75 protein-coding genes, 3 pseudogenes and 1 riboswitch (2 of these 79 cut by a window edge) are annotated in these 115,343 nt (G+C 42.9%); of the genes and pseudogenes, 55 read left to right on the top strand and 23 right to left on the bottom strand.

Annotation, left to right across the window (positions count from 1 at the left end; genetic code table 11):
* From G9G57_RS15695 to uvrA, 6 genes are all read left to right on the top strand, one after another.
* Positions 1 to 14,150, top strand: partial view of a non-ribosomal peptide synthetase gene (locus G9G57_RS15695; RefSeq protein WP_164965185.1) — the 3' portion only. Its footprint begins 1,216 nt before the window's first position; only the last 14,150 of its 15,366 coding nucleotides appear in the window; its start codon lies beyond the left edge, outside the window; it ends in the stop codon at positions 14,148 to 14,150.
* Complete coding sequence (locus G9G57_RS15690; protein WP_164965184.1) at positions 14,092 to 15,501, top strand: SDR family NAD(P)-dependent oxidoreductase; 1,410 nt, start codon at positions 14,092 to 14,094, stop codon at positions 15,499 to 15,501. The genes G9G57_RS15695 and G9G57_RS15690 overlap by 59 nt, the downstream gene beginning before the upstream one ends.
* 26 nt (positions 15,502 to 15,527) lie before the next feature.
* Positions 15,528 to 18,311, top strand: coding sequence for a beta-ketoacyl synthase N-terminal-like domain-containing protein (locus tag G9G57_RS15685; RefSeq protein ID WP_164965183.1), 2,784 nt, complete (start codon positions 15,528 to 15,530; stop codon positions 18,309 to 18,311).
* A gap of 59 nt (positions 18,312 to 18,370) precedes the next feature.
* Positions 18,371 to 29,224: a non-ribosomal peptide synthetase gene (locus tag G9G57_RS15680; protein WP_164965182.1), complete on the top strand. Its 10,854-nt coding sequence runs from the start codon at positions 18,371 to 18,373 to the stop codon at positions 29,222 to 29,224.
* Between the two features lie 484 nt (positions 29,225 to 29,708).
* Complete coding sequence (locus G9G57_RS15675; RefSeq protein WP_164965181.1) at positions 29,709 to 31,130, top strand: MATE family efflux transporter; 1,422 nt, start codon at positions 29,709 to 29,711, stop codon at positions 31,128 to 31,130.
* A gap of 86 nt (positions 31,131 to 31,216) precedes the next feature.
* Positions 31,217 to 35,053 (top strand): excinuclease ABC subunit UvrA, encoded by a 3,837-nt coding sequence (gene uvrA / locus G9G57_RS15670; RefSeq protein WP_226888865.1) that lies wholly within the window; start codon positions 31,217 to 31,219, stop codon positions 35,051 to 35,053.
* Between the two features lie 87 nt (positions 35,054 to 35,140).
* On the opposite strand, the gene loaP is transcribed toward uvrA, so the two are convergent.
* Positions 35,141 to 35,683: an antiterminator LoaP gene (gene loaP, locus G9G57_RS15665; RefSeq protein WP_044787454.1), complete on the bottom strand. Its 543-nt coding sequence runs from the start codon at positions 35,681 to 35,683 to the stop codon at positions 35,141 to 35,143.
* An 884-nt stretch (positions 35,684 to 36,567) separates the two neighbouring features.
* Between loaP and G9G57_RS15660 the strand changes: the two genes are divergently transcribed.
* Positions 36,568 to 36,993, top strand: a complete 426-nt coding sequence (locus G9G57_RS15660) for a NucA/NucB deoxyribonuclease domain-containing protein (RefSeq protein ID WP_164965180.1) — start codon at positions 36,568 to 36,570, stop codon at positions 36,991 to 36,993.
* Positions 36,994 to 37,165: 172 nt separating this feature from the next.
* A complete protein-coding gene (locus tag G9G57_RS15655) occupies positions 37,166 to 38,209 on the top strand; it encodes a fibronectin type III domain-containing protein (protein ID WP_238799301.1) in 1,044 nt (347 codons plus the stop codon).
* 44 nt (positions 38,210 to 38,253) lie between these two features.
* Here the strand turns inward: G9G57_RS15655 and G9G57_RS15650 are convergent, their stop codons facing one another.
* On the bottom strand, positions 38,254 to 39,120 hold the full coding sequence (locus tag G9G57_RS15650; RefSeq protein WP_342365601.1) for an ATP-dependent DNA ligase: 867 nt from the start codon (positions 39,118 to 39,120) through the stop codon (positions 38,254 to 38,256).
* Between the two features lie 160 nt (positions 39,121 to 39,280).
* Complete coding sequence (locus tag G9G57_RS25920) at positions 39,281 to 39,529, bottom strand: hypothetical protein (RefSeq protein ID WP_238799300.1); 249 nt, start codon at positions 39,527 to 39,529, stop codon at positions 39,281 to 39,283.
* A 547-nt stretch (positions 39,530 to 40,076) separates the two neighbouring features.
* On the opposite strand from G9G57_RS25920, the gene G9G57_RS15640 reads away from it, so the two are divergent.
* The 4 genes from G9G57_RS15640 (at position 40,077) to G9G57_RS15625 (ending at position 44,453) form a co-directional block, all read left to right on the top strand.
* The gene (locus tag G9G57_RS15640) at positions 40,077 to 41,249 is read left to right on the top strand and encodes a radical SAM/SPASM domain-containing protein (protein WP_164965178.1); all 1,173 of its coding nucleotides are present in this window, start codon (positions 40,077 to 40,079) and stop codon (positions 41,247 to 41,249) included.
* A gap of 25 nt (positions 41,250 to 41,274) precedes the next feature.
* On the top strand, positions 41,275 to 42,276 hold the full coding sequence (locus G9G57_RS15635) for a radical SAM/SPASM domain-containing protein (protein ID WP_164965177.1): 1,002 nt from the start codon (positions 41,275 to 41,277) through the stop codon (positions 42,274 to 42,276).
* Between the two features lie 18 nt (positions 42,277 to 42,294).
* Positions 42,295 to 43,284 carry a siroheme decarboxylase subunit beta gene (gene ahbB, locus G9G57_RS15630; protein WP_164965176.1) on the top strand — a complete coding sequence of 330 codons (990 nt, stop codon included), beginning with the start codon at positions 42,295 to 42,297 and terminating at the stop codon, positions 43,282 to 43,284.
* Between the two features lie 974 nt (positions 43,285 to 44,258).
* On the top strand, positions 44,259 to 44,453 hold the full coding sequence (locus G9G57_RS15625) for a hypothetical protein (protein WP_164965175.1): 195 nt from the start codon (positions 44,259 to 44,261) through the stop codon (positions 44,451 to 44,453).
* 373 nt (positions 44,454 to 44,826) lie between these two features.
* Here G9G57_RS15625 and G9G57_RS15620 read toward each other — a convergent pair whose 3' ends face one another.
* Positions 44,827 to 45,993, bottom strand: a complete 1,167-nt coding sequence (locus tag G9G57_RS15620; protein ID WP_164965174.1) for an LGFP repeat-containing protein — start codon at positions 45,991 to 45,993, stop codon at positions 44,827 to 44,829.
* 524 nt (positions 45,994 to 46,517) lie between these two features.
* Here G9G57_RS15620 and G9G57_RS26425 point away from each other — a divergent pair.
* From G9G57_RS26425 to G9G57_RS15590, 6 genes are all read left to right on the top strand, one after another.
* Complete coding sequence (locus G9G57_RS26425) at positions 46,518 to 46,745, top strand: MerR family transcriptional regulator (RefSeq protein ID WP_164965192.1); 228 nt, start codon at positions 46,518 to 46,520, stop codon at positions 46,743 to 46,745.
* Positions 46,746 to 47,048 (top strand): hypothetical protein, encoded by a 303-nt coding sequence (locus G9G57_RS15610; RefSeq protein WP_164965173.1) that lies wholly within the window; start codon positions 46,746 to 46,748, stop codon positions 47,046 to 47,048.
* An 801-nt stretch (positions 47,049 to 47,849) separates the two neighbouring features.
* A complete protein-coding gene (locus G9G57_RS15605) occupies positions 47,850 to 48,299 on the top strand; it encodes a NucA/NucB deoxyribonuclease domain-containing protein (RefSeq protein WP_014600306.1) in 450 nt (149 codons plus the stop codon).
* A 77-nt stretch (positions 48,300 to 48,376) separates the two neighbouring features.
* Positions 48,377 to 49,759 carry an SMI1/KNR4 family protein gene (locus G9G57_RS15600; protein ID WP_014600307.1) on the top strand — a complete coding sequence of 461 codons (1,383 nt, stop codon included), beginning with the start codon at positions 48,377 to 48,379 and terminating at the stop codon, positions 49,757 to 49,759.
* A gap of 215 nt (positions 49,760 to 49,974) precedes the next feature.
* The gene (locus G9G57_RS15595; RefSeq protein WP_014600308.1) at positions 49,975 to 50,256 is read left to right on the top strand and encodes a hypothetical protein; all 282 of its coding nucleotides are present in this window, start codon (positions 49,975 to 49,977) and stop codon (positions 50,254 to 50,256) included.
* A 160-nt stretch (positions 50,257 to 50,416) separates the two neighbouring features.
* Positions 50,417 to 51,829, top strand: a complete 1,413-nt coding sequence (locus G9G57_RS15590) for a helix-turn-helix domain-containing protein (RefSeq protein ID WP_164965172.1) — start codon at positions 50,417 to 50,419, stop codon at positions 51,827 to 51,829.
* A 124-nt stretch (positions 51,830 to 51,953) separates the two neighbouring features.
* On the opposite strand, the pseudogene G9G57_RS25915 reads toward G9G57_RS15590, so the two are convergent.
* Positions 51,954 to 52,475 (bottom strand): annotated as a pseudogene (locus tag G9G57_RS25915) (IS3 family transposase); the annotation flags it as partial.
* A 1,035-nt stretch (positions 52,476 to 53,510) separates the two neighbouring features.
* Here G9G57_RS25915 and G9G57_RS15575 point away from each other — a divergent pair.
* From G9G57_RS15575 to G9G57_RS15560, 4 genes are all read left to right on the top strand, one after another.
* Positions 53,511 to 54,844 (top strand): IS3 family transposase gene (locus G9G57_RS15575; protein ID WP_226888907.1). Its coding sequence is split into 2 segments (ribosomal slippage): positions 53,511 to 53,901 and positions 53,901 to 54,844, totalling 1,335 coding nucleotides; the frame shifts between segments, so codons are not numbered across the junction.
* Positions 54,845 to 55,242: 398 nt separating this feature from the next.
* Entirely contained in the window at positions 55,243 to 56,094 is an 852-nt protein-coding gene (locus G9G57_RS15570) for an alpha/beta fold hydrolase (protein WP_019687225.1), read from the top strand.
* Between the two features lie 357 nt (positions 56,095 to 56,451).
* A complete protein-coding gene (locus tag G9G57_RS15565) occupies positions 56,452 to 57,174 on the top strand; it encodes a YjjG family noncanonical pyrimidine nucleotidase (protein WP_016818751.1) in 723 nt (240 codons plus the stop codon).
* On the top strand, positions 57,175 to 57,735 hold the full coding sequence (locus G9G57_RS15560; protein ID WP_019687226.1) for a GNAT family N-acetyltransferase: 561 nt from the start codon (positions 57,175 to 57,177) through the stop codon (positions 57,733 to 57,735).
* Positions 57,736 to 57,800: 65 nt separating this feature from the next.
* On the opposite strand, the gene G9G57_RS15555 is transcribed toward G9G57_RS15560, so the two are convergent.
* The gene (locus G9G57_RS15555; protein ID WP_164965170.1) at positions 57,801 to 60,077 is read right to left on the bottom strand and encodes an alpha-galactosidase; all 2,277 of its coding nucleotides are present in this window, start codon (positions 60,075 to 60,077) and stop codon (positions 57,801 to 57,803) included.
* A 39-nt stretch (positions 60,078 to 60,116) separates the two neighbouring features.
* Positions 60,117 to 61,115, bottom strand: a complete 999-nt coding sequence (locus tag G9G57_RS15550; RefSeq protein WP_151256096.1) for a LacI family DNA-binding transcriptional regulator — start codon at positions 61,113 to 61,115, stop codon at positions 60,117 to 60,119.
* A 175-nt stretch (positions 61,116 to 61,290) separates the two neighbouring features.
* On the opposite strand from G9G57_RS15550, the gene G9G57_RS15545 reads away from it, so the two are divergent.
* The 8 genes from G9G57_RS15545 (at position 61,291) to G9G57_RS15510 (ending at position 71,432) form a co-directional block, all read left to right on the top strand.
* Positions 61,291 to 63,099: a cache domain-containing sensor histidine kinase gene (locus tag G9G57_RS15545; protein WP_031463512.1), complete on the top strand. Its 1,809-nt coding sequence runs from the start codon at positions 61,291 to 61,293 to the stop codon at positions 63,097 to 63,099.
* Positions 63,092 to 64,198 (top strand): response regulator transcription factor, encoded by a 1,107-nt coding sequence (locus tag G9G57_RS15540; RefSeq protein ID WP_016818756.1) that lies wholly within the window; start codon positions 63,092 to 63,094, stop codon positions 64,196 to 64,198. The genes G9G57_RS15545 and G9G57_RS15540 overlap by 8 nt, the downstream gene beginning before the upstream one ends.
* Positions 64,199 to 64,394: 196 nt before the next feature.
* On the top strand, positions 64,395 to 65,696 hold the full coding sequence (locus G9G57_RS15535; RefSeq protein ID WP_019687230.1) for an ABC transporter substrate-binding protein: 1,302 nt from the start codon (positions 64,395 to 64,397) through the stop codon (positions 65,694 to 65,696).
* A gap of 79 nt (positions 65,697 to 65,775) precedes the next feature.
* On the top strand, positions 65,776 to 66,654 hold the full coding sequence (locus G9G57_RS15530) for a carbohydrate ABC transporter permease (RefSeq protein ID WP_016818758.1): 879 nt from the start codon (positions 65,776 to 65,778) through the stop codon (positions 66,652 to 66,654).
* Positions 66,655 to 66,682: 28 nt separating this feature from the next.
* Positions 66,683 to 67,525, top strand: coding sequence for a carbohydrate ABC transporter permease (locus G9G57_RS15525; protein WP_013371135.1), 843 nt, complete (start codon positions 66,683 to 66,685; stop codon positions 67,523 to 67,525).
* Positions 67,526 to 67,719: 194 nt separating this feature from the next.
* Positions 67,720 to 69,321, top strand: coding sequence for an alpha-amylase family glycosyl hydrolase (locus G9G57_RS15520; protein ID WP_044787918.1), 1,602 nt, complete (start codon positions 67,720 to 67,722; stop codon positions 69,319 to 69,321).
* A gap of 254 nt (positions 69,322 to 69,575) precedes the next feature.
* The gene (locus G9G57_RS15515) at positions 69,576 to 70,211 is read left to right on the top strand and encodes a hypothetical protein (RefSeq protein ID WP_151256098.1); all 636 of its coding nucleotides are present in this window, start codon (positions 69,576 to 69,578) and stop codon (positions 70,209 to 70,211) included.
* A 156-nt stretch (positions 70,212 to 70,367) separates the two neighbouring features.
* Positions 70,368 to 71,432, top strand: coding sequence for a Gfo/Idh/MocA family oxidoreductase (locus G9G57_RS15510; protein ID WP_044787916.1), 1,065 nt, complete (start codon positions 70,368 to 70,370; stop codon positions 71,430 to 71,432).
* Between the two features lie 110 nt (positions 71,433 to 71,542).
* On the opposite strand, the gene G9G57_RS15505 is transcribed toward G9G57_RS15510, so the two are convergent.
* Complete coding sequence (locus G9G57_RS15505; RefSeq protein WP_044787915.1) at positions 71,543 to 72,061, bottom strand: DUF3231 family protein; 519 nt, start codon at positions 72,059 to 72,061, stop codon at positions 71,543 to 71,545.
* Positions 72,062 to 72,212: 151 nt separating this feature from the next.
* On the opposite strand from G9G57_RS15505, the gene G9G57_RS15500 reads away from it, so the two are divergent.
* From G9G57_RS15500 to G9G57_RS26420, 6 genes are all read left to right on the top strand, one after another.
* The gene (locus G9G57_RS15500; RefSeq protein WP_016818763.1) at positions 72,213 to 72,476 is read left to right on the top strand and encodes a WGxxGxxG family protein; all 264 of its coding nucleotides are present in this window, start codon (positions 72,213 to 72,215) and stop codon (positions 72,474 to 72,476) included.
* 255 nt (positions 72,477 to 72,731) lie between these two features.
* The gene (locus tag G9G57_RS15495; RefSeq protein ID WP_016818764.1) at positions 72,732 to 73,160 is read left to right on the top strand and encodes a MarR family winged helix-turn-helix transcriptional regulator; all 429 of its coding nucleotides are present in this window, start codon (positions 72,732 to 72,734) and stop codon (positions 73,158 to 73,160) included.
* Between the two features lie 212 nt (positions 73,161 to 73,372).
* A complete protein-coding gene (locus G9G57_RS15490) occupies positions 73,373 to 74,395 on the top strand; it encodes an NADH:flavin oxidoreductase/NADH oxidase (protein WP_044787913.1) in 1,023 nt (340 codons plus the stop codon).
* Between the two features lie 264 nt (positions 74,396 to 74,659).
* Positions 74,660 to 75,709, top strand: coding sequence for an AraC family transcriptional regulator (locus G9G57_RS15485; protein ID WP_016818766.1), 1,050 nt, complete (start codon positions 74,660 to 74,662; stop codon positions 75,707 to 75,709).
* Between the two features lie 212 nt (positions 75,710 to 75,921).
* Positions 75,922 to 76,716, top strand: coding sequence for an SDR family NAD(P)-dependent oxidoreductase (locus G9G57_RS15480; RefSeq protein ID WP_016818767.1), 795 nt, complete (start codon positions 75,922 to 75,924; stop codon positions 76,714 to 76,716).
* Entirely contained in the window at positions 76,688 to 76,834 is a 147-nt protein-coding gene (locus G9G57_RS26420) for a DinB family protein (RefSeq protein WP_158442527.1), read from the top strand. Before G9G57_RS15480 ends, G9G57_RS26420 begins: the two co-directional genes overlap by 29 nt.
* 159 nt (positions 76,835 to 76,993) lie before the next feature.
* On the opposite strand, the gene G9G57_RS15470 is transcribed toward G9G57_RS26420, so the two are convergent.
* Positions 76,994 to 78,379, bottom strand: coding sequence for an MFS transporter (locus tag G9G57_RS15470; protein WP_103042410.1), 1,386 nt, complete (start codon positions 78,377 to 78,379; stop codon positions 76,994 to 76,996).
* A 112-nt stretch (positions 78,380 to 78,491) separates the two neighbouring features.
* Here G9G57_RS15470 and G9G57_RS15465 point away from each other — a divergent pair, with 112 nt between their 5' ends.
* The 5 genes from G9G57_RS15465 to G9G57_RS15445 all read left to right on the top strand — a co-directional run bounded on the left by G9G57_RS15465 (position 78,492) and on the right by G9G57_RS15445 (position 85,701).
* Positions 78,492 to 79,379, top strand: coding sequence for a LysR family transcriptional regulator (locus G9G57_RS15465; protein WP_090891434.1), 888 nt, complete (start codon positions 78,492 to 78,494; stop codon positions 79,377 to 79,379).
* A gap of 340 nt (positions 79,380 to 79,719) precedes the next feature.
* Complete coding sequence (locus tag G9G57_RS15460) at positions 79,720 to 81,093, top strand: MFS transporter (protein WP_045245263.1); 1,374 nt, start codon at positions 79,720 to 79,722, stop codon at positions 81,091 to 81,093.
* 274 nt (positions 81,094 to 81,367) lie between these two features.
* The gene (locus G9G57_RS15455) at positions 81,368 to 82,432 is read left to right on the top strand and encodes a polysaccharide deacetylase family protein (RefSeq protein ID WP_103042412.1); all 1,065 of its coding nucleotides are present in this window, start codon (positions 81,368 to 81,370) and stop codon (positions 82,430 to 82,432) included.
* Between the two features lie 223 nt (positions 82,433 to 82,655).
* Positions 82,656 to 83,660: a LacI family DNA-binding transcriptional regulator gene (locus G9G57_RS15450; RefSeq protein WP_019687244.1), complete on the top strand. Its 1,005-nt coding sequence runs from the start codon at positions 82,656 to 82,658 to the stop codon at positions 83,658 to 83,660.
* Between the two features lie 559 nt (positions 83,661 to 84,219).
* Positions 84,220 to 85,701 (top strand): glycoside hydrolase family 5 protein, encoded by a 1,482-nt coding sequence (locus G9G57_RS15445; RefSeq protein ID WP_164965169.1) that lies wholly within the window; start codon positions 84,220 to 84,222, stop codon positions 85,699 to 85,701.
* Between the two features lie 56 nt (positions 85,702 to 85,757).
* On the opposite strand, the gene G9G57_RS15440 is transcribed toward G9G57_RS15445, so the two are convergent.
* Positions 85,758 to 85,946, bottom strand: a complete 189-nt coding sequence (locus G9G57_RS15440) for a helix-turn-helix domain-containing protein (RefSeq protein ID WP_107735182.1) — start codon at positions 85,944 to 85,946, stop codon at positions 85,758 to 85,760.
* Positions 85,947 to 86,210: 264 nt separating this feature from the next.
* On the opposite strand from G9G57_RS15440, the gene G9G57_RS15435 reads away from it, so the two are divergent.
* Both G9G57_RS15435 and G9G57_RS15430 read left to right on the top strand, forming a co-directional pair.
* A complete protein-coding gene (locus G9G57_RS15435; RefSeq protein ID WP_025364861.1) occupies positions 86,211 to 86,894 on the top strand; it encodes a response regulator transcription factor in 684 nt (227 codons plus the stop codon).
* A 433-nt stretch (positions 86,895 to 87,327) separates the two neighbouring features.
* Complete coding sequence (locus G9G57_RS15430) at positions 87,328 to 88,332, top strand: aldo/keto reductase (RefSeq protein WP_017426888.1); 1,005 nt, start codon at positions 87,328 to 87,330, stop codon at positions 88,330 to 88,332.
* Between the two features lie 36 nt (positions 88,333 to 88,368).
* On the opposite strand, the gene G9G57_RS15425 is transcribed toward G9G57_RS15430, so the two are convergent.
* Both G9G57_RS15425 and G9G57_RS15420 read right to left on the bottom strand, forming a co-directional pair.
* Positions 88,369 to 89,190, bottom strand: coding sequence for a helix-turn-helix domain-containing protein (locus tag G9G57_RS15425; RefSeq protein ID WP_107735183.1), 822 nt, complete (start codon positions 89,188 to 89,190; stop codon positions 88,369 to 88,371).
* 129 nt (positions 89,191 to 89,319) lie between these two features.
* Positions 89,320 to 89,978 (bottom strand): annotated as a pseudogene (locus tag G9G57_RS15420) (LysR family transcriptional regulator).
* Positions 89,979 to 90,154: 176 nt separating this feature from the next.
* Here G9G57_RS15420 and G9G57_RS25645 point away from each other — a divergent pair.
* The 5 genes and pseudogenes from G9G57_RS25645 to G9G57_RS15390 form a co-directional block, all read left to right on the top strand.
* Positions 90,155 to 90,946, top strand: a pseudogene (locus G9G57_RS25645) (NADH:flavin oxidoreductase); the annotation flags it as partial.
* A gap of 140 nt (positions 90,947 to 91,086) precedes the next feature.
* Positions 91,087 to 92,598, top strand: coding sequence for an aminotransferase-like domain-containing protein (locus tag G9G57_RS15405; RefSeq protein ID WP_164965168.1), 1,512 nt, complete (start codon positions 91,087 to 91,089; stop codon positions 92,596 to 92,598).
* Positions 92,599 to 92,634: 36 nt separating this feature from the next.
* Entirely contained in the window at positions 92,635 to 93,564 is a 930-nt protein-coding gene (locus G9G57_RS15400) for a D-alanine--D-alanine ligase (RefSeq protein ID WP_164965190.1), read from the top strand.
* Between the two features lie 137 nt (positions 93,565 to 93,701).
* Positions 93,702 to 94,256, top strand: coding sequence for a GNAT family N-acetyltransferase (locus G9G57_RS15395; protein ID WP_107735188.1), 555 nt, complete (start codon positions 93,702 to 93,704; stop codon positions 94,254 to 94,256).
* A 37-nt stretch (positions 94,257 to 94,293) separates the two neighbouring features.
* On the top strand, positions 94,294 to 94,905 hold the full coding sequence (locus G9G57_RS15390; protein WP_016818781.1) for a DUF1349 domain-containing protein: 612 nt from the start codon (positions 94,294 to 94,296) through the stop codon (positions 94,903 to 94,905).
* A gap of 436 nt (positions 94,906 to 95,341) precedes the next feature.
* Here G9G57_RS15390 and G9G57_RS15385 read toward each other — a convergent pair whose 3' ends face one another.
* The 4 genes from G9G57_RS15385 to G9G57_RS15370 all read right to left on the bottom strand — a co-directional run bounded on the left by G9G57_RS15385 (position 95,342) and on the right by G9G57_RS15370 (position 99,884).
* Positions 95,342 to 96,070 (bottom strand): HAD family hydrolase, encoded by a 729-nt coding sequence (locus G9G57_RS15385; RefSeq protein ID WP_164965167.1) that lies wholly within the window; start codon positions 96,068 to 96,070, stop codon positions 95,342 to 95,344.
* A gap of 30 nt (positions 96,071 to 96,100) precedes the next feature.
* Complete coding sequence (gutB1, locus tag G9G57_RS15380; protein ID WP_164965166.1) at positions 96,101 to 97,150, bottom strand: 2-amino-2-deoxy-D-mannitol dehydrogenase GutB1; 1,050 nt, start codon at positions 97,148 to 97,150, stop codon at positions 96,101 to 96,103.
* A gap of 34 nt (positions 97,151 to 97,184) precedes the next feature.
* Positions 97,185 to 98,453, bottom strand: coding sequence for an aspartate aminotransferase family protein (locus G9G57_RS15375; RefSeq protein WP_420540247.1), 1,269 nt, complete (start codon positions 98,451 to 98,453; stop codon positions 97,185 to 97,187).
* Positions 98,454 to 98,675: 222 nt separating this feature from the next.
* Complete coding sequence (locus G9G57_RS15370) at positions 98,676 to 99,884, bottom strand: MFS transporter (protein ID WP_017426896.1); 1,209 nt, start codon at positions 99,882 to 99,884, stop codon at positions 98,676 to 98,678.
* A 307-nt stretch (positions 99,885 to 100,191) separates the two neighbouring features.
* Between G9G57_RS15370 and G9G57_RS15365 the strand changes: the two genes are divergently transcribed.
* The gene (locus G9G57_RS15365) at positions 100,192 to 100,953 is read left to right on the top strand and encodes an SDR family oxidoreductase (RefSeq protein WP_164965164.1); all 762 of its coding nucleotides are present in this window, start codon (positions 100,192 to 100,194) and stop codon (positions 100,951 to 100,953) included.
* 106 nt (positions 100,954 to 101,059) lie between these two features.
* Here the strand turns inward: G9G57_RS15365 and G9G57_RS15360 are convergent, their stop codons facing one another.
* Together G9G57_RS15360 and uxuA are read right to left on the bottom strand one after the other, a co-directional pair.
* Positions 101,060 to 102,667, bottom strand: a complete 1,608-nt coding sequence (locus tag G9G57_RS15360) for a mannitol dehydrogenase family protein (RefSeq protein ID WP_164965163.1) — start codon at positions 102,665 to 102,667, stop codon at positions 101,060 to 101,062.
* The gene (gene uxuA, locus G9G57_RS15355; protein WP_102998106.1) at positions 102,668 to 103,744 is read right to left on the bottom strand and encodes a mannonate dehydratase; all 1,077 of its coding nucleotides are present in this window, start codon (positions 103,742 to 103,744) and stop codon (positions 102,668 to 102,670) included. It abuts the gene before it with no gap.
* A gap of 159 nt (positions 103,745 to 103,903) precedes the next feature.
* On the opposite strand from uxuA, the gene G9G57_RS15350 reads away from it, so the two are divergent.
* Positions 103,904 to 104,557, top strand: a complete 654-nt coding sequence (locus G9G57_RS15350) for a GntR family transcriptional regulator (RefSeq protein ID WP_016818789.1) — start codon at positions 103,904 to 103,906, stop codon at positions 104,555 to 104,557.
* A gap of 304 nt (positions 104,558 to 104,861) precedes the next feature.
* Here the strand turns inward: G9G57_RS15350 and G9G57_RS15345 are convergent, their stop codons facing one another.
* Positions 104,862 to 105,716: an SDR family oxidoreductase gene (locus G9G57_RS15345; RefSeq protein ID WP_164965162.1), complete on the bottom strand. Its 855-nt coding sequence runs from the start codon at positions 105,714 to 105,716 to the stop codon at positions 104,862 to 104,864.
* Positions 105,717 to 105,813: 97 nt separating this feature from the next.
* Positions 105,814 to 106,629 (bottom strand): AraC family transcriptional regulator, encoded by an 816-nt coding sequence (locus tag G9G57_RS15340; protein ID WP_058712353.1) that lies wholly within the window; start codon positions 106,627 to 106,629, stop codon positions 105,814 to 105,816.
* Between the two features lie 139 nt (positions 106,630 to 106,768).
* On the opposite strand from G9G57_RS15340, the gene G9G57_RS15335 reads away from it, so the two are divergent.
* The gene (locus tag G9G57_RS15335; RefSeq protein ID WP_164965161.1) at positions 106,769 to 110,416 is read left to right on the top strand and encodes a glycosyl hydrolase 115 family protein; all 3,648 of its coding nucleotides are present in this window, start codon (positions 106,769 to 106,771) and stop codon (positions 110,414 to 110,416) included.
* Positions 110,417 to 110,505: 89 nt separating this feature from the next.
* Here the strand turns inward: G9G57_RS15335 and G9G57_RS15330 are convergent, their stop codons facing one another.
* Both G9G57_RS15330 and G9G57_RS15325 read right to left on the bottom strand, forming a co-directional pair.
* The gene (locus G9G57_RS15330) at positions 110,506 to 111,393 is read right to left on the bottom strand and encodes a dihydrodipicolinate synthase family protein (protein ID WP_164965160.1); all 888 of its coding nucleotides are present in this window, start codon (positions 111,391 to 111,393) and stop codon (positions 110,506 to 110,508) included.
* Between the two features lie 172 nt (positions 111,394 to 111,565).
* Positions 111,566 to 112,219 (bottom strand): YczE/YyaS/YitT family protein, encoded by a 654-nt coding sequence (locus G9G57_RS15325; protein ID WP_058831434.1) that lies wholly within the window; start codon positions 112,217 to 112,219, stop codon positions 111,566 to 111,568.
* Positions 112,220 to 112,333: 114 nt separating this feature from the next.
* On the opposite strand from G9G57_RS15325, the gene G9G57_RS15320 reads away from it, so the two are divergent.
* From G9G57_RS15320 to G9G57_RS15305, 4 genes are all read left to right on the top strand, one after another.
* Entirely contained in the window at positions 112,334 to 112,786 is a 453-nt protein-coding gene (locus tag G9G57_RS15320; protein ID WP_017426905.1) for a MarR family winged helix-turn-helix transcriptional regulator, read from the top strand.
* Between the two features lie 31 nt (positions 112,787 to 112,817).
* Positions 112,818 to 113,339, top strand: coding sequence for a GNAT family N-acetyltransferase (locus tag G9G57_RS15315; RefSeq protein ID WP_164965159.1), 522 nt, complete (start codon positions 112,818 to 112,820; stop codon positions 113,337 to 113,339).
* Positions 113,340 to 113,347: 8 nt separating this feature from the next.
* A riboswitch (guanidine-I (ykkC/yxkD leader) is annotated at positions 113,348 to 113,446 on the top strand.
* Between the two features lie 94 nt (positions 113,447 to 113,540).
* A complete protein-coding gene (locus G9G57_RS15310; protein ID WP_044787892.1) occupies positions 113,541 to 113,882 on the top strand; it encodes a DMT family transporter in 342 nt (113 codons plus the stop codon).
* 3 nt (positions 113,883 to 113,885) lie between these two features.
* The gene (locus tag G9G57_RS15305) at positions 113,886 to 114,200 is read left to right on the top strand and encodes a DMT family transporter (RefSeq protein WP_044787890.1); all 315 of its coding nucleotides are present in this window, start codon (positions 113,886 to 113,888) and stop codon (positions 114,198 to 114,200) included.
* Between the two features lie 84 nt (positions 114,201 to 114,284).
* On the opposite strand, the gene G9G57_RS15300 is transcribed toward G9G57_RS15305, so the two are convergent.
* Positions 114,285 to 115,343: the end of an amidase gene (locus tag G9G57_RS15300; protein ID WP_044787889.1), read on the bottom strand. Its footprint extends 1,110 nt past the window's final position; 1,059 of the gene's 2,169 nt are visible here — the last part of the coding sequence; the start codon falls outside the window, past its right edge; its stop codon occupies positions 114,285 to 114,287.

Genomic DNA, 115,343 nt, shown 5'->3' with positions numbered 1-115,343 from the left:
TTGGAGAGTTTGATTTGACACTGGAAGTAATAGAGCATAAGGATGGATGCCTGTTCCATTTGAAATATAATCCTGAATTATATTCAGCTAAAACGATAGAATCCATAGCCTCTTGCTATGTCCGGGCGCTAGAAGCAATCGGGAATCAGATTCATACTCCTTTATCTGATATTTCTTTATTGTCTAAGGAAGAATCTCAAACGATTCTTTATGAGTGGAATGATACGCGTATTGACTTTTCTCAACATCAAACTTTCCTTGACTTATTTATAAATCAGGTAAAGAAATCACCTGATTCTGTTGCAGTAGTATGTCAAGGAGAAAGCCTTACTTATGTTGATGTATTTCAACGAGCTAAGCAAATTGCCTTATTCTTGCGTATGAAGGGAGTCGTAAAAGGAAGCTTTGTTGGAATCTATTTAGAACGTACTCTGGATCTTTTGCCTGCTTTGATCGGTGTACAAATGTCTGGTGGTGTATATATCCCACTTGATCCTGCGTACCCTCAAGCTCGACTCTCAGATATGTTTAAGGAGAGTTCACTTTATTTTGTACTAACGCATTCCTCTATATATCGAAAGTTACCAAAATTCGATGGAACGATGTTATACGTGGACAGCATCAGGACCCATCCGTTCACTCAAGAAGAATTGGAACCGATTGAGTCTGTAGTTTCAATTGCACCGGAAGATCCGGTATATCTCATATTTACATCAGGATCAACGGGCAAACCCAAAGGGATCATCATCAATCACCGAGGCTTAAGCAATTTTCTGTGTTCAATGGCTCAACGACCGGGATGTACCTCTGAAGATATGCTGCTAGCAGTGACGACCATATGTTTTGATATCGCAGGGCTGGAGTTATATTTACCTTTAATTGTAGGGGGAAAACTGGAAATCGCAACAGAAGAGATACAAAGAGATGGTATTCGATTACTTGAAACTCTTTCGAAAGGCGATATAACCATAATGCAGGCAACACCGGCTACATGGAAAATGTTACTTGCAGCAGGCTGGAATACACCGCTGAATTTAAAAATATTGTGCGGTGGCGAACCGTTGAGGTACGACCTGTCCAATCGTTTGCTTCAGTTAAGCTCTGAGCTATGGAATATGTACGGACCAACTGAAACAACTATATGGTCCTCCATTGACAAGATGGAGACGGGCAGGAAAATCACAATTGGTCGCCCTATCGCAAATACCCAGTTCTATGTTTTGGATGCTGCTTTAAAACCTGTACCCATAGGTATGGTTGGGGAGTTGTATATAGGTGGTGATGGAGTTGCTACGGGTTATTTGAATCGGGATGAGGAGACGAAGCAGAGCTTCTTGACTAACCCCTTTCTAAATGATTTTAGTTCAAAAATATATAAAACAGGGGATCAGGCCCGCTATTTACAAGACGGTACAGTAGAGTGCCTAGGGCGTTTGGATCATCAAGTGAAAATTCGGGGTTTTCGTATTGAAATAGGTGAAGTTGAGGACGCCATACAGCAAGTGGAGGGGATATCCCAAGCTATTGTAGTAGTCAGAGAGGAAGGAGACGATAAACAATTAACTGCCTTCTTAATCCCTGACAACCAGGAGCATCCACCTGATATATCAGTTTTACGGGAGGAAATCACTTGTTTATTACCGAGTTACATGCTTCCTGCTCTGTTTGTCTATGTTACAGGCTATCCGATGACACCTAATCAGAAAGTAAATCGGACACTACTTATCTCCATGGATATGATAACGCTCCAACAAATCTTTGGCATCAAACCCTTGGCAGTAAAGGCGAAAAGGTGCGAGATGCAACAAACTGTTATCTCCAGAAATCCGTCTGAGGCATTACAAGGTTTAGTCGAACGTCAAATGGTGTGCTTTATTTCTGATATGAAGAAACTGCCACCTGAAAGTCTGGATGTACATGCTAATTTCGGTTCAATGGGATTTGATTCTATTTCGTTTACGAGTCTTTCTGTTGCGATCAATAAGCATTACGATGTGAAAACTATGCCTACGTTATTTTATACGTATTCTACGATTCATCGTTTTGCCCACTATCTGAGTGTGACTTATTTTGATAAACTGGCGTACATTCACTGTGACGAACTTTCCTTGACCACACGGCAGGGGGAAAAGGAGTCGTTAAACGAGAGTTGTTCTGCGAAGAGCTCGGAAATAAAATATATAGCCTCTCCGTCCGGTGAAAAGGACATCGCAATTATAGGAATAAGCGGAAAACTTCCAGGATCACCTGATTTAGGTGTTTTTTGGAATAATATTATAAAGGAAAAAGATTTAATTACGGAGATTCCTGCAGATCGATGGGACTGGACTCACTTTTATGATAAAAGCAATGAGGACCCGAATAAATCTGTTTCAAAATGGGGGGGATTTATCTCAGATATCGATAAATTTGATGCCTCTTTTTTCGGTATCTCCCCCCGGGAGGCAGAATTGATGGACCCACAGCAGCGAATGATGCTCGAAACGGTATGGGAGACGATTGAAAATGCAGGATATAAAGCTTCTGATCTTGCCGGTTCAAACACAGGGGTATTTATCGGCGCTACCAGCTCTGACTATGCTGAAATTCTGATGCGTGAACATGATATTGATTCGCACACCTTATCCGGGATTGCTGCCAATGTCATATCAAACCGAATATCATATTTTTATGATTTAAAAGGTCCGAGTGAGCTTTTGAATACCGCTTGCTCTAGTTCATTAGTTAGTGTGAATCGTGCAGTGGAAGCTATTCGTAGCGGTGCTTGTGATACAGCTTTTGCTGGTGGAGTTAATTTGATTCTGAGTCCGTTTGCTCATGTTGCACTGAGTAAAATCAATATGCTTAGTAAAGACGGGCGATGTAAAGCTTTTGATTCATCGGCAAACGGCTATGTTCGTGGGGAAGGATGCGCCGTCATTTATTTGAAGCATCTTTCCAAGGCAGTGGAGGATGGTGATCATATTTATGCAGTCATCAAAGGTTCGGCGGTCAATCACGGAGGGAAGACCAATTCTCTAACGGCTCCTAGCAGCACTGCCCAATGTGATTTGATAAGACGTGCTTTTCATGATGCGGGCTTTGACCCTACTTCTTTAGGATATTTAGAAGCACATGGAACCGGAACTGCGCTCGGCGATCCTATTGAACTAGATGGTATGTTACAAGCACTTAGTGCCCTTTATGAAGAGTGGGGTCATCCTCCAGCCAGGCTTCCTCACTGTGGCGTTGGTTCAGTTAAGACGAATATCGGCCATTTGGAGGCAATGGCTGGATTAGCTGGCTTAATTAAGGTAGTGTTGTCGTTATACTACAAGCAAATTCCGGGGAATTTGCATAGAAAGGAGCTTAACCCTTATATCTCCCTGGATGGGAGTCCGCTATATTTGATCGGAGAAACCCAGGCCTGGACGCGGCTAAAGAATAAATCAGGTAATCAATTGCCGCTACGGGGCGGGGTTAGTTCTTTTGGTTTTGGTGGAACAAATGCACATGTTCTCCTGGAAGAGTACTCTGGTGAACCTCAGGAGGAATGTACATCAGACCTGGGAGATCATCAAGTTCTGATTGTTCTTTCCGCGAAACAAAAAAAGGAACTGGAAGATCGGGCGAAGCAATTACTTAGCTATTTATATGAGTTAGAAGCCCACGGTTCTCCTGTCAAATTGGAGTCTATAGCTTATACGTTACAAATCGGTCGTGAACCAATGCGGGAACGGCTTGCCATGCTCGTCTCAGATGTGACAGAACTAAAGGTAGTGCTGGACCGCTATATAAAACAAAGTGAACTTCCTTCTAATGTATATACAACCGTGGGCACAACGGGGATGGAATCCATATTTGATGACGGGGAATTGGACGAGATTGTCACAGAACTGGTTGAACGACGTCAAGGTCTTAAGCTAGCTAAACTGTGGGTAAACGGTTATAAACTGAACTGGAATTTACTTTATTCCAATGGTGTACCCAATAGAGTGCCCCTACCAACCTATCCTTTCCGTAAGGAATCACACTGGATAACGGTACGAAATAGTAAACCGCAATACGGAACGAATCGTGGCAATCTTGCACTAAATTCCATGCTGGACGAGGTCCTTCTGTCTAAGAGCATTAAAAAAGGGCTAGTGTTCCGTAAATTATGGAGCGTTTCAGATGCAATTGTAGGCGCTCACATCGTGAACGGAGAGTGTGTATTTCCTGGAACGGGCTATTTGGAAATGGTCATACAGGTAGCAGAACGAATAGGAAAAGCAACGGCATGGCATTTGAAAAACATCTATTGGCTACAGCCCCTGATTATACATGAGAGTACAGTAGCTGAAGTACTGATTTCTATGCAGGAAGAAGACGATGGCTACTGTTTTCAGATCGAAAGCATAACGCCCGAAGGCATTATATTGCATTCCAAAGGGTCTATTGTTCTGGAAACAGCTGATCATCAGATGCCGACGGATTATGTCTCAATCGACGATATTAGAAGGCGCTGTCCGTATGAATTAACGAAAAAACGGTTTTACGAACAGATTGCTGAGGGTAGTGGTATTGCTTATGGTCCATATTTTCAGGCGATGGAAATGATTTACTACAGTGAAAAAGAGGCCCTTGGTCAGATTCATCTGAAAAGTGAATTTGAGAATGAACTGAGTGAATACAATATTCACCCTGTGTTGATGGACAGTGTATTGCAAGCCATGGGCTGTTTGTTCAACCAAAATACAGAAAAGGGCGTATCCAAGCTCCCCTTTTCTGCCGAACATATTCATGTCATGGAGCCACTACGTGCTTGTGATTATTATGTATATGCGATCAATCGAGGTAAAGATATTCATGATCTGGCATTGCTCGATCAACAGGGAAAAATATGCGTTAGCTTTCATAACCTTTCATCCCGTGAAGTCAAGGAAAAACGAGATGCCCATCTTTTTGTTCCTCAATGGGTAGCTGTTGAGGATGTGCACAACAAAGAATATGCATCAGATAAATATGGGAAGGTATTAGTTGTATCGAGTAATAAAGAAACCAACCTGCACAAGTTAGCGTTCATAAAGGCTTTACAGTATCATGGCTTAACGGTTATTGAAGCTCAACTGGGGGAAAAAACCTCCATGTCATCTCCGGAGGATGTCGTTCTCGGGTATAATGATGTTCCTTCTTACAAAGCTTGGTTAGAGGATCAGGAAGTTAGATACATTTTTTTCCTAACAGACATGTCAAATCCGCTGAAGCAAGCTGATTTTCTTCACTGGGATGAGGAACAGAATACCGGTCTTATGGCTCTGTTTTATCTTAGCAAAGCATTAAGCTCTGCACAGGAAATTCGGATGATTACAGTAACAAACGGACTATTTGAGGTAGTGCCCGGTGAGGAAATTTCTCCGCTACATGCAGGAATCAGTGGATTTCTGAAGGGTGCTTCGTTGGAGTATCCATCAGTGTCCATGCTCCTCGTGGACCTTCCTGCTACAAACAGTAAGGAGTCAGCACCTCTGCAGGTTTATGCTGATGTTGTTGTAAAAGAAATGCTTCAAGGAACAACAGGTGAAGTGGCTGTCCGTGGTGGAAAGCGTTATATTCGTAGACTCATCAAGTTGGATCTTCCGTTTGCCGAGGGATCAGCAATTAGACACCAAGGAGTGTACTGGATTGCAGGAGCAGGAGGCATTGGGTTTGAACTGGCTTTATATTTGGCAAGTACATCTCAGGCACGTTTAATCCTTATGGGGCGAAGCCCACAAGATGAGGAAATGCAAAAGAAGCTCGAACTCATTCGTCAGGCGGGTGGAGAGGCTCAATATATACAGACGGATATTACCGATCCGAACAGTATCAGACAAACACTTGAACAGACCAAGCTAATGTACGGCTCTGTGCATGGTGTATTTCATACAGCTATGGTTCTTCAGGATATGAGAATTGGATTTATGAATGAGGACACATTCAAGAAAGTACTCAGCCCGAAGCTTAAAGGGAGTGTTACCCTCTATGACGTGTTCCGGGAAGAATCTCTTGATTTTATGATGTTTTTTTCTTCAACTAATGCGATTTTGGGGAACACTGGGCAGTGTCATTATAGTGCGGCTTGTTCATTTCAAGATGCTTTTGCAGCATGGATGGGGAAAAAAGTTCCATTTCCTGTGAAAGTAATGAACTGGAGCTTTTGGGGAAGTACAGGGGCCGTTGCTACAGAACGATATCACAGACTGTTGACTGAGGCAGGGATGCTTCCTATTCAGACTGCTGAAGGAATGCAACTCATCGAGCAATCACTTATACATCCAGTAACACAACTAATCATATTCAAAGCCTCATCGGAGTTGACTCGAAAGCTTGGATTTGCTACTGAAGTTCGGAAAAAAGTATATTTGCCCAAGGTCCCTTCTATAGTCCAGGATGTCCGACTCCACTCGGAGCTGTCCGAAGACAGACAGCAGCAAATTGATCAGCTGAAGAGAGGGTTTAAGGAGCTAGAAACTTTTTCTTTATATTTACTTTTAGAATATTTCTGGAAGAGCGGTTGTTTTCAAACTTCTGGTGAATGTTGGTCTAATTTAAAACTGAAAAAAGATTTTGGTATTATCCCCAAGTATGAACGGCTTTTTGACGCAATGCTGGATATCCTTGAACGTGGAGGCTTCATAAGCCGTATCGGGGAAGAGTTAGTAACTACTGATTTGGTAACCGATGAAAAGGTTCACTTGGATATATCAGTCCTGTTGCAAAAGAAAGAAGCTTTTAATGTTTCTTACCCCTCCCTGGCTCCTTACTGTCAATTGCTTTGGCAATGTGTAACTAATTATACGGAAGTTCTGAAGGGGCAGAAGGATTACATCACAGTTATGTTTCCTGATGGTTCAAAAGAACTTGTCCAAGGCATTTATCAGGGAAATGTTATATTGGATTACTACAATGGATTGGTAGCTGAAGCAGTGAGTAGTTATGTGCAAAAGCGTTTGAGAACTAGTGGTACTGATATAATACGAATTTTGGAAATCGGAGCTGGAACGGGGGCCACTAGTGCTCTAGTTTTAGATGGATTAAACGATTATTCCGAAAAGATTGAATATGTATATACAGATGTTTCTGCCAGTTTCACAGCCCATGGTTCAGCAGTGTATGGTGGTAAATATAAAAATATCCGGTTTCAAGTACTTGATATCGAGCAGTCTCCCTGTAGTCAAGAGTTTTTGCCAGACAGTTTTGATTTGATTTTGGCAACCAACGTTCTTCATGCTACACGCTCACTAGAGCAAACTTGTCAACATATAAAAGAAGTGCTCAAAACAAACGGGCTGCTGGTCATCAATGAGATAACGTATTTCCAAAACTTTTCCACTTTAACGTTTGGCTTAACAGATGGATGGTGGAATTTTGAAGATCAATACAGAGTTAAAAATTCTCCGTTGTTAAGTGCTGATGCTTGGAAAGAAGTATTGCTTCTTAACGGATTTCGACATGTAGATATTTATGGTCTGAGGAATGAACATGGGGTCAATGATCAATCCGTTATTCTAGCAGAAGGGGATGGTACGGTAATTTTGGATGGCTCTATGAAAAGTATGGCTGAAGTATCTACAATATCTGTCGGAACGAAGGAAGCGCCCCAGTTCTTCTCGCCTGAATACAGAAAAAATCTGGTTGCACCAAAGATGTATCGCACACCAGACCTGAAGCGGGAGCTGAAGGAAGAAGATTTGTTTGAGGCAATTTGTGAATATTTGATACACAAGCTATCAGAAAAATTAAAAATTGATCTGAAAAAGATTGATAGAGACACAGTTTTTAACGAAATTGGCGTGGATTCTTTAATTATTATTGAATTAAATAAAGAACTTGAACGGGATTTCCCCAAGCTTCCAGCTACGCTGTTTTTTGAATACTCAACTGTAGAAGCGTTGGGAACTTACTTTACTCAAGAATACCGGGAAAGGTTGATTGATCTTTTCCAAGTGAAAGACGAGGTTGAGCCCTCGTCCCGACCAGCTTTACAGCTATCTATTCGTACACCTGAAAAAGAAGACTCCTTGCAAGCACAAGACACACGGATCGGACAGATAGATAGAGATATTTTACTTTTAGATGATGAGGAGACTTCAAGAGAAAAAGATATAGCAATCATCGGTTTAGCTGGTCGTTATCCTTTAGCCGATAATTTGGATGAGTATTGGGATAATTTAGTTAATTCACGTAATTGTGTTACCGAGATTCCGGCTGAACGCTGGGATTGGCGGCGTTATTATGATCCTCATAACCGTGAACAGGGCAAAGGTAGCAGCAAGTGGGGGGGCTTTATTCGGAATGTCGACATGTTTGATGCAGAATTGTTCCAGATTTCCGAAGATCATGCCCGAGAGATGGACCCGCAGGAGCGACTGTTCCTTGAGACTACATGGTCACTCCTAGAAGACGCGGGTTACCCAGGACAAACCCTGGCTGAAAGGGGAGAGAAGGTGGGCGTGTTTGTCGGTGTTATGTACGGTGCTTACGGACAAATTTCTACCCGTGCATGGGAAAATGGCGTAGCGACGAACGCCCAATCCGCCTATTGGCTAGTCGCCAACCGTACCTCCCACTTCTTTAACTTTACAGGACCCAGTATGGCCATAGATACAGCATGTTCTTCGTCGCTATCTGCGATTCATAATGCATGCGGAAGTATTTGGCGCGGAGATTGTAGCATGGCAATAGCCGGCGGAATCAATCTAATTTTACATCCAAGACAGCTTGTAAGATTGGCTAACTTGAACAATTTGTCCAAATCAAATCAGAATAGGTCGTTTGGTGAGGACGGAGAGGGCTTTGTAGAAGGAGAAGGAGTAGGAGCCGTCCTATTAAAACCACTAGATAAAGCTATTCAGGATCAGGATTATATTTATGGAGTCATTAAAGGGACAGCTGTTAATAACAGTGGTCAATCAAGCACCTTTACAACACCTAGTCTCAATGCTCAGTTAGACGTAATAGAACAATCGCTGCAGCGTGCGAGGGTAAACCCGGAAACGATTAATTATGTAGATGCGCATGCGACAGGCACGACTCTGGGTGATCCTATAGAAATTCGCGCCTTAAGCCTTGCCTTTTCAAAATATACAGACAAGAAGAACTTTTGTTCTATAGGCTCGATCAAGTCCAATCTCGGTCATTTGGAGGCAGCATCAGGTATTTCTGCTTTAACGAAGGTGCTACTGCAAATGAGATACGGCAAGATGGTACCTACACTTCATGTTGACAGATTAAATCCGTTTATAGCTTTTGAAGATTCACCGTTTCATGTACAACGCAAACTTTCGGACTGGAAGCGTTTAACTGTGACGGAGGATGGATATTTAAAAACACTACCTAGAAGAGCGGGTATCAGCTCATTTGGAGCCGGGGGATCTAACGCTCATCTGATTGTGGAAGAGTACATCAAAGATACGTTGGTCACGTCATCCTCCAAACCAGTGCTAGTAGTATTGTCTGCCCTTACTGAGAACAGCCTAAGAGGTTATGTCAAAAAGCTCCTTGCTTTTATTGCACAACGGCAGAACTCAGAGATGAAAGAAACCTTAATCTTGGAGTCGATTGCATATACACTACAAACAGGGCGCAAAGAGATGAAAGAACGGCTTGCCTTAGTGACGAGCAGCATAGAAGAGCTTACTGACAAACTTATGATTTTTTTGAATAGGGGAACAGTTCATGCTTTATTTAGAGGAAGTGTTTCCTCATCACGTTACCCGAAGATTATGACGGACAACGATGGGTTGGAAACCATTGCCCGTCATTGGGTGAACGGAGCTACGGTTCATTGGGAAACGTTGTACCGCAGTACACAGGTACCTAAGCGTACTCCTTTGCCGACTTATTGTTTTGATCGTAAATCATACTGGATTCAAGAAGAGCAGACAGCACTTGACATTGTCCAACCTACGCATACGGCAACCTACAACTATGACGACCCTTATTTAAGGGATCATGTTTCTGAGGGAAAGCGAACGTTATTGGGTGTAACGTATTGCAGCTTGGCCTATGAAGCGTTTCAATGCTCCGTACACCAGACTGCGGTAATGCAAGTCGACAGCTTCCTTTTTCAAGAACCGGTTGGTCTGCAAAAGGAAGAGCGGGTAGAAATAATAACCAACGTGGAAGAGGAAGATGGAAAGGCTTATATGACTCATCGATTTCGGTATAGTACCTCGGAGCAGGTAAAAACAGCTGCAAAGGGAGTGCTGCTGAAGACTGGAGACATTAAAAACTATAGCCTATCGCGTCCTTCCTTTATCAATCAACATCCAATCAATGGTCGAGAATTGTACAATTCTAAACCAGGGGTATACGGCCCGTCTCTTCATACCATACAAGAAGTGTTGGTTTCTAAAAAGGATAGAAGTGTATGGGGATATCTTAAGCTCACGGGTGAGATGAAGCATGGACGGCAATATGCAGTTCATCCTGCATTATTAGACGCTGCAGTTCTTTGTCGCTTGGCGCTACAGCACCCTCAGAAGCAGGATCGGTTTATTCCGTTGTTGGTAAAGCGTCTGTGTATATTTGGGGATTTACCTGCTGAGTGCTATTGTCGCGTACAAGAAGTAAAAACCAATAGTGAGATTTGGGAAGGAGATATCGAACTAACAGATTCAGCTGGAAAAGTGCTTGTTTTAATGAAAGGTTTTGTGTGCAAAAAACTCAATTCAAGAAATGATGGGGATGGGAAACCGGCACTTGAAAGGTGTGAAGCTAAGACTATGCAGGAATCGGAATCAGTTGCCAAGGATCTCTTGAACGAAGTTAAATCATTCCTAACAGACAAAATTGGACACACAATGCATATATCTCCGTTGGAATTTGATCCGACATGTAATTTCATGGACATGGGTATTCAATCAAGTGATTTAATCAGGCTCGTCCAGAATCTCCAGCAGAGTTTGGGTGTTCAATTATATCCAACTCTGTTTTTTGAGTATCCTAACGTTGAACAGTTGGCTCTTCATATAGCTCAAGAGTACGGGGACCAGTTTACTAAGAGAGTTCCTTCAAGACAAAAGTCCCATCTCGTGCCACCTGAGGCGCTTGCTGAGGACGCACAACATCTACAAGAAGAGTTGGCTATCCCGGAAAATGAACCGATAGCTATTATTGGGTTTAGCGGGTATATGCCTCAATCTGATGACCTTAATGATTTCTGGAATAAACTTGTTCAGTCAGAATGTATGGTGACGGAAATTCCTCCAGACCGCTGGAACTGGCGGAATTACTATAATGAATCCCCTGACGATAAGGATAAGACTCGCGTCATTTGGGGCGCTTTTATGAAGGAAGTGGACAAGTTCGATCCTGAATTTTTCGGAATATCCCCGAGAGAAGCCAAACTTATGGATCCGCAGCACCGTCTTTCTTTAGAACTGGTGTGGAAAGCTATCGAAGATGCAGGGTATAACCCGAGAAAGTTGGCCGGAAGTAACACGGGAGTATTCATTGGCGTAGCAGGACATGACTACGCGGACGTTATAGCCAAAGGAAATGTGGACAGTCAAGCACAGGCTCTAACGGGTGGGGCGCATAACATGCTCACGGGTCGAATTTCATTTTTACTCGACCTTCATGGTCCAAGTGAACCGATTGATACGGCTTGCTCCAGCTCTTTGGTTGCTATTCATCGAGCTGTTGAGTGTCTTCATCAAGGGGAGTGTGATTTGGCTCTGGCGGGTGGAGTAAACGTCATTGCAAGCCCGTCATTATATATTTCATTTGACAGTGTAGGTATTTTGAGCCCTGATGGCAAGTGCAGAACATTCGATAAGGATGCAAATGGTACTGTTCGAGGGGAAGGCGCAGGAATGTTGTTACTGAAGCCGCTGAGCAGAGCGATTCGCGATCGGGATCATATTTACGGTCTGATTCGCGGAACTGCTGTCAATCATGGAGGCAAGGCTAGCTCGCTCACTGCCCCCAATCCTAATGCTCAGGCAGAGGTGATTGTATCAGCATACGAAAAAGCAGGGATGGATCCAGGAACAGTGAGCTATATTGAAGCACATGGAACAGGAACATCTTTGGGAGATCCCGTTGAAATTAATGGATTGAAACGGGCTTTCAAAAAGCTGTACAGTCAATGGAACCGAGAGTATTCGGGCAAACATATTGCAATTGGCGCCTTAAAGCCGAATATTGGTCATTTGGAAACAGCTTCAGGCGTAGCGGGTATACTGAAAATTATTACAGCTATGCAGCATAAAACGTTACCGGGAATTGCTAATTTAGACCAAGTTAATCCATATATCCAACTTGAGGACACCCCTTTTTATTTGCTGGAGCAAACTAAGGAATGGGAGCGGATTAAAGATGTGGAAGGACGCGAACTCCCATTTCGGGCAGGAATCAGTTCCTTTGGTTTTAGCGGGGTAAATGCCCATATTGTGATTGAAGAGTATACTAGTAAATTCCATTCAATGGAAGAGGAGGAACCGCAACTCATCGTTTTATCAGCGCATCATGAACAGGAGCTTTGTCGATATGCGGATTCTTTGTACAGCTTTATAGAAAGCTCACAAACTAATGCTTCAAGCTCTGACTCTACTCCGACATCGCTATCTTCCGATCTTGAGAAGGAAGTGACTGAAATGGTTGCAAGGATCGCTTGTCTCTCAGAAGAAGATTTAGAGATGGAGACTTGCTTGTCAGAATGTGGATTTGATGACCCTATTTTATTAAACCAACTGAAGAGTGAATGTATTAAACGTTTTGAGATGAACCCTGATAGGCTGCATTTGTATGTCGACTCTAGCCTGAAGCAATTAATTGCGAGCCTTGCTCTCGTTGTCAATCTTCAATCTGTTCCCAAAGGAGAGGGGAAACAGTTTGTCTGTCCTACCTTGCGCCAAATTGCGTACACCCTTCAGACTGGCAGGGAGGCATTAAAGCAAAGGCTTGTGATAGTTGCAAAGGATCGTGCAGATTTATGTGTAAAGCTCCGACGATACCTTAATGGAATTCCGGCAGAGTATATGTATTCAAGCTCTACTACTTCACCTGCATATGTCATTGATAGCTCGCGATCCACTATTGATATGAATGCACCGTTAGATTTAAAGCTTGCTAAGCTTGATGAAATTGCACGCTTATGGGTTAACGGAGAAAAAGTTATGGATTGGGAACATTTATATACCAAGCCTTTACCAAATAGGGTTTCGTTACCCACATATCCTTTTTCCCGTGGTCGCTATTGGGTTGAACCTGCTGAAGAACAGCAGGGTTGGTTTGTGCCGGTCGCTAAAGCTAGCCTGACGGAACTCATTGACAGTAATGAATCGACATTGCAAGGCCCTTGTTATAAAAAAACATTCAGTGCGGATGATTTTTATATGAGGGAACATGTGATAAAGGATCATATGCTGGTTCCGGGGGTGATCTATCTGGAGATGGCCCGTATGGCTGGGGAGCTTGCAGATCCTTATCGAAATGTTATTGGTCTATCACAGGTGACATGGATACAGCCAGTCTATCTCGATACACCGTCTATAGACATCTGGACTTCGATTCATCTAAGTCAGAGCGGACACCATTTTCAGATGCGTAAGGCAGACGGATCACTCTGCTCTCAAGGTGAAATCCAGTATGGAAAATTACCGAATGGTCCTACGGAACGACTGAATCTACAAGAGATCATTCATCGCTACGAAGGAATTATGGAAGGAAGCGAATTGTACAAGTTGTATAACAGTGCAGGATTCACATACGGTCCAACCTTCCGGCCCGTACACAAGCTATGGTTCAATTCCGTAGAGGCCTGTTCAAGTATTTACTTGCCTGAAGGACTGGAGGAAAGCTTTCACTCCTTTCTGCTGCACCCTGTTTTGCTGGAAGGGGCCTTGCAGACTGCAGGATTTTTGGCTAATCGACATATACAAAGTGACAGTCCTGCTGTACCTTTTGGGCTGGGCAGTATTGAAATTTATGGAGAGCTGCCGAGTCACTGTATGGCCTATGCGACTTTTTCAAACCGTGCAACTGAAAACAATCTTTGTTTAGACGTATGCTTACTTGACGATGCAGGTCGTGTTCTGGTCAAGATCAGAGACTACAAAGTGCGACCGATAAAAAAAAAAAAAAGTGAATCAAACGTTAATGTATCGCCCAGCTTGGGAGATTACAAGCGAAAGTGGTCCTAATTACGGGGAAACCGGAACGATCGTCCTGTTTGCTCAAAATGAAGGGTTGAGTAGTGAGTTGTCTCGTCTGATTGGCCAGAAGGTCATCCTCGTCCAACAAGGAGATCATTTCCGACGTATAAATGAGTTCGTATACGAGCTTAATCCGGTCAATGAAAAAGATTATTGGCAACTGTTTCAGGACTTAAAAAAATCAGTTTCAGGCTATACCCATATCGCACATCTATGGTCTCTCGATCACAAAAGTAAAAAAGGAAGCAAAATGACACAGATGGATCGAGGACTATTTTCAATCTTTAAAATCAGTCGCGTTATCTCCGAATTAGGGGTAGACCGTCAGGTCCACATTGTATATATGTATTTCAACTCGGAGCCGACTGATGCGGCTGTTGGAGGCTTTCAAAAAAGCCTGCATCTTGAACATCCGCAATTACGTGGGCGAACGGTGGGAGTGGACTCAAGCCATTTGAAACTACTTCCATCCATTTTGCAGAAGGAATTTGATAAAGGTTGGGGAGGACAGGAAGTACGTTATAGTGGAAAGACCCGCCAAGTAAAAAAGCTGGTTGCCTGTGACTTGTCAGTTTGGCAAAGTGTTACGTTCAAACACAATGGGATCTATCTAATTACAGGCGGCATGGGAGGGATCGGCTTCCAGATTGCTTTGTACTTGGCTAAGGTATATCACGCGAAATTAATCTTGAGTGGACGCTCTCCGTTACATGAGGGGATTCACAGGAACCTGGATAAGCTTAAAAAAATAGGAGCGAAAGCGATTTATATTCAAAGTGATATTTCTGTCAGAACAGATGTCGAACACTTGATCCGTCAGGCTCGTATTCATTTTGGACAGATACATGGCATTCTGCACTGTGCGGGGGAAATTCGAGACTCACTAATTTTACGAAAAAAACTCAGTGATATTCGGGAGGTGATCGCTCCTAAGGTGTCAGGAACAATTTACTTGGATGAAGAAACGAAGGACGAGCCACTGGACTGGTTCGTCTTATTTTCGTCCATATCGGGAGAGTTCGGTAATAGGGGCCAGTGTGATTATGCTTACGCAAACAGTTTTATGGACAATTTCTCCTATAAACGTGAGAACATGCGAAAGGAAGGAAGGAGGCATGGGAAAACGCTCTCTATTAATTGGCCTATGTGGAAAAACGGGGGGATTCAAGTAGATGAACCTACCCGGCATTTGATGAAGGAAACATTAGGTCTGGATTCCATAAGTTCCGAACAGGGTGTAAAGATTTTGGAAAACGGTTTGGCCATGAACGAGAATCATCTCACGATACTCCATGGGGATGCCGAAAAAATTAATGCTGTTTTTTTTAATGATAATTAAAGCCAGCTAAAAGGAGGGGTTTGTATATGAATGACCATGCGAGTCTATCAGAAAAATTAACCAGGGACTTAATTAGTGTAATTAGTAAAATATCAAGCATAAGTGAGCAAGATATCTCTCTTCAAGATGATATGGAAAAATATGGATTTAACTCTATTACATTGATGGAGTTGGCCAACGATCTAAATAAAAAAATGGGACTTTCTTTAACACCTGCCGCTTTTTTTGAGTTAAAGGAGCTTACCCCCTACTCACTTGTGCAGCATTTATGTACTAAATATGCTCAGGAGCTGACGAGGTATTATAACACCTTGTCTTCCTCAGTCAGCTCTACCGGGGAATCAACCTTGAATAGTCTTGTAGGACGAACACATATTATGGCAAAAGCGGTTAATCCTTTTCGTTTTCATGATCAAGTTAATGATTCTATCCAGCCCCAGCCCCTAGACACGTTCAAGCAAGATCCGCTCGAAGAGCCAATCCAAGAAAGCAGGTCTTCTTTGTCTCACGCCGAGGATGAATATACGCCCATTGCCGTAATTGGGATAGGTGGGATGATGCCGCAATCCGACAGCATCGAAGAATTTTGGACACACCTTTGTGATAGTCATGATCTGATTACGGAGATACCGTCTAATCGCTGGGACTGGCGCGAGTATCATGGGGATGCAATGAGAGAGAGGAACAAAACACTATGTAAGTGGGGAGGGTTTTTAAAGGATGTTGATACGTTTGAGCCTTCCTTTTTCCATATGTCTCCCAAGGAAGCTGAGATTATGGACCCTCAGCAGCGAAAATTTCTTGAAATTGCGTGGAAGACCATTGAGGATGCCGGCTACAAGCCTTCTGCTTTGGCTGGTAGCCTGACCGGGGTATTTATCGGTGTAACGAACAATGAATATACGGATTTAATTGCAGAATCAAAGCTTCCTGTTGATAGCCATTCCATCGTAACTAATGCTCATTTTCTTATTGCAAACCGAACATCATATTTTTTTGACTTTCATGGTCCCAGTGAGGCAGTAGATACTGCTTGTTCCAGTTCGGGCGTAGCTCTTCATCGAGCTGTTAGTTCGCTTCATACTGGCGAATGTAGTACAGCCCTTGTAGGGGGCGTTAATGTGTTGGCGTCACCGCGGAATATGATTGCATTTGATGTGGCAGGCATGCTAAGTAGGGAAGGACGCTGTAAAACGTTCGATCAAAATGCAGACGGATTTGTTCGGGGAGAGGGGATAGGGGCACTTCTACTAAAGCCACTCCCCCAAGCGATAGCTGATCACGATTCAATTTACGCTGTAATTAAAGGAAGCGCGGTTAATCACAATGGGCGATCCAAATCTTTGACAGCACCTAATCCTGCTAGTCAAGCAGAGGTGATAAAGTCAGCGTTGTCTCAAAGTGGCGCTAAGGCATCCACGATTACTTACATGGAAGTTCACGGCACTGGAACAGCGCTGGGTGATTCAGTTGAAATTGAAGGGATGAGACGTGCTTTTCAAGAAATGGCGGATGTTTCTGATTTGGCTTCCACGTCTGCCCCTTTTTGCGGATTAGGGTCTGTGAAGACTAATATCGGCCATCTTGAAGCAGCTTCCGGGATGGCCAGTCTTTTGAAGGTGATTTTGGCGCTCAAATATAAGCAGCTACCGCCCAGTCTCCACTGTAATACATTAAATCCACACATGCAGCTTGATAAAAGCCCATTTTATGTTGTGCGGGAAAAAACAGAATGGAAAAGAATAATAGATTCTCATAACAATAAAGAAATACCACGACGTGCGGGTATTAATATTTTTGGTGCAGGAGGAGTAAACGCCCATATAGTTTTGGAAGAGTATGAACAACATACCGAAGCAGAGCCAACGGATGAGTTAGAACAGGTCGCCTTGCTTTTCTCGGCCCGTACCCAAGAAAGCCTTCGTGAGATCGTGAAGGAAACAGCAGATTTTGTGGAGCGGCATACCCATCTAAATCTAAAGGATGTTGCCTATACATTACAAACAGGTCGGGATGAGATGCCAGAGAGGGTCGTACTGGTCGTGAGTTCGCTAGAGGAGTTTATTTCAAAGGCCCGGATTTATCTAAACAACTCAAAAGAAGTGAAGAAGGTGGGCATTTACCAAACAGATCAAAAAATAGTGAGAGATGGTATTTGTGATCTTATGAATGATGATGCAGTAAGTGAAATATATCTTGATATGTTACTTCAACACCATCAATGGGCTCCGCTCTCCAAGCTTTGGGTGAACGGTGTCTCTGTTGTATGGGAGCACATCTATAAAGATGAGCCTAGAAGGAGAGTACATCTTCCGACTTATGTATTTGCCAAGCAAAGGTACTGGTTATCCCGTTATAAAGAAAGCAGTGGGTTAGCGAAGCCTTCTACATTGATGCCTGAACTGTTGACACAATCCATATCTGGCGTTGAAAGAGAGTTATCAAATCCACAGGAGATTCTTACTTTATACTTTAAAAATAAAACTGCCTCTATACTGGGCATGCATGTAGAAGGTTTACAAGCTGATCGAAATTGGCAAGAGTTCGGGTTCGATTCCATTACAGCCACGAAGCTGAAATTTGAAATAGAGCATGAATTGGGCCTAACGCTACCGATGGAAGTTCTTGGAGAGAGCAACTGTATTAATGAGTTGTCCGCTCGTGTTGTAAGCGACTTAAATCTGGAGGAATTTCTGCAAGCTATAGAGGGTAAGGGTCAATATACAAATTTAGATTCATTACAATCAGAAGAGCTGGATGCGCTGTATGAAGTCTTAAGCAAAAGATACACTGATTTGACCCGAACTTAACTTTTTCTTTCTTCATATGGTGTTATGCCATAATTCTTTAATTCAGAAGGAGAGATAAGATGATAGACAATGAGGGATTTTCACTATTATCTGAAAGGGAAAAGAGAGAGGTATTGCGCAAACTGCATAAACAGATCCAAAATCAGCAGTTGCAGAAGGAACAGGCTGCGGCAATATCTGCAGAAGCAGAGGTATCTTTATCGAATTATCGTCCATTTCCACTATCGGATATGCAGGAATCGTTTTCAATAGGCAAATTTTTTGGGGGCGTATCTGACCGTGTAGGTTGTCATATTTATTTCGAACTGGAAGAATACAATTTGGATATTGCCCGATTGGTAGCATCTTGGAACCAACTGATGATGTACCACGAGATGCTTCGAGTAGTGATATTACCTAACCAGTCTCAGCGTGTGCTGGAGGATGTGCCGGAATACACGATTCGAGTATATGATATGTCGGACGAAGCTTCTGAAGCATTAAACTCTCATTTAAAGATGATTAGAAGTCGGATGTCACATCGGTTATATGAGGTAGGCCAATGGCCATTATTCGAAATTTGCGTATCCCGTTTACAATATGAGAAATATATAATTCACTTTAGTATCGACGAATGGATCGTGGATGGATATAGTATTGCCCTACTATTTAAGCAATGGTACATGCTATACCACAATCTTGTGTTCCAACTTCCAAGACTTGAATTTACATTTAGAGAATATATAGCTATGAGTCGAAAGTATGAAGAGTCACGGCGCTTTTCAGACGACTTGGAATATTGGATGAAAAAGTACACTAACGTACCTAACGGCCCTTCGCTTCCATATGCTTCTGATCCAGAGCATCCTTCGGGTCAATCTTATTTTGAACGTAAAAGATATAAGCAGTCTATAGATAGGGACACCTGGGGACGTTTAAAAGAAATATGTCTTCAAATGGAAGTTTCCCAAACGGCTTTGTTGATTTTATGTTTCAACGAACTGCTATCTTACTGGAGCAGTGATGAGAATTTTTCGATTATTCTTACATTTTTTAACCGTCCACCTGTTCATCGGCAAGTGGACCAGATTGTAGGACCGTTTGTATCAACTCATATTTGCTCGAATGAAAGTAGTCGGCAGTTATCGTTGAAAGATAAGCTGACCAACTACCAACGCCAGCTTTGGAATGACTTGGATCATAGTACCGTCAGCGGAATAAGAGCTTTGAGAGAGCTACGTGTTCGTAATAAACAATCTCCACACCTTTCAGTTCCAGTGGTATTTACCAGTATGCTGAATAATGGGGGAAAGGCGGCAGAGGGAAGCTGGTTGAGCCAAGCGTCATACTCCATTTCGCAAACTCCGCAGGTTTATTTGGATCATCAGGTATATGAGCGAGACCAGCAGTTAATTGTTCAGTGGGATGTGGTAGAAGAATATTTTACAGAAAACACGATATGCTCTATGTTTTCTGAATATATACAGGTCATTAAGCTATTGACGAATCCAGATAACTGGCATGAAGTATCCTTAAAGAGAAAACTTGAAAAGGTTGTACCGCTTGTTTTCTCTCCCGAAAATAAATACTCTCGATTCCGCTTATCCGACATGCAGCAAGCACAACTCTTTGAACGTATTCATAAAAAGGTCAGTTGCCGAATATATCAAGAGTTTGACCTTGAAGATCTGGATATTACCCGTTTGCAAAACGCGTGGAATCGGGTCATTCAGACACATGATATGTTGAGGACTGTCATAAGTGAGAATGGAACCCAAGAGGTGCTGCCCTCAGTACCTGAGTATAAAATAATTATTCTTTCAGACGGGTTAGGAGAGCATGGAGTGGAGTCTATGCGACGTGAAAAGCTTAGTATGTGTTTCCGTGTCGATGAATGGCCCTTGTTCGACCTTTCAGTTTCGTTGAGAGCAGGTAAAACAGCTCGAATACATTTAACAGTAGATGCTTTAATTGCAGATGGAGCCAGTATGGCCAAGATTTATCATGAACTTTTTGAGATATATACAAATCCTACAGCGTTACTGAAAGTACCAGATTTGACGTACCGCGAATATTTGCAATCAATGAAGCGGTTTAAAAGAACAAAAGAAGGTAAGGAAATATCCCTATACTGGCAAGGGAAATTCATCTCGCTGCCAACTGGTCCCAGCTTGCCATATCTTAAAAGAGACGATTTGAAGTATGGCTATAAACACTTGGAAGTTCAGATTCACAATTGGAGGAAAATTAAGAAAAAAGCTGAAGAGCTGTTGGTCAAACCTGAAATGATACTATTTACAGCGTTTACACAGGTTTTAAAGGACTTGAATGGTCCCCGGCCGTTCACTGTTGTGTACGTTGATTGGAACCGTATGCATCTCCATCCTGACATAGATCGAGTGATTGGGGATTTTACATCGCTGAGTTGGGTAATTATCGAACCTTCCGATACATCTCTAGTTGAAAAGGCCCGTATCTATCAGCAGACTGTCCAGAACGATTTGGATCATGGAGTTGTTGGTGGTTTGGGTGAGTTGCGAAAAAAAATGATGACTGCTTCCGAGGAAGACTCTTTTTCTCTACCAGTTGTTTTTACCAACCCAATAAGAGCTACTGAATCTCCGTTGCCTCCACAAGTAAAGATGGGATTTGGACAATCCATTACCCCTGGAGTTTATTTGGATAATATGAGCTATGAGCATGACGAGTTTTTGGTTAGTCATTGGGACTACGATGAGAGTGTGCTCCCGTCTGAATGTGTGGAAGAAATGTTTAAACGGTATTACGATTTACTTACGGATTGGACAAATGATGTAGATAAAGGCGGGCAGGGATGGAGCAGCAGAAACTGTATCCATACTCTTTTTGAAAAGCAGGCTGAGTACAGACCTTATGCGGTAGCGCTTTCATTAGATGGAAAACATTTGACTTACGAGCAACTGAATAAACGTGCCAACCAACTGGCTCATTACTTGCTTAGTCGTAAGGTAGGACCTGAGGTGTTGGTTGGGATTTGCCTGGAGCGTTCCTTTGATATGGTAATCAGCATTCTGGCTGTTTTGAAAAGTGGAGGAGCCTATGTACCACTTGATCCTCATTATCCAGAGGAAAGGTTAAGGATGATTACGGAGGATGCACAAATATCTCTTATGCTTACGAAAAAGTCACTTGCGGGGAAGTTAACCTCAAATCCTGCAGAACGGACGCAATTTGTTTGTCTAGATGAGGTAGAGAAACAACTCTTAGTAGAGTGTAACGAAAATCCTAATACTGGTGTAATGGAAGATAACGCTGCGTATGTGATCTATACCTCGGGAACTACTGGTAAGCCGAAGGGAGTTTTGATCACTCATCAAAACATTGCCCGTTTATTCTCCTCAACCGATGCCTGGTTTGGATTTAGGGAGACAGATGTTTGGACGTTTTTTCATTCGTACGCTTTTGATTTTTCGGTATGGGAGTTATGGGGGGCTTTGTTATACGGGGGACGTCTGGTCATTGTGCCTTACTCTGTCAGCCGCTCATCTGAGCTCTTTTATAAACTGGTCGAGTCGGAGCAGGTAACTGTACTCAATCAGACTCCAACTGCATTCAAGCAGTTTATGCTTGCGGAGGAGCGTATGGGACGACCAGGGGATCTGTCATTGCGGTATATCATTTTTGGAGGAGAAATGCTTCGTCCTGAAAGTTTACTTACATGGTTTAACAGACACGGTGATAAACAACCACAGCTAATTAACATGTATGGAATTACGGAAACAACAGTACATGTAACGTATCGTCCGCTGAGAATGTCGGATGCTTACTCCGAGAAGAGTATAATTGGTTCTCCTATTCCTGATGTACAACTGTATATTTTAGACGAACACATGCGCCCAGTACCAACGGGGACAGCGGGGGAGCTATATGTTGGGGGGGAAGGACTTGCCAGAGGTTATTTGAATCAGCCCGTTTTAACTTCCCAGCGATTTGTTCCCGATCCGTTCTCCGATGTACCGTTGAGCCGAATATATAAAACAGGAGATTGTGCGCTCTTGCTACCTGATGGTGAAGTACAGTATTTGGGGCGCATGGATATGCAAGTCAAGGTTCGTGGCTTTCGAATTGAACTAGGAGATATCGAAGCCGCTTTATTAAGGCATGAACAAATTAAACAAGTAGCCGTCACTGTACAAGATCAGGATACAGACGATCCAAAGATTGTGGCCTATATCATTCCAACCAACGGAGAGTGTCCCTCGGCAAAAGAAGTCAGACAAAAGGTTCGAAATATAGTTCCAGACTACATGATACCTAATGTTATTGTGCCTATCACATCTTTGCCGCTAACGGAAAATGGAAAACTGGATCGAACTTCTCTGCCATGGCCTGTCTCAGCAACGGTAGATGCAAGGAGATACAAATCTCCTGTGCATTTAGAAGAATTGCTCCTGGAGTTAAAGATGGTCCTACAAAAAGCTTTGGACTCGCAGGAGCCTATCGGTATTGAGGACGATCTATTCGATCTCGGAGCGACCTCCTTGACCATTATGACGATGTCACAAGTATTGGAAGAAGAGTACGGTGTCGTTGTTCCAGTGGAAATCTTTTTTACTGAATCAACACTTCTTGATCTTGCAAAATTTATACATTCAGAAGTTAATTGCAGTCGACCCGATGTGATAGAAAACAACTATTATGATCAATGCAAAAGTGAGCCAAATATAAGCTTATGTGTTGAAGGTACAGCAGTGGAAGAGGAAGCAGATTCGATCAATAACGAAGTCCTGTCCATCATTCGCGCGGCTCTTGAAACGAACGATAATATCCAACTTTCTGACGATCTTTTTGATCTGGGGGCTACTTCACTGACCCTCATGACTGTTACTCGTGTCGTTGAGGACAGATATGGAATATCAATACCAGTTGAGACATTCTTCAGTACACCGAAAATTGCGGATATTGCTCGGTTTATTGCTAGTAAATGTGGAATACAATTAGCCCTTTGCAGTACTCAAGAATCACACTTGGTTGGGGATACAGCAACGGTCATGACTGCACCTGAGAACATTCAGATGACAAAGCGGACTGTGAAGTTGAAATCTCCAGCATTCAGAAGAGAATTGTATCATTTCTCTTCGAGTAAGCAGCAATTCCAGTCTGATCCCATTCCATTTAATGACTTTTCCAAATTTTTAGGGCTTTTAAAAATGGAAAAAGTGGATGGCGACAGCAAGTATTTATACCCCTCTGCAGGAGGGCGAAATTGTGTACAGACATATGTCTATGTAAAAGAGGGGCGTATTGAAGGATTGGAGGGTGGAGTGTATTATTATCATCCTTTGCAACACGAGTTGTTTCCGATCTGCGTTCCGGTTGTACTAACTTCCTCAATGCACAGGGAGTCTGATCGGCCCGTCTTTGAAAGTAGTGCATTTAGTATTTTTTTTATTGCTCAGCTTCACGCACTTGAAACCGTATATGTAGATTATAGCAGGTACTTGGCCAAGCTGGATTCTGGCTATATGACTCAATTGCTGGTCAGCAGACAGCAGGAGTACAATATTGGGCTATACCCTGTAGTGGGGCTTGACTTTGATCGTATTGCTCCGTTTTTCCATCTTGACGAGGGCCATCTCTTTATGTTTTCTATGATCGGTGGATTTTATAATTATGAGAAAAATGAAATGATATGTAATGACGAAAGCAAGAATCAACATGGTCAAGAGCCTAGAATGGATATTACGGCACATTTTAAAGCACATCCTGTTTATGAAAAAGTAAGAGATATTCTTAGAGTTCAGCGGGAGCGTAAATTTAATATTTTGACCCGTAAAGAGCTTGTGCAGCTTACCAGAGAACAGCGTCACATTCGTAAGTTTGATGAATATACAAAAAGAATTGTGCTTACTTCGGAAGCATTGGACCCTGTAAATTATATACTGCGTTCCAGTCAGCGGCATTTCAAGGAGCAGCCTGTACCTTTTAGTCATTTTAGCAAGTGGTTGTCTACATTAAGAACAGAAAGTGACCAATCCATGGATCAAGGGCTGTATACCCCTCCTGGTGGGGTTTCAGGTTTGGGGATTTTTGTTTATGCAAAGGAGAACGGGGTTGAGAATCTCCAAGAAGGAATTTATATGTACAATCGCAATCAAAATACGTTGACTTTGGTTGGAGAACGTTTATCTGTACCTGTGCGGGCGTGTCATACTCCGTTTAATATTAAAATCAGCATGGAAGCCAAATTTTTTATATTCCTGATTAGCCGGTTAGAAAAGAGCCGATTGATCCTAGGAGAAAGCTGTGTAAGTTGTGCTCTGATAGAAGCTGGAATGATCGGACAAGTTTTGATGGATAGACAAGCTGAATGCGGCATCGGAACTGTACCGATAGGCGGGATGGATTTTGATAAAATCTCACAAGATTTTCTTGCAGGCGAAGAAAACATCTATATCCATAGTTTTATGTGTGGTTCCGTATCACATAAGAAAGAGCGTGAGTTTACATTCAGACTTGAGGAACCGGCAGCAAAACCTACTAAATTACTGGATAAGGAATCTGATTCCGTAGTCGGTTCCTTTCCCCTCTCTATGGGGCAGAAATCATTGTTATTTGTTCATCTCTCAAATCCGGAAAGCGCTTCGTATAATACAGCCTATCACGTGCGGATACGCTGTGAACTGGAAATAACTCTGTTACAAAGGGCAATGGAATTTGTAATATATAAACATCCTTTGCTGCGTACAGTTTTTTCCATCAGGGACGGGGTAGAAACGCAGATTGTTTATGCAAAATGCGATCCGCAAATTAAAGTGGTGGATGCTACGGGTTGGGATCACGAAAAACTTGTAATAGAAAACGAAAAAGAATACCGTGTGCCGTTTAGGCTTTTAGAGAAGCCAGGCTTTCGAGTGGTGTTGTTCCGTATCTCTGATACTGATGCAGTACTGCTTTTTAATATACATCATATCATTACAGATTATATCTCAACTGGACTAATAGTGAGAGATTTATGGGAAACATACGAAAAACTGCTAATAGATCCAAAATATATACCAAAGGCTAATGCGGATATGCGCTATTTTGAATTTGTTGCATGGCAAAACGAACAATTAAACAGCACAAAAGGTAAGAATATGTGGAATTATTGGAAAGGGGAATTAGACGGTGAATTACCGATACTTGATTTACCGACTGACAAGCCTCGTTCTTCGGTCCAAACTTCTAACGGGGCGACTCTGACCTTCACTGTGGATAAAAATCTAACTACAAAGCTGCGCCGATTCTCACGACAAGAAAAGAAAACATTATATCTAGTTGCTTTAACCGCGTTTCACGTGTTACTACACCGTTATTCGGGACAGGAGGATGTAATCATTGGGACAACGGCAACTGCTAGAGGCCCGCTTCGCTTTCAGGATGTCGCAGGATATTTTATTAACCCAATAGTTATTCGGGCAGATTTGAGTGGAGAACCGACTTTTAGGGCGACCTTGGAACGAGTCAGTAAAACATTATATTCGGCTCTGAACAACCAGGACTACCCATTCCCATTGCTAGTGGAGAAACTCAACCCCAAGCGCGACTCTAGTCGATCACCTATTTTTCAGGTTACCTTTCAGCTACTGGATCGTCAAATGAGCTTGCAGAAAAGTAAGGGCGCACTGGCACTGGAATCTTTTCACATTTCACAACAAGAGGGTCAGTTTGATCTTGAACTTGAAATGATGGCGGAGGAAGAAATAATTCAAAGTAAAATAATGTATAACAAGGATTTATGGAATGAAAATACAATTGTACGTTTCAAAAATCACTATATCAATTTATTGGAGGCAGTAGTAGATTGTCCGGATTGCAATCTTCTTTCTTATGATTTTCTTGAACCAAACGAGAAAACACTCTTGCTCCATTCCTGGAATGGTGACTTAAAGGAATACGATTCCAAATGTATTCATACATTGTTTGAGGAGCAAGCAGATCTCCAGCCAGATCATACGGCTGTTTCCATCTGTGACCGTGAGGGAAAGCGAATCCAAATCAGCTACAGGGAATTGAATTGCCGGGCGAACCGTCTGGCGGTTTATTTGCGATCGATTGCAGAGGAAACCACAGAATTAGTAGGGATTTGTCTAGATAAATCTATAGAAATGGTCGTTGCCGTTTTAGCTGTATTTAAAGCGGGATATGCCTACGTTCCTGTCGATCCAGTTTACCCGAAAGAAAGAATAGAATTTATCTTGAAAGACTGCAGAGCTTCTATCCTTATTACAAATTCGGAGATGAAAACGAATCTTGATGGACTAACCACAACGATCAATCTTGATCTAGCTCGTGGTGATATAAAGAGGGTGTCGGATCAGAATTTGAACCTTCCACTTCGAACTGACAGTCTGGCGTACGTCATTTATACCTCAGGTTCAACGGGCATGCCAAAAGGGGTGGAGATTACACATGAGAGTGCAGTGAATATTTTTTATGGATATAGAGAGAAATATCAACTCGAAACGGTAAATAAAACACATTTACAAATGGCAGCGTTCACCTTTGATGTTTTTATCGCAGATGTGATGAGATCTCTTTGTTCAGGTGGCAAACTTGTGCTTTGTCCTCGAGAGTATTTGCTGGACCCCGGGCATTTGTATCAATATATTACTGAAGAGAATATACACATTGCCGAATTTGTACCAGCGGTGATGAGACATTTGGTTCAGTACATGAAAACTAACGGACTCATGTTGCATATGAAAACAGTCATAATTAGTTCGGATAGTTGGAATATGAAGGATTTGTCCGATTTTCGGCTGTATTTCAATAAGGATACACGGTTTATAAATGCATATGGTGTGACAGAAGCGGCTATCGACAGTACCTATTTGGATTGCGCGGATCTAGGGACCGGATATGAAGGCTTCGTGCCGATCGGAAGACCTTTCCCTAACGTCCAAATTTACATTTTGGATAAAGGATTGAATCCGACCCCCATCGGTGTAGTAGGTGAACTTTGCATTGGAGGAAAAGGGGTGGCAAGAGGATATCTTAATCGCCCTGATTTAACAACCGAGAAGTTCATTCCAGACCCGTTTCATGATAGTCTAAAATCCCGGCTGTATCGTACAGGTGATTTGGCACGTTACTTACCGGATGGAAGAATCGAATTTCTTGGCAGATCAGATTATCAAATAAAAGTACGGGGGTTCAGGATCGAGGTAGGTGAAATTGAGGAAGTCATATCCCGGCACCCTCTAATCAAGGAAATTGTTGTTCTTGGAAAGCAAGATCAGACAGGAGAAAGTATTTTAGTTGGTTATTTTACTGAAACGGATACTGATTCTCTTTCCCTGAATGATCTACAGGATTTTGTTCGGAACAAGCTGCCTGAATACATGGTACCTACTGTTTTTATTAAGCTGGATACGTTCAATCTTACAAATAACGGAAAAATAGACAGGAGGAATCTGCCAAGCCCAGAAAAGTGCTTAAAATCATCTATACGGAATATGGCCGCCCCCAATACAGAAACAGAGCAAAAATTAATTGAGGTATGGAAATATATTATTCAGATTCAAACTGTCGGGATTGAAAATAATTTCTTTGAGGTAGGTGGACACTCCTTTTTGGTAATCAGGTTGTTGAATGAGATAAAGTCAATATGGAGAAAAGACATTCCGTTAGTTGACTTTTTGGCTAATCCCACTATTCGGAATCTGGCCAACTTGCTGGATACGGCGGGGGATAACAACAAGCCTGAGGAGGAGTGGCTGGAATGTGGCGGTCTAGAGCAGGAGTTCCTACAAGCAGAATCCGTAGCACCGGAATGGGCCACACCCCAAAGAATTTTTTTAACAGGTGCGACAGGTCATCTGGGGATACATCTGTTAGTTAATCTTCTTGAAAAGTATAAAACTGCAGTTATGTACTGCCTGATTCGGGCAAAGGATGAAACAGACGCTATCCGCAGACTGGAGAATACCCTTCAAAAGTACTTGCTTTGGAGAGAAGGAATGCTTGAGAGAGTGGTCCCTGTATTGGGAGATTTGGAAAAGCCTATGTTAGGCCTTAGCCGTAGTTCATTCGATAAGCTTGCACAAGAAGTTGATATTGTGTTTCATAACGGTGCATTTGTCAACTTTGCTTATCCATATGAGGTTCTGAAAAAAGCAAACGTGAACGGTACGATTGAAGTTCTGAAGCTGGCTTCACAATTCAGGTTAAAACCGATACACTATATTTCCACCACATCTGTATTTGAAAATATAGACGCAGAGCCTGCTTCTTGTGACCATGAAGTTGTGGTGCATGACAATAGTGATCTTATTTATAACGAGAAGCTCCATTCTACTCTCGGCTACACTCAAAGTAAGTGGGTAGCTGAAAAGCTGGTGCAAAGAGCAAGAGAAGAGGGTATGCTTGTTTCCATCTACAGACCCGACGTGATTTCTGGACATAGTCAAACAGGGGTTTGGAATGAAAATGACTTTGCTAGTAAAACTTTGAGAAGTATTGCTTCATCAGGTATTATACCGGAGGGGAGCTTTAAGTTCAGCTGGTTGCCGGTAGATACAGTGAGTCAAGCCATCGTTGAGTTGTCCAGCTTTCCTCAAAGCTTGAATAAAAATTTCAATTTGGCCTCTCCTTACTTTTTTGAATTGAGTGAGTTGGCTAATTGGCTAAGGGAGGCTGGGTTCCCAATTCAGGTAATGCCCTTCTCTACGTGGAAAAAACAGATGGAAGATGCTCAGGCTGTTGGATCAGGAGACAGTCAAATACCGGATGTAGTTTGGAGAGCGGCAGAAGATTATAAGCTACGTATTACATTCACATATGATATGCATAATGCAGTAGAAGGGTTGCAAGGAACGGGAATCCAATTTAGCCCGATCAGTAAAGATATTATCTGTAAGTATGTAAATCACTTTATCCAGAATGGACTTTTGAAAAATCCAATTTTATAAGCATGATGATTAAAGGAAACTCCCGATATCGGGAGTTTTCTTTAATCATCAGATAAAAATTGATGAATGATTTTCCTTTGTTACGTTTCTTGGAGCCTGAGCTGGATATTTGGGAGTCGTGAGCACGGGGCGCTACGCTGCCGAACGGAAAGATGGGAAATGGCTAGTTGGAACATAGGGTTTCTATGATGGAAAAACGAACCAATACTTTTTTGCTCCAATAAGGTTTAGTTTTTATTCCCGGGTATTAAATTTAGCGGCATCAGTCGTTTTTGTTGAACGTTTCTGCAAAGCAAGGTTCTAGGTTTGACGTTTCGGAAAGTAGATAAGTTCTTACCATTAAGTTAACTATTAAAAAAGATCACAAGGGATGACTTTGAGAATGCTATACTACCTCTTTTTGGGTATTCCTCCTTGATCATGAATTTTTCATCTGGTAAAATGTAGTTTAACTACAAAAATATGAAGGATGGGGATGGGATGTATGAGTATTAGTGAAAAAAGGGACAATCCTACGGGAAGCAGTATATCAAATGAGATTTTACAAGGTCCGATTGTTCCGATTTCAATCAAACTTGCTCTACCGATTATTATTGGACAACTTTTGCAATTAGGTTACAGCCTAACTAATACGATGTTTGTTTCTATGATTAATAAAGAATCTACAACATTATTGACTGGAATCGGGTTAGTTTTCCCTATACACATGTGTTTCCTCGCCTTGAGCATCGGATTATTTACAGGTATGAACTCCGTTGTGTCAAGGGGGATCGGGGAAAAGAATCAACAGGTCATACATAAGGCCGGAGACTCGGGAGTATGGCTTGCCATTGCCTTGGCTCTGTTAACAGTATCAGTTTTGTATGTATTTTCTGGGCCTATTGTTCGGCTTTTGGCTGGTACCGAGATGAGTACAGAGGCAGTTAACAATGGTTTGAGTTATTTGCATTGGATACTTCCGGGGCTTGGCATGATGCTCATCAGTCAATCGCTCCTGGGCATCTTACAAGGTGAAGGATTGTCCAAATATTATGGAATGGCTTTGATGTTGTCTACAGTGCTCAATATTATTTTGGACCCTATCTTCATATTTTATTTTGGTATGGGGGTCTCTGGAGCTGCATTAGCAACAACGATAGCGATAACTGTCATGTTTTTATTTGTGGTAGGGTTATTCTTGAAAAAAAAGTCGATTGTCCCTGTTTCCTGGAAGACTAATAAAGTGGATTTTACCTTAATTTCAAAGGTGATTTATGTTGGGTTTCCTCAGACCTTAAGTATGATCTCCCTATCCGTCATGAGTGCTTTTCTTAATAATTTAATTGGTTCTATTAGTGAAAATGCCATGAACTCATGGATTCTCGTAGGTAGATTTGATGAATTCCTTCTTCTAGCTGGTTATGGCTTCGGAAGTGCAGCTTTAACAATGATCGGTCAAAATTATGGAAACGGAAACATGGATCGTGTATTACGTATTTTCAAAACTAACGTATTATTAGCGGTGGGATTATGCAGCGTGTTTTTGATCATTTACAACGTTTTTGCCCCTCACCTATTCCCTCTATTTACCAGCATCCCAGAGGTAGCTGCAGGTGCTGTGAAACAGGTTCATATCATTTCTGTTTCGTGTATAGGGATTGTAATAGCTATTGTGGCAACCAGTTCGTTTCAAGCTACTGGGAGGGCTATGCCGGGACTCATCTTGGACATTTTACGTATGGGATTATTAACAATTCCATTATCATATATATTGTTCTACTGGCTTAAGCAAGGGACTACAGGAATATTCTTTGGGATGGCAGGGATTAACTTGATAATGATGGTGATCTCTTTTGCGTGGTGTTATTTCTATTTGAAAAATATTAAGCAAGTTAAAGTATTGATAGAATCTGTGACCCTGAAATAAGTGGAATTTGGGATAACATAATGAAATAGAGATGGATGCTATTTATACAGATGATGATATAAATGAGCGAAACCTTTGGAGGATTTATGGAAAATACACGAGCAATGACGAAGATGAGAGAGTATTATCAGGAACAGGGAATAATAACGGACCCCGGTAAGGAGAGATGGCTTTATACAAATCTACCCAAGCAAGTGGATGAATTATGTGAAATAGTTCAAGGGCTTACGTTGAACCATGAGTATGCAGAGCAATACGAAGTGAAGTGGACGTATAATCGAAAAAAAGAACGTGAGCTACGAACAGTTTCCAACATGCTAAAAAGGATTCAAGAACTTTGTTCTCATTCTTTGAATATACCAAGAGAGGTCCAAGATCGTTTAATGGTGACCTCTCGAGATATTAATGTATTGTTATGCTCTATGCTTCGATACCAAAAGATTCCTTCACGTGTATTATGCGGTTTTTCTGCTTATCGTAATGATTTTTATCCCTCTCATTGGGTTTGTGAATTTTGGATGGAGAAAGAAGAACGTTGGGTACTGGCAGATGCATCCTTGGACCCTACGCTACAAAGACATTTAGGGATTGACTTCAGTCCTGTAGACTTACCACCAGAAAAGTTTTTCCGTTCTGAAGATGTATGGACCAGGTGTCGCGACCACGATATGGATGACCGATTGTTCGGATATCAGCTTCATACGGGGCTGGGGTTCATCCGTGGAAATTTACTTCGTAATTTTGCTTCTCTGAATAAATACGAAGTATCTCCTTGGGATAACTGGTGGGGGTTTCGGTCAAAAAAGGATATGAATAAAGATGATTTTGTTCAATTACAAAAAATAGCCGAGGTTACATCGGGAGGGAGCAATACGTTCCAAGACTTGCGTTCTCTTTTTGAAACGGATGTCTTTCTGTCATCCCCTGTCCGGACAAAACTGGGCCTGCAGGGTGAAGTTGAGGTACCCCATAAAACCGAAAATGATGTTTACTGTAGAGTCATGGAGCCTGTACACCAAAAGCGTCGTCATTTTAATACTTCGCAATGGACTACTCCAGAAGTTACTACAGACCAAATTGTGATTAGGGGTGCAAAGCATCATAATCTGAAAGATGTGAACCTGAATGTACCTAAAAATCGGATGGTCGTTTTTACAGGGGTAAGTGGTAGTGGTAAATCCTCATTAGTTTTTGATACCATATATGCCGAAGCACAACGAAGATTTGTATTGGGCTTCTCTCCTTATGTTCGTAAATATATGGATAAAGTCGAAAGACCCAAGGTTGATGCTATTGATGGACTTAGTCCCGCTATTGCAATTGAGCAAAAGACTTTGAGTAACAATCCCCGATCTACAGTAGGGACAATAACAGAAATATCCAGTTATCTTCGTTTACTATATTCCCGGGTCGGGATACGTAAATGTTTAAAATGCAACTCGGAAATATATCCCCAAAGCCCTGATGATATTGCTGTTGCATTATGTGACTATTTTTCTGCTGGAGAAACATTTCAATTGTTTGCGCCCGTGTTAATTAACTTTTCCGGTGAACTAGAGTATAAACTTGAAGAAATGAAGCGAAAAGGAGTTAAGCAACTTCGGGTAAACGGAAAGCAGATGCTGTTAGACGACGTGGTTTTAACTCAGACAGTAAGCAATTGGAATGTCGATGTTGTGGGGGATTGTTTTACTACTGCTGATACATTGGTTGGTTTAGAGAAGGAATCGTTTATAGGAGAGTTAACGCTATCTATCCAGCAGATTTTGAAGGCAGGTAAACATACAATTTCAGCAGAGGCAAAAGAATGCAAGGCTCTTTTTACAACAAAAATGATCTGCCCATACTGCCATTCCAGTTTTCCGGAATTGAGTTCTCAGCACTTCAGTTTTAATTCACCATTAGGTATGTGTCCAGATTGTAACGGTCTTGGAATCCAACAGAACATTAGCGTCGAATTACTTGTAGATAACCCTGATGTAAGTATCTTGGACGGCGCTTTAAAGTGGTTTGGCAACTTACGAGAAGGAAAAAAAACAACATGGCCCACAGGACCGCTTGATGTGATATATGCCCACTACGGTCTAAATATTGAAACACCTTGGAAAGAACTGCCCGAATGGTTTCATCAGATCATTTTTTATGGCTCAGGACAAGATAAAATTAAAGTCCAGTCCACGTTAGGTATGAAAGAAACAGAAAAACCCATAAAGGGTCTTGTTCCTGAACTTACCCGGCTTTATTATGAAACGGAATCAGAGTTTGGTAAAAAGAAATACGGGGCATTTATGGCTTCCCAAAAATGCTCAAGTTGTGATGGGACCAAATTGTGTAAGGAAGCACGTTCGGTTCAGCTTGGAGGTAAAACTATTTCAGAGATAAGCTCCTCCTCAATTGGAGAATTGTTGGGATGGACAAAGGTTGTATATGAGCACTTGGATGAAGCAATGCTGGAGATTGGCGAGGAGTTGCTTGTCGAAATATACAACCGTCTTTCCTTTTTGATGAATGTCGGTCTCCATTATCTTAGTCTGAATCGAACAGCTCCAACTTTATCAGGAGGAGAAGGCCAACGTGTAAAACTTGCCAGTCATTTGAGTAGTGGAATGACAGGAGTGCTTTATGTACTGGATGAGCCTTCGATCGGTCTCCATCCGCGTGACATCAATAAGCTCCTTCACACGTTATTGAATTTGCGGGATCAAGGGAATACCGTACTTGTTGTTGAGCATGAGGAAGAAATAATGCGAAAAGCTGATTATTTAATTGATATTGGTCCCAAAGCGGGAATTCTGGGTGGCAAGGTAGTAGCATTTGGTACACCTGAGGAGGTCATGATAGACCCCGCTTCCGTTACCGGTCAGTTTTTGAGTGGAATGAAGAAAGTTGAGGCTCCAATCAAGGCCCAAACTAATCATAATACGCAAGATTGGCTTGTTCTTGAGGGAGCCTCTCACAATAATTTGAAGGATGTTACTGTCCAATTTCCTTTGGGTCGTATGACTTGTGTAACAGGTGTTAGTGGTAGTGGGAAAAGTAGCCTGATTGCTGGAACGCTGGAGCCGTTACTTGAGCAAAAGCTTAATGGGAGCGACACATGTCCAGGAGCTTATCGAAGCATTATAGGGCTTGATAAGGTCGATAAAGTAATTAATGTATCCCAATCCCCAATTGGTAGGACACCGCGTTCCAATCCTGCAACATACACTGATTTATTTAATAAAATTCGAAAAATTTTTGCTAATACGGAACAAGCCCAAGACGCGCAGATCTCATATGAGTATTTCAGTTTTAACTCGCCAGGAGGACGATGTGAGGCATGTCAAGGACATGGACAGGTAAAAATTGAAATGCACTTTCTAGCTGATGTATGGATTACATGTAACGATTGCAAAGGCCGCCGTTTTAAGCCAGAAGTTCTTGACATTAAGCACAATGGTAAAAGCATAGCTGATGTATTGGAAATGGACGTTAAAGAGGCATTGGAGTTTTTTAAATCTAACAAAGATGTCATACGCATTTTACAAACGTTCCAAAATGTTGGACTTGACTATATTAAGCTCGGCCAAAGTGCTACTACATTAAGCGGTGGAGAAGCACAGAGGGTAAAGCTGGCCAAGGAATTAAGCAAGGTAAAAAAAGGGCATATGATTTATATCTTGGATGAGCCTACGACGGGGCTTCACTTCAACGACATTCAGCATCTGCTGAATATTCTTCACAGACTCACCACTGAAGGCCACACTGTAATTGTAATTGAACACGATCTTGATGTGATAAAGACAGCCGATTGGATTGTAGATTTAGGCCCAGAAGGAGGAAAAGCTGGAGGAGTGCTTATTGCCCAATGTCCGCCGGCCAAATTGATTCATGTGGAAGAAAGCTTTACCGGGCAGGCTTTAAAGAAGATGTTCAATATGTAATTTCCAAGATAAACATTCTAAGGACGGTACTCCTGAATTTTTGAAAAACTATGGGGAACCGTCCTTTCTTTTTAGCATAACACGTTATTATGTAAATCTGGGATTGTTAGATATAATTTCGATTCCAACGTCAACAGTCCGTTCACTTTTCATAAAATTAAGCCTGATTTTTGCCCTTTTTTTATGTTTATCAATTTTCTTTATAATTGCCTCTAAGCCAGTTAGTGGTCCCGACTGAACAGTGACTTTGGAACCTTCTACATAGATTTGGGAATAGTCAATAACTTCGTTTTCGTTTATCAACTGTTGTATGAGGTCTATTTCGGCATCAGAAATTGTAGAAAGATGAAAGCCCTCTTTTTTTGAATAATGACATCCTTGACTAACAATTTTGTATAAACATGGGATTTTATTTAAAGTATAGTATATTTCTTCTGTCATGTCTGTTTTTATTAGAATATATCCCGGAAATAACAACCTCAACGAATTAACCATAATACCCTCTTTTTTTTCTGGTATCTTTCGTCGTGGAACAATTGATATAAGGCTGGATTCAGTAAAATACATACGAATAAAGCGTTGAACAATTTCTTCCTTACCGTTTTCGATAAATAGAGCGTACCATGGCATTACATAGACCTCCCTAGGCAGTATATATCCAATTATAGGTTTATAAGCCAAAAAGGGATAAAGATACAATTAAGCAACATTAAAACAAAAGTTTGAATTTAAATAAAATCAGTGATCTTAAGCTCACAATTGACGAAAAGGAAGGGACTATTAAGTGGCTAGAAAATGAATTAGTTAATTTGAAAATGCTGTAGCTTACCATATTGGAATCATTAAAAAAGTGAATGAGAATCTATACCGTTATGTAAACGATAGACTCAGCCTTACTGACATGGATTTCGTAAGAGGCTTTTCACTTTTTCGTAAAGATGGGAACACCCTCAAGCTCATATTGGACAAGGAGACTTCAGGAAATAGTCTCGATCTCAATTTGGACACCGATGTAAATTCTAGGAATATCGTGGCCTTCCGTATGAACATGCTGGAAGGGGAGATCTGGGTACTAGTGCTAGCCGATTCTGGTAGCACTCCTTGGTCACAATGGAAAATGAAAGTTAATATAGCGGATGCTTCAGTTTCTAAAGGGATAGCGAAAGAGAAGTGAGATAGTATTAGGTTAGAGAATGATTCACCTTCAGAAGATTATTTTTTTACTTGTGAGTATGAAAACGGGGAAAGAGAAGAGATAGAAGTCGATGAAAGTGAGTATGTATGGGGTTATTGTTGTTGAGGACACAATCAATGTAATAAGACAACGTAAACGGTAAAAAGTAGAAAGGGTTGTTTAATAGATTTCACATGATAATTGGTAGTTTTTAATTTTTGGAGCAATAAGCTCTGTCAGAAAACTGGTTTGATTCTTTTTTATTATGTGACAACATATGCGATACTTCGACATGTCTCCCAGTATAGTATTGAGAAGATTAATACTATGGAGGTGTCGTATGATAAAAGGGATCGCAAAAGCATTAATTGTATTTTTACTAGCCGCTATTTTTTCCGTTCAAGGCGTCTATGCTGAACCGACAGCAATCAACCAACAAGCAGTTGGGTATACGTTGGAGTTCCCTAGTTCACGTTACCCTGAAACCGGGGCGCATATTAGAGATGCAATAGCAGCCGGGCATTCTGCTGTATGTACGATCGACCGTGATGGAGCTGAGGAAAATAGGAAGGAATCACTCAAGGGCTATCCAACTAAGAAAGGATATGACCGGGATGAATGGCCAATGGCAATGTGTGCAGAAGGTGGCGCAGAGGCTGATATCAGATACATAACCCCTAGTGATAACCGGGGAGCAGGATCATGGGTAAGTCATCAGTTAGATAAGTATGCTGATGGAACAAAGGTAAGATTTATAGTGAAATAAGGATGAGAGACTCTACTGGTTAGCAGCCACTAGAGTCTTTTTAATGCCCATTAAAAAATAAATATGCAAATATTTAGATTATATTTATAGATAAGCAAGTTTATGTTTAGACACATTCTAAAGAATATATTACCGTAGTATCTGTCATAGAGATTACTTAGGGGGAATATTTGTGAGTATTCGTTTTACAAAAAAATTTGGTATTTTGTTCGGAGTTCTTTTGTTTGTAATGATCACGTTTTTTAACTCAAGTTCTTACGCAGCTTCAGTAGGACAAAGGCTTGCTGAACGAGAAGAAGGATGGGAACGTTATGATGATGGGAATAAGAGTATTAAGTACCTTGGATCGTGGGTAGATGATTATTCTGGGGATGAATACAACAGCACTTCAAAATGGACGAGCCAATCAGGAGCGCAGATTAAGTTCTCATTCTATGGAACAAAACTGAGACTAATTGGTACAAGATATCCAGATAGGCCAAATAATGTGCAGATTACGATAGATAATATTAATGAAGTTTTTTCTCAAAGTGGACCGTTTTCAAGACAAAATCTAACATTTGAAAAAACAGGACTACCAGAAGGAAGGCATAATGTAACAATTACTGTTCCACAGTTTTCCGGTGTCTATGATTTGGATGCAATCGATATTGATAAAAATGGAAAATTGTTGGATGTTAATACTGCCACTAATCTCAAAGCAACAGCTGGAGACAGTCAGGTTACTTTAAAATGGGATCAAATAGAGAGTGCAGAAAGCTACACAATAAAATACGGAACAGAATCCGGCAAATATACTGAAACCGCAACAGCAACAAAAGATGCATATGGAAACTTCGTTATCCCCGGCCTGACCAACGGAACGAAATACTACTTTGTTGTAAGTGCTAAAGTAAATGGTGTAGATTCGGAATACTCCAATGAAGCTTCAGCAACTCCACAAGGTGGAGTTGGTCAAACTGATCCTGAGCAGCCAACGGGCAATCGTGCCATTCTGGTAGTCACCATGACAACTGGTTTGGAAAAGGAATTCGACCTAAGCATGAAAGAGGTCAATGACTTTATCTCCTGGTACGAAGGAAAACAGGCTGGTTCTGGATCGGCCTCATATGCCATAAATAAACACGATAATAATAAAGGGCCATTCAGCAGCCGCAAGGACTACATGCTGTATGATCGTATCTTAACGTTTGAAGTAAGTGAATACTCTAAATAAAGAAATCCCCGCCGACCAATAAAAGGTTAGCGGGGGATTTCCTTTTAGACTATAAACTCAGTGAACACCGGACTCCGCAGAAGCCCCGCCTTAGTCCAGTTGCGCATCTTTACGCGAGCCCTTATACGTGGTTCCACATAAACATACTCGCGATCCTCCCCAGTTATCAATGGTTTAGACACTCCATAAAACGCCTTCTTATGTGTCGGCGTTGCTCCCAACTCAATGATACCGGACGGACGAATTTTACCACTCTCATTCGGTACGCCTGCAAGCCACCCGAATTCCTCTTTGCGATAACCTGTTATAAATACGTCAGCATAGGACCAGCTAATCACCTTCTGCCACGCAGCTGACCGGCGGCTTACATACACACTATCTTTCCGTTTAGCTACTACGCCTTCCATATCCCGTGCTTGAATCTGCTCAAATAAAGGTACGCCAGCTTCTTCAACATACGGAACCATCCCGAATGAACTGGACGGAAGTTGAAGTTTAAACAGCAGTTCCTTACGCTCCATTAGAGGCCGTTTACGCATGTCTATGCCTTTATACTGTAAGACATCAAATATGGCGTAATAAACAGGGAGGGAAACTGTTAGACGCTGTATCTTGTCTGATCGCTTAGCCTGAAACCTGGACATTATTGACTCAAAATCGGATATGCCTGTTGCTGGGTCAACACAGGCGATCTCACCATCCAGGATGATGTCGTCCTCAAATGGTAGCTGCAGCTCCGGATATTGCCGGGTACAATCATTGTTGTGTCTTGTATATAAACGGATCGTGCCATTTTGCTGCGAAAATATAAGCCGGTGTCCATCAATCTTTGGCTCAAAGATATAGAGAGGATCTGAAAATGCTGTATCTGATGTAGCAAGTAACATTGGAGAAATAAACAAATAGACCACCTCAGACTAATTATAACGCTCATTTGCGCAGTAGTGAGGCGGTAAGTATTGGAGAGGAAAGGCCCTGCTAACCTTAATTGGTCGGCAGAGCTTTTTAATGCGATTACTTCATTGGACTTACGTGGCGATACTCTCTATATATCTCCGTTAATCCCAAGACTTATTCCATCGTCAGGTTATTACGAAGGTGATTCAGAGCTTCGGCGATGTACAACGCTACCACCATTTGCTTTTGGCCATCAGTTCGTGGCCGTTCCACTTGTAATTTATCTTGTATGTTCCTGCGATGTATTTCTATTAATTTTTCTAACTCCATAATGTAGACTTTTGGGAACGCGAAGGTTAAACTTACCGCTGTATTCGTCTTCTCCTGGGGCTCTGGAATAGGTTCACCATACTCAAGCTTCACAGACTAATGCTCCGATTAAAGAAGATAAATTATTAAAAGGGTAATAATAATTTGAATGTAATTAGACTATTGAAATAGGTGCGTCCATTGCGGAGGATTTCTCTGCAACTTTACAGCTGTTTCTTTAGTATGATGGACGTTGTGTACATGACCCGGGAAAGTTAGCTCATTTCATTGCTCGTTCTTGTCGTTATGATCATAGAACTGGCTAACGGTAAGAAAAAATCATTTCGGCCACGACCTTTTTGATGCCCGCAGCATTGCGGTTTTTTTCTTTTTTTCTTGAAATATAAGACTTTTTAGGCTTCGTACCTATCGTTTGGTCTTATATTCTTACGAGAAACGTACCTAAAAGCGATACTCGTATCGCTACTTCGGAAGCTTAAGCTCTAATAAGACGCCGTCAGGCGTTTTTTATTATTGCAGACCCGGCAGACCCTAGCATTAATGCGGCGCAAGAGCAAGATAATAGCGCATATCCTTATTCTCACAAGTTATTTTAAGATAAAGAGAACGTATCTAATTATAGGGAGATGAGGGAGCGGAAATGATTAATGTAACGAAACTACTTACCGGTATGAAGGGAGAAGGCGATGACCTTCGTTATACCATTAAGCCGGGATACAAACCGCATGGCGTTTCCACGGGCAGAGGGCCTGTCGTCGTATGGAATTCGACACGGGCTTGCAACTTAATCTGTAAACATTGTTATGCAAATGCCTGTCCTGCCCATGATCCCGATGAAATGTCGACGGAGGAAGCTAAGGTGTTTATTGATAATCTGGCCGTCTTCCAGGTGCCGGTACTGCTTTTTTCCGGTGGAGAGCCTCTGATCCGCAAAGATATTTATGAGCTGATTTCTTATGCGTCAAGCAAAGGGCTTCGGCCGGTAGTATCGACCAATGGCACATTGATTACCATGGACAGAGCGAAGATGCTAAAAGAAGCAGGGGTTAAATATGTCGGTGTAAGCCTGGATGGGCTGGAAGAGCGCCATGATGAATTTCGCGGGCGAAAGGGAGCCTTTAAGCAAGCGCTTCAGGGTATCCGAAACTGCTTGGCCATCGGCCAGAAGGTAGGGGTCCGGTTCACGATCAGCAGACATACATATGAAGACTTGGATGGAGTCCTTGATTTGATCGAGCGGGAAAATATTCCTCGGGCCTGCTTCTACCATCTCGTCTATTCCGGCCGCGGGAGCGCCCTGCAGCAAGAGGATGTTACCCATGAACAATCCCGGCATGCTCTTGACCGGATTATGGCTAAAGCGATGGACCTGCATGGCAAAGGCAAACCGGTGGAGTTGCTCACCGTCGATAATCATGCGGATGGCGTTTACTTATACCAGCGGATGATGGAGCGCGACCCGGAGCGCGCGGCTGAACTGCTTGGCTTGCTTCAGAGAAACGGCGGCAACCGTTCCGGAATAGCCATCGGCTGCGTGGATTGGCACGGCAACGTCTATCCCGATCAGTTCACGAGAGATATCGAAATCGGCAATATCCGCAAGCAGAAATTCAGCGAGATTTGGCGTGATGCCGCTCATCCGCTAATGGCCGGCCTGCGCGACCGTAAACCGCTGCTAAAGGGACGCTGCAGAGAATGCAATTGGCTGGATATCTGTAACGGGAATTTCCGGGCCCGGGCTTCGGTAAGTGGTGATTTCTGGGCGGAGGACCCATCCTGTTATTTAAGTGACCGTGAAGTTGGAATCGTATAACACTGGAAAGGAAGGCTGAATACACATGCTCGTTTCCTGGAATGTGACCAAGAAATGCAATTTATACTGCGAACACTGCTATCGCGACTCGGGGCCGACATCGTCTGTAGAAGACCAGCTAACCACGGAGGAAGGCATCCGGCTCATGGATCAGATCAAGCAGGCCGGATTCAAGCTTCTCATATTCAGCGGCGGCGAGCCCTTGATCCGTGAAGATCTCTGCGAATTGATCGCGTATGCCTCGTCTATCGGCCTTCGTCCCGCACTTGGCAGCAACGGCACGCTTCTGACCGCCGCCAAAGCTGCGGAGCTGAAAAAAGCGGGGCTGGGAGGCATTGCGATCAGCATAGACAGCGCCACGCCTGAGTATCACAACCGGTTCAGGAATGCGCCGGAAGGCTGGCAGCAAGCATTGGAGGGTATCCGTTATGCCCAGGAAGCCGGGCTGAGAGTGCAGATTAACATGACGCTGACCGAGGGCAATATGGGTGATTTCGTGCAGGTTGCCCAGCTTGCCGAGGAGCTTCATGTGTCCTCTCTGCACCCGTTCTTTCTCGTCCCGACCGGACGGGCCGTCCATATCGAAGAAGACGGGCTGAAGCGGGAACGGTATTACTCGGTTTTGCGCAGTGTTCTGTCCAAACAGAAATCAACATCCCTTGAAATCAAACCGACCTGCGCTCCCCAGTTCATGCCGCTTGCCAAAAGCATGGGGCTGGAAATGCGGTACACGCGCGGTTGTCTGGCCGGGGTCTCCTATTGTTCAGTGCTGCCGAGTGGCGAGGTACATATTTGTCCGTACCTGCCGGTCAAGGTGGGAAATGTTCGCGAGCAGCCTTTTGATAAAATATGGCGGGATAATCCGGTGTTTCGGGATTTAAGGGACTTCAAGAAATATGAAGGAGAATGCGGCTCCTGTCCTGATGTGGGCATTTGTGGCGGCTGCCGGGCGAGATCGTACTATTACAGCGGCGGCAATTTCATGGCCGAAGAGCCGTGGTGTTACAAAAGATCGGCGGCGCTGTAAGCTGGGGAGGTGGGAACAGTGGACCTGGATTCGAACGACCGGAAGCTGCTGAATCGGCTGCAAATCGGGCTTCCTCTGGTCAGACGCCCTTGGAATGCCATTGCGGAGGAACTGGAATTGCGCCAGGAAGATGTGCTTCAAAGGCTTGAAAGGCTGAAGAAAGAGGAATTCATCCGGCGGATCGGAGGGGTGTTTAATCCGGCGGGACTGGGATTTAGAGGCTGTTTGTATGCGATGGCAGTCAGGGAGGAGCTTTTTTACCAGACCGCTGCTGTCGTCAACAGGTATAGAGGCGTAACCCATAACTACCGCCGGCGCAGCAGGCTCAATATGTGGTTCACGCTGACTTCCCGGACCGAGGAAGAACGGGGGTCTATTCTTGAAACGATCCGTGAAGCAGCGGGCGGGCCGCTGCTATATGAGCTTCCCTCCGAGCAATTATTCAAACTAAAGGTCTTCTTGAATATGGAAGAAACGGCTGTTGCATCAGCCATTACACCCAGCCCGAACTTGAATGGAGTCGCAACTTCCAAACAGGAACCATGCAAAATAGAAATAACGGATTTGCAGCTGATCCGCGAACTGCAGGGAGATCTTCCGTTGTCAATTGAACCGTATACCGAGATTGCCAATAAGACAGGTTGCAGCTTGGAAGAGGTGTTTCTTCGCTTGCAGGCGCTGCAGGCAGGAGGCGCACTCAAACGAATTGGAGCCATTCTAAAGCATAGGGAAGCGGGATTTTCAGCGAATGGCCTGTTCATCTGCGTACTTCCTGAGGAGCATATACCTGAGGCAGGAAAAAGGCTGGCCGATTATTCGGAAGTCAGCCACTGCTACAAGCGCCGGACGCACCCCGATTGGCCGTATAATTTATACGCCATGATTCATGGACCCGATGAAGCGTCTGTTCAGAAAGTGGCGGAGCAATTTGTTCGACTCGAAGACATCAAGGATTACGATATTCTGTTCAGCACGGAAGAACTGAAGAAAACGAGCTTTTCGATCTAAAGCGTTTCTTATATTCACACGGATGCCGTCTCTTCAAGGACTGCGTCCGTTTTTCGTGTTGACAGGTTAACGTCTTTGACTGGGCAGAAATTTTTATTAATTACACATGGGAATAAGCCCGAATGAGATTTTCGTTATTTCTTACAAAAACCAAGAAATCTACAAGGGAACGGCGCGAGAATTCCACTAGGAAGGACTTACGACTAACACCAAATATGAGGTTCTTATATGGACCGAAAATGAGGCTTAAATTCGAAGCGAACCGAAGCTTACACGCTAAAAAAGAAGAGGGCTCAGATGAAATTGGCGGGGATACTGGAGGGTCATCCAAAGTACAACCAGTAGTTGGGCCGTCAACAATGGCTTCCAAAAAAGGATCATTCGGATGGTGCTGAAGGTTCAACTCGAAATAGTGGTTTTAAGGATATTGGTAATTCCTATGCTAAAAAAGAGGTCCGGTACCTTCAGGATCAGAAACCCTTCGTGGTACAACGCCGGAAATATTTGAGCCCAATCGTAGTGTCACGAGAATGGAGTTTGCAACAATGGTGGTACGCGCATTAGATGTTCAGCCAGCATTGGCTTCAGCAAAACAAAGTTTCCGCCTGATGCCTTACTCAATCGAGAACAAGCTTCTAAGATGATCGGTAGAGTGCTTCAGGCTGCCGAAAATGAGAGAGGGAATCAGTGGTATACTTGGACCAGGATAAGATTGCTCAGTGGGCAAAGGAGAGATTATGGGTCTTACGAAGATGAATATGGTCCAAGGGTATCCGGACGGAACATTAGACCGAAAGACCATATGAATAGACAGGAAGGAACCATGCTTTCTTTGAAAGAGAAAAAATAATGAAAGAAAATATCAAGCTCGGGCAAATACTGCCCAAGTCATTATCCTGAATCCATAAACCGTGTATAACCGTGTTAAAATTGATGTATAAGAAGATAAATATTTGGGATTCGGAGGTTGTCTTGTGAGCAGAATTTCTACAAATGACTTAAAAGATATTTTGAAAAGAGCGACCGAATCAGCGCGTCAAGAAGCCAAAAAAAACGGTGTTCCTTCTGTCTATGAGGAAAATGGAAAGATGATTAAAGAATATCCTGATGGGAAAAAAACTCAGATCATTTTTACAGAAGAAGGAAAGCGAGAAGTTGAGTATACTTAACGCCTGGAAACAAGCGCAAGACAAGAAAAACCACCGGCGATAGGTTGGGCCCTTGATCCGGTGGTTTTTCATTCACATGATTTGAAAATCGCCGTGGTCGCGCATCGGCCTTTGTAAAAGTCACGATGTTTCACCATCGTGGCTTTTTTAATATACGTTCTATATGTATTCATTATACCACATAAAGCTATTCTGTAACCAAAAAGGGTGAATAATTTTTTTGTTTGAGTTCTAGACTGAGAACTTCATTAAGCTAACGGCAGATTAGTTGAATAAGAGAATGGTTTAAAAGAACGATTATTAAATGTATAATCGTTCTTTTTTGATGATATGATTGTCGAATTTTAATAGGAGGATAAATGATCATTATGATTTAGCAACTAACACCATCCTCATTTGACTTTCCGCTTACTTCTCCATCAGCTCTTACTACAAATTTAGTAGATACTCCCCAAACACAGACTGCTAATTGTTCATATGAAAAGGCTCCATTAGTGTTCGCTTGGATTTGTTTTTCGATAAGATTTTGAAACTTATCATTTACAAATTTACTTATCAATATATTTACATTTTCATTAGCTTTATACCCCGAGCCTGAAATTTTCAGGTATCTTTGAGTACTATCTCCCGAAGAACCGTATTTCAATTCCAGATTAATTGAAGGTGGAGTAGGCTGTGGTGGTTGTGTACTTGGACCTGACGGAGTAGTTGATCCTTCAAGATATGTGCCTGTGCTAGGAGTCCAAATTAATGAACCACCTTCGAACCGTTGGATTGTTCCTCCATTATAACCAGGTCGGTCTTCTTCTTCACTAATTGGAAAACCAAGTGAGCCTAATTCCCCGCCTAATTCTTGCCACTTTGCCCTCATACCTGGATATACCGAGTAGGCACGATCATGACCCTTTTTGTAGATTAATAATCGATCTTGAAGGCTATCCGAAACATTAAAAGGTCGGAAATAAATGTACCCTCCAAGTCCGTTAGCAGTCGGTTTTTCATCGGAAACAGGGTAGCCAAAATCTAATATCGTATACTCTTTATAACTCTTCCAAATTGTGCCCCACACAGCAGCAATAGTATTTTGTCCGTTCATTGTTATATATGTTATAATCCCATTCTGAAAATATTGATAAAACCCAGCATTATAGTCTAAACGTAAACGGGAACAACAATCTGAAATAGGATAACCAAGAGGGCTTCTTTCCCACCCAAGACTTGCCCACTTCTCACGAAAAGGAGCCTGTATATAGTGAGCATTAGTTTTATGATGATAATAAATAGACCAATCTCCATAAGGACTTCGATAATGTCGATAAAATCCACCGTCTTGTGTAGGAGACACCGGTGTAATAGGATAACCTTGGACACCATTCCTAATAAGCTCATCATATTTACGATTAATCGCATCTTCTTCCGTGAAAATCATATAAGGGGGATGGCTCGGTACAACGGGTGTATCTGGACCAATTGGTCTAATTGAATTTATAGGATAATTGTACCCGGAATAGGGGATAATTCTGTATGTTTCTCGATTCATAAATGTACCACCTTCACTTCCTTAATGTTTAAAGCGCTTGGTTGTGTCCGTAGACGTGTGAATTCACTATATAGAGTATTCGCCTGTTTATGTTTTGAAAATTGTCCATGAGCACTCCCCCAAATAGATGTCACTATTGTTATAACTGCAGAAGAATAAAATATGGAAGGAAATAGTTCAGCCAAACAAGGGTTTGTGCCACAAGAAAAATGGGACAGGTTTCTATTTTGAAAAGGAATAAAAATAAAAATGCTATTGAACTTAAAAACGATTGACTGCTTTGGCGGTCTTTTTTAGCTGAACTAAAGGGCAGTTTACTGCAACAATGCTCTTGGGGATGTAAAGGGAGGCAGCTGGCCAACAATCAACTACCTTTTTTCGTGTTAATGAAAATTGGCCCAAAAAAAATTTTGCATTCGAGTTTACTCGAAAGGATATACTGGGATTATGAATAACTCACTATCCATTCGACAAGTCGCTGCCCTTACAAGTCTTAGTGTCAATACGCTTCTTATTATGAGCAAATAGGTCTCCTAACTTCCATTGATCGTAATGAACATGGACATCGTTGCTTTACTTCTGAAGACGTAACTTGGATCGAGTTTATTAATCGTCTTAAAGCTACCGGAATGACATTAACCAGTATGCTCGAAATTGCGGAACTAAAAAGGAAAGGAGATCCAACTCTCACTGCAAGAAGAATTCTTCTAGAAGAACGTTTGTCTTCCATACATAAGGAGGGAAATAGCTAAATGCCCATAGAATATCCTTATAGAATAACTCGTCAGGGTGAAGTAGTTATGACTTTAAGGTCAGATGAAATTACTGAGGTCAACGGTAGAGAACAAATCGAAATTTCCGATTCTTTTGAAAGATTGCTTTGGAAATTTTCAAGTAACAACTTAGATAAGCTAAAAGGTGATCTTGTTAAGGGTAAATTCTTTGCTGAATCCAAAATGACATATGATTTTATAAATATCATAAATAAAGTTTTAGCCCAAAGAAAATTTATGCAGGACAATCAGAGTTTTAGAGATGCTCTAATACCAGAGTAATTTGCAGAAGTCCTTGTAGATTAAAGATAAGGACAATAATATATACATTTTTATCAAAGTATGATATATTATTGTAGTGACTAGGATCTCTTCGGTTTTGGAGGTCTATTAAAATGAAGTTAACAGAAGAATTCATTTACAAAATGACAAAAATGGTCTTAAAAACTTGTGTTCTTTTTTTGATAATAGTATTATTTGTGATTTTAGCTGTAATTATCCTTACACTTAGATAGAATTCATTTTCATTAAATGAAAGCATTGTAGTCTGTTTATTAAAGAGCATCAAATTGTAAAAAACAGAGCTAAATAATAAAATAACAGAGCTTCCTAGTCACCCTTTATCAAAAAGGGTGACTAAAGTGCCAAATAAAGTAGTATTCAAAAAAAACACCATCTTATTTTAAAGAGATAAGATGGTGTTTTTTATATTTTTTATACTAATGTAAGTTGAAATAATTGTTTACTAATACATTTTATATTTTAAAATTTAAATTTTATTAACAGAAATAGTGGGTTGGCAGTTGGATTTTATGGCGAGCCCAGCTTTCCCTTGTGCCTGTAATAATTTAAATATTGTAGTTTCCTGATGATGATACGGCCTTTTTTGTCGTAGTAGAGAGAATCCAAGTGACAAGTCAAGGTACTTGGAGCGTTATAGCAGGAGGTCATTAGTATATTATAAAAATAAATTATTTACAGAATAACCCAAACATTATATACTATCATTATAATCCGAAAGCATCGGTAGCACCCTGCTGGCTCAAGCCGGTGGGGTGTTTTTACGTAAAGGGAGGAATATATATGTTTAGATGGATAATTTCCATACTGGCTACAGCCCTATTAGCAGGTTGCAATGTGCAGCAGCAGATAGAAAGTACACCCAGCAAAACAGCGACTGTTGTTTCACAAGCTACCCAAGTATCAGCAGAAACCGTAAAACTTGAGTTTCCCTCAGCAAAGTACCCGGAAACAGCGCAGCACATCAAGGATGCCATAGCAGCCGGACATTCCAATACATGCACCATTGATCGTGACGGAGCTGATCATAACCGTGAACTATCACTTAAAGGTGTACCCACACGCAAGGGCAAAGACCGAGATGAATGGCCTATGGCGATGTGTGCCGAAGGCGGAGATGGAGCGGACATTAGATACATATCACCAAAGGATAACCGTGGGGCTGGATCATGGGTAGGTCACAAGCTGGATGACTATCCGGACGGAACAAAGATTGAGTTTATCATTAAATAGTAATAATCCCCGCTAACCTAAAACCTGAACCGATCCCAAAGCACAGCCTCAAAAATTCAAGGAGGAAATTCGAATATATGAGTCATTCGTTTATAACAAAACTTCAGGAATATTTCCCTAATGCTCATGACTGGATGAATGAACCAGTTAAGTCTGAGGTTCTTGCGATGTTGGAAGCAGAGATCGGATATTCTTTGCCCGCTTCCTTTAAGCAATTCTACTCTGTACATAATGGTGAGAAAGGAACAGTAGGTATATTCCTCGGGTTACAGTGCTTATCGATTGAGGAAATGTTACGGCACTGGAGAGACAATCAGCAGTATGTTGAGCATGTAAGCAACGGCGTAATTTCTTTTGAAAAGGACACGATCAAGGAACAGTCTTATCATGCAAACTGGCTTCCAATCGCTTTTGACCACGGGGGCAATTATATCGGTATCGATTTTGCTCCAGATAAACTGGGTACATTAGGACAAATCATCAACTTTGGTCGAGATGAAGAGGAACTTTTTGTGATCAGTCGTAGTTTTGACGTTTTTTTAGACTTTGTCCTTATGCAATTTGAGAACGGGAATTGTACGGTTGAACCTGACGAAGAAGGGGATTTCTATATTGCATGGAGGAAGGAAGGACATTTCTTTAATGACCTTAAAGAAGTTATTCCTTTGATAACTTCTATAGAAGGTACGAAAGAGGAGTTTAATTTGTACTGGAACACCTTGACTGAAGAATGGAAGTCAGCTATTACTGAAAATGTGGGCAGACAACCCGACTCCTTCACTGATCTGGCCAAGATTAAATCATTAAATTTACTGAAATCGAATATAACAGATCTTTTCCCTCTAACTGGTTTTCGCCATCTAAGAAAGCTAGTAGCAAGTGGATTAAATATAACGGATTTCACTCCTCTTTCCCAATTGACGGAATTAACGGAGCTTTTTTTAGCCAAAACGCCGTTTTCAGATTTATCCACTTTATTACCCATACAGAATCTAAAACGTCTTTTTATCGGAAAGACAAATGTACAAGATATTCACTTGCTACCGCACCTTGCTAATTTACAGGAGGTATCGCTGGCAAACCTAAAGATTGCAGACTTAGGTCCGTTGGTTGACTGTAAAAAGATAAAGATATTGGATTTATCTCACATTCGATCTGAGAATCTTGATCCTATCGGCCGTCTCTCACAATTGGTAGAACTGGATCTCTTATATGTGCCATTGAATGATTTACAATTTCTGAAGACTCTCATAAATCTTAAAGATCTACGGATAAGCAAAAGTGGCGATAGTGACTACAAAGTGTTTTGTGATTTAACTTCGATTGAATTTATAACAGCGGAGTTTGAAGTATTTCTACTAACAAAGGACATATTACAAAGAAAAATAAGCTATAGCATCAGTGGAGAAATGAGTGAAGAAGAGAGGCTCATTTATCACAATTATGTGATGCAAGGCTGAATGGGTAAGGGTAGTGATGATTCTTCACATTATGAAGTAGTGTTAATGTATTTTTATGTAGTCTATTTTAAAAAGGGTTTAGTATTACAGATTACCGGAAGTTTGGGGACTGGGAAAAGAAGATAGCCTCAACCTGGTTTGAAACTAATATAGAAAAGCGACTGTTGCCCAAGTGGCCGAAAGATATTCAGAATTTACTTGAAGAGGGTGGAAGGATGGATACTAAAAGAATTTTAACTTTCGAAGAATTTCAAGAAATCGAAAAGCTTGTCAATAAGGCCATTTACGCTCTTAATAAAGAAGCTGCTGACCCATTCATTAAACGGCTAGAATTTATGAGAGTAACATTAAACATAGGAGCTCCACAAAGTAATATTGTTGGTGAACTTGTCGCATATACAAAAGCAGCCTCGGGGCAAGTAAAGGACAAAGAGCATTGGATTCGTGCAGTTAATCAAAGTCTCTATAAGCTGAAAAGTAGCACCCTGTTGGATTAAGTCTAGCAGGGTATTTTTTTATTACAAGAATTGATACTATGACAAACGCTGATTCTTCACATGTTTCGCAAAAAAAGTTATTGACAACTAGTTTATTATTGGACAAAAATAGTAATTGATTATAAAATACTGGAATATTTATGCGAAGGGTGGCTATGGCATGGAACATACACCTACGATTCGAGCAGAATTAGATAGATACTTACAACAAAAAGGGTTGAGCTTAGCGCAATTCGGACAACTTTCAGGCATGAATAGGGGAATAATAAGTGCTATTGTGTCAGGGAATAAGTCTATGTCAGTTAACCAACTTGACCGAATCACTGAGGCTATGGGTTTGCCAGAAGGGGAGTTTTACGATCTATTTATAGAAAACTTCATTATCGACCACCCCCCGAATATGAGGCGAATCGAGCCGTTTTTGTTTCGGTGTGCGGAGTTGGATAGGTTGGATGCGATCCGTCGAGTGGTGGGAGCCATCATGGACAATCTACTGTATTCACCCAAGCTATTCGAAGTTGCAGAAGGATTGTTGGCGAAGGGACGACATGAGGCTGCATTGCTGCTCTATGAGGGGGTAGCTGAAGCAGAGAGATATCAACATTCTGAACGCTTGGCAGTCTGTCAATATCGTAAATTCACGATTCAAATCGGAGATGATCAAAGCGAGAATCTCAAGGCTGCTACACTATTTGAACCCTTCGTGGAACGCCTAGATGAAATAGACCAGCTTGACGCGTTGAAGGATTTAGCTAACGTGTATAGGTCTCTGCGGAAATGGGATAAGGTAAACGAAATGGCAAGACAGATGAGAGCTAAAGCGGAAATCCAGTATAGTTTAAAACACCAAGAAAAACGTGTGTCACGAGATATTGAAAAGAGAACAAGAGGTCCGCTATTTGGATATATTGCTTATGCTGACTTATTGTGTGCAGGTGTCTACGAAGCACAAGGCGATTACCACCAAGCTCTACAATATACATACGCCTATGCTAATTTAGATTGGGTTAAAGAGACAGACGAAGATACCCAACACTGGATTGGCTTGTTTAAGCACTGGGCAAAAGCTAATATTATTGTCAATAAGCTTTTATCCGGAGACATAATGGTGCTGCAAGAATATATTGAATACATCGATACAGCGGGGGATACAACTCAAGAAGATAAGGTCATCCAACTGCTGAATATTATGATAGCGGCTAACCGATATGACATTGATGTTAATCACATAATTAAACGCTTTGAAGCAGACATTGTATCATTATCGCAACACTCACCAAGTGATATGTATACTCAACAAGTGGTGCCAGATTATTTTGCATGGTGTGGTTACGAGTTGGCTCATTATTATTTACATAGAAATTCTTACGATGATGGCTTTAAACATTTGATGTATTCAATGGTAAGTTATCATACACTAAATAATGAGACTTATTTCATAAATTGTATGGGGCTATTTTTACATTTTCGAGAACATGCTACTCCTGAAACCAAAGCAAATTTTTTAAATCTTTTTGAAAAGGTGTGGATGAACAATGTTAAAAAAAATGGCACTGTTGATCGTCGCAGCTAGCTTTTTGTTAATTGTTACTGTACCTATTCACTCGCATGGTATAGAGCCTCAAGTACAACATGGAGGATTTTAAACGCCCCTGACCTTAATTGAATTAACCCTAAAAAGTTAGACACAGACAGACTTAGGCTGCTACAGAGGACTGAATGCGGTATTCTACCGGCGACAGTCCTCTGAGCTTTTGTTTGGGTCTTCGATAGTTGTAGTAGTGAATATATTGATGTAGTTCTTGAATGATATGTTCAATGGATTGGAATTCTTGAATATACAGCAGTTCCGTCTTTAAGATTCCAAAGAATTCTCTACCACGGAGTTATCCAGGCAGTTTCCTCGGCGTGACATACTTTGTGTGACTCCTTTCTCAGAGAGCATAGAGAGAGTCGGTCTTCTGAAAAATGGTATAGCTGATGATTTCACGGTTATATAGATCCATAATTGGAAACAGATATATCTTTTGTCCATACAAGTGGAATTCCGTCACATCAGTAACCCATTTCTCATTAGGCACCATCGCATTAAAATCTCTCTTCAAGACATTTGGAGCTATTTTTCCTTCGGCTCCTTTGTATGCACGGAATTTCTTCCTACGAACCATACAATGAAGCCCTAACTCCTTCATTAAGCGCTGAACTGTCTTATGATTGATTGGAGTCATTTTGCGAATTTCCCTATATCGTGTGCTTGATGTTATGTATAGTTTTGAAACAAACGAGTGCGACTATAATATTGACGCTAGCCCCACTACTCAAAGCTCGGTAGATCATAATATAACCTATAAAGTATTTTTGAAACCTGATGATTAAACAGACATTGAATATATTTCTACAAACTCCGAGCGGTTCTGTAAGAACAAAATTGATTCGAGAGATACCAATGGATTTGACATTATTTTTCTTTTGTTGTACATTAATAGTGTTAATTATTCCCTGCTTTTAAGAATTGTATTGCCTATGTAGGGGCAAGGATAATCCATGTTTAAGCCACAATGTGGCTTTTTTTATTTTCCATGAGATGTTCACAAAATTAGGATTTCTTTTAGTTTGATTGAATTGTTATTTAGTCTTTATTTAATATGGATTATATATATTTGATTGTAAGTATAGGTTTAAGCCATAGACACATCAAACTCTCAAAAGTAATTAATACTACTTGTAATAACAATTTTGTATTTGAAAGTTGTGACAACAAGCTAATACCTTTCAAGAAGAATGATACCAGAAATATGGAGTCTAAAAATAGGGGGTAAACTTGTTGTCACTGTACAACAGATATGAGTATTGGAGAAGCGCTAAGGGAAAGATGTTCTCGAAAAAACAAAGCGCAAGGATTGATAGCCCCTATCTTGCGGAGGACGGACGGACTTTTCCGTCTAATCGCTTAATGGGTTCTTGTACTAAAAAGGTGTAGTTGGGCCCAGTGTTCATATATAATTATTGTACGAAGAAATTATAGTCATATACTAATGTGAGGTCCATGCTATCAGCCCTGAGCGCTTTTCAAAAGAGATGTTAAGATGGATTCAACCTAATGAAGACGAGGGTAGAAGATTATTCTCGCCAGCAAAGAAGCAGTATAAGAGCCACTGATATTATAAACTGTACCCTATAGAGTAGACACTTTAAAAAAGTCTCTCCGTAGGGTACTTTTTATATATCGAGAAAAATGGGAAGTGAAAACTGGAATGAGTAAAAAGACATTTACAGAGAAAGAAATCGAACAGCTTTCTAACAATCTTTATGTTAAGTCAGTTACATCAAAAGGTATTACATATACGGACGAATTCAAGAAACTTTTTATTTCAGAAAATAAAAAAGGCAAGCTACCGAGGGCTATATTTGAGGAATGCGGATTTGATGTACATGTAATCGGACTCCAACGAGTACGATCCTCGGGAAAAAGATGGCGTGCGAGCTTCCGGGAAAACGGTGTCTTGGGTCTGCACGATACAAGGAGCCAATCATCTGGAAGACCCCTTAGAAGGGAACTGACACTGGAAGAAAAGAACGCCAGGCTTGAAGCGCAAAACGCCTTATTAAGAGCGGAGAACGAACTGTTAAAAAAGATCCGTATGGCGGAATGGGGGCTGAAAGACAAGTAGATTGGGCACCTTGCCAGAAATATATTTTGATCCATACCGTTATCCGGAAATACGACCTTCATCGAATGGTGAACCATTTATGCACAATGGCCGGGGTCTCCAAGAGTGGCTATTACAAGTACTGGTCTTCCGAATCAGCGGAAAAGCGGAAGCAACGAGAACAGGATGATGAACAGGTAAAAGAAACGATCCTGAAGGCCTTCCGTTTCAAAAGACGCAAGAAAGGGGCCCGTTCTATCAAGATGATATTAGAGGGCCAGTTTAAGGTTGTCTACAATTTGAAACGGATCCGGAGAATTATGAAGAAATACGGCATTGTGTGTCCTTTCCGGAAGGCAAATCCCTATAAAAGGATGATGAAGGCGACTCAGGAACATCGGGTTGTTCCTAACCTTTTGAATAGGGAATTTAAGCAGGACATCCCCGGCAAGGTGTTACTGACAGATATCACTTATTTATATTATGGTACAGGCAAGAAAGCTTATTTATCAACGATCAAGGACAGTTCAACCAATGAAATACTGGCTTATCATGTCTCAGAGAGAATCACTATGGACCTTGCGACGGACACTCTTCTAAAGCTGAAGAAAAATCGAAGATTTAAAAAAGCAAAGGGTGCCTTTATTCATTCGGATCAGGGAACACATTACACACATCCTGATTTTCAAAAGATGGTTAAGAAAATGGGGTTAAACCAGTCGATGTCTAGACGAGGAAACTGTTGGGATAACGCCCCCCAAGAATCCTTCTTTGGTCATTTTAAGGATGAGGCCTCCATCAAACCCTGTGCGACTATGGAAGAGCTAAGACGTGAAATTGATGACTATATGACTTATTACAACCATTACAGATACCAATGGAATTTAAAAAAGATGACCCCTGTTCAATACAGAGATCATCTTTTTCAAGCAGCCTAGCCCTTTTTAAAATGTCCTTTACAGAGGGTACAGTTTATAATGGCTGTGTTCTTTTTTTATATCCGATTCATTTATCATTCACAGGAAAGGCTCATGCCATGCCTTTGGTTAAAAGCACTACAATATTCTGGTTGTTCCTTGTATAGTGCTGCTGCTGGAGGACACTTAAGGCTTGAAGTTTACGGTAATTTCCTTTTGCCACTTTGTATCTCCGACTTGTACGGCAAGATTAGAAGATCCAAATTCGGTTTTGTTTTAGAAAAAATCATGTTAAACTTTTCTCATAAAATAAACAGACTTTCAGAGGTGAGTTGTAGTGCTGGAACGATCTATGGAGAATACAAGGGATTTAAACAACGGAAAGGGAGTGATTTAAAGAAGAAAAGGAGACGATGAAGATGAGCACTTATCAAACAGTTATTAGTGATGGATTTGAGCTGAAATATACTATAAGAGGTAACGGAAAGCCGATATTGGTGATCGGCAGTAGTGTATATTATCCTCGCATATTTTCAGACCATTTATATAAAAAGTTTCAGTTTATTTTCTTAGATCATAGAGGGTTTGCAAAACCGACTCGTGCTTTAAAACCAGAAGACTATACATTGGATAAAGTCATCAAAGACATAGAAACAGCAAGACAATGCCTTCATTTAGATCCATTTATCATATTAGGACATTCCGGGCATGCTTTTATGGCTTTGGAATATGCTAAACAATACCCAGACTATGTTGAAAAAGTGGTGCTATTAAATTCAGCGCCTACGAACAGCCAAGAAAGACAACGGCAAAGCTTGTCATACTTTTATGAAACGGCCAGTCCAGCCAGAAAAGAACGTTTTGAAAAAGATATTGTTTTATTAGAGGATGATATCAAAAGAGATCCCGACAGAAGATTTGTTCACATGTGTATACGTATGAGAGCCCAAAGTTTTTATGATTATACCTATGATGCAGCTCATATGTGGAATGATGTGCACACGAACATGCCTATCATTGATTATTTATGGGGAGAAGCCTTCGGAAAGATAGATTTGATACAGTCCTTGGGAGATGTCGATAAGCCCATGTTTATTGGTCTTGGAAGAACTGATTACTTAGTCGCGCCTGTTTCATTGTGGGATCGGGTCGATGATAGCTACACGAACGTAAAAAAGGTGGTTTTTGAGCATAGTGGCCATAATCCGATGTTTGAAGAACCTCATTATTTTGATCAAACATTAACCGAATGGATTAATGAAAATCACTAGGTTTTTAAAACAGTCGATTCCGGTACTGGAAACAGACCTGAAGATGATGGCAGGTTGACCCTAAAGATCTACGAATGGAGAACAAATAGTTTGAATTTTAAAAGGAGAATGTTTATCTTTAGGCTTGTCACTGAAGCATCGAGGACAGCTTGAGTTAGCATTCTCCTTTCATTTATAAATCGCTATGGTGGTAGTTTGGCACGAAGCATGTTACTTCGCACTGGCTCAAACTCATAGAAAATATTACTCCATTCTTTTTGTCATGACTTGACGGATCAATGAGGTTCTGTATAATAACCGAGAGATCATACTGTAATGATAGTTTATTTCCATTTGATATGGAGGTTGGAAGTCGTTTTGAAATACGAAATTATTTTGTTTGATGTTGATGATACGCTGTTTGATTTTAAAATGGCAGAGAGCCATGCGCTACATAATACGTTCACCCAATTTGGATTGCCGCAAGGGGCCACAGAGTACAAATCCAGCTATGATGAGATTAATAGTGTGTTGTGGCGAGAAGCAGAGGAAGGACTTATTACCTCGGCACAGTTGCGGGTGGAAAGATTTAAACGATTGTTTACTGTCCATAAGCTAGACTTCAATCCGGACGCCTTTAGTGCTGCTTATTTACGTTATTTGGGTGAAGGTGCTTTTTTGATGGACGGAGCGGTTGAACTATGTGACGTACTATCTGAGTATCGTTTGGCGATTATTACGAATGGAATCAAAGAGGTACAAACCTCCAGAATTCAGCTCTCTCCGCTGCGTGATGTGTTTGAGCAGGTGATCATTTCAGAAGAAGTGGGTTGCCAAAAGCCACAAGCTGGTATTTTCGATTACGCATTTGCCAAGCTAGCCATCTCAGATAAAAGTAAGGTCCTTATGGTCGGCGATTCTTTAACCTCTGATATTCAAGGAGGGAATAAGTACGGAATTGATACCTGCTGGTTCAACCCTGCCAGAAAAACAAATACGTCTGGTATTCAACCCACTTATGAAATAACAAGTTTAATGGAACTACTGAGTAGTGTACTTTCAATAGGGTCTGTACTGAATCGTACGTCGGCGGAAATCTAGATGAATGATGTAGAAATCAGAAGACCGAAAGTTAAAGATGCCGAAAAGTTAAATGAATTGTTTAGAATAGTGATTACAGACACATTTGCTAAAGAAGGTATTGGAAGCAAGCTGGAGGATATAGAGGATGAAATTGAGACTAAAAGAGCGTATTTGGAAAGTGACTTAGAAAGCCACGGTGAGCAACGATATTTTTTAATCGCTGTAGACGGGGATCGAATAATGGGTTCAATTGAATATGGCCCGGCAAGTGAACTTATAAGTAAATCTACCAATGATGCATTAAAAAATTTGTGCGAGGTAGGAACTGTATTTGTTCACCCTGACTACCAGAAGATTGGAGTAGGAAATTTATTATTGAAATCAATGTATCTGGCGTTGAAAGATAGAGGAGTAGAAGAATTTTGTTTAGATAGTGGGTATCGTATTGCACAAAAAATATGGGAAAAGAAGTTTGGAACTCCTGATTATTTATTAAAAGATTATTGGGGAAAAGGCTTTGATCATATGATATGGAGAATCAAAATCAAGGATGCTATTAAATGGTCACAAAGTTATTAAACAAGGCAGGTCGGAAAATCGACCTGCCTTGTTTTAATTTTTTATCGTCACCGGCTGAACTATGATTAACAGGAGATAGCTTTAAGGCGGAAGGTAGAGCTGGCAAAATCCCCAGTGAGATCCGAGACAACAAGTCCAATCTTCATTAGACGGTCACCTCCAAAAATTTCACCGTCGAACGCCACACGGAAGGGGGAGACGCCATCTTCAGGCAAGGTACCACCGACAGGTTCTGAAGTATTGCTGGTTGCCCCGGCTTCGATTATATACTTTTTAGCTGGGTCAAGTCCTTTTAGAGTTAGTCGCCGGATAGGACCATTTGGCTCAGCCAACACACGGAAGTAAGCGACAAAAGCTTCGGACTGGTCTTCGCTAACAAACATCCAGGCAGTATTGCCTCGGCCCTCAAACGGACTAAGAAGTCGATACATTTCTCCCTGCTGTACAAGGGAACGGATTTCTTTATACTGGGCAATTTGTCTGGCAGCAAGCTCTTTTTCTTCATTCGTAAATGCAGTAAGGTCAAGCTCGTAGCCAAAATTCCCGCTCATTGCCACGTCGCCACGTATGGCGAGGGAGGTGTTTCGTCCCACCTGGTGGTTCGGCACGTTCGATACGTGGGCCCCCATGGTACTGGCCGGATACACGATGCTGGTGCCGTACTGGATAGCCAATCTTTCAATAGCATCAGTGTCATCACTGGTCCATGTCTGCGGCATATAGTAGAGCATCCCGGGATCGAATCGTCCACCTCCACCAGAACAGCTTTCAAACAAGATGTCCGGGAAGCGTGAGGTCAGGCGTTCCAGCAGATCATAAAGTCCGAGCATATAACGGTGCGCAGTTTCTTTTTGACGTTCGCTAGTAGCGGTAGCCGAAGCAATCTCCGTCATATTACGATTCATGTCCCACTTGACATAAGTAATTGGGGCGATCGAGAATACGGAGCTCAGCGTCTCGTACAAGTAATCGCATACTTCCTTGCGGGAGAGATCCAGCACCAATTGGGATCGGCCTTCCGTCCGCCGCCGACCTTCCGCATGTAGGCACCAGTCGGGATGGGTGCGGTACAGTTCACTATCAGGTGATACCATTTCCGGCTCAACCCACAAGCCAAATTGTAATCCTTGTTCATTAACCCGTTTGGCTAGGTCGGTGAGACCTCCAGGTAGCTTGCGGCGGTCTTCGAACCAGTCCCCAAGCGAACTGTTGTCGTTGTCGCGCTTGCCAAACCAACCGTCATCAAGAACAAATAGCTCAATTCCAAGAGGTCCCGCTTCTTTGGCAATCGCCTCGATTTTATCGGCGTCGAAGTCAAAATATGTGGCTTCCCAATTGTTCACGAGAATCGGACGTTCCTTGTCGCGATAAGTTCCTCGGCACAGACGTGTGCGGTAGAGTCGGTGATAGGTGCGCGACATGCCCCCAAGACCTTCTTCGGAAAAGACCAGCACGGCTTCAGGGGTCTGAAATGACTGACCCGGTTCAAGCCGCCAGGAGAAGTCAAAAGGATTGATTCCGATACTTACACGGGTCTGATTAAACTGCTCTACTTCCGCCTGCGCAACGAAATTGCTGCTGTAGATTAGACTGAAGCCGTACACATCCCCACGATCTTCTGTTGCATCTGGACGAAGCAGGGCCAGAAAGGGATTCATTTGGTGACTGCTGGAGCCTCGCCGGCTTTCCAACCGAATGGCGCCGGGTCCAAGATCGCGGCGTTGGATATGTCTTTCCCGAACCCAGGCGCCAGATAGATAGAGAGCTTGATAATTGGAATCGGCGAAGTCGACAGAGGCGCTCATCGCCTGCTCAATATTCATGATAGCGCTTCCCTTATGTTCAAAAAGAGTAGACCTAGCAATAGCGCTGTGGTTCGCAAATACAGTATAGAGTAATGTAGCCTTAAGACCTGAGTGCTGGTCCTCAAGGAACAACAGGAGAGTTGTTGCTTCATCATCCGATTCGGTATAGACGGAAGGGAGGCCTTCAAGCTTTGGTTTGCCCGGTTCAACACGGTGGCCACTATATTTTAGCTCCGTAGTTCGAGTTCCATCCGCAAGCGCAACCTGATAAGCCGGTTGACGGAAGTCGCTTGTCCCATACTGTGGATATTCCTGTGGAAGCGCATCCAAAGAAAGCGCACGATTAGAAGAAACGGGAGTGGGGGAGAAGGAGCAGCGCTCTCTAAGCTCCAATATACTTGCGAGACTTTGGTCATGATGAAGTTGAGCTCCCCAATAGACATGTGCAGGATATCCTTCTACCAGCTGGATAATATAGCTGCAATCCTTGGACTGCAGGTGAAACAAACCAAGCGCTTCGTTAACATGAATGTTCATGATATTCACTCCTTAGGGGGTTATCATCTCGATTGACTCTCAAATATTGACTTTACTGTTGATGCATGAGCTTTCCCGTATGACAAGCTTAGTCCCGATCACGCTGTACGCAGGTGGTTCACGTCCCTCAAACCGTTCAGAGAGTAACTGCACGGCAGCTTTTCCCATTTGTTCGGGATAGGCACGTACAGTAGTTAGCGGAGGCTGCACGAAGGCCGCCATCTCAATGTCGTCGAAGCCGACAACAGCCATATCTTCGGGTACCTTGACTCCATGTCCATGAAGGGCGCGGAGGGCTCCAATGGCGAGCGGATCGCTGGCAGCGAAGCAGGCTGTCGGTCGTTCCTGCTCGGCTAGAAGCTCGTTCATCATTAGATATCCATCCGCTGTACTCCAGGCGCCTATGCGGACGAACTTCGGATTATACAAACCTCGTTCCCGCATGAATCGTTCAAAATAATGCGCCCTTCGCTCTCCATCGCTCTTCCCGCCAATAAATCCGATTTGTCGGTGGCCAAGCTCGAGCAGATGTCCAAGTGCCTGGTCAACCGCCTGCCGAAAATGGAGTCGTACGGAATCGTATTCCAGCTGCTCATGGTACTGGTCGACAAGGACAATGGTGTTCTTGTCCGGATACAGCTTGGACACCTCTTCAGGATCAACGCCGCCCACGACAATCAGACCATCCGCCTTCTGCAAGGTGTCGAGAGATGAACGGCCTCGCAGCGTCTGTCCCAATGTCAGGCCAAGCTCTTCACAGCGCAGTTCGATTCCACGGCGGATCGAGGCGTAATACGGATCGTCTCTTTCCTCCTCAATGGAACACCACAGCAGGAGGGAGACCGTTTTCCCGGCACGTTCCGTGTTCCTCTTTAACTGCCTCAGGCGGGAAGGCTTATACCCGAGCTGCTCAGCAATTAAAAAAATTCTGTTTTTGGTGTCTGGACTCACGGATAGTGACAGATCGTTATTTAAAACCCTTGAAACGGTTGCGGCAGACACTCCCGCTTCGCGGGCAATGTCTTTAATGGTTGCCAAAGAGCTCACACCTTTTTAGTTAATAATTTTACTAAAAATCGACTTTATCCTAACACATACTTTTGGCACTTTCAAGATGGATTGTTGAATTTTTTTAACATTATTTTAGTTCTACTACTGTTCAGACTAGTTGTGTTAACATGATGAATATTCTCTGATGACGGAGGGGTCTTATTTGAATATTCTGTCCCTAGCTCGTAAGTGGTTTGGTCGCCTTCGCTTTAAAAGCAAGGTTATAGCGGTATTTCTCCCGCTGATCATTATTTCTCTGCTCATTCTTGGACTTGTGTCCAACCAACTTTTCAGTCGTTCATTGATAGAGCAAACGACCAGCAACGTAGTTGACGAATCTCAGCTTATCCTGTCCCGGACCGACTACATATTCAGTAGTGTGGAAACGGCGGCCAACATTATGGTCACGAATATTAACCGGATGTATGATTCATACGGTGCTAGACCTGATACTGCCATAGATCGTGTTCAATTTGGTAACCTGATGCAAAGCCGTCTATCTATTGATTTATCAATCTTTCGCGAAGTGGATGCGGCGGTATTTATTGATAATGAAGGGACAATTTTTGCTTCTTATACCGAAAGTGGGGATGATAGTAAAGTCTATAGCATGCTCAAGCGGGTAAGGGAATCCGAAAGTTATGGACAAGCACTCTGGTTTGATATGGAGAAGAGAGATTTCCTAACACCGGATCCCAACTCTCCGGTTTTGACGCTGGGAAAGATGGTCATTAATATAGACACCGGCGAACCCTATGGAACGCTTTTTCTGTTAGTGAAGGAAGAAGGTTTGTCTGATTATTTTCGTTCCAGCGATCCCGATGCGCCCAAATCTTATTATTTTTTAGATAACGAGATGCGTGTGGCTGTGGCAGAAGACAATGGGATGCTGATGAAGCCAGTGAGTTCACAGTTAGCGGAGGCCATCCAAGGCTGTGGATCTGATGTGTCCCCAAAAACATGTTCATTTGAGGATGGTGGCAATCTCGTAACGGTCAATGATTATAACCGAATGGGCTGGAAGCTGGTCAATATTGTTTCTCTTAGCCTGCTTACAGCTGATGTCCGGCAAAATGTAAGGCTTTCACTCTTAATCGGCGTATTTTGTCTTGCTTTTTCCTGGCTCGGTGCTAGCTTCCTGTCCAAAATGGTCGTTAGTCCTCTCGAACAGCTGACTAGAGCCATGCGAAAAGTAGTAGCCGGCGATTTACAATCGGTTGCGATAGTTCGAACAGAAGATGAAATCGGTACCATTGCTGAAGCTTTTAACTTTATGATAAGACGGATTCGGGAATTGCTGGATGAAGTGAGGCAGGAGCAAAACCGCAAGCGTGAATATGAACTCGCACTGATGACGGCTCAAATAAAACCGCATTTTCTGTACAACACTTTAGATACCATTTATGCACTGAATGAGTTGGATCGTAATGATGAGGCTAGAGATACTACGAAGGCGCTGGCAGATTTTTATCGAATGGTGCTAAATAAAGGACGGGAACTCATTATTTTAGAAAAAGAAGCTCAGATTACTGATGATTACCTGACTATTCTGCAAATCCGTTATCCCGATGTGTTCCGCTATGAAGTGGATATCCCTCCAGAGCTTGCGGGTACACCGATCCCGAAACTCTCGCTCCAGCCACTTGTCGAGAATTCGATTTACCATGGTCTTAAGAAGAAAGGAACCAAAGGTTTTATCCGTATTTTCGCTTTTACACAGAACGATAGGGTGATCGTCCGGGTGGAGGACAACGGTGTGGGAATGGACGAAATTCAAGTTCAGAACATTATGTCCAGACATTTACCGAAAGAAGGAATACGATCAATCGGTACCTATAGCGTTCAGCAACGGCTGAGCCTGTATTTTGGCGAGGAGTATGGGATATCCGTGCAGAGTGTTCTCGGAGAGGGAACCATTGTTGACCTGTCGCTACCAACGCAGCCAAAGGGGAGTGTACACCAAGATGTATAAAGTGATGATTGTTGATGATGAGCCGCTGTTTCGAGACTTTCTGCGAATTAAGATAGACTGGGAAAGTCACGGCTTTCGGGTTTGCTGTGAAGCAAGGAACGGGCAGGAAGCACTTCAGGAAGCCGAGCGGCATCAGCCGCACCTTGCCCTCGTTGATATCAATATGCCCTTTATTGACGGAATTGAATTAGCCGAGAGGTTGAAAGTCAAGTTCGAACGAATCGTAATTGTATTCATATCCGGGCATAACGAGTTTGAATATCTACAGAAGGCCGTTCGAACTGGAGTGCAGGATTATTTGCTGAAACCGTTCAATGCAGAAGAAATGCTCTCAATGTTGGAGCGTATTAAAGCGAAATTACCAGTGCTTCCACAGGAGAGTGAAAGTGCAGAGTTAAGGGGACAGGACGGCGAAGTGTTGCATAGCAGAGCAGGTATGCCTGATTTGGGTCATCTACGCGATGCGGTTGTGCTTGACCTCCGAATGAAAGACAGTGAAACGCTAGAGGAAGTCCGCAAGGCAATCCGTCAGCTTAGTAAATATAAATGGGGAGATGAATACGCAGATGCGATGCTTATGGGAATCGTATCTTTAGCCCTTTCCTTTGCCAGTGAACGTGGCATTCCTTATGACCAGCTATGGGAAAACGGAGGAGACAAGTCTCCTTACGAACGGCTGCGAGAGTTAGATTCCTGGGAGGCTGCTGAAGGTTGGATGCTCGCCCTATACCGCAAGCTGATCCTGCTGATGGAGAATATGCGTCCTACGAAGGCTTCCAATTTATTCGCGGCGGCGATCAACTATATTGAGGAACATTATGCAGACGCAGAGTTGTCTGCTGAGCAGGTGTCGTGCGGAGTATTCGTCGATCCCAGCTACCTGCGCCGCGTATTTCGCAAGGAGTCTGGCTTTTCCATAGTGGATCACATTACACACATCCGAATGAAGAAGGCTAAGGAGCTTCTGCTGAAAGGCAATCGGAAGCTGTCAGAAATCGCTGAAAGTGTCGGTTACAGTGACCCCAATTATTTCAGCAAATGTTTCAAGAAACGTTTTGGTATGACACCCACTGAATATGAGCAACTCAAAAAGAGATAGTATCTGCCTTGTGAGGCAGAACACATCAATTTAAGCCTGGCGGTTTTCCTATATGGAGGACCGCTGCTCTATTTGTCCCGTTTTTTACTGATAATACCCGTTTTATTCCTTAAAGAAGAATAGAGGCAGCGGTATACTGTAGTCAAGCAAATGAAAGCGCAATCATCAAAGACTCTTCATGAGGGGGATAAAACAAATGAAAAAAAATCTTAAAATTTGGAGTGCAGCCTTGCTAGTACTCACCATGTCCGTTGGATTGGTTGCTTGTGGCGAAGACAACTCAGCCTCTTCCAATAACGGATCAGGGGACGGAACGATCAAATTGAAGGTGTATGCACAGCATTTCGATGACGATACCATTAAGCCGTTCGATTATGCGGTGGCAGAGCTCAAAAAGAAGATGCCAAACGTAGAAATTGAACTGGATCCTGCCGTGCAGGACGGAGGCCAGAAGCTTAAAACATATGCGGCAACGGGCAACATGCCGGATGTCTATTTAGCGGATTGGTCTGTCCTGCAAACTTTTGCAAAATCGAAAAATGTCGAGGTTCTTGACAACTATGACACAACAGCCGAATTCAAGAAGAGTCTTAACCCGGGAGTTGAATCGCGTTTGGTAGCTCCTGACAATCATGTGTATGCTTACCCTGAAACTGGTATTGAATTCCAAATGATTTATTACAACAAGTCCATTTTTGAGAAGGTAGGAATCAAAACACCGCTTAAGACGATTGATCAGATGGCCGATGCAGCGAAAAAGTTAAAAGCTGCTGGTTATGTACCGATGTCGATCTTTGCAAAGGAAAAATGGATTACGACCGCTTTTTATAACGGACTGGTTACAAGAGAGCAGCCGCGTGGATTTGGAGCACTTGAGGAGAAGGGTGTAAAAGCATTGCCAGAAGCATTCGTAACAGCAGCACAGCAAATGAAGCAACTGCAAAGAGCCGGATTGTTCGATGCCAACGCTACGAACACCAATTATGATCAGGCATCCTCCCTATTTTATCAGGGCAAAGCTGCCATGTTCGTGAATGGACAATGGGAAATTTACAGTTCCCAGGAAAAGCTGGGCGATCAAGTCGACTGGATGTACTGGCCTGCAAAGGATGAAGCAACCTACGAGAAGTCCAAATATTTTATTGACGGCTCAGGTTCTCCGCAAGGTTATGCAGTATCAGCGAATAGCAAAAATAAGGAAACAGCCGTAAAGGTAGCGGCATTCCTTGCCTCGAAGTCAGCAGAGTACAGATACACTCAACTTGGAAGTCCGATAGTTTCAGTGAAAGTAGATAAGCCAATGGCCTCCAATGTTCCAGCAATGATGCAGCGAGTTGTCAAAGAGTTGCTGCCTAATGCGCAGGAATATGCTCAACTTCTGAGCAATACAAAAATTCAGAACACCATTAATGACAATACTCAAAATATGATGGTAGACAACTTTTCTGAAAACGATTTTGTGAGCAATCTGAATAGCACATTGAATAAAGAAAACTGAGAATTCAGGGAATCGGCAACCCTTGGCGGCATAAGGCGCTGGGGGGTGCTGTTCCAAAGATAAGGGGTGGAAGCAAGACATGAATAAATATTTGGGGAACAAACCGGCGCTCGCACTGTTTCTCCTCCCTGCTTTGATACTGTATAGCGTGATTCTAATCTATCCTGTTTTGCAAACCGTTCTTCGCAGCTTTTATGATTGGGATGGTCTTAGTACGCTGACCTTTTCGGGATTGAATAATTACCGAGAATTATTCTCCGATCCTCTACTTGGGACTTCGCTTAAGAACGGATTGATCTTTGCGATTGTACTGGCAGTCTTTCAGATCGGACTGGGAACGATATTGGCACTAATCTGTGCGGACCCACGTACACGCGGGCGGAAAATACTGAAAACGGCTTATTTTATCCCAGTTGTCCTATCGGTAACCGTGGTGTGCCAGCTATGGATTGCAATCTACGATCCAACCAACGGATTAATCAACCGACTGTTTGAACTCTTGAACATCCCGTATCAGCAAAATTGGTTGAGCTCCCCAACAACATCCATTATTGCCATCGCCTTTGTTAATGCCTGGCAGTTTATGGGATACCAATTCTCGTTGTTATATGCGGGAGTTAAGTCAATACCCGAAGACTACTTTGAGGCGGCCACAATTGACGGTTGCAGCAAATGGAAAGCGCATCTGCATGTTACGCTTCCTTTAATGAGGGAAACATACAAATTTTGCTTCATTATCGCGATAACCTCTGGAATAGGGGCGTTTGTGCAGATGCTGATTATGACAAATGGTGGGCCCGGCACTACAAACTACACAATGACATTCATGATTTATCGCTATGCTTTTATGGAGAGCAACTATGGTTATGCGTGTGCTGTATCCGTGCTGCTTGTATTAATCTCGTTATTGGCAACTGTAGTTATCAATAAGCTGTTCGACCGCGGACAAACCGCCTGATGAGGCGTGTATTGAAAAGGAGAACGAAATGAGTAAAACCGCTTTGAGCAAGTTCAGACATGCTGCCCTGCAGATACCACTGTGGTTGTATCTAATTGTTTCGGTCTACCCGTTGTTTTGGATGGTATCCTACTCGTTAAAGAACAACGATGAGATCTTCGTCTCTAACCCATTTGGACTGCCAACGCATTTTCGATACGAAAATTATATTAATGCCTGGACACAATTTAATATTCCCCGTTACTTTCTGAACAGTCTGGTCGTATCAACGATTTCGACTCTGTTTATCCTTTTACTAGCTCTGATGTTTGCCTTCGCAGTGGCTCGTATGAGGTGGAGATTTCGTTCTACTGTCCGGACTTATATGACCATAGGAATGTTTATGCCACTTCAGGTTATCATGATACCGCTGGCGATTCTGGTTCGCGATTTTAATCTAACGAATACGTATGGAGCTCTTATTCTTCCTTATATCGCAATTGGCCTTCCTTTCTCGTCCATGATTTTCTATGGGTTCCTTACAGGAATCCCTAAGGAGATAGAAGAGGCAGCATGCATGGATGGAGCTAATATTTATAGACTGTTCCTGAAAATCATTGTACCCCTTGCATTACCTGCAATTGCAACTGTAGCCATTTTTCAATTTTTGAACAACTGGAATGAGTTCACTTTGGCCTATATTCTCATTTCTGATGAAAATATGAAGACATTGCCGCTAGGCTTGCTTTTCTTCCAAGGTTCTTATAGTACAGATTGGGGAGCCATGGGGGCTGTTATGACTATTGCCTCCTTACCGATGGTACTCGTGTATCTGTTCTTGAGTGAACAAGTGGAGCGGGCGATGACGGTAGGTTCCGCTGTAAAAGGATAAAAATAGACTTGCAAGCAAACTGCCTGGGTTAAGGATCAGAAAAAGATCCTCTAACCCAGGCAGTTTGTTCGATACAGACATCAAACAATAAAATCGATATTTTCCACTATAATAGATAATAATATCCCCTTTTTTTGGGTGGTTTTTCTTTATAATGAAGGCGCACCCATAACAATTAAAGGAGCTGATATGTTTTGACTCGTAACAAACGCTTAAGAAAATGGTCCACGATCCTGTTAACGGTGCCTATGCTCACGATGTTCGCCTCAAGTGCAATGGCCGAGCAGGATATGAACGGGCATAAGCCTCCGAATTCTGCTGGAAGCGGCGTGTTTTACGAAATTTATATCAATTCTTTTTATGATTCGAACGGGGACGGACATGGTGATTTAAAAGGTATTACGCAAAAGCTTGATTACTTAAACGACGGCAATCCCCGTTCGGGTAAGGATTTGCAGGTCAGCGGCCTCTGGCTCATGCCACTGAATCCGTCTCCAAGCTACCATAAATATGATGTAACTGACTACTATCAAGTGGACCCGCAGTACGGGAATCTGAATGATTTCCGCACCTTGACGAAAGAAGCAAAAAGAAAAGGTGTCAAGGTGATCATTGACCTTGTTATCAATCATTCAAGTAGCGAGCACCCTTGGTTCAAGGAGGCTAGTGCCAACCCGCAAAGCAAATACCATGACTATTACGTATGGGCTGATGAGAATACAAACCTGGATGAAAAGGGATCATGGGGCCAGCAGGTATGGCATAAGAATCCGAATGGCGAAGGGTATTTTTACGGTACCTTCTGGTCCGGGATGCCGGATCTGAATTTTGATAATCCCGAAGTCCGCAAGGAAATGATCAAAGTCGGTAAGTATTGGCTACAGCAAGGTGCAGACGGCTTCCGGCTTGATGCGGCGATGCATATTTTTAAAGGGCAAACGAAGGACGGTGCCGATAAAAACATTGCGTGGTGGAATGAATTCCGTTCCGAGATGGAAAAGATAAATCCAAACGTATATCTGGCAGGAGAGGTATGGGATAAACCGGAGACAATAGCTCCTTATTACGAATCGCTCCACTCTCTGTTTAATTTTGACCTGGGCGGAACGATATTGAACTCTGTGAAAAACGGTCGAGATCAAGGTATTGCTACATTCTCCGAGAAAACGCTGAAGCTGTACAAATCATACAATAAGGCGGCACTCGATGCTCCATTTTTAAGCAATCATGACCAAACCCGAGTTATGAGCGAGCTGGGCGGGGATGTACGAAAAGCCAAGCTGGCTGCATCCATTCTTTTGACGTTGCCGGGTCAGCCGTTTCTCTATTATGGGGAAGAGATCGGCATGAAGGGAGAGAAGCCCGATGAGTATCTTCGAGAGCCTATGCGCTGGTACAAGGGAGAAGGCCTCGGTCAAACAAAGTGGGAGGAACCCAAATACAACAAAGGCGAAGTATCGGTGGAAGCGCAGTTGCGGGACAATGATTCTCTGCTGGAAAGCTACCGCACGCTTATCCGTCTGAGGGAAGAACATGAGGCTCTTCGCAGCGACAGTCTAGAGCCGATCCAAGCAGGTTCTGCCAGCGTGACGGCATACAAACGTTCTTCAGGCAAAGAAACATTGTATGTATATCATAATCTGTCAGGAGAGCCGGTTACCATCCAGATGAAAGATCGAGATAAGGAAAAGCGGAAAGTGGTTTTCTCTACCTCAAAGGATGCTAAAGTAAGGAAAGAAACGGTGACGATTCCCGCTTACAGTTCTTTAATTACCCAAGAAGATAGAAAGAGCTGAGCTACGCAAACTTACAGCCACAATAAGCATGGATATTTATTGGTAAATACATGTGGGGGGTGTGAAGAACACCCCTCTTGTAAAACTGTAATATATACTCAAATATAAGCTCGTAAGGAGGATGCAACCTGATCTGTTCCACTCATCAAAAGCGTATAGTTGCTGTGATGAATTCGTTACCGGTAAAGCAAAAGTATTCTAAATACGAATTGCTGATTAATGATTTCAAATTAAAGTCTTCGGGAGACGTTGAAATGTTCTATTCCCCGCATAATGAATATATCAATTCTTCCGCGAAAGTAATGCTAGTTGGTATTACACCCGGTTGGCAGCAGATGGAAATTGCCTTTCGAACTGCCATAGTAACTTTGAAGGATCAACAGTCATATGAGGAAGCTTGTAAAAAAGCCAAATTTGCAGCAAGGATGGCCGGTTCCATGCGAGACAACTTAATAAATATGCTTCAAGAAATAGGATTGCATGATTTTTTGAAAGTGTCGCATGTACGTAAACTATTTGATTCAGATTGCTCGTTGTTACATACAACTTCCTTAATTCGTTTTCCAGTCTTCGTAAATAAAGAGAATTACAATGGACATCAACCTTCCATGATTAATCATGCTTTTTTGTATGGGTCAGTGCTTGAGTCTTTTCTTCCTGAATTAGAATGTTTGGATTATCCACTTATTATTCCATTAGGAAAGTCAGTCGAGACCGTTCTTCGTCGCTTGCTTGATGAACAGAAAATTCAAGAAAAGAAAATTCTGTGGGGGTTCCCTCACCCGTCTGGTGCTAATGGTCATCGAATAAAACAGTTTCAAAATTCAAAGAAGTCAATGCAGGAAATCTTGAGTGAGTATTTATCCAATACTGAATCCCCTAGATCTTAATATCCCCCTTTTTTTGGGGAAAGATTTCCTTTATAATGAAAGCGTATGCAATAACATCTTACGGATGACCTGCATGGCAGTAACCGATTTACAATTGAATTCGATCCGTGAGCAACCGTTTGATAGGTGGTGGCTCAATTTAGGAGTGGAAGGAAAATGAAAATGGACAATCGGAAATACAATGTAGTTATTATTGGTTATGGAGGTATGGGAAGCTACCATGTTCAATTAATTGAACCTATTGAGCAGCTTGCCATTGGCGGTGTATATGATATTGTCGATTATCGGATGGAATTGGCTGCAGCAGCCGGCTATAAAACCTATGCCAGTCTAGATGCCGTTCTCGGCGATCAGGACGTAGATATTGTATTAATAGCAACGCCTAATGACGTTCATAAAGAAATTGCGATCCAAGCATTGCAAGCTGGCAAACATGTTATTTGTGAAAAGCCCGTTACGATCACGAGCGCAGATTTCTTAGATATTGTCGAGGTGGCCAAGCAAGAAAATCGTCTGTTTACAGTACATCAGAATCGCAGATGGGATGAAGACTTCCGTATTGTCAAAGATATAATCAGTAAGAAGACTGTTGGCGATCTTTTCCATCTGGAATCGCGGGTTCAGGGAGCTAACGGCATTCCAGGCGATTGGCGGCAATTGAAGGCGTATGGTGGAGGAATGCTGCTGGATTGGGGAGTGCATCTGTTGGATCAGCTACTTCAGATTACGGACAGTCAAATCGAAAGCGTGACCGCTACCTTAAGTTATATTTTGGGGACAGAAGTGGATGACGGCTTTAGTAGCTTCATTGAGTTTAAGGACGGTCTTACAGCGGTCATTGAAGTAGGTACAACGAATTACGTAAAGTTGCCGCGTTGGTATGTTAAAGGAACCGAAGGAACCGCAGTGATCAAGGATTGGGATCTGAGCGGAGAGATTGTCACTCGGAATCCAGATGTCGCTCACGTGGAACCCAAACCGATTCAAGCAGGTCAAGGGTTGACGAAAACGATGGCACCTCCGTCTGAGGAATCCACCCTTAAGTTCCCGATTGAGAAAATACCTGCTGCTGCAGAAAGCTTTTACGAAAATTTTGTCTCCACCATTGAAGGAAAAGCCGAGCTTGCGATCAAAAGCGAAGAAGTGCACCGTGTACTGGTGCTGATTGAGACGATTTTTGAGGCGGCAGCGAACAAAAGCGTGATTCGAAGAGATATTTAACGAATTGTAAACAAATCTAACCCCCATTGTCCTCATATTGAGGATAATGGGGGTTATTGTTTTAACTTTCAATCTGTTCTGAATATGGCTAGAAGCGATTTAATCTATTTTTAAACTTCAACAGCTTCAGGTCTTTTCACTTGAAGGGGAGGAGGCACCAGCCATCCTTTTTCTTTAGTCATTTGAAGAATCTTAACTCCTAAAGCTGTTTTGGTAGCATGATATTTTGCAAACAAGGCCCCTATATCCTCTCTAATGGATTGCCCCATCACTTGACTACAAGCCACCAGTCCCAATGAGGTATCAGACGCAATTTTAGCAGCAATCTCCGGGTCAGTAAAGCGCGCACCAACAGGAATATCTTCAAGTTTCACTGGAGGTCTTTCTGGTAAGACTGGCGCTGGAGCAATCCCATTATCAGTAAGGAGTGTATCACACTCTTTAATTTCAAGTTTCGCTTGATCAATGAGTGCATCCAATATTTTTTTCAAATCCTTATCTCCTGCATGATTCAGGAATGCTTGGTAGAAAGACAGAGCTCCTTTTGCGGCCAATGAAAATTGCCAAACACCGGAAATTTCACCATAGTGCATTGGTTCATCTTTTGGATTTCCACTTAATATTCCCATCATAACCGCTCCTTTAATATTTTTTACACCGATCTTATAGTTCCAATTAATGATTAAAAGTATCCAAATAAATTTGTAAATACACAATGGAATAAGGAGCAGTTTTTTGGAGAAATTATATGCATCACACTTTCAGGGAGGATTCCTTTTTATGAAAAAACAAATAGTCACTGCTGTAGCTTCCATGTTCTTCTTTGCAGCTTTAGTCGTTCCTTCATCAGCACAAAGTGCAAATGTAGATGTGGCCAATGACACAGCTAATAATGCTTATCACAACAACAATTCAACCTACAACGCTAACAGTGTACGAGCAAACGCCGTAGATAATGACAACGATATGGATTGGGGATGGATTGGCTTACTTGGGTTACTGGGACTGGCTGGAATGCGCAAAAGAGTATCTGACCATAAATAATTAGTAAACTACAATGGGTTTCAAAACAAAAACACCTTCAGGAGAATGCTTCCATTTCTAAATATGGAGGCCGATTTTGAAAGGTGTTTTTGTGTTGACCACTTAAGTCACTGCTTCAGAAAGGATTTTTTATAACCTCTATCTGTTCTTAAGGGTTTTGACCATTTCCAGTAACCCTGATAGAATTAATTATTCCCTATAATGACTTCTATAATATGTGTTATTTATACTTTAGAATAGAACGGGTGAGTCGAAATGCATAACAACAATACTATCGAACTTTTAAATATTTGGCTGTCCCTTACTAAACTCCAATCGAACATAAACGATGAATTGGAACATGCACTTCAAGAAAACTATAGTTTATCCTTAAATGAATTTTTGGTTCTGTATTTCTTATCTCAAACCGAGGAAAAGAAATTAAGATTACAGCATTTACAAGAGATGGTTGGGTTAAGCCAAAGTGCATTATCTAGACTGGTAGTCAGAATGGAAGCAAAAAGCTGCGGAGCTTTGCAAAGACATATATGTGAAGATGATCGTCGGGGAATCTATACAAGCATGACCGATTTTGGGGAAAAGAAGTTTGACAGAGCGCTCGAAACCTTCAACCAAATTTTGGAGTCGGCTCTTTCAAAAGATGAGTTGAAGCAAAAATTACAATCACTCATTGAAAAAATATAATTCTTTCATTTAAAATTAAAACTTAATACGAAATTTAATGTCTGAATAGAGTAAAATTTAACCCTAGGTCTAGAGAATACAATCTCTGGGCCTTTATTTACGTAAATGCATAGTTTAAACGGTAGTTGACAAATAAAAAATGCATGCTGTATTATATGCATGTGCATGCATATAATATGTTTACTATAAAACCTAGAAAGGGGTCTTTCTTAATGAAAGATTTATTTAGTCCTTATAAATTTAAAGACTTGGAATTAAAGAACCGGGTCGTCATGCCTCCAATGTGTCAATATTCTGTTGACAAGAAAGATGGTATAGCTACTGATTGGCATTTTATGCACTATGTAAGTCGTGCCATTGGTGGAACTGGATTCATTATAGTTGAAATGACTGATGTAGAACCAGATGGACGTATTTCTGACTTTGACCTGGGATTGTGGTCTGATGAGCAAATTCCTGCATTGAAAAGAATTGTAGATGCCTGCCATAGTTATGGAGCAAAAGTAGGTATTCAAATTGCTCATGCTGGACGTAAAGCAGAAGATGCTGAAGTGCCTGTTGCTCCGTCCGCTATTCCATTTGATGAGAAATCTACATTACCTAGAGCACTTTCAACACAAGAAGTTAAAGAAATGGTGGAGAAGTTCCGCGGCGCTGTAGCACGTGCTGTGAAGGCCGGATTTGATGCCATTGAAATACATGGAGCTCACGGATATTTAATCCATCAATTTCATTCGCCTCTTACCAACCAAAGAGATGATGAATACGGGAAAGATCTCCTGAAATTTGGTCGAGAAGTTATTCAGGCAGCCAAGGCAGAGATGCCGGAAGACATGCCGCTTATCATGCGCATTTCCGCTAAAGAATACGTAGAAGGCGGATACGATATTCAAGATAGCATTTCTTTTGCCAAAGAATATCAACAAGCAGGAGTAGATATTTTTGATATTTCTTCAGGCGGTGAAGGACCTATCGCTGCGTGGGGTAGACCAGGTAGTCACGCAGCATACCAGGTGCCGCTTGCTCGAGAAATCAGACAAGCACTTGAAGTTCCGGTCATTGCAGTCGGAAGACTCGATGATCCGATCCTGGCTAATGCTGTAGTAGGAAATGAGGACGCAGATCTTGTGGCTGTCGGGAGAGGAATGTTAAGAAATCCTTACTGGGCTCTTGAGGCCGCAACAAACTTGAAAAAAGAGACAACGATCCCGAAACAGTATACTACAGGTTTTTAGATACAAAACCTTCCTATTCTGCCAGGTGTTATGAATATAGGATACTTTAACATAGTAATTTAACATACACGTTGATACACCCTGGTGTTCTTAAAAATAAACTTGGAAGTAGAAATGACTCAAAAGCAACCGGTATGCCGGTTGCTTTTTTATTTATGGTGGTCAAACATTCAGTAAGCATATATTAACAAAATTCACTATACTGGAATGATCAGAGAGTGCAATTAGTAAGTAAAATGGAAGTAATAAAGGAGGTCTCTATGTATGAAGAAGTCTCATACTTCTGACCATATTAAAATTCCACCAGGATTTTGGACAGGTTTGTATCAATTAGGAATTTCCGCTCACGACGTAGCTTGTAAAGCAAGACTGCCGCTCACCATTATTCATGAGCCCGTAGTCACAAGCGTACAATATCTCGCGATCTGGCAGGCATATTCCGATCTCATTGGTGACACTGCAAAAGGAATCGTTAAGCTTGCAACTGTCTTTGAGACAGCGAAGTACCCACCGACCGTCTTAGCGACTTACCACGCTCGTGACTACCGCGACGCTCTAAACCGAATGGCTCGGTACAAACAACTATGTCCTCCCGAAACCTTACGTGTGACTGAGGAGGGGGAGCACTGTACCATAGAACTGGAATGGCTATATACCAAACAGCCCGGTCCACCGATGCTGACGGGTATTACACTTGCATGTCTTCTGGAGCTTGGGCGCCGAGGCACTGGTCAACCTTTGACGGCGCAGCTCGTAGAATTTTCGCAATCCATGGGAGATGTGCAGGCTCTTGAAGCTTATTTTGGGTGTAGTGTCCAGGTTGGTGCAAAATGTAATCGATTGACGTTATATCGAAGAGATTTGGACCGAACTTTTGTCTCATACAACCAAGAGTTGTTAGAGATTCTCACACCCGCTCTGGACCGGTCGCTGGATGAACAGTGCAGCCGCTCAATTACTGAGGCGGTCAAATGGATTATAAAACGTAGCCTCACCAGAGGACGCCCCGACATTCAGGCTGTGGCGAAGGAGCTCAGAATGAGCGATCGTACCTTGCAGCGCCGGCTTACTGACGACAATACGAGCTTTAAACAACTGTTAACACAAGCTAGACATGAGCAGGCACTAGAATACTTGGCAGATCCCTCGCTTGATATAAAAGAAGTGGCCTTTTTGATTGGATATGAAGACCAGAACTCATTTTACCGCGCTTTTCGTCTTTGGGAAGGGAATACTCCTTCAAATTGGCGCACTACACATTTAGATACCAACTCGATATCAAAAGAACCGCTAGGAAGATCGACTATCTATTAATAGTTTCCCAACTCCATTCATTCTACAGAGAGCTTGTAATTACTGACCTTATTCATCTGGCGTGTTAAACAAGAACTTTGGCGCAATATGCTAGTTACTGAGCATTGCTGCCCAAGGTAATATAATCAGATACCAGAGCTTAAGGTTGTTTTAAAATAAGCTAAGAATTCGCTTGCCAGCAAAGATAAACGAATGAGAGGGAGGAAAGTATTATGGATATGGGATTAAACAATAAAACAGCTTTAGTTACAGGGTCTACGAAAGGTATAGGTAAAGCAATAGCCATTGAGCTTGCCAAAGAAGGTGTGAATGTACTTATTAATGGACGGAATAATGAAGAGGTAGAACAAACTGTAAATGAAATAAAATCAAATTTTCCAACGACCTTTCCTCAAAATGCTACAGCCGATATTGTGGATCTGGAGCAGAGGGAGGTTTTGTTTGAAAAATACCCCAATATCGATATCTTAGTGAATAATATGGGGATTTATGAAATTATGCAATATGAAGACGTTGACGATGAAGTATGGGAAAAATATTTCCGTACTAATGTTCTTGCTGCAAACGGATTATCGAAATTTTATTTACCTAAAATGTTGAAAAACAATTATGGCCGTATTATTTTTATTGCGAGTGAAGAAGCAATCATGCCTTCAGGGCAAATGCCACAGTATTGTATGACCAAATCGATGCTGTTATCACTGTCAAAAAGCTTATCTAAATTAACAATAGGAGCAGAAGTTACAGTCAATACGATTATGCCAGGACCAACGCTTTCTGAAAATGTACACCAAATTATTGAGGGTATTTATGCCAATGAAGGTATGACTTTTTTAGAAAAAGAGAAACAATTTATGGCTGTAAATCTGCCTCAATCCGAAATACAACGATTTATTAGACCTATAGAAATAGGTAGAATAGCTACATTTGTATGTAGTCCTTATGCAGCCGCATTTAAGGGCTCTCCAATCCGTATAGATGGGGGAATGGTGCCAACTATTTTTTAATATTTTTACTGCGAACAGGGCTTCACTGCGTTTTACCGTAATGCATCAAGCATACCATCGAGCGCAAATGACTGTCCTGATGAGAGAAGCTAATTTACCTTTGCATAAAGGGATTTGAGAGCTGGATTAGGGCTGTGAACTGGAATTATTGTCACTTACCCATCGCTACCAAAAACAGCCGATCGCTCGGCTGTTTTTTAACTAAACTCCTTTCTCTTTCGTTGAAAAATTAACGTTAAATAAAGAGTAGAGGGGTTTATTTGAAGAAACGGTGAACCTATGACTCTCGCAATTGTCCTGACTCCCGGCGTCGTCGACTCATGAATACCAAAGTCAATGCAATTACCGTAAGGACAATCCCAAGCACTTGAAATCCCTCGAAGCTGAACTTACCTCCCATTACGATACCTATCAACAATGAAGAGAAAATGGTTCCCAGATATCTTGATGTATTAAACAATCCGGATGCTACACCGATTATTTCTTTTGGAGAACTTTGGAACAAGGCAGCTTGCATACCTACATTGTTCAGTCCGTTGCTAATACCGAATGCAGCCAAAGCCAAACACACGCTGATCACCGGAGAAGTTGGATTTAATGTTACAAGCCACACAGATCCCAATGTCATCAGGATTGCGGATACCAGTAATGCCGGTCTGGGTCCTGATTTATCAATCCATCGTCCTGCTATTGGAGAAGCAGCTAGCGAGCACAAGCCTAAGCTTAGCATGAGAATCCCTGTTTGGAACTCGCTTACATGCCTTACCACTTGCAAGTAGGACGGAAGCCCGAAAAAAAGCGAGTAATAGAGTACGTTAACGAACATGAATTCGACATTAACCCAAGTCAACGCAGGATATTTGGCGAACGTGCGTAAAGGAATAAAGGGTGACGTCGCTTTTAACTCATATCGTACGAATGCCCCCAGCGCAGCGAGGCCTATTAACCCGACAATGACGTTTTCTAACGAGATATGCCCAGATGATTTTGCCGAGAGTAATCCAACGAGCAAGGCAACCAGCCCTAATGTGAAGAGCAGGATTCCTCTTGCATCAATTAAATCAAACCATTTACGAAAGGACATGTTGCGTGCAACGGATGTTGGTGATTCGTCCTTAGGAATAGTCCTCCAAGCCAATAGAAAGCTGGCTACCACAAACGGAATATTGATGAAAAAGATGGCAGGCCAATTCCACCAATGAATCAAAACCCCGCCAATAAAGGGTCCAATTGCTGCCGCTCCTGATAGGAAAATGGACAAAACAGACAGCGCAGTCGCTTGTTTCTCTGTAATATGGATTCGAACAATGGCCATTCCAACCCCAACCATCATGCTTGTTCCGATGGATTGCACAATGCGGAACACGATGAGCGATCCAAAGTTTGGTGACAATGGGGCTAGTAATGATGCAATGAATGATACAACAAGACCTGTAAGAAATATCTTTCTACGACCGAATAAATCGCTGGCTTTGCCCATGACAGGTTGAGCGATGCTGCTTGCAATGTAGAAAGAAAAAATAATCCAGGAAACACCTGTAAAGTCAAGGCGAAATACCTTTTGCAGACTTGGAATCGCAACAGAAACCATCGAAGAATTTAATGGATTCAATAGTATCCCTAGACCAACTGAAATCATTAACCACCAGCTGCGAACACTCATTTCTGGTCCCCCTATAGCGAATTAATGTCATCGTACTCGAAATCGATTATTTATTCCAATGCATTTGATGTTATAATCTCATTGACTTGAGGGAATGAATGGAGGATGCGATTTGGAACTTCTTCAACTGCAATATTTTCTCGCTGTAGCTCGTTTGGAACATGTAACAGAAGCTGCACGAAGTCTGCACGTTACTCAATCGTCGCTCAGCAAAACGATTCAACGCTTGGAGGAAGATCTGGGGGTCCCTTTATTCGATCGAACAGGGAGAAAACTGCGATTGAATGAGTTCGGGAGCAAATTTCTTCACCGTGCAGAAAGGGCTTTGTTTGAATTAGAACAAGGGAAGCAGGAGCTTAGCGACTTATCCAGCCCAGAACACGGAACTCTCGAATTGGCAGTGACCACCGCAAGCACATTGCCAAATATCCTTCGAGAGTTCCGGAGAAAACGACCCTATATTCAATTTCATGTGCAAATGCTGACCACGCAGGAAATGGTTACACTTCTTCATAGAGGGGAGGTTGATTTTTGCTTATCCTCACCTCCTGTAGAAGGGAATGACATTGAATGTAAAATCGTATGTATCGACCCCATTCTTGTAGCTGTTCCAAAGGGGCATCGGCTTGCGGATCGAAATAGCGTATCCTTGACAGAGCTAAGGGAAGAATGGTTTGTCGGCGTAAAGAGAGGCTATGGTACTCGTGATTTAGTGGACTCTGTATGCATGTCGGAAGGATTTGTGCCTAAATATGTGTATGAGGGGGATGAACCTGCAAGGCTTAGTACTCTTGTGGAAGCCGAAATTGGCATAGCTTTCATACCGAGCACGGCACGAAATTCGCAGGAACATCTCAAATATCTCCAGGTAGAGAATCACGAATTGATACGGGAGATTGCTTTATTATGGAACAGGAATCGGTATATTTCGCGGGCTGCTCAGGAATTCCGCGAGATAGTTGTAAAATATTTTGCGACGATTTCCAAACAAACAACTTAATTCCATATATGTTTTTGATGATCTACCATTGAAAATAAATAAGTAGGAGATTGCGTTAATAAGATAGCGCAGAGGCTAAACATTGTTATCCAACGAGTGGAACTAACCGTTTTTGCTTTACCTCGTCATGAAATGATTATCGTCAAAAATAACAGGTGATATTTTTATTATTTTAGTGATAATATGGTTAGGTAATTGAAATTAAACAGATTTTTACTTTTATTTTGTGGAGGCGTTAGAATGAAGTACATAGTGGAAAGAAGGGCACAAATTAAAGGGGATAACGCATCACTGGCCCTATAAACTGCGTAATCCCTGACATTTTTAAGGGGTTTGCATAATGGAAAAATCGATTGAGAAACGTATTCCTAATTCTTTGATTTGGCTGTGCGTGCTTGCATTTTTCAGCGTATTGAATGAGACGGTGTTCAACGTATCGTTGCCCGACATTGCCGCTCAATTTGGAATTAAGCCATCCGCTGCAAATTATGTTAATACCAGCTTCATTCTTTCTTTTGCCGTAGGAACGGCCGTTTACGGAAAAATATCGGACATTTACGGCGTAAAAAAACTGATTTTCATCAGTATGATGATATACGGCGGGGGATCGCTAATTGGCTTGCTTTTTCATGCCTGGTTTCCGATTTTGCTTGTTGCACGATTTATCCAAGGAGCGGGTGCTTCTGCCGTCCCTGGGCTGATTATGGTCATCGTTACCAAAAGTATCGAAATGCAGCATCAAGGAAAAGCTTTTGGTATGATTGGATCGACCGTTGCCTTGGGAGAAGGTTTTGGTCCTATACTTGGAGGCTGGATCGCGGACTATGTACATTGGTCCTATCTGTTTTTCCTGCCCATGATGACGCTAGTCACACTACCGTTTTTCTTACGGACGCTCTCTGACGAACCTGTGAAAAAAGGTGGGCTTGATGTTCCGGGAGGCCTGCTCTTTGTTCTTGGAACGGTTTCGTTCACTTTATTTACGACACATTACGAGTGGTGGTATTTGAACATCAGTGTCATTCTTTTCATAGGATTTGTGCTGAGAATTCGAAGAGCTAAGGAACCTTTCATAGAACCAGCTTTATTCAAGAGGAGAAGATTTATTGTCGGCGTATTTGTAGGTGGAATACTTCTAGGAACCGTTGCAGGATTTATGTCTATGGTCCCTTATATGATGAGAGAAGTGCACCAGATGTCGACAAGCCTTATTGGAGGCGGTGTTCTGTTTCCAGGAACGATTAGCGTGATTCTTTTCGGGATCGTTGGCGGTTCTTTGGTCGATAGGCAGGGAGCTCGTTTTGTCATGGTTGCAGGGTTATTGCTTCTGGGGTCGGGTCTTTTAATCGTTTCACTTTTTGCCGATCGTAGCCCCTGGATCATCTCAGGAGCATTGGTTTTGATTTTTGGTGGACTATCCTTTGTCAAAACGGTCATCTCAACCATTGTGGCAGGCTCGCTAAGTGCTGACGAATCTGGCTCAGGTATGGGTTTTTTGAATTTTTCCTGCTTTTTGGCGGAAGGGATCGGTATCGCAGTTGTAGGCGGACTGCTTACACAGCTGAGGTTCAACTTTTCTATTTTCCCAATCGTTACTGACGTTGCAGCATATTTATACAGCAATTTAACGTTACTACTTCTAGCTGTAGTAATTACAGGCGGTGCCATTTTTATGATCGTGTTCAAGGGAGAAAAGGCTTCCTTGGATCATTAATAGGAAATAATAATTTTTATAGAGCTGACATTGATACATCATGATGTCAGCTTTTTTATACAAAAAACTAAACATTTTATAGTATAAGGTTAATTCTTTGCAGGTTAAATATGAAGAATTCGATGATAAAATACTATCTGTAAACGTTTACAATTAATAGATACGTGGCTGTTTTTGGCAATTAAACCCGTAGCAGAGCAGGGGAATGCAAACGGAAAATCTTTCAGTCCAAATCTTGGTGAAAACAAATACTATATGAATAGGAGATACTTTTATGCTTAAAGCAAAGCTAGTAAAAGGCACAATGGCTCTGATGCTTATCGGTACATTGTTCTCCGTACCGATGATGTCTGTCGCCAGTGCTGCTGATGCGAGTTGCGCGAACGGTTACGTAGGTTTGACGTTCGACGATGGCCCAAATACCAGTAACACGACAAAACTGCTTGCGGCTCTGAAGCAGGCCGGTTTGCGCGCAACGATGTTCAACATCGGGCAGAACGCGCAGAATAGTCCGTCTCTGGTACGGGACCAAGCGGACGCAGGCATGTGGATCGGTAACCACTCCTATACGCATCCGGATATGACTACGTTGAGTAGCTCGCAAATGTCGTCAGAAATCACACGGACGCAGCAGGCGATCCAGTCGATTACTGGAACTGCACCAAAGCTGTTCCGTCCGCCGTACGGTGCGACCAACTCGACCTTGAAATCCATCGAGAGCCAAAATGCTCTTACTGAAGTGCTGTGGAGCGTTGATTCCCAGGATTGGAACGGTGCCACTACGGCCCAAATCGTAGCGTCTGCGAACAGGTTGCAAAACGGCGACGTGCTCCTTATGCATGACCAGTACCAGACGACGCTCCAAGCGATCCCGCAGATTGCACAAAATCTCAAGAGCCGTAGCCTATGCTCTGGCATGATCTCGCCGACCACCGGTCGCGCGGTGGCGCCTGACAGCTCTACATCTCCTCCAAGCGCAGGTACAAAAGTGGAAGTCGAGAGTATGACCAAAGGCGGTCAGTACACCGGGAATATCAGTTTGCCGTTCAACGGAGTTGCTTTATATTCTAACAATGATTTGGTGAAGTACACGCAATATTTTGCGAGCGGCACCCATCATTTTTCACTCCGTGGTGCTTCAAGTAATTCCAACATGGCCAGAGTCGATCTAAAAATCGGTGGACAGGCAAAGGGGACCTTCTACTTCGGCGGGAGCAATCCCGCGGTCTATACTCTAACCAATGTCAGCCATGGAGCCGGAAATCAAGAGATTGAGCTCGTTCTAACAGCTGAAAACGGAACATGGGATGCATACATTGACTATTTGGAGATCAACTAGAAGCAAAGGAAGTTAAAAATGCACAAAGAAGAAAAGGGTAAACTTGTTGTCACTGTTATCAATGGACAAAAACATATACGCTTGGAAGTCGCCATATTGGCGACTTTTTTTGTTTATTCGATATTACTGAACGTTTCCTATGAGGCTGAGCATCGCGTATAATATATAGTAAATGGTTATGAACTGTGTGTGAATTCGTTTATTTTGGTTTGGGGTGAGTGTAGTGGCATCTATCCATGAGGTGGCCAAACAAGCAGGGGTATCAGTGGCAACGGTATCCAAAGTGATTAATAATTATTCAGATGTCAGCAGCAAAACGAGGAATAAGGTAAACAAGGCGATTGAATTGCTAAACTACCAGCCGAATGTGGTTGCCCGAAGCCTCGTGAAAAAGCGTTCCTGGACGGTCGGGATGTTCCTGCTGGATTTCTTCACGAATCCTTTTATTTCGGAGCTTCTTGATGGGTTAAGAAAGTCTCTTGAAGATAGCGGTTATGACCTGCTCTTTCTATCACCGAATCTTAGTAATCCCGATTATACCTTCACTAAGCATTGCATCAGCCGCAATGTAGATGGAGTTGTCATGTTTGGTGTCGATCGAACTAATCAAAATTTTTTGGATCTGCTTCAGGCTGAGATGCCGACGATGATGATTGATACCGATCTGCTGGGACCTAGAACCGGCTATGTAACAGCCGACAATCGCAGAGGTGCTTACTTAGGTGTTCAGCATTTGGTGGAACTTGGACATAAACGCATCGCCTTTATTTCCGGGGATTTGGGATGTCTGGTTGGTCAAACGAGATTTTCCGGGTATCAGGAAGGGCTGCGCTCGAACGATCTTCCTTACTATGCCAAATATGTTGAGGTAGAGGAATACAGCATTGAAGGTGGATATAAGGCGATGAAGCGCCTGCTACAGCTTCCGGAGGCACCGTCCGGCGTGATCTGCTCTTCAGACTATATGGCGACCGGTGCGATCGAAGCAATTCGCGAAATCGGAAAGCGAGTACCTGAGCACATTTCCGTCGTTGGGTTTGACAACACGTTTTATGCGGAGCTGACCATGCCTAAGCTTACGACGATCAATCAGAACATTACTCTAATGGGAATGAAAGCAGGAGAGCATCTCATCCGAATGATTGAGAATCCCGATTATTCACCGCCGACGGAGATTGTCCCGGCAGATCTGGTTGTACGAGACTCGACAGGACAGTATAAGGAATAGTTTTTTAAGAATTGACAAACACAAAAACAAATTGTATTTTAATTATGATGTAAGCGCTTAACATAAGTTTCCTTGAATTAAACATTCTTCTGCTCGTTCTTATTTCATTCCCGAGTTATGGACAAAAGGGAAAGCCTCATAGTGCGTCAGAGGGGAGGAAACTAGAAGAGATATGATTTTGAAAGAAGGTGATGACCTGGAAGACGTAGGGCGATATGTTGTAAACCCAATGCAAGCCTGGAATGTTAATGGTTGAATCTATGGGAGCAGGAGGTTTTACTAACATTTTCAGCTTAATTACCGAAAACGTTTTCGATAATAAAGCTTTAAGAACTTGATGCCGACTGATCAAATTTCATATTCTTCTTTGAAATCAATAAATTTATACTTTTTGTGAAAGATATAAAACTAGAAAATTGGTATTGAAATCTAAAACGTTTTCGCTAACAAGTCTGTACACTGTCACTGTTCTTGAACCCAGCCGATATGCTGATGAATATCGGGGCTACTTGCCGAAATTTTTCGCGTAACCATGCCATATTAAAGGGAGAAGAGAATTATGAAAATGTCGTTCAATTCATTCACTAAGTCGTTAACCATGATCCTACTGTTCAGCTTATTAACGCTGCTTTTTCAAGCGGTCATACCTGCAACGCCTGCTTCTGCAGCTGCCTGCGCAAACCCTGTAAGCTATTTCGGTGAAATGAAAGCAAGTGGAAACAAGATTAACGGCTCCAAAACGAATCGGCCGATGATGGTCAAAGGGGCGAGTTTCTTCTGGAGCAACTGGTCCGGTCCATTTTGGAACACCACCACGGTGAATCGGATGGTGGATGAATTTCAAGTAGAGATCGTAAGAGCGGCATATGGTGTGGACCCCAGCGGAAATCCATATAACACGGCCGATGAGTCCAAAGTTCGTGACGTGGTCAATGCGGCAATCGCAAAGGGGATCTATGTCATTATCGATTGGCACTCACATGACGCGCACAACAACGTCAACGCTGCCAAAAGTTTCTTCAGCCGGATGGCGCAGGAATACGGAAGCTATGATAACGTCATTTTTGAGATCTATAACGAACCTACCCAAGTCTCGTGGGGGACAATCAAAAGTTACGCTGAGCAAGTCATCCCGGCCATTCGTCAACATTCCGACAATCTGATTGTCGTTGGAACGCCGTTCTGGTCTCAGAGTGTAGATCAGGCAGCGAACGACCCCATTACATCCTCTGGTAATATCGCCTATACATTGCACTTTTACGCTGGATCTCATTTTCAGTCGCTCCGGGAAAAAGCCAACTACGCAATGAGCAAGGGTATCCCGCTGTTTGTTACCGAGATGGGCTTTGTTAACGCGGATGGCGACGGCGGCATTAATTACGATTCCACGAACCAATGGCTTGACTGGATGAACCAGAATAACCTGTCATGGGCCAACTGGGCGATTAATGACAAGACAGAAGGCGCCAGTATTTTCAATACGAACGGGAGTCTCACAGCAGGAGGTAACTATCTGAAAAGCATTTTAGCTGGGCACGCTCCATATGCCGAGTGGAGGCAGAATGCGGCTTGCGGTGGCAGTAGCGCACACACATTATATGACTTCGAGGGTAGTACGCAGGGTTGGACCGGTTCGAATATATCCGATGGTCCATGGAGCGTAAACGAGTGGTCATCCAAGGGCAGTAATTCTCTTAAAGCGGATATCATCATGTCTGCCAATTCCCAGCACTACCTGCTTCTCTCACAAAGCCGCAACCTAAGTGGTAAGACCACGCTAAGCGCGACCGTCAAACATGCATCTTGGGACTCCGCAGGTGACGGACTCCATGCCAAGATTTATGCCAAGACAGGATCAGGTTGGGCTTGGTATGCTGGCAAAGCCGTCAAGATTAATTCTTCTGGAGATACGACGCTGTCGTTCAACCTTACATCTATACCTAATCTTGACGATGTTAGGGAAATCGGCGTACAATTTCTTGCCTCGGAGAACAGCAACGGTAAGTCAGCCGTTTACGTTGACAACGTGACGCTGCAATAACACATTCCTAACAGATCTTCATGAAGTACCGTGTTTTGTAGTTGGGAAAAATAAGGCTACAGCTGCGAGGACATATAATCTAAAATTTTGAAAGGCAACTGGTAAGAGAAGAGTTCGTCACCCTCATCAAGCGAGGAATTGAGTAATTTTTTGATCTTATTTACGCGGTAAAGCAGCGTATTTTTGTGAATATTTAATTCACTGGATGTTTTGGCGGTATGTTGTCCGTTGTGCAAAAATGCCATTAACGTGTGGCTTATAAATAGAATCAATAAACCTCCTTTTAAATGCAACCTTATCTTAGTCCTCGGACTGGAGCAAGGTTGTTTTTCTTTGTTATAAAATAGGCATCCTTCGTTGTGTGACACAAAACGCCAGAAACGGCTGATGTTTTCATGAACTGCAGTCCAAGGTGCAAAGATTACTGTATTATGTTCCGAGTTGATTATTCCCTAACTAATCATTAACATTATGATATCGCGGATTAACGAGAGAAGACGGGGGTTATGATGAATAAAGCAAAAATTCTCATTATTGAAGATGATACACCAATAGCAGATTTATTATCATACGGACTTTCAATGGAGGGGTTTGAAACGCGAACTACGGCAAATGGAGCAGCGGGGATGGTTGAACTTCAACAATTTCAACCTAATCTTTTGCTACTTGACTGGATGCTGCCGGATCAAAGCGGATTAGATATTTGCAAACAAGTAACTGCAAGTTATAACATACCGATCTTGATGATTACCGCGAAATCGGATATCACCGATAAAATCCTTGGTCTTGAATTCGGCGCGGATGACTATATTACAAAGCCTTTTGATTTAAGGGAGGTTATTGCTCGGATTCGGACAATCCTCCGGAGAGTAGATCAAGCAAACAATGGAAAAAATACGGAGAGTAAAGTAATTCGGTTTAAACAAATCGAAATTATTGTCGAGGAACATCTTGTCAAACAAAATGGTATTCCAATTGACTTGACTCCGAAAGAGTTTGATTTACTTATGACTCTGATAAATCACCGAGGCAAAACGTTCACACGCTCGGAACTGCTGGATATTGTATGGGGATATGATTTTGTCGGCGATACTCGGACTGTTGATACACACATACAAAGGCTTCGCAAGAAATTGGATGCAAGCGATCTGATTACTACCGTGTTTGGTATTGGATACAAATTCGAAAAATAGGTGAAAAGCAAACCAAGAATTAGCCCTTACATTGACACGAACTTATTGGTAAACGACATGTGAAGACTGGCTTCGGTCGGATATCAGAGCACCATCGGGAAAGCGAGCAAATTCCTCTAGTGAAACTATTCAAGGGTATTTATGCTGGCAGAATAAATCCAAAGTCGAATGCAGCGCCTTTTCAAGCAAGCCAAGAGCACATTACTCGCTCTTGGCTTCTTTTTTAGGAGCTGTCCTGTTATCTAATAACATTATGACATGTACTACTATCACAGTGACATTCCAATACATAAGAATTGTTAGATATACTTGAGCTGCCTAAGGTTAAGTCCTCAACCTTATGACATGTCTTGAGGGAGGCATGAAATGAAAAATAAGAAACGGGTACGTGGGAGGTCAGCATTTCGCTAGGAATGAGAAAGGATGAAATCAGGTGACTTATATCGCACAAGAAAATCGATACGAACAAATGAAATATCGGCGGATTGGACGGAGCGGCGTCAGGCTGCCGGCCATTTCGCTCGGCTTGTGGCAAAATTTTGGAGGGGACAAACCGTTTGAGAATAGTCGTGCAATGATATTACGCGCCTTCGATCTTGGTGTCTCGCACTTTGATTTGGCAAACAATTACGGACCGCCTCCCGGATCGGCCGAAGAGACCTTTGGACACGTTTTAAAAAAAGACCTTGCACCTTATCGGGATGAGCTGTTTATTTCAACTAAAGCTGGCTACTATATGTGGCCTGGTCCGTACGGTGAGTGGGGTTCGAGAAAAAACCTGCTTGCAAGCCTGGACCGCAGCCTTCAACGAATGGGACTCGACTATGTCGATGTCTTTTACCATCATCGTCCCGATGGTGATACCCCATTAGAGGAATCGATGGGAGCGCTTGCTCATGCTGTAAAATCAGGCAAAGCACTGTATGTCGGTTTATCCAATTACGGACCGGAGGAAACGAAGCAAGCAGCTATGATCCTTAAGAACCTTGGTACACCGCTGCTCGTCCACCAGCCTATGTATTCAATGCTGAACCGGTGGATTGAGAACGGATTGCAGGACGTACTGACTGAAGTGGGAGCCGGCACAGTGGCTTTCTGCCCGCTTGGTCGCGGACAGTTGACGGGAAAATACATCGATAAGCTGGAAACTGAGTTTAAAACAGGCCAGCGCACACTGAAACCGGAGGCCGTATCTCAGGAGCGGATCAACAAATTCCGTGCGCTAGAGACGATCGCGAAGCGCCGCGGTCAGACGCTACCGCAAATGGCGTTGACATGGGCGCTACGCGAAGGCGGCGTCGATTCGGTGCTAATCGGTGCAAGCCGTGTAGGTCAAATTGAGGAAAACGTGCTAGCAGTACATGCGGATCCGCTATCAGCAGCGGATCTTCAAGAGATCGACCAGGTTATGCATAATATCGGGGATGTCCCCTGGTAATGTCAGAGCAACAATACGATTCATTAAACGAACAAATCAGTCAAGGCTTGAAAGACCCATTAAGCTGTCTCTTTTAAGCCTTGCGCGAAAGTGTGATGGAGAAAGTCCCTTCACTTTTTTAAACATTTTGGAGAACAGCAGCGGGTCGCTATAGCCAACAGAATAGGAGACTTCCGTGATGGACAGCTGCGAATTGTCCAGCAGATCGCTTGCTTTGTCCATCCGGAGGTTCAACAAGTATTGCTGAGGGGAAACATTAAGAATTTCCTTGAAAAGAACGGACAGATAGATACGATCAATGCCAACTATGTGTGCGACCTCGGAAATGGAAACTTTTTGGTTATAGTTCATTCGAATAAACTCGACCGCTTTACGGATGTAGGCGTCTTTGGGCCGTACCTCGGGCAGTAGTTGACTCGTAGCAACCAACATTTCGATCCAATCGGCAAGTAACCTGAACAAAATGCTCTGTCTTCGCAGTTCACTGGTGCTGTGGTTCACGTCGCAGGCGGAAAATTCCTCCAAATAAGAATCAAACCAAAACAACGGGGAGTACCTGAATACGGGATGAAGGGGAGAAATGTGCGCCTGCTCGAATAGAGGTATAACCCCGTTACCCGAAAAGGCTATCCAAGAATAAATCCAAGGATCAGTTTGGTCTGCCTCCATGTAACAAAGAATGTTATCGTATACGATAAATCCTTCGCCTTGCTGAAGATGAAAGGTCTTACCGTCAATCTGGTAAACGCCTCTACCCGCATGGATAAACATGATTTTGTATTGTCCTTTGATGCCGGGTCCCCATGAATAGCTGGGTTCACAAACTTGTTTGCCGTGATAACAGTAACAAATATCCATCTGGTTGCGTTCCTCCTAAAATAGTACATCATGATATATAAGATCCTGAAAGTCACTTGCGATATGTCAATATACAGAGAAGAACAATTTATAACTACAAAATACATATGATATCACCCTCACAGGAAACTAGACCCATTTCTCCGCATGTCTTTTAATGAGCTTGATCATTTCCTTCATAGCAGGTGAGAGCCATTTATCTTTGTGATATGCCAAATATGTTGATATTGCAGGACAGTCTGGTCCAACCTCTTCACCCTGAAGCTTGTTATGTTCTAGTTCCTCTTTAACGGAGAAAAAAGGAACCATGGAGATGCCTAAACCGCTCTTAACACATTAGCTCCCCAGCCTTCTTTCTCCAAGGCGACAAGGAAATCAATCTCACCGGTCTGAACAGCATGAGAGACATCTTGATAATCCAAAGATTTCAGAGAAAGATTGACTTTGGGATACATTTGTCTATATTCAACAAGCAAGGATGGAATACGGCAGATCATTAATGACTCTGAGATTCCTAATGTCAAGTTGCCGGTAGGTTCATCATTGGTCGTTAGTGTCTGAGTGTAGAGTTCTATGATCTTAAGTGCATAAGGGAGAAACTGATGACCGTGATGGGTTAGAACCACCTTCTTACCTAAGCGATCAAAGATGGGCTTGCCGACCTCAGATTCCAATTCCTTAATATGTGTCGTGACAGAAGACTGAGCGTAACCCAAGTGTTCAGTTGCTTTTTTAAATCCTCCTGTTTCGACAATGGTTTTTAATGTGATCAAATAACGAAGTTCCATACGTCCACGTCTTTCGTTAATAACAGTTCAATTTTGTTGAATTAATCGTTCGATAACATCAATTTTACCGGTTAATAATGTACTTGTTCGATGATCATAAATCAAGTATTGAATGTGTTACGAATGAATCTAATGTTAGAGGTGGATGTGAATTGGGGTACTAAATAAATTGTTTAAGAGGGGGCTTTGGTCTAATCATAACAGAAGGAACATATACAGACGAATTGTATAGCCAGTGTTATTTTAATCAGCCTAGTTTAGTGAATGAGGAGCAAACCACATCTTGGAAAAAGTGGTGGATGCTGTTCATACAGCAGGCTCTTCTATTGTTGTGCAGCTTGAGCATGCAGGAGCCTTATCACAAGGAAATCGATTCAAGTCCCAAAATCTAGCTCCGTCAGAAGTGCTTCCAAAGGGTGAACCTCTAGCTTTTTATGGTGGTGCTGAATCGTTTTCTACTCCGATCGCTGCAACGAAAGAAGATATTGAGGAAGTCATCCGTGGATTTGTTGCTTCAGCCGTTCGTGCGAAGAGCGTAGGATTTGATGGCGTGGAGATCCATGGAGCAAATGGTTATTTGCTTGATTAGTTCCTTAGGGACTATACGAATCGTCGAACAGATGAATACGGTGGATCCATTGAAAACCGGATACGACTCTTGGTTGAAGTGGCTACTGCAATTCGCCAAGCCGTTGGTCCCGATTTTACAGTAGGCATTCGAATTTCCCAGGCTAAGGTTAATGATTATCAGCATAAATGGTCAGGAAAAGAGGATGAGGCCGAAGTTATTTTCATGCAATTAAGGCAAGCAGGGTTAGACTATAGGGAAAGGGGCACTTGCAAATCATGATTGGATAAAGAAGGTTAGAAATGGTGGTCCGTTATCTGAGCTGGATCAAAATAAAGTTTTAAGACCGGATGCAACCATTAAGGATTTCGAGATTAGTCAAAAGATAATCTTTGGGTAAACAACCATCTGGGGGCACGGTTATGATGCGGATGTGCTGGAATAAAATCGAAGGAACCATCGAAGGATGAAAAGTCCGGGCGGTGGTTCTTTTTTTCTTTTGTTACCTGTGCCATCATTGTAGATGGAGGGTGATGAACCATGTTCCAAGATTTTAAGCTTGTTGGTGACCGTCCGGTCGCGATACAAGTAAAAGAATATATTAAACGTTTAATTATAAAAGGGACGTTTCATAAGGATCAGAAGCTACCCTCCACACGAGAAATGAGCAGTGTGCTCAAGGTGAGTCGCAATACAGTTATTGCAGCCTATGAAGGTCTGGAGGACGATGGATTTACGTATACGATACCGAGTAGAGGCAGCTATGTGGCCGCTATGGTGGGCCGTTTGGCTGTGGATAACGGAGGGTCTGACGCCTCCTTCGCCTGGCAGATTGATTGGAAGACAAGAATGAGCAAGTACGCTGTATCGGCTGCAGAGCTTGATATGATGAAGCAGGGCATTCGCGCCCCAAGAGGAATCATCTCGTTTACAAGCATCGCACCGGATGAGCAGCTGTTTGATCTGGGAGATGTAAGGCGAGCCTTTATGGATCGGATGGCAATCGAAGGGCAGGTGCTGCTCAACTACGGCTATGCCAAGGGTTACAAACCACTGATCGATTACCTGATGAGATATATGGAGAATAAGGGCGTCGATATAAGCGGCAAGGATCTACTGATTACAAGCGGGTTTACAGAAGGCTTCGATATTGTGCTGTCGGCACTTCGCCCTTCAGCGCGCCGCGGTACAGTAATTTGTGAAAATCCGACCCATCACACAGCGATCAAAAATTTAAAGCTACAAGGCTTTGAGATTACCGGCATTCCAATGGAGCGGGATGGTATTAATGTGGAGCAGCTTGAAGCGGTATTGCAGAAGCAGACAAATAGCTTCGATCTCGCCTATTTGACTCCTTCCTATCACAATCCTACAGGCATTGTCATGTCGCCGGCAAAGCGCAGCGCTGTAATGAATTTAATGATGCGCTATCAGATTCCGGTGATTGAGGATGGTTTTAATGAGGAGCTGCGCTATTCAGGAGCGCATATTGCTCCATTAATAGCAACAGCAGGGCGAGGGAACGGAGTCATCTATATTGGCAGCTTCTCCAAGGTGCTGTTTCCTGGCTTGCGAGTAGGCTGGGTGCTTGGAGATCGAGCGCTGATTGACACTCTGGAAAGCATTAAGCGTGCGCGCACCATTCATACCTCAACAATCGACCAATCGATATTATATCAATATTTGCTCAATGGAAATTTTGAGAAATATGTAAAAAGAGCACGTATGGAATATAAGCGCAAATACGAGCTTACGAAGGCATGCTGTGATACCCATCTCTCTGAGGCGCAACTATCTGGCGATGGGGGCTTGCATGTGTTTCTTACCTTCCCGGCAGGTGTAAATACGCGCCAGTTGCTTGAAGCATGCATAGATCAAGGTGTTATATATACACCTGGAGACAAGTTTTTTATACATGAAGGTGAAGGGACGAATACTTTGCGGCTTGGCTTTTCCCGAGTAACGGATGAACAGATCGAGCGGGGTATTCAGATTATAGGCCAACAGGTGCGTAACTTTCATAAGGCATGTGGTCATAAGAACAATCCGTAACTGCACTATGATTTTTTAAGAAAATGGGGTGTCATGATGAAGATTGGCGTTATTATGGGGGGTACTTCCACTGAGCGTGAGGTTTCTCTGCAGACAGGTCAAGAGATGCTGAATCATTTGGATCGCAGCCGCTATGAGGTGGTTCCAATTGTGATCGATCAGCCAGCAGATTTAATCGAACAGGTTCAGCAAACAGACATCGATTTTGCGTTGTTGGCGCTGCATGGTCAATATGGCGAAGACGGCACGGTGCAGGGAGCGCTGGAAACACTGGGCATTCCCTATACAGGGAGCGGTGTTCTGGCAAGCAGCCTGTGTATGAATAAGCAGCTGTCCAAGATGCTGCTGAAGTCGGCAGGGGTGCATACGCCTGCAGGCCTCTGCTGGCAGGGAAGGGGCGATTATGATCAGCAAGCGGTAGAGCAGTTGGGCTACCCCGTTATTGTGAAGCCGAATATGGGAGGATCCAGCATCGGCATCCAGCTTGTGCATAATGAGATGGAGCTTCACTCGGCTATTCAGGAGGCTTGCGGTTTGGATCAGACGCTTTTAGTTGAGCCTTTTATTCAAGGGACGGAGCTTACCTGCTCAATTGTGGATGGCGAGGTATTACCAATCATCGGAATTCGCTCCGCTCATTCCGAATGGTTTGACTATAAAGCGAAATATGAGATCGGCGGCGCTGAGGAGAAGGTAATCCAGCTTCCTCCCGTTATTGAGCAGCGTGTGCGCGAGACGGCACTTGTCAGCTATCGGCTGCTGCAGTGCAAGGTGTATGCAAGGGTCGATATGATTTTGTGTCAGGATATACCTTATGTACTGGAGGTAAACACCTTACCCGGAATGACTGCTAACAGCCTGCTTCCGAAGAGTGCAGCTGCAGCAGGCATAACCTTTACGCAGCTGCTGGACCATATTATTACTAGCTCACTTTATGAGCGGAATCGGGAATGGGAGAAGGTTTAATATGTTTGATGGATTATACAGAAAATGGCGAAACTTTGTTATAATGGTTAGAACGGAACAGCGTTAAACTGATGTGGATTTGAAGAATGTGCAGCATTAATGCAATTTGATTTTGCTTCAAGATGGGGGAGGTGAAAATGGATATTTTTATCAGAGAACTGAAGGCTGAGGACGGTGAGTGTGGTACTAACATTGATGGTAGCTTTATCGTGGATTCTACCCTTGTCTTACAATTAACGGGACAGCAAATCGAATATACGGTGAAGGAGAGGCCTATTAGCAAAAAAAGCTACGATGATGATCAGCTTGAGGAAGATACAGTTGAGGATTATTCGAACTATATCAGCAATCCCGATCAAATCATATATTTAGCGCTCGTAAATAATCAAGTTGTAGGTCAAATTGTTCTGAAAAGAAATTGGAACAAATATGCATATGTGGAAGATATCAAAGTCGACAAGCAATTTAGAAGCCTCGGTATCGGTAAGAAACTAATCGAACAGGCTAAACGCTGGGCGAAAGATGGCGGAATGCCAGGGATCATGCTGGAGACACAAAGCAATAATGTTCGCGCATGTAAATTCTATGAAAGCTGCGGTTTTATGATCGGTGGATTCGACTCCTACATCTACAAAGGCCTAAATAGAGAAAGTGACGAGTTGGCGGTCTATTGGTATCTAATGTTTGCTTAGAACGACACACCTTTATTGAACAAAGGAGGACAAAAAGATGACTAAAAAGAGAATGGAATGGGAGGAAGGGAATTGGATCAATTCACCTCTATATGCCCGGAAAGAAGGAGATTTTCTTAAGGTTGCGCCTGAAAAGGGAAGAGACTTCTGGAAAAAGACTTTATATGGTTTTGAATTTGAGGATGGGTCCGCTCTATTATCGGATTGGAATCATAACACGGCGGTGGAAGTGTCGTTTCAACTCGCATCATTTACGGAGCTTTACGATCAGGCAGGTATTTTGTTATACCATGGCCCGGAGCAATGGATTAAAGCGGGGATAGAAATCAATGACGGCATTCCTCAGCTTTCCACAGTCGTAACCGCTGGATATTCTGACTGGTCGCTTGCGGCTGTGCCAGAGTGGGTCGGTGAAGAAGTCACCCTGCGCGCTTCCATCATCAAGGATGCTGTAATTATTCGCGCAAGGACGGAGCAGCACGGATGGCGAACGATACGTGTGGCGCGTTTTCCCTACACCACCGGAAATCAGGCCGGTCCTTATACCTGTTCGCCAACCCGAGAGGGTTTTGAGGTTACCTTTACTCGCTGGAACTTTACAGAGCGGGATCAAGACCTTCACAGTGATCCTCCAGTAGAACATCATTGAAAAACGACTGCACAGCAATATGAGATACTATAAACTAGCTTATATACACATAAAGTAATGATTAAGTGTAGGCGTCTCATAATAAAATATTTTTTAATGGACCCAAAAGGGAAGATGTGTATTTTGGTGTGGAAGCCGGGACTGATGAGGATGGCCAAAGCGGAAAGTTGCTACTTGACACAATAAAATACATACTATAAAAATTCCGATTACGTCATCCTAAGCTTAGTTTTTCCGTAACAGACATGAGGTTGAAAAATATTTGATGTAAAGCATACCCCATAGATTACACACAGGGTAGGTTAACATACTCAACTGTGTACTCTATGGGGCATATTTATATATGTCCTCATCCATTTTAAAGGTTATGCGGTTTAATATATTTATAGAGGAGATATGCCTTCCAGCATCTTACGGTCCTTCTCTTGGCAGGCAACTATTCCCCGAATGGCAAGCTCTCTTTAAGCGTCCACAGATCATCATAGCTGAAAATATTGTGATCTGCCTTGGACAAATCCTGCTGGCCCGAGCCTGGGTTGTGCAAACCGATGCAGCGCATACCCGCACTCTTGGCTGCATGAACACCGTTCCGCGAATCTTCAATAACAATACAATGGGCCGGTGCTATACCTAGCAGTTCGGCGGCATATAGGAAGATGTCCGGAGCCGGCTTACCCTGGGATACTTCTTCTCCGGTGATTCGAATATCAAAGTAACGGCCCAGTCCCGTTTTTTCCATAATGAGATCAATCAACGACCGTGGAGAGGAAGAGGCTACTGCAACCGGAATTCCTTTTTCCCGTAGCCAGTCCAGCCACCGTTCCAGTCCGTTGATCGCCACCAGGCCCTCGTGTGCTGTTATGGTCTGCATCACATTTTTTCGGTGATAGGCAAGCGCCTCTTCCAATGTATGAGTGAGTTGATGCCTGTCCAGCACTTGACGCCACATGGATTCGAGTGTCACTCCGACATAGGTATGGTGCTCTTCTTCCGTCATGGGTGCACCGAAATGGGCAAAGGAGCTGCGTTCAACTTCAAAATAAATCGGTTCGCTGTCTACCAACACCCCGTCCATGTCGAAGATGACCGCTTTGACCGGAACGGACGCTGATGGGTCTCCTGTGCATTCATTATTCGTCTGTGTAACATGATGAATGCTCGTCATGTCCATTCTCCTCCTTGTTAGTAGCCAAATTTAGTTGCTGGAGCCATTCGATTGCAGCACAATCTTGATCGCCTGAGACGAAGGCTGAAGTGTCCGCTCGCTGATATTGCATCCAAGCGTCTTGAAGGCTTCATGGTAGTCGTCCAGCGGATACGAGTGGGTAATGATTTTTTTGGCGGGAATGATTTGCTGCTCAATCAGGTAATGTGCCGTGGAGAACGTGCCCAGAGAATCAATGGAGCCGATGATTTTAAGGCTACGGTCAACTACCTCTTTCGGATTAAACGAGCTTATCCCATCTCTCAGCCCCACCAGCATCAAATACCCGCCGCTCGCAAGCTGGCTTAGTACCTCAGTGCCGACCACTCCTGTGGTGTCCACAATCATGTCCACCTGATTTTTTAACGGAGCCAGCTTATGAATGGCCGATTCCAGTGTGGCGTGCGCGGACCACCGTTCGGGGGCAATAGAATCCGCTATGGCGAGCCGTTCCTCCGAGATGTCAACAAGGCAACCAGTTACGCCTTTCGAAGCAAGAGCATAGCTGTACAGAATCCCGATCGGACCCGCACCTATAATAACGGTTGTGAAGTTAGGCAGCAGGTTAATCTGGTTGATTCCGGTCAGCATACAGCTCAGCGGTTCGGTCAGCGTCGCTTCTTCGTAGCTGATATGGTCCTTCAGCTTGTACAAAAAACGGTCCTCAGTCACATAATAATCGGTGAACGTACCGTCGGCGCTGACTCCGGTCTCTGTTACGGATTTGTGTGTGCAATGATTCTGTCTTCCTGTCCGGCACATTTCGCATTGCCCGCAGTAGTATGTTGGATCAATTACCACCCGGTCTCCAGGCTGTAGTGAACTGACGGCTGATCCTACAGCGATCACATCCCCCGCTGATTCGTGGCCCAGGATCGTGGACGGCACGGCATGATATTTGCCACTAATGATGCCTAGATCCGTACCGCATACGCCTGTCGCCCGAACCCGGACGAGTACATCGTTATCTTTTTTAATCTCCGGGATAGGTCTTTCCTCAAGTGCGACATCCCAAGCTGATTTGTATACCAGTGCAAGCATGAATAATTCCTCCTTTGGCCTATTGGGCAGATCGTTAGTGAAGGGTAGCAAGAACGGTGTCAAGCCGTTTAACAATTTCGACAATCTCATCTTCTGTAGCCGTGAGGGAAGGTCTCACTTTGACCACGTTGCCATAACCGTAACGGGAACCTCTGAGGATTAATTGTTGTTCCTCAAATGCACGATCGATAATTCCATTGCTTTTCACTGCATCCGGGCCATCATCCTCGTCTACAATTTCCAGTCCCCACATCAGTCCGACGCCACGAGCCTCACCAATGCAATCATGCTTATCGGCCATCTCGGTCAGCAGGGATCCGAGCAGGTTTCCTTTGGACCGGACGGCTTCCAGAAAACCGGGTTCGCTTACAACCTCCAGCGTGGATTTGGCTGCCGTGACCGAGATCAGATTGCTGCCCGAGGTAAAGGAATGCTCGTGCTTCTCCAGGACATCGAGACGAGACTGCATCAAGACCGCCGCAACCGGGACACCAATCCCGCCCAGACCCTTGGCAAGAGTAATAATATCCGGTTGGATGTCAAACAGCTCACTTGCGAACATGTAGCCTGTCCGCCCAATCCCAGTCTGCACTTCGTCAGCAATCAGAATCATCCCATGCTCGTCGCATAACTGACGGAGACGCTTGAAATATCCTGCAGGCGGGATGATATTACCTCCGTTGCCCAGAATGGGTTCAATAATCATGCAGGCCACAGAGCCTGAGCTTGCATATTCAATGGCGTCCGATATGGCTTCAATACAGTGATGACCACACTTGTCTGGTGAAGAATTAAAGGGACAACGATAGCAGTAGGGGGCAGGCACATGCAGAGAATATGCCGCAGTTGAATTGGGAAAATTCTTGCGGCGAAAGGCATTACCGGAAATGCCTGTTGCGAACTGGGTCTGTCCATGATGTGACAGATGCAGGCTGATGATATCAGTTGCTCCGGTATATTTCTGGGCCAGTTTCACAGCACATTCATTCGCCGTGGAGCCGGTAATATCTCTCATCCACCCGGCATCGATGCCGTTCGGGGCATATTGGATTAGATGGTCTAGGACTTCTTCAACGTAAGGCTCGGTAAAGGATGAAGACATGTGGGCAAGATTGGCGACTTGCTCCTGTACTTTGGTGACGACATGAGGGTGATTATAACCGAGCGACAGATTGAAGGTGCCAGATACGCCATCCAAATACTCCTTACCTGAATCGTCAATCAAAGTAATGCCTTTTCCGTATCTGAAACGTTCTTTGGTCAAGGTATGCACGATATTTCCCCTCCATATCAGAATATACATTTCATTAAGTCATCCTTAAAAAGAGTAACGCCCAATCAGCATAACGAGGCTGAACTCACCTCCCCAAAATAAGAAAATCACCTTCCATGTCCTAATGGACAAAGAAGCCACAATTTGACTGTTCCTGCGATTTCACAGATATGAGAGATAACCGCAGCAACAGAATCTGCCCGAAAAGCAAAAACGCGATAGGCCTCACCTCCCCTAAGGACTAAAACAATATCATCCTTCCTTGCCCTGATGGACAAGGGAGTCAATTACTCGGCTGCCCCGATTATTCCACAGATGTGTGAGAATAAGTGCCAGCAGCAAAATCAAAGTAAATCCTCCTAAGATCCAGAGGCTAGCGGTCACTGGCCATTCGCTCATGCTCCAGCCTATTACGTATTGAAGCACTGAGCCGCCAATTCCGCCTGAAGCAATCAGAATACTGGTCGTCCGCTCCGTCATTCCAGGAATCAGTACGTTGGCGTAGACAAGTGCGATACAGAAGAGTCCAGACATGAATATCCCTGCACCAAAAATTAGAAGGTATGTAGCCCATTGGCTGGATATAAACACCATAGCGACTAAGAAACAGAAAGTTCCAATTGCACTCCATAGCAGATAAGGAATATATCCTGCTGATTCTGCAATCCTTCCTGAGAACATACGACCAATGATCATTGCAATCCAAAGCACGCTGACACCTAGCGAGGCAACAGATCCCTGAAGTTGTAGCGTTTCGGTCAGAATAGAAGGTAGGAAGTTCATGAGTCCAAGTTCAAGACCCATATAAACAAAGAAGAAAATAATGAAGATTCCTAGCAATACACGGTGCTGTCCTGAGTAACGGGCTTGTTCAACTGAACGCTCAGTAGTGCGGATGTCTGCTTGAGTGAGGTGAGTGGAGGCGGAAACAGGCATGGTAAGCCAAAATAGCAATAGGATAAAAGTGAGAAAGGAGATGGTGTAAAAGGTTAGATTCCAAATTCCAAACCAGATATACAGGCTAACGATCGCAGGCATAAGCAGTGCACCAAGTGCAAAATAGACATCCAGCTTGGACATCGCTACGGCTTTTTGCTCCTCCGTAAACTCAATGGTGAACGCTCCGATGGATGATTCAATAATGCCTGAGCCGAAGCCAATCCATATGGCCATTACAATGACCCAATTCCAAGAGGGAAGTAGGCCCAAGATAGTACATGAGACGACAATACTCCCCAAGGCAATAGCAAGCATGGACTTGCGGCCCATATGTAGAGCCATGAAGGGAGTGAGCAGAACACCGACAAGAAAGCCGAAAAACTGCAAGAACAGCAGTAATCCACCATCGCTGTACCCCCGTCCATAGTGAGGCAGAAAAGTCGGCAGTAATGCCCCAAGCACCACGCTGGTGACGCCGATTAATAGATAGAAAGCACAACTTAAAGCGAAAAGTCTCTTCAAGGCCTGTCCCTCCATAAGGTCATATTTTTTTATATGAGCATTGTTTTTACTAGAATATACCATTACTCTGGAAAAGTATATATATAATTCCACAGAAATTGTAAAAATAAATCGATAAACTCTTAATAATATGCATCCTGCTCCTTATCAACGTGATACACATCAGTTTTATCTTACAAGGGGACTATCAGGGTTATGGTATGAAAGATAGATTATTCGCCTGTACTTTCGTACAATTGACTTTGATTTAGAAGTTGATCCATACTTCAAATGAACGGTTGATTAAAAAACATTGGAGGGATCTTTCATGCGTTTGGGAGGAAAAGTTGCGGTCGTTACAGGCTCAGCATCAGGAATGGGGAAAGCGATTGCAGAATTATTTGCAAAAGAAGGGGCAAGTGTTGTTCTTTCAGACCTGAACATTGAAGGAGCAGAAGCGGTTGCAGCAGGAATTAAATCAGCTGGAGGAAACGCCATCGCAATAAAAACCAATGTTGCTGATTTGAATGATATACATGCTTTGATCGATACAGCTGTTAATGAATTCGGAACTCTCGACATTTTGGTTAACAATGCGGGCGTTATGGATAACATGGCGCCAGTAGGGGATGTGGACGACGAGACATGGGATTTGATATTCGATATTAATACAAAAAGCGTTATGCGTGCGATTCGCAAAGTAATCCCGATCTTCCTGGATAAAGGAAATGGAGTAATTATAAATATGGCATCTACGGGTGGCTTCAGTGGTGCGCATGCAGGCGCTGCCTATACCGCCTCAAAGCATGCGGTAGTCGGTATTACGAAAAACACGGGATTTATGTATGCTCAAAAAGGCATTCGATGCAATGCCATTGCGCCAGGTGCAACAGCTACCAACATTACTTCAACGATTCATAACTTGAATGAGTTTGGCGCATCTCGAACGAAGGTCACGCAAGGCGTAATTCCTCGTGTAGGGCAGGCTGAAGAAATCGCGAAAATAGCCCTTTTCTTGGCTTCAGACGAGTCGAGCTTTGTGAATGGGGCAGTTATTGCTGCTGATGCGGGTTGGACGGCAGGATTCTAATCAGAGTTGTGGCCCGGTTCTACTGTTGACAACAAGCTAACAAACATGAGAATTACAAATCCCCCTGACCAAAGTTTCGTGGCAGGGGGATTGTTTAATGTAAGTTCTAGTTCACATACTTCTCTATGGTGCTTCGGACTGCTCCGGGACCTGATAGCATTTCATGAAACATGGCTTCAATCTTGTCGCCCAGACCAATCTCATATAATCGGACGCCGAACAGTTTTTCATCCTCAAGGAGGTAGCGAATTTCGGAGGTCTGATCGCCTAGCTTCGTACTCTGCAAATACCCCTGCAATGTATCCAGTAACGGGTCCGGACTGAGTGAGAAGGGAGCACCTTGATCATCAACCCCCAGCAAATAACGACACCAAATCGCAATGGACAAGGGAATAGCAGTCAAGTTGGCAGGATCAAGCCCTACTGTGCTAACATAAGACTTTATGGTTTCCCCAAAACGGATGCTCATCTTTTGAGAGGTATCTGTTGCAATCCGTTGTGGTGCATCCGGAATATAGGGATTGGCGAAGCGTTCCTGCAATACCTCGTCAATGAATGCTTTCGGTTGGATAATTCCGGGATCAACCACAACAGGCAAGCCTTCCTTGTAGCCGATGGTTTCCACCAGACGACGCAAGGTGTGATCCTTCATTTCATCTGCAATGAGTTGATACCCGAGTAGACACCCAGAGAGGGCCAGCGCTGTATGTAGCGGATTGAGACAGGTAGTCACTTTCATCTTCTCCACTTTGTCCACCGTATCCCGATCCGTGAAGATGATGCCAGCTTCCTCTAGGGCAGGTCTCCCGTTTGTAAACTTGTCTTCAATGACCAAATACTCGCTAACCTCAGCATTGACGAAGGCGGCCGTATACGTATGCCTGGTGGTAACGATCATCTCCATGTCGGCCAACCCCAGCTCCCGAAGAGCAGACTGTACCTGTAAGGAAGGGCGGGGGGTGATTTTATCAATCATAGTCAGCGGGAAGGTTATTTTCTCCTCATTCTGCAGATAGTCTACAAATCCTTTCTCTACCAGGCTTCTGCGTGTCCACTCCTTGGCGATAGTAATCATACTATCCTTTAACAGATCGCCGTTATGGGAGCAATTATCCATGCTTACAAAGGTCATTGGAAGCTGTCCCTTCAGGTAACGCTGATAGACAAGCGAAGTAGCTATGCTCATCACATGCACCGGCTGTTCAGGACCATTCGCTAAATCCCTCTCTACAACAGCCAGATACTTACCGTCGGGCCCGGTGAGGCCGTATCCTTTTTCCGTGACAGTGAAGCTGGCCATTTGCAGAGTCGGATTTTCAAATACTTCAAGCAGACGGAGATAGTCATCCGGACGATTCTGCTCCGTTGCAAGGCTCTCAACGATGCTTGCGACCACACTTTTGTGAAATTTACCGTCTGCACTCATTAACACCAGTAAGGTTAGATTGTCGTAAGGCTTGTAGGCTTTGTCAATCATTTCAAAATCAAAGGTTTCGGCCGCAATTATACCTGTATCCGCTTTCAAACTATTCAGCAGTTGTTGCTGTGCATTGGCTACGAACCCCCGAAAAATATTGCCTGCTCCGAAATGCACCCATTGCGGTCTAACTCGGGTGTTATGGGCTACAAGTTCCAGATCATACTTCGGCAGTTCGATGCCTACTGCTTCCCAGGCCGCCTTATCTAAAAGACCTTTCCGGTCAAGCTGGAGCATCTATTTCACTCCTTTGCTTTGAGCGAGACTATCCCAGACACCCAGCAAGTACATAACTCCCAGTGCACGGTCATACAAACCGTATCCTGGCCGACAATTCTTTTCTTCTCCCCATAGATGTCTACCGTGATCTGGGCGCACATATCCCTGATAGCCTTTTTCGTGATAAGCTCTAACCACTTCCGGTATATCGACGCTTCCGTCTTTTCCACGGTGCGACACTTCAATAAAGTCGCCATTCTCAAACACCTTGACATTACGAATATGTGCAAAATGAATACGATCATGGAACTCCCGAATCATAGCTGGCAAATCATTCTCAGGGTTAGTCCCCAGTGAGCCTGTGCAGAAGGTTAGACCATTATATGGACTGTTCACTGCATCCAGGATGCGCCGGATGGTCTCACGACTTCGGACAATTCTCGGCAGCCCGAAGATGGGCCATGCCGGATCATCAGGATGAATGGCCATCTTGATGTCAACCTCCTCGCAAACCGGGATGATGCGCTCAAGAAAATACTTTAGGTTGTCAAACAGCTTGTCTTCGGTGACATCTGCGTAAGCAGCAAACAGTTCATCCAGTCTCGCCAACCGCTCCGGTTCCCAGCCTGGCATGGTGAACTTTCCGGCTCCCTCGAGAATCCGATTCACCATTTGACGGGGGTTATCGGTAATGGCAGCCTTTTCATAAAAGAGGGCGTTGGACCCGTCTGGCAGTTCCTTATAAAGCTCCGTTCTGGTCCAGTCAAAAATAGGCATAAAGTTATAACAAATCACCTTGACTCCCACTTTGGCCAATTTGCGAATGGTATCAATATAAATGTCAATATATTGATCGCGGGATGGCAGGCCGATTTTGATATCATCGTGGACATTTACACTCTCTACGACTGCCGTACTAAAGCCCTTGCTTGTAATCTGATCAGCTACCTCCTGAATTCGCTCCATTTCCCATATTTCACCGGCTATCTTTTCATGTAAAGACCAAACAATGCCCATAACTCCTGGAATTTGCCGGATATGATCCAGTGTAATATTGTCATTGCCTTCCCCATACCATCTCCAGGTCATGTTCATAACGATACCCTCCCTGATTGATTTTTTTAATCTTGTATACAAGATTGACTTGATCATAAAATGCAAAGTTTATCCTTGTCAATGACAATTTTTGAGGAGTCTATCACATCAAAATGCTTTATAATAAGACTAGATTTATAAAGTGAAGGCAGGAATGTTATGTTTACAAAGGAAGAAATCAAGCAGCTTTTGAAAAATGATATTTTGTCGTTGACCTTAAAGCCTGGGACTCTGCTCAGCGAGACGACCTTGTCAGAACGCTTCCAGTTGTCCAGAACTCCGCTGCGCGACGTGTTGAAACAGCTTGCGCTGGAGTCTTATATTGATATTTTTCCCAAGAAGGGGAACATTGTCTCTTATATTGATCTGGAGTCCGTAGAACAAATGAGCTACTTGAGAAGCGCAGTGGAAAAAGAGATTATGAAGGAGCTTTCTACGCAATTTGCATTAAGCGATATACAGAAGCTGAGCGAAATTTTGGACAGGCAGAGGGCTGTCATTGATGACGATCATGCTACGGATCAATTTCTCATTTTGGACGATCAGTTCCACCATACTATGTTCCGATTGGTGGGCCGAGAATTTCTTTGGCAGCTTATTCAGCAATCAAATGTTCACTATATCAGATATCGCAAGCTCCATATGCTGGAAGCAGGGAAGCTGATGGAAATCTGGCATGAGCACCAAACTATGCTTGAATATATGTTGAATCAGGATACAAGCAAAATGGATGATCTGGTTCACCATCATCTCCGAAAGGATATACATTCTCTCGAATTCCTCCGGCAGTTCGCTGACTATATCAAGAAATAATGCTGGTCTGTGTTATTCATTTTTTTGCTCGTGAGTCTAGTTGTTTGCCGTCAAGCGGTGGATGGAATTGAATGATTTTCATAGAGGTTCGATATCTTGTATACAAGACAAGTGTAATCCTGCTTGAATATATGCATAGGAGAATGTGATAAATTAAAGCATGACCAATTGAGCAATGCTTCCTTCGACTCATGACTTATGTAAACGGATTCAGTTGAAACCATAGTAGAGCGTTATTGACACACTAAGCCCCTTGCCACTTCGTAATTGTAAATAGAAGGGCAAGGGATGGAAAGTGAAGATTCTATACCCCCGAATAGGCCATAAAACCACCATCTATAGGAATGACTGCACCGGTCACAAAACCGGAAGCGGTTTCATCTGCCAGCCAAAGCAGCGTTCCGAGGAGGTCTTCAGGCTCACCGAAACGGCGCATAGGGGTGTGGGCAATAATCTTGGCCGAACGCTCGGTAAGCGAGCCGTCCTCGTTGGTGAGCAATTGTCGGTTCTGCTCTGTCAGGAAAAATCCGGGGGCAATGGCATTCACCCGAATGCCAGATTCGGCTAGATGTACGGCCAGCCACTGGGTGAAGTTGTTGATGGCGGCTTTGGCAGCGCTGTAAGCGGGAACCTTGGTCATTGGGCTGGGAGCGCTCATGGAGGATATGTTAAGGACCACAGCGCCAGGTCGTCCGATCATGCCTTTGGAAAAAACCTGTGTTGGGATTAAAGTCCCGATAAAATTTAAATCAAGCACATTGCGGAAGCCAGGTACACTGAGATCAAAAAAGGTAGTGATTCCAGACTGGTTCAGATCTTCAGGATGAAATGTCTCCAGACTCGTATTCGCACTGGGGTGGTTGCCGCCTGCTCCATTGATCAGAATATTGCACGGACCGAGCAGACGACGGACCGTCTCCTCAGCCTGCTTCACGCTTTCGACATCGGTCACATCGCAGGCAACCGCGATGGATTCTCCGCCGCTTTCACAAATTTCCTTTGCTATCAATTCGCCCTTATCAGCAGTACGGTTCAAAATGGCGACCTTGGCACCCTGGCGGGCAAGCTCCTTGGCCATGGAGCTGCACAACACGCCGGAACCGCCGGTTACCACAACTGTTTTTCCGGACAAAGCCGGATGCAGGGGAAGACTAGTCAATTTACATTCCTCTTTTCGTTGGAAGATAAGCCCGTATATGCTTATACGCGTCCTACAAGCTGTCATGAATTTTAGTCTAAAACGATAACAGATGATCTTATCTAGCTTTCTTTCTAAATTCGCTAGGTGTCATGAATATCGTTTGTTTAAAGATCTTACAAAAATACATGGACGAGTTGAAGCCACATTCGTTACCAATCTCGAGTATCGTTAACTTTGTATTGATCAGCAAGTTGCAAGCATGTTGAATCTTAATATTATTTAAATATTGAATAACCGTAAGTCCCGTGACTTCTTTAAAACGATGACACAAATAATATTTGGACATGTAAAACGACTTTGCAATATCTTCGATTTTAGTGATTTTGTTATAGTTTTGGTTGATGTACGACAGAATAGGTCCAAAGTTAGCATACTTGGAAGACTGCTGCTCCACGGTTTGGGAATCCTTATTATTATTTAATAGTGATAACAGTTCAGCTAAAAGTATAAAAATACGATCACTCTCACCCGAGACGTTTTCTTTCTCCAGGGATTTCAATAGCCTTTTCACTTTCGCAAACACTTCTTGGTTCAAAGAGATGATGATTTCTGTGTTAAAGCAGCCTAATAAAGATTTTATCGCCCGCTCCGTAAAATATAATCGCAAGAAACGCTCCGTGAAATAGACACATGTTCTGGCACAGCCTTGATTTTGGTAGCTTCTATGGAACAAATTTGGTTTGAACAGTGCAACATCATGCAGCTCAATGTCATAGATGGAGTCCTGGATCAAAATCTGATGGTACCCTTTTTCTAGAAAATAAAGTTCATATGCATCGTGATAATGAAAATTGGTCATGTTGTGGTCTGCATCATGGACGACATACTCGATTGAAAATAGGGGATGCATATGACTTACATCAGCAATCATCGCTCAACCTCCATCCTATAGCAATATAATATAACAAATCGATAATTCGGCAACATATTAAAAGATTATTGCTTGGTATTCAGGTATAGTTTAGCTACCAGATTTTCTTCCGAATGGACCACATGAGGAGGTTAGACACTTGAAATCACACCAAGGAACCCAGAATGAATTTGAACTGTTGAAAAGAAATCACACGGTGCCTGTTTTTGTTTCCGAAACGGAAAACAGCGCGGTGCATCTTGCCTTTTGCAATCTTATGCGAGATATTGATTGGGTTTGCGGTTGTAAGCTATTGCGAGCAAAAGAAATGGATCAAAGCAGCATCGTGATCGGCACGATCACAGACAATGAGCCGTTACTCGCTTATCTGCAAGAAAAAGGGGTATCGCTGAAAAAACTAGCGCTGGAGGATGGCTCATATCGGTGGGAAGCGTTTCTTCAGGAAGTCATTGACGGTGTCTTATATATCATAGGAACCGACAGGCGCGGTACCATCTTCGGAATCTATGACTTGTGCGAGGCAATGGGTGTGTCTCCGTGGTATTACTGGGCGGATGTACCGGTGAAAACCTACGATGTACTTTGTCTGCCTTTGGACTACTCCAAAGCAGATTGGCCAGCGGTTCAGTACCGGGGAATTTTCCTGAATGATGAGGAAGAGCTTGATGACTGGGCCAAGATTCATACGCAAGATGGCACCATCGGGCCTGCCGCGTATCAATCCATTTTCGAACTTTTACTTCGACTGAAGGCCAATTTCATCTGGCCTGCCATGCATGTGAATTATTTTAATGAGAATCCCGAAAATGGAGCACTCGCTGAAAAAATGGGGATTGTTGTAGGCACGTCGCATTGCGATATGTTGCTTCGCAGCAACCAGAATGAATGGGAGCCATGGCTTGCAGCCAAGGGTTATGACGACGCCTCATACGATTATTCCATCGAAGGCCGAAATCGCGAGATTCTACAGGAGTATTGGCGGGAAAGTGTCGAGAAGAATAAAAATTACGAAGTGTGTTATACGGTTGGCATGCGTGGAATCCATGATTCGGGATTTCATACGCAGGCCATTGAAGAGGACAATTCCATGACTAGGGAAGAACGGGCAGAAGCCAAGTGTTCTCTGCTAGGAAAGGTCATACAAGATCAAAAGCAAATTCTCAAGGACGTGATCGGCGAATCAAAAGAAAATGCTTCATTACAGACATTTATCCCGTACAAAGAAGTACTAGAGCTATATGACCGAGGTCTTGATATACCTGAATGTGTGACTCTTATTTGGGCAAACGATAACTTTGGGCATATGCGCCGATACCCGAATGAGAAGGAACGTCAACGCAGTGGAGGCAACGGTTTGTATTATCACAACTCTTACTGGGCAACTCCAGGAACGTCGATGAGCTATCTCTTTATCAATTCTATTCCATTGGCCCATACAGAGAATGAATTGAAAAAATCGTATGAATCCGGAATCCGAAAATTGTGGATTCTGAATGTTGGTGGGTTGAAGCCCCTTGAACAGGATATGGAATTTTTTTTGCGATCTGGCTGGGAAGCCGGCAAAGAGGAAGGAATGACCAAGAATGCATTCCAATTCGTCGAATCTTGGATAAACGCCAATTTTTCCGGCAACCACGGACCTGAAGCTGCGGAATTATATGAAACATTTGCACAGGTCACTAATGTACGAAAGATCGAACATATGCAATCCAATGTGTTTTCACAAACTGTATTAGGTGATGAAGCAGGGCGTAGATTAATGCGGCTGGAGGATATTTTTCGTCGAGGCAATGTCATAATGTACAGCCTTCCGGTCCAGGAGCGGGCTGCATTTTTCCAGATGTTTCTCATGAAAATTCACGCGTCATATTATACCAACCATGAGTTTTATTTTGCCGACAGAAGCACGCTTTCTTACGAGCGCGGAAACATGCAGGCTGCTGACCGATATGTGGAGCTTTCGATAAAAATGGCGGACTACAAACGAAGAATGCTTCATTTCTACAATGCAAAAATGAGTGAAGGCAAGTGGAATGGAATCCTCACACCGGAAAGCTTTCCACCACCGCCTACCGCCTTGTATCCTGCGCGAAAGCCCGCATTGAAAATTGCTCAGGGTGGCATGAGAATCGACCTTTGGAATGAAGAAACCACACTGCGCTTTTCCATCCATGGTCAAAAACAAAAATGGTTTGAGATTGGAAACCAGGGGAACGGGACTATTCCATTCACGATTGAGGTAATGGAAGGCGAAGATTGGATCATTCTTTCCGAAAGTGAAGGATTGATCCAAACGGAGAAAAGAATTCTTGTCTCGGTCATCGATTCGCATAAGCATGCTGGAAAGACTGGACAACTGACCGTCCGAAACCATAAAGATATGACTTCTGTTCCAATAAAGGTGCAAGTTGAGGAAGGTGTAAATGTTCCTGAAACGTTTTACGGACATATAGAGGCAGACGGATATGTGTCTATCCCAGCAGCCTCCTACGACCATAATGTTCCCGGTGCAGATTCGACCGATAAGTCTGGTTGGGTGGTCATACCGGGGATGGGAAGATATGAGGGAGCCGCGATGATGGCCTGGAACGGTGAACTACGACCCCTTGGAGGAGAGCTTAAGAATCATCCATATTTAGGATACGATATTTTTTTGAAAGAGGCTGGGCAGTTTACCTTAGAGATTCACCGTTTTCTTACTTTAAATTCGACAGGCAACATTCGTTTCGGTATCGGAGTTGATGATACAGCACCTATTCTGGTAGAATCAGAGACTCGTGACGAGTGGCTGGGCACCTGGCAGGAATCCGTTTTTAATAACGGTGAGAAGATAAGAGTGGAGCTGCCCTACCTAGCTTCCGGTATACATGTCTTAAGAATTTATATGGTAGATCCTTATGTCACGATTAACAAGTTAGTGATATATACGAATGAGCAAAAAACGTGCAATTTAGGACCGATTGCCAGTCAGCATTATCATAGGTTGGTTACCGATCACGGTCTGGAAAGTCCTACTGTGAATTGGAATGAAATCGAACAATTATGTAATCAATTTTACGAAACGGGAGAGCATGAAGTACCTCTCCCCGTCGTTCTTTATGCCACAAGAGATTTTTACGCTACCATCGATGAGATCTTCTTGAAATGTTTTGATGTTCCGCAGACCATGTTGGGGGACAAACGCTATGTGGACATCTGTGATGCTGACGGTACAAAGGATATTATAAAAGAATTTGGTGCGGGTATGTTTATCGAATCAAACGGGATCGTTGCGATCGAAGCCGAATATGCATTGGAAAACTCTAAAAATGCGTATCTCACGTCCAGTAAAGACGATAATGCTATTGATTGGAGCCACGTACAGGCCGAAACCAATGGAAGAACAGGTTTCGCCATGCATGTCTCTGAGCCTGGAAGGCAGTGGGAGAACCCGGAGATTGCTCCAGGGATGCATTACAAAATAAACATCACGAATTCAGGTGATTACCATATTTGGATTTTGGTTCGACATCATAACGGCCAATCCGATTCATGCTACTTATCGCTGGACGGCGTAGTAAGACCTTTATCCGAACAACTGGGCCAGGGCACACTGCATACGTATAACACCGCTCAAGTGTACTATTGGTGTTTACTGTCGGATTTGGAATTGCCCAGTGGTGTTCACCTGTTTTCGATCTTAGCTCGAAAGTCACAACTCAGAGTCGACCGGATATATATGACACAAGGGAGCGAATTACCGCCTGTGGATGCTCTCTGGACGGATTCGATAAGAAAACAGTCCTAAGCTAAAGCAGCGTCTCCATGCTGAAAGAGCGGAATCTAGATACATGTTGAGATTCCGCTCTTTTTTTGATAAATAGTAAAAGAAACAATTCATTCCTGAAGATTCTTTAGTATAAGTTTCAAGTGTTCTCTAGCTGATTGATTCAATGGTTGTAAGGGCAAAGGAAGACTGGGACTTGAGATTAAGCCACTTATTTCTGCTGCTGCTGAAACAACACGAAGGCTACCATACTGATGAAATAACGTCCAAATAGGTTCAAGTAGTGTCGAGAGTCGTTCTGCTTCGTCAGCAAAACCGTCCTGGGCCAATCGGGTTATTTTTAGACATGCCTTTGGAAACAAACCAGCGAGAACGGAGTACCATGCTTCACAACCTGCATTCAAGCCGGTGACTGCAAATGAATCTCCACTTACTCCTATAGTTACATGGGGAGGAATCGACTCTCGTAGTTTTTTGATGCGTGTCTTGGCTGCTTCGGGATCAGTAGGTACTCCGGGAATCTTAATAGAACCAACATGAGGTAACTCAGCAATTCGGCCGTGCAATTCGTCACTGAAATGAAAATGGGAGGTACCTGGATTATCATAGACACAAAGTGGAATGGAGAGTGAACGGGTTACCTGTTCATAGAGTGAAAATACTTCTTCATTCGTTAGTGCTTGATAGGAGATAGGGGCTAGCAGCACTGCACTTGCTCCTGCTCTTTGTGCATCTTCCGCTAATCGAAGTACTTCTAAGGTACGAATCGCACTTATACTTGTCATCACGGGAATCCTGTCTGCTGAGTGGACAGCAAGTTGAAGAACCCGGAAACGTTCTTCTCGATTAAGATATGCATAATTTCCAGTTGAACCCAATGCCCCAATTGAGTCTACACCAGCTGCAACTAATCGTTGAATCAGTGCTACAAATGCTTTTTCGTCAATGCCTGTCTCATTCACCGGGGTGAGTGGAAAAGCAGATAATCCGTGGAACATAAAGTTACACTCCTTTATGAATTGACCTTCAAAATACAAACACATTATAAAAATGAATAAGACACAATTAAAGTACCAATTAAGAGACAAATAACTGTACCAATTCTTCTAGAGAAACTTAAAATTGAAAATAAAGATTCTGTATCGAAATTAATGTAATGATATTACGCCTTCAGATCAGGTTAGTTGAATGCTTTTTGTCTTTATCATGATTTGGTGATGTACCAGAGTGTGTTAAGATGCGATCTAATACTTTTCCAGTGAGGGGCATGAAATAATTGAGTATTAGCCCCCCTAGACCAACAGTTAACAAAGTTCCGATGCCAATGGGTCCATTTAAAATGAACGCTATGACCAAGAATATGAGGTAAATGAATGTTCTTGAAAAAAATAGATTTGTTCTAGTTAATTCCTGTACGATTATTGTTAATCGGTCAACTGGAATGGGCGCAAAGTTTGTCTGTAAATATGTTGCAGTTCCTAATCCAACAACAATTAAACCAATTCCAAAACAAACAACTTTGCTGTACCATAGTTCAGGCGTTAACACATCCTGCAATAAAAAAAGCCACATATCAATACCAATCCCCGTTATAAATGCTGTTAACAACCCCAAAACTTCTGGTCTTTGTCTATTTAAAAGTGAATTACAACAGATCAAAATCAAAGCCATTATGATTTCCCAACTTCCTACAGTAAGCCCCACATTTGTGGATAGTCCTACCAAAAGTGCATCAAAAGGTGATGTCCCAAGGTCTGATTGTATAGTGAAAGAAATACCAAGGGATAATATAAAAATTCCTATTACAAAAAAAACATATTTCACTTTACTCGACCTCTTTATTATAATTTCAAGTTGCAAATGCAACAAAATTAGGGTAGATTAAATATATACTATGTTTATTGCATTTGCAACAAAATAGGGGCAAAGGAGTTCATTATGAAGGAAGTACTTCGTGAAATTGGAATGATAGCAAGGGCATTAGATTCTATCAGTAATATTGAATTCAAAGAATATGACCTTACAAAAGGACAGTATTTATACCTTGTACGAATATGTGAAAACCCAGGAATTATTCAAGAAAAGTTAGCTGAGATGATAAAAGTAGATCGAACAACAGCATCTCGCGCTATCCAAAAACTTGTAATTAATGGTTTTATTGAAAAGAAAGAGGATCAGCATAACAAAAAAATTAATAAACTCTTTCCAACAGAAAAAGGAAACAGTGTTTATCCTTTCATAAAAAGAGAACATGATTATTCGGATCAAGTTGCATTAGCGGGATTTTCGGAAAGTGAAGTAAACACTATTTTTACTCTTCTTCAAAGAGTAAGAAAAAATATAAGTGATGAATGGGAATTCGTGAAAAAAGGGAACAAAAGAAATTATTAATTGATTTATATGAAGGAGCGATATAGTTATAATGAATGTGAAAATGATCAAATGCAGCTGTGAAGATGTACAAATACTCCAAGAAATAAGCATTGAAACATTCAACGATACTTTTAAAGATCAAAATTCACCTGAAAATATGCAAGCCTATCTGGAAAGAGCATTTAACTTGAAACAGCTGGATAAGGAATTGGCTAATGTCTCTTCAGAAATCTTTTTCATCTATTTCAATGAAGAGCTTGCCGGATATTTGAAGATCAATATAAATGATGCCCAATCCGAAAAAATGGGTGATGAGTCACTCGAAGTGGAGAGGATTTATATTAAAAACAAATTTCAAAAACATGGGCTGGGTAAGCATCTGTTAAATAAAGCTATGGAAATTGCACTGGGACATCATAAAAAGAAGGTTTGGCTCGGGGTATGGGAAAAAAATGAAAATGCCATTGCTTTTTATAAGAAAATGGGGTTTGTTCAAACGGGTGCACACTCTTTTTATATGGGGGATGAAGAACAAATTGATTTCATAATGACCAAATCAATGATACTATAATTGAATTTAAAAATGTTTTCTAGGGTTCCGCGATGTCATATCGGCTGGTCCGAGAGAAAACTCACAGTCGTTGTACTGTGTCACGGAGGGATAAAAGCCTGGGAGAAAAACTGCTGTATGCAGTATGATCTCAGGCTTTTTTTAATTGCTGCTTAGATCCATATTACATTTGCAACGTTATCAAAAAGGAGGAAGTACAAAATGAACAAGACATGGTTATCTGTTGTAATTGCGGCATTATTTGAAGTTGCATGGGTTATCGGGCTGAAACATGCCAGTGGATGGTTAGAGTGGGGAGGGACTTTGGTTGCTATTTTTGTAAGTTTCATACTCATGATTATGGCTTCCCGCACGCTTCCGGTTGGAACCGTATATTCAGTGTTTGTCGGTTTGGGAACAGCCGGAACTGTATTGGCAGAAATATTGTTGTTTGGTGCTGAGGTGCAGGGATCTAAATTCATGCTGATTGGGTTGCTTCTGCTCGGAGTTGTAGGACTCAAAATACAGAATAAAGAGAAGAAACAAGGAAAAGAGGTGCACTAACGGATGAACTGGGTATTTCTTATTTTGGCAGGCGTATTTGAAATGATTGGAGTTCTCATGATTAATAAGCTCCATAAGGACCGGAATTTCTTGTCCATTTTCTGCTTGCTTGGAGGCTTTGGATTGAGTTTTTTCTTTTTAAACCTAGCCATGGAAGCACTACCCATGGGAACAGCCTATGCCGTCTGGACTGGTATTGGAGCTTCGGGCGGGGCCATACTGGGTATGATCTTTTATGGTGAACCACGTAATACCACGAGAATTTTGTTTATTGCGATGGTACTCAGCTCAGCGGTTGGACTAAAGCTTGTAGGCTGAACAATGATGGGATTTGAAGACAAACTCCCTATACTGGGAAAGCAGCTAGGGAGTTTGCTAATTTATGTTCTATGATGTCCTTCGTCATTGGGGTAAAGTGACAGACTTGATTTGAGCTGCGGTATTTCCGTAAATATCCTTCGCCAGCACGAGAATATGCAGTGTATCAGCTTGGGAGGCGCCTCCCTGTTTGTATATCGTAGTTGGAAGTGTTGCTGACCAATTAGCTTTATCCTCTGTAATAGCGACACGCATGCCATTGACATAAACTTTGAGCTGAGCGATTTCACTTTGATCTGTGACTGAACCTTTCAAAGCGAGAATATCACCCTTGACCGAAGCATTCAACTTAAGTGCAGGAGCTCCTGTTTCCTTGCGTTTAGAGGGTGGAAGAGCAGTTTGCGGGTTATAGGAAAAGGTTTCATCCTCAAGCGCTGGCGTGCGTGTTGCAATAGGACGGTTTTTGGTTGCCTGCTCATAGGAATAAGCGTATCGAAGCAGGTCATTATCGCTATATGCAGCACCTGCCATCGTCAGATTGACGGGCATACCCGTATCCTTCATTGCGCCCATACTCACAGACACACTTGGGATCCCGTACTCGCGTAGAAGGAAATTCGTATTGGAGAAATAGTTGCCATTCTCCCAAGCCTCCTCATAAGACGTTTCATTCACATCAGAATCAGCCTTGCCAATATTCGAATTGGCCGGGAAAGCAATAAAATCAAGGTTGTTTTGCTTCATCCAATTTTCAAAATCTATCTTTCGTACATTTTCCAGCCCCCGTAGCCCTTCTTGAAACTGAGGAATTTGTTCGTAAGGGGTGACGCCTTTCTTTATGGTGTCAATGAATACGTCATAGTGACCAAGGTCTCTGCCACGCTTGGCATCGACTGAACCGGGCGGATTTGGAAAGACGGTTGCAGGGTCGATATTAGCCCATGACGGGAAATTCGGATCGCCCACACTTTTAAGGAATTCCTCAGCTACATAAGGATTAAGCAGTCCGAATTCCTTTTCAGCCCACTTTGCCGGCATCAAACCGCGTTCTTCAGGTGTTTTCGCTGTTGGCCGATCCTTCTCGCTGTTTATCTGCAAGGGGAAGTCAACTTCCACAACCTCAGCTCCAAGAGCAGTTAAATC

The sequence above is a fragment of the Paenibacillus sp. EKM211P genome, assembly GCF_011066175.1.
Classification (GTDB): domain Bacteria; phylum Bacillota; class Bacilli; order Paenibacillales; family Paenibacillaceae; genus Paenibacillus; species Paenibacillus polymyxa.
The sequence above is the reverse complement of the archived record's forward strand: the minus strand, read 5'-3'. Positions and strand labels throughout refer to the sequence as shown.

Bases quoted from the DNA above. Each gene is read 5' to 3' on its own strand.
- G9G57_RS15400 (WP_164965190.1), top strand. From the start codon at position 92,635: ATGAAGATTGGCGTTATTATGGGGGGTACTTCCACTGAGCGTGAGGTT.
- G9G57_RS15505 (WP_044787915.1), bottom strand. From the start codon at position 72,061: ATGGGAATATTAAGTGGAAATCCAAAAGATGAACCAATGCACTATGGT.
- uvrA (WP_226888865.1), top strand. From the start codon at position 31,217: ATGGAAAATACACGAGCAATGACGAAGATGAGAGAGTATTATCAGGAA.
- G9G57_RS15640 (WP_164965178.1), top strand. From the start codon at position 40,077: ATGATTAATGTAACGAAACTACTTACCGGTATGAAGGGAGAAGGCGAT.
- G9G57_RS26420 (WP_158442527.1), top strand. From the start codon at position 76,688: ATGGGGGAATGGTGCCAACTATTTTTTAATATTTTTACTGCGAACAGG.
- G9G57_RS15515 (WP_151256098.1), top strand. From the start codon at position 69,576: ATGTTCTATTCCCCGCATAATGAATATATCAATTCTTCCGCGAAAGTA.
- G9G57_RS15445 (WP_164965169.1), top strand. From the start codon at position 84,220: ATGAAAATGTCGTTCAATTCATTCACTAAGTCGTTAACCATGATCCTA.
- G9G57_RS15375 (WP_420540247.1), bottom strand. From the start codon at position 98,453: ATGTATATTCTGATATGGAGGGGAAATATCGTGCATACCTTGACCAAA.
- G9G57_RS15595 (WP_014600308.1), top strand. From the start codon at position 49,975: ATGGATACTAAAAGAATTTTAACTTTCGAAGAATTTCAAGAAATCGAA.
- loaP (WP_044787454.1), bottom strand. From the start codon at position 35,683: ATGCCATGGTACGCTCTATTTATCGAAAACGGTAAGGAAGAAATTGTT.
- G9G57_RS15620 (WP_164965174.1), bottom strand. From the start codon at position 45,993: ATGAATCGAGAAACATACAGAATTATCCCCTATTCCGGGTACAATTAT.
- G9G57_RS15570 (WP_019687225.1), top strand. From the start codon at position 55,243: ATGAGCACTTATCAAACAGTTATTAGTGATGGATTTGAGCTGAAATAT.
- G9G57_RS15340 (WP_058712353.1), bottom strand. From the start codon at position 106,629: ATGATTGCTGATGTAAGTCATATGCATCCCCTATTTTCAATCGAGTAT.
- G9G57_RS15555 (WP_164965170.1), bottom strand. From the start codon at position 60,077: ATGAACATTCATGTTAACGAAGCGCTTGGTTTGTTTCACCTGCAGTCC.
- G9G57_RS15455 (WP_103042412.1), top strand. From the start codon at position 81,368: ATGCTTAAAGCAAAGCTAGTAAAAGGCACAATGGCTCTGATGCTTATC.
- G9G57_RS15435 (WP_025364861.1), top strand. From the start codon at position 86,211: ATGAATAAAGCAAAAATTCTCATTATTGAAGATGATACACCAATAGCA.
- G9G57_RS15365 (WP_164965164.1), top strand. From the start codon at position 100,192: ATGCGTTTGGGAGGAAAAGTTGCGGTCGTTACAGGCTCAGCATCAGGA.
- G9G57_RS15610 (WP_164965173.1), top strand. From the start codon at position 46,746: ATGCCCATAGAATATCCTTATAGAATAACTCGTCAGGGTGAAGTAGTT.
- G9G57_RS15500 (WP_016818763.1), top strand. From the start codon at position 72,213: ATGAAAAAACAAATAGTCACTGCTGTAGCTTCCATGTTCTTCTTTGCA.
- G9G57_RS15600 (WP_014600307.1), top strand. From the start codon at position 48,377: ATGAGTCATTCGTTTATAACAAAACTTCAGGAATATTTCCCTAATGCT.
- G9G57_RS15530 (WP_016818758.1), top strand. From the start codon at position 65,776: ATGAATAAATATTTGGGGAACAAACCGGCGCTCGCACTGTTTCTCCTC.
- G9G57_RS15490 (WP_044787913.1), top strand. From the start codon at position 73,373: ATGAAAGATTTATTTAGTCCTTATAAATTTAAAGACTTGGAATTAAAG.
- G9G57_RS15605 (WP_014600306.1), top strand. From the start codon at position 47,850: ATGTTTAGATGGATAATTTCCATACTGGCTACAGCCCTATTAGCAGGT.
- G9G57_RS15680 (WP_164965182.1), top strand. From the start codon at position 18,371: ATGATAGACAATGAGGGATTTTCACTATTATCTGAAAGGGAAAAGAGA.
- G9G57_RS15350 (WP_016818789.1), top strand. From the start codon at position 103,904: ATGTTTACAAAGGAAGAAATCAAGCAGCTTTTGAAAAATGATATTTTG.
- G9G57_RS15675 (WP_164965181.1), top strand. From the start codon at position 29,709: ATGAGTATTAGTGAAAAAAGGGACAATCCTACGGGAAGCAGTATATCA.
- G9G57_RS15390 (WP_016818781.1), top strand. From the start codon at position 94,294: ATGACTAAAAAGAGAATGGAATGGGAGGAAGGGAATTGGATCAATTCA.
- G9G57_RS15590 (WP_164965172.1), top strand. From the start codon at position 50,417: ATGGAACATACACCTACGATTCGAGCAGAATTAGATAGATACTTACAA.
- G9G57_RS15660 (WP_164965180.1), top strand. From the start codon at position 36,568: ATGATAAAAGGGATCGCAAAAGCATTAATTGTATTTTTACTAGCCGCT.
- uxuA (WP_102998106.1), bottom strand. From the start codon at position 103,744: ATGAACATGACCTGGAGATGGTATGGGGAAGGCAATGACAATATTACA.
- G9G57_RS15460 (WP_045245263.1), top strand. From the start codon at position 79,720: ATGGAAAAATCGATTGAGAAACGTATTCCTAATTCTTTGATTTGGCTG.
- G9G57_RS15385 (WP_164965167.1), bottom strand. From the start codon at position 96,070: ATGACGAGCATTCATCATGTTACACAGACGAATAATGAATGCACAGGA.
- G9G57_RS15560 (WP_019687226.1), top strand. From the start codon at position 57,175: ATGAATGATGTAGAAATCAGAAGACCGAAAGTTAAAGATGCCGAAAAG.
- G9G57_RS15405 (WP_164965168.1), top strand. From the start codon at position 91,087: ATGTTCCAAGATTTTAAGCTTGTTGGTGACCGTCCGGTCGCGATACAA.
- G9G57_RS15470 (WP_103042410.1), bottom strand. From the start codon at position 78,379: ATGAGTGTTCGCAGCTGGTGGTTAATGATTTCAGTTGGTCTAGGGATA.
- G9G57_RS15320 (WP_017426905.1), top strand. From the start codon at position 112,334: ATGAAGGAAGTACTTCGTGAAATTGGAATGATAGCAAGGGCATTAGAT.
- gutB1 (WP_164965166.1), bottom strand. From the start codon at position 97,150: ATGCTTGCACTGGTATACAAATCAGCTTGGGATGTCGCACTTGAGGAA.
- G9G57_RS15525 (WP_013371135.1), top strand. From the start codon at position 66,683: ATGAGTAAAACCGCTTTGAGCAAGTTCAGACATGCTGCCCTGCAGATA.
- G9G57_RS15310 (WP_044787892.1), top strand. From the start codon at position 113,541: ATGAACAAGACATGGTTATCTGTTGTAATTGCGGCATTATTTGAAGTT.
- G9G57_RS15425 (WP_107735183.1), bottom strand. From the start codon at position 89,190: ATGGATATTTGTTACTGTTATCACGGCAAACAAGTTTGTGAACCCAGC.
- G9G57_RS15685 (WP_164965183.1), top strand. From the start codon at position 15,528: ATGAATGACCATGCGAGTCTATCAGAAAAATTAACCAGGGACTTAATT.
- G9G57_RS15485 (WP_016818766.1), top strand. From the start codon at position 74,660: ATGAAGAAGTCTCATACTTCTGACCATATTAAAATTCCACCAGGATTT.
- G9G57_RS15635 (WP_164965177.1), top strand. From the start codon at position 41,275: ATGCTCGTTTCCTGGAATGTGACCAAGAAATGCAATTTATACTGCGAA.
- G9G57_RS15495 (WP_016818764.1), top strand. From the start codon at position 72,732: ATGCATAACAACAATACTATCGAACTTTTAAATATTTGGCTGTCCCTT.
- G9G57_RS15395 (WP_107735188.1), top strand. From the start codon at position 93,702: ATGGATATTTTTATCAGAGAACTGAAGGCTGAGGACGGTGAGTGTGGT.
- G9G57_RS15440 (WP_107735182.1), bottom strand. From the start codon at position 85,946: ATGGCATTTTTGCACAACGGACAACATACCGCCAAAACATCCAGTGAA.
- G9G57_RS15510 (WP_044787916.1), top strand. From the start codon at position 70,368: ATGAAAATGGACAATCGGAAATACAATGTAGTTATTATTGGTTATGGA.
- G9G57_RS15315 (WP_164965159.1), top strand. From the start codon at position 112,818: ATGAATGTGAAAATGATCAAATGCAGCTGTGAAGATGTACAAATACTC.
- G9G57_RS15305 (WP_044787890.1), top strand. From the start codon at position 113,886: ATGAACTGGGTATTTCTTATTTTGGCAGGCGTATTTGAAATGATTGGA.
- G9G57_RS15480 (WP_016818767.1), top strand. From the start codon at position 75,922: ATGGATATGGGATTAAACAATAAAACAGCTTTAGTTACAGGGTCTACG.
- G9G57_RS15330 (WP_164965160.1), bottom strand. From the start codon at position 111,393: ATGTTCCACGGATTATCTGCTTTTCCACTCACCCCGGTGAATGAGACA.
- G9G57_RS15540 (WP_016818756.1), top strand. From the start codon at position 63,092: ATGTATAAAGTGATGATTGTTGATGATGAGCCGCTGTTTCGAGACTTT.
- G9G57_RS15535 (WP_019687230.1), top strand. From the start codon at position 64,395: ATGAAAAAAAATCTTAAAATTTGGAGTGCAGCCTTGCTAGTACTCACC.
- G9G57_RS15360 (WP_164965163.1), bottom strand. From the start codon at position 102,667: ATGCTCCAGCTTGACCGGAAAGGTCTTTTAGATAAGGCGGCCTGGGAA.